Genomic DNA, 115,343 nt, shown 5'->3' on the forward strand with positions numbered 1-115,343 from the left:
GCTGGGTGCGGCTGCCGGTCACGCGATAGAATTTCTGAAACGGGAGCTTCAGCGTGCCCACTTCGTTGGTGGGATCGTTGATGAATTTGTCGAGGTCGATCACGGTCTGAACAGTGCCTTTTCCATAGGTGGATTCGCCCACCACCACACCGCGGTGATAGTCCTGGATGGCGCCTGCAAAGATCTCAGATGCCGAGGCGCTGAAACGGTTGGTGAGCACCACGAGCGGGCCGTTGTAAACAATGGCGGGATCGTCGTCAGTGCCTACCTCGATGCGGTTGGCCGAATTCTTCACCTGCACCACGGGGCCGTTCTTGATGAAGATACCAGTGAGGTCGATGGCTTCTGCCAGTGAGCCACCGCCGTTGTTGCGCAGGTCGAGCACCAGGCCGTCGATTCCTTCCGCCTGCAATTCCTTGATCAGGCGTTGCACGTCACGGGTGGTGCTGGTATAGTTGGGGTTGCCTTTCTGGTATTCTTCGAAGTCCATGTAAAAGCTTGGCAGGGTGATCACGCCCAGCTTCATATTCTTGCCGTTCTTCTGATAGTTGATCACGTTCTTTTTGGCCTGCTGATCTTCAAGTTTGATCTTGTCGCGCACCAGCTGAAGGTCTTCGCTGGGGCCGTTCACACCTGTTTCGGCAGGCAGGATCCGCAGCTTCACCTTGGTGCCTTTGGGACCTTTGATGAGCTTCACCACGTCATCGATGCGCCAGCCGATCACGTCCACCATTTCGCCATCGCCCTGCCCTACGGCAATGATGCGATCGTTCACGTGCACCTGGTTGCTCTTTTCGGCTGGACCGCCGGGAATGACCTCAACCACTTTGGTGTAGTCGTTGTCAGTCTGCAGCCTGGCACCGATGCCTTCCAGCGACAGGCTGATGCTTTGGTTAAAGCGGTCAGCGGCAGCGGGCGAAAAATAATTGGTATGGGGATCATACGCCTCGGTCAGGCTGTTCATGTACATGCTGAACACGTCTTCGGAGTTAACGTCACGGGTATACGACTTCACCAGTCGCTCATACCGCTCCCGCAAGGTCTTCTGGATCTCTTCTTTGGTTTTGCCGGCAAGCTTCAGGCTGAGGGCCTGGCTCTTGACGATCTTTCTCCAGACCTCGTTGAGCTCCGCTTCATTCTTGCACCACGGCTCCTTGTCGCGGTCTGTTTCGTAATATTCATTGGTGGAATAGTCGAAGGTCTCGGCTACAAGCGTTTGCGTGACATACTTCATACGTTCGTCGAACCGCTTCTTGAACACGTCGTAGATCTCATAGGCGAGATCTACGTTCTCCGCTTTGGTGAGGTCATCGATCAGATACCTGTACTTTTCAAAGCTCTTCAGGTCCTGTGCTGTGAAATAGGTCTTGTTGTTGTCCAGGCTCTTGATAAACTGGTCAAGAATGACGGACGACAGCGAGTCGTTGAGGATGATCTTTCGGTAATGGTTATTGTCAAGGATGTAAGCTATTACCTTAGCTTCTTTTCCGTAAATGGGTTTGGGTTTGAGCTGTGTGGTATCCCTGGTACCTACGGAAGCGCTGGCCTCAAAGACCAGTAATCCGAAACAAACTGCGATCAATATTCTCTTCATACGATAGTGCTGTAATCTTCTCCTAAACAACGAAAAAACGCCTTCCGGGTTTAAAATGGCCGGTTATCTGTTCCTATGCATCCTATGCAAGATTGATACCGGATTATTTCTTCTCCTCATTCACTTCGGTCAAAAACTTTTGTGCCTGTGCCAGATCGCCAAATTCATAGAATTTCGAACCGCCTGTGGCTGATTTGATCTCCACTTTCACCAATACTACATCTCTGTTATTCTGGAAGGAGTGTTTTTCCTTTTTGAAATCATCGGCTTCCATGGTGGATATTTTAAAGGCTGTAGCCCTTACCGATTTGCAATAAGAACACTCGTAGTGCTTAATTAATTCTCCCGGCGAGTTGATTGTTGGTCTTTCTGTGATCTCTTCTTTCACCACTTTCAGGGTATAAAAGCCGCAGTTGCCACATTGCAGGGCCTGCAGGTGACCCTGGTATTTTTCTACGATCACATCGTTGGTCTGTTCGTCGATCCATACGTCATAGTCGATGGAAAAAACATCTTCTTCCGCCCGCATGCCTTCGTCCATGTGCACGTCTTCCTCATGTTCGGCCAGCAACCTCATTTTATTGCCGGTCTTGGGGTTGACGCGCGGCATGAATCTCCATTTCTTAAGCTTCTTGTCAACTCTGCTGGGATAATAATACTCCAGGATCAGGAAAGCGATGTATCCCACCAGCGTACCTCCCGCGAAGGAGATGAACAGACGTACAAAGAACCAAACTCCCATTTCATCGATCTTGTCCATGCCATAGCGGTTGATGAGCATGGCTACACCGATGGCAAAAAGAATGAATATGATCTCCAGGTTTTTGATCTCCCGGCGGCTGATATAGTCATATTTTTCCTTGTAGGTCTTCAAGGTTGAAATTCTGATTAAGTGGATGAGGTAGAAAAGGATGCCGCCAGCAAAGAGCGCCATCGCACCATAAAGCATCACCAAATGCCATCTAACAAGAAAAGGAGTGGGTTGAAAATTTTCCATAGTTTTGTTTAAATGAATTTTAAATATAGAAATTTAAACGGTTTCTGCCGGCTTTAATTTTGCGCAATGAAAAAATCACTTTTCAGGCTTCTCGCCAGGATCAATAAAGTCGTGCTGCCCCGGTACAGCAAACGCGACATCACCCGCCTGAGCAAACTCGACAAGGCCATCGTGGCGTACCGTTACTGGATCACCAAGAACTCACTGTGAAGGTTGCCGGCTAGCCAGTTACCGGTAGTCGGTCATCAGTGATCGGTAATCGGGTAATCGGTTTAAGATACCGCATACCCCTCACCTTCCTGCCTTCGATTGTAAACTTTTATAGAGACGGTAAATCATCTCCGGGTCACCGGCAAACCGACTACTGATCACCCGTTTACCGGTCACCGATTACCATTTACCGGTTGCTGTGTAAAATAACACAAAAAATTAACAATAAATGCCTTAAAATAGCGTATTATTGTGCAATAATGCACTTTGCGTGAGCAGCTATGCGCTACATTCCGTCTCCTATTCCCCTGAGGTTTGAATACGTCTATTCAGCCACTGCCAACCAAAGCGGCAGGATGCAATACCATAAGATCAAGCCGGGACACAGCAAGCTGCGGATCAGCCGCACCGAGTTTATCAAGGCCTATAATGACCTTCCGATCGTAGCGATCAATCCCATGCAGCTGAAGGGACATGATGCGGTGTTTCAGTTTGAATTCTATGTTTAGCGAAGTATGAGATACGAGGTACGAGGTGCGATGAATGCAGATCGGGGCTGCCGTACTTCGTATTTCGTACCTCGTACCTAGTGAAGGAACTTCTCCAGGCTAGCCGGGCTGTACCCGATCGACTTGATGGTTTTGTTGTCGGACTTCCGGTACACGAGCCACTTGTCACCCTCCTGCCGGTAGTAACATTCGGTGCCATCTTTTTTCAGATAGTGCTCCACGGTTTTGCGGGCCTCGTCTTCAGAAGTACAGGCCTTGCTCATGTTGGAGCGCTGCACTTCCTCAAAGAGTGCCTTGAACTTTTCTCCCAGGCCGAACTCCAGCACAGCACCGGACAGCACGTACTGAATATCGCAGAGGGCGTCTGCCACTGCGACGATGTCTTTTTCAAGAATGGCTACTTCGAGCTCTTTCAGCTCTTCGGCAATGAGTGCCACCCTGAGCTTGCACCGGTCTTCTGAGGGTATGGCTGGCTGTTCCAGGATGGGGTGTTTGAAGGTTTTGTGGAATTCCCCCACAAGGTTCAGGGAGTCGGGTTGTTGCATTTTTAATGATCTTTTAATGTGTGACGTGATCCAATCTGCAGGGGTAATCGTTTGAACTGCTTTCAGGGTAGTCTGTCAGCAGGTGGCCGCAAATCAGAGCGGCAAGAAAAACATTTGGGTTCAATTTTGGAAAAATTAGCGTACTTTTGCAGTCCATGAAAGCAGTCCGGTCTTTATTCGTGAGCAAACTGGTAGCGATTGTTACAGGGATGATCTTCCTGAACATGAGCTTTTTCCTTACGGAGATCCGGATCCTCAACCTGCACGTAACCAACTACAAGCTGGTGGAGAATGTGATCAAAATGCTCTCAGGCACCGGGTTCGAGGAAGAGAAAGACAGTTTTGGCGAGTCTTCCGAGACGGCTGGCGAGCAGATCGTTGACCTTCACATGGTCATCCATCCTGAATCGGTCTACTCCTCTACCCTGCTCTCGTCTGATCTTCATGCAACGGAGCTCTGCGGCCTCCTGAGCGCTGCCATCAGTGAAACAGATACTCCACCTCCCAAACACGCTTAGTCATTTCTTTTTTCGACGTCCTCATTCCTTGTGAGGCAAATTGACGGCGCACGCCGCCGTGTCATGTTCGTGTTTCCGGGCTGTTTATTTTTTAACCATTATTTACGAGTATTCTTTTATGCGCAGTGTTTCAAATCCATTAGTGAATTTAAAATATGATGCTCCCAGCAGCGTCGTGGTATTTTTAGTCGCACTCCCCTTGTGCCTCGGAATAGCGCTTGCTTCCGGGGCTCCGATGTTATCGGGTCTTATTGCCGGCATTGTCGGGGGAATTGTTGTGGCCTCTTTCAGTGGCTCGAATCTGAGCGTGAGTGGTCCTGCTGCGGGCCTTACCACCATTGTGATCAGTGCCCTGGCCGAGCTTGGTGTTTATGAAGCTTTTCTCTGTGCCGTGATCCTGGGAGGTGTATTCCAGGTGGTGCTCGGTGTTCTGAGGGCTGGTACCATCGGCCATTTTTTTCCGGCTGCCGTGATCAAAGGTATGCTTTCCGCCATCGGGTTGATCCTGATCCTCAAGCAGATCCCGCATGCGCTGGGTTACGACCGCGATTTTGAAGGAGACGAAAACTTCTTCCAGGCCGACGGTGAGAACACGTTCACGGAGATCCTCAACGCCTTTAATTACCTGAGCCCCGGCGCCATTATCATCAGCGCGGTATCGGTGGCAGTGCTGATCTTCTGGGAGAAGCCTGTGATCAAGAAGAACAAAATATTGCAATATGTGCCGGGGCCGTTGATCGCGGTGCTGCTCGGCGTTTTACTCAATGCCCTCTACAAAGCCTCGTTCCCTCAGTTGTCCATTGCCCAGGAGCACCTGGTCTCGCTTCCGATGACCGGTGAATTTGCCAAGCAGATGGTATTCCCAGACTTCAGCCATTTTACAAACCCCAAAGTATATACCATTGCGCTCACCATCGGGCTCGTTGCGAGTCTTGAAAGCCTGCTGAGCATAGAAGCGGCCGACAAGCTTGACGAGTTCAAACGCGTGACTCCCCTCAACCGCGAGCTGCGCGCACAGGGCATCGGCAACATCGTGTCAGGGTTGCTGGGTGGCCTGCCCATCACCGCGGTAATCGTTCGTACATCGGCCAACATCAATGCCGGAGCACGCACCAAAGCATCGGCGATCCTGCATGGTGTACTGCTCCTGACGGCCGTGCTCGCTATCCCCCATGTCCTCAACCTCATTCCATTCTCGGCGCTGGCCGCGATCCTTATTGTTACCGGATACAAGCTTACCAAACCCGCCCTTTTTCGTGAGATGTTCAGAAAGGGATGGGACCAGTTCATTCCCTTCGTTGTCACCATCGTTGCCATATTGCTGAGCAACCTGCTGGTAGGCATTTTCATTGGTATTGCCGTCGGTATCTTCTATGTGCTGAAGACCAATTTCCACGAAGCGATCTCGCTCACGCGGCACGGTGAGAGCTACCTGCTGCGCATGAACAAGGATGTGAGCTTCCTGAACAAGGCGGTGCTCAGAAAAACACTCGAGCGGATACCGGATGGCGCGCAGGTGACCATCGACGGCGGGGGCTCTCAGTTCATTGACCGCGATATCATCGAGACCATCGAGGACTTTGTTCTCAATGCACCGAACCGGAACATACAGGTGGAAGTAAAGAAGAGCTTTTCGTCAGCCAACAAGTTCTTTCAGAAAACCGAATGATCCGATACGTGCGCTGATCAAAATGCAAGTTCACGCAAAGACCACAAAGAAAATACGCCAAGAGCGCAGAGGGAATCCTTGCGGCCTGTAAACAGATCTAATTGTATCTGTTGGGCCACTGGCACAAGATTGCAAAGGCTTTCCGCTGGTGCATTTAAGGCTCGTTTCTAACTAATCTTTGCGGTCTTTGCGTCTCCTTAGCGGCCTCTGCGTGAACTTGCATTTCAGGATTATATTATATTTGCGCCAGAATTGAGACATGAAAAAGAATTTTGTTGAAGAGCTCCGCTGGCGCGGCATCCTGCACGACATCATGCCGGGCACGGAAGAACAGCTGAACAAGGAAGTTACCTCCGGATATATTGGTTTCGACCCGACGGCCGACTCGCTGCACATCGGCCACCTTACCCAGGTGATGACGCTGCTTAATTTTCAGAAAGCCGGCCACAAACCCTATGCACTGGTAGGCGGCGCCACCGGTATGGTGGGTGATCCTTCGGGAAAATCGGCCGAAAGGAATCTGCTGTCTGAAGACGTGTTGAGCCATAACGTGGCCTGTGTGAAAAAGCAGCTGGAGAAGTTCCTGGACTTCACCGGAAGCAACGCCGCCGAGATGGTGAACAACTACGACTGGTTCAAAGAATTCCGGTTCCTGGATTTTATCCGAGACGTGGGCAAACACATCACCGTGAATTATATGATGGCGAAGGATTCGGTGCAGAAACGACTGGAGACCGGGTTGTCGTTCACAGAGTTCACCTACCAGCTTGTGCAGGGGTACGACTTCTACTGGCTGTACCAGCACAAGAACTGCAAGCTGCAGATGGGCGGCTCCGACCAGTGGGGCAACATTGTAACAGGAACCGAGCTCATCCGCCGCAAGGCAGAAGGCGATGCGTTTGCACTCACCACCCGGCTGATCACCAAAGCGGATGGTACCAAGTTCGGTAAGAGCGAAGGCGGCAACGTGTGGCTCGACCCGAAGAAGACATCACCTTATAAATTCTACCAGTACTGGCTGAATGTTTCTGACGAAGATGCAGCCAACTTCATCAAAATATTCACGCAGCTCGACAGGCCTGAGATCGAGGCGCTCATTGCCGAGCACGCCCAGGCACCGCAGCACCGCAAGCTGCAGCAGGTGTTAGCCAAGGACATCACCATCAGGGTTCACTCGCAGGCCGACTACGATAACGCCATCAAGGCATCGAACATCCTCTTTGGCAACTCTACTACAGAAGAGCTTCAGAGCCTGGATGAAGAAACGTTGCTTTCGGTTTTCGAAGGTGTGCCCAAGGTTACTATTGCCCGCAGCGAGTATGAGCGCTGCGCCACGGTTACCGACCTGTTGTCTGCGGTATCGCAAGGCACTATTTTCCCCTCCAAAGGTGAGGCACGCAAAATGATCCAGGGTGGCGGCGTATCAGTGAATAAAGCGAAGGTAGAAGATGCCAACGCAAAGCCGGCCTATGATCTTTTGCAGCAAAAATACCTGCTCGCGCAACGGGGGAAGAAGAACTACTACCTGATTGTGGTGGAGTGAGTTGGAAGTTTAAGGTTTGAGGTTTAAAGTTTAAGGTTTAAGGTTTAAAATTTAAAGTTAGAAGTTTAAGGTTTAAAGTTAGGTGCAGCGTTGAGTAACGCCTCACCAACCGGCCACCTGGCAACTGGTAACTGGCAACAAAAAAAAGAGGCCGCCTTTCGACAGCCTCATCTTTTAACTCTCAAGCACGAAGGCGTTGCCTGAACAACTTTAAACTTTTAATCTCAAACTTTAAACTACTGCTACTTTCCAAGCTTGATCAGCTTGTAGCCCAGCGAGAGCTGGAACACCTGATTCTTGGCATCGGTAGTTTGCTGTGTTGAGGGAGCCTTGTCATAGATCTTGGATAAACCGAGATTGTAACGGGCGTCGATCGTCAGTCCGAAAGGAAGATCCCAGCCTAAGCCGAGCGCAGCGGTGATGTCACTGCTCTTCATCTTGTCTTTCACATCGGCAACCTTGTAGCTACCCGGATTTAACTGGTCTTCAATCGGTGCTTCGGCATTGGTCACGAATCCGAACTGCGGACCCGCCTGGATGTTGATCCCGGCAACGGTATACAGCTTGATCATGACAGGAATGTTCACATAGGTGAAGTTCGATTCGAAGTTCTGACTGTTGATCTGAACTTTCGAACCCTGCTGTGAAAAAAGGATCTCGGGCTGAATACCGATCTTGGTTGCCTTGATCAGCACAAAAGCGCCGCCGTGAAAACCTGTTCTGTTCTTATAGTTCTGGCCTGCGGATGCCTTCGTATCGATGTTAGCGAAATTCGGCCCCGCTTTGATACCTACCGCCAGTTGCATCTGTGCGAAGGTCTGCTGCGCTGCCAGAAGCAGGAAGCATGCGACAAATACCTGAATTGTTCTTTTCATATTAAGCCAAGTTTAAATTAAAGTGTTCTAGCCACCAAAATGATACCTGAAACCAAGTGTAGGTGAGAACGATGACACGCCAAACAAGATGGTGGTATTCTTGTCGTCATCGGCGTCCTTATTAGGGTCGTAAGACTGAATGGCGAAACCCGAAATGGCAAAGTCAAGTGCCCAATGCTCGTTGAAAAAATAAGCAAAGCCGGGAGAAATTGCAAAAGTAGTAGTTCCGGTTTTCGTTTCACCGCCAGGTGTAATATCAGTTTTTCCGCTGCCGATGGTGAAGCTGGCCTGTCCGAAGAATGCAAACTTGTCGTTAGACGTGAACTTATAATAACGTGCGAACGGACCGAAGCTGAAAGAGCTTCTTTCAGTCTTGCTGACGCCATTATCGTCGGTGCTTGAGCTAAAGCCAAGGCTGGCACCTACAGCCAGGTTGTCGGTAACAAAATAACCAAAGCTAGGTGAAAAAGTAGTGCCTGACTCTTCCAGGTCAGAATTGCCCTGATAGCTGGTGGTATACAATGACAGTGTACCTCCCACCATCATGTTTCCCTGTGAAGTCTGGGCATTCACGGAAGTGATCACTAAAGCACTCATTAAAAGAAAAAGAATTGTTACTTTTTTCATATTTAGTTAGTAGAAATTTGGTGTCAAAGCTATGGAATGATTGTGTTTCGTGAAGAAATTTAAGTTCAATGGATGATGTCTTTCAATAAAGCGTCGTTAACAGCGTTAGGCAGCGTCACCGTCAGCAGCTCATTCTTTGCTACTGCTTTTTGGATGGCCGCAATAGCGTTGGGGTTCCTGGCCCAGGCCCTGCGTGCAATACCATTATTGACATCGAAATGAAGCATGTTGTTCAAATTTTGAGAGGCCTGCTCACTCCCATCCAATATCATACCAAATCCTCCGTTGATCACTTCACCCCATCCTACTCCGCCGCCGTTGTGGATAGAAACCCATGTCGCTCCCCGGAATGAGTCTCCTATAACATTGTGGATAGCCATGTCTGCAGTGAACCGCGAGCCATCATAGATATTGGAAGTTTCGCGGTACGGGCTGTCCGTTCCAGACACATCATGGTGATCGCGACCCAGTACAACGGCTCCTATCTGTCCTTCTGCGATCGCTTTGTTGAACGCCCGCGCAATGCGGATCCTTCCCTCGGCATCGGCATAGAGAATGCGCGCCTTCGATCCCACTACCAGCTTGTTCTCTTTTGCCTGTTTGATCCAGCGAAGATTGTCTGACAGTTGTCCCTTGATTTCGTCAGGCGCTTCGTTGAGCATCTCCTGCAGCACGTTGGCGGCGATCATGTCGGTTTGATCGAGGTCTTCCTGTTTTCCGGAGGTGCAAACCCACCTGAAAGGACCGAAGCCGAAATCGAAGCACATGGGTCCCATGATATCCTGCACATAAGATGGATACCTGAAGTTGATGCCGTCCGGCGCCATGATCTCGGCCCCGGCGCGGGAAGCTTCCAGCAGGAAGGCGTTTCCGTAGTCAAAGAAGTAAGTGCCTTTTGCTGCGTGTTTGTTGATGGCCGATGCATGCCTGCGCAGCGACTCCTGCACCAGTGTTTCGAATTTTTCCGGATCGGCGGCCATCATGCGGTTGGCTTCATCGAAGCTGAGGCCCGCGGGATAATATCCACCAGCCCAGGGGTTGTGCAGCGACGTCTGGTCAGAGCCCAGGTCTACAAACACACCGGCGTCATGCAATGTTTCCCATACTTCTACCACGTTGCCCTGATATGCGATGGAAACAACTTCTTTGGCTGCCCTGGCCTTCCTGATCCGCTGCACGAGGTCGGTTGGTGTGCTCACGACCTCATCCACCCAACCCTGGGCGTGTCTTTTTTCCGTGGCTTTGGAATTTACTTCCGCCACCACCGAGATGCAGCCTGCTATTTTTGCGGCTTTGGGCTGGGCGCCGCTCATGCCGCCTAGTCCGGAAGAAACAAACAGCTTGCCGCGGAGGTCTTCGCTCCCGCCGATGCGTCTGCCTGCGTTGAGAATAGTAATAGTAGTACCGTGAACAATTCCTTGCGGACCGATATACATGTATGAGCCGGCGGTCATCTGGCCGTATTGTGTTACGCCCAGCGCATTGTAACGTTCCCAGTCATCCTGCCGTGAGTAATTGGGGATCATCATACCGTTGGTCACCACCACACGCGGTGATTGTGATGAAGAAGGAAACAGGCCCAGCGGATGCCCCGAATACATGTGCAGGGTCTGGTGCTCCGTCATGGTGGCCAGGTAACGCATGGTGAGTAAATATTGGGCCCAGTTCTGAAACACAGCACCGTTTCCGCCATAGGTGATCAGCTCATGCGGATGTTGCGCCACAGCGGGATCGAGGTTGTTCTGGATCATCAGCATGATGGCCGCAGCCTGTTTACAACGGTGTGGGTATTCGTTCAAGGCCCGGGCATGCATGGCGTAACCGGGCCTGAACCTGTACATGTAGATGCGCCCGTAACGCACCAGCTCGTCATAAAATTCCGGCGCGAGCACCGCGTGATGACGTGGATGGAAATAGCGCAGTGCATTGCGCACAGCGAGCTTTTTCTCTTCGGCGGTTAAAATGTCCTTGCGTTTGGGCGCATGGCTTACCGATGGGTCGTAGGTCGTTTTTTCGGGAAGCTCCTCCGGAATGCCCTGCAGGATCTGATCTTTAAAGGAAAGCTGTGTTGCAATCATAAGCGGAAATGATCTGCTGTGAAATTCTCTTTGGTATAACGGTAACCTACATCGAAGATCTCTTTCGCCTTGCTCAGGTCGAAACCGGTGTAATACCCTACGTCAGGAGGTTCGATGAGCACGTGACAGAGGGTTTTGCTTACGGTGGTGCTGCCGCTGATAGCCATCAGCAGGCTGCGCTCGATCACCGACCTGAAATTTTTGAGATTCACATCGGAGCGGATAAAATTGCAATGCGAGCCTATGATGAACTGACATTGATCATAGATGGCCTTCACGGGCAAATTGTCGAGCACGCCCCCATCAACGTATAGCCCACCGTTATACTGCACCGGATTGAACACCACCGGTACACAGCTCGAGGCCAGGATGGCGGGGATCAGCTCGCCTTGTGTAAAATATTCGATCTTGCCTTTTCTGATCTCCGTGGCCGCTATGGTGACCGGGATTTTCAGGGCTTTAAAATCGTTCTCAGGAATGTATTTCAGAAATATTTCGCGGAGACCATCCAGCGATAATAAACCCGTCCACGTCCAGGCGAGCTTCAGCGACTTGGCCAGGCTCGTTTCACTGATCATCTTCACGATCTCGTCCGGCTTATAACCATAGCTGTAAAGAGAGCCTGTAATGGAACCTGCGCTGGTTCCCGCAATATAATCGAAAGTGACGCCGAACTCTTCGAGTGCCTTGATCACCCCAAGATGGCATATGCCCCTTGCCCCACCACCGGAAAGTACCAGTCCTGTCTTCATCTGTTCAATGTTTCTGATTCAAACTTATAACACCTCTGATAGAGGGAAAGTCCTGTCGAGCCTCACTCCTTTTTCCGTACGCTTAACGGTACAGCATTCGTTCTGAGCGTCATGCTCGAAGAACAATATATACTGATGATCGGCAGCCTCGTTCAGGAATTTTTCCTTTTCGTCCATCGTGATCAGCGGCCTGGTGTCGTAACCCATCACATACGCCAGCGGAATATGGCCCGCCGACGGCAACAGGTCTGCCATATAGCAGATGGTCTTGCCTTTATACCGGATCTTCGGGATCATCATTTTATCGGTATGGCCAGACATGTAAGCGATGTCGAACTGCATAAACGGAGACTCGGTGGTGATGTCGATAAAATTCAAATGACCACTTTCTTCCATGGGCAGGATGTTCTCGCGGATGAAGCTCGCCTTCTCGCGGGCATTGGGTTGTGTGGCCCACTTCCAGTGATGAACGTTTGACCAGTATTTGGCATTTTTAAAGACGAGCTCCAGCTTCCCGCCATTGTATCTGACACCCCCGCCGCAATGGTCGAAGTGCAGATGCGTGAGGAACATATCCGTTACATCATTTTCGGAGAAGCCCGCTTTTTTAAGGGAGCTGGTCAGGCTCGCATCGCCATGCAGGTAATAATGGCTGAAGAATTTTGCATCCTGCTTGTCACCGATGCCGTTGTCGATCAGGATCAGCCGGTTGCCGTCTTCGATCAGCAGGCAACGCATGGCCCATGTACACAGGTTGTTCTCATCGGCAGGATTGGTCTTTTGCCAGATGGATTTGGGCACCACACCGAACATGGCACCTCCATCGAGCTTGAAAAAACCGGTATCGATCACATGCAGCTTCATCTGTCTGTTCGCTTAAGAATAAGGTTGGCCATCGCACCATTTTTAACCGGCGGTCTGACAATTCGCGTGAAGTTAATAAGTTTTGCCAGAGTTCTATCAACAAATGTAGTACGTTGATTACCAGTTAGTTGTGGTGGATGGTGTGATTTTATGAAGCGCGGTGGGAAGGTACGGGGTAAGAAGTACGAGGTACGGAAATGCAGTCGTTGCATCAACGTGCTTCCTGCAATCGAAGGGCCGCGTAACCTCGTTCCCGATGGCTATCGGGATCGTACCTCGCACCTTTTTAAACCGTGTTAATAAAAAAAGCCGCCTTCAATGAAAGCAGCTTCTCATATCTATGCTCCGAACTAAGTTTATTCGCTCACCACGCCCATTGCGCAGAATTTATCGATGCGCTGCTGGATGCGGTCTTCGCTGCTTAGTTTTTCGAGCTCTTTGGTGTATGTGAGGATAACTTTTTTTACTTCGGCGGCCATCCATTTCAGATCGGTGTGAGCACCACCGAGGGGTTCTTTTACAATACCGTCGATGAGCTTTTGCTGGAGCATATCTTTCGCGGTAAGCTTCAACACTTCCGCTGCCTGTTCTTTGTAGTCCCAGCTGCGCCAGAGAATGGAAGAGCATGACTCGGGTGATATTACCGAATACCAGGTGTTCTCAAGCATGAGCACGCGGTCACCGATGGCAATGCCCAGCGCTCCACCCGATGCACCTTCACCGATGACGATGCAGATGACGGGCACTTTGAGCATGAACATCTCCTTGAGGTTTCGGGCAATGGCTTCACCCTGTCCGCGCTCTTCTGCTTCGAGGCCTGGAAAGGCGCCGGGAGTGTCAATGAAAGTTACGATTGGCTTGTTAAATTTTTCAGCGAGCTTCATCAGTCGCAGGGCTTTCCTGTAACCTTCAGGGTTTGCCATACCAAAATTCCGGAGCTGACGTTGCTTCGTGTTGCGGCCCTTCTGCTGCCCGATAAGCATAAAGGTTTTGCCATCAATGCTGCCGAAGCCACCGATCATCGCTTTGTCGTCAGATACGGTTCTGTCGCCATGAAGCTCGATGAAATCAGACGTTATTTCGTAAATATAATCGAGGGTGTAAGGCCTGTCCGGGTGGCGTGATACCTGTACGCGTTGCCAGCCCGTCAGATTTTCAAAGGTCTCTTTCTTTAATTCCAGGATCTTCTTTTCAAGCGCTTTGATGGCCGCCTGCACTTCCTTATCACTATCGCGGGCAAGGTGCTTCATGTCGTCAAGCTTGGCTTCCAGCTCTGCGATAGGCTTTTCAAAATCTAAAAGGTTCATGGGCTCGTCTGTAGGTTAATAATCCTGCACAAAAATAAGAGAATTTCGAAATTGCATATTCAGGGGGCCTAAACCGCCGCAAAACAGGTAAATACGAGGATTTTTGGGCCATCCCTACAACGTGGCTGACACCGGCAGCCCATGCGGGACACCCACCTGCTTTAAACAAAAAAGCAGCTACGTCCGTCTAACGTAACTGCTTTTGGTAACGCCATCAATCTTAGGAGTTCCCATAGGGTAAGATCGAGGCGTGATCTTGACATCCAAAAAAGGCGGATTCAAGGTTTACGAAGGTAAAGCATAAAGTGAAGCGAACGTGATCTCCTGTTAATTTTTTTGTGGAAACAATTTGGCACCACGCAGCAAATGAGTGTCTAAACATCTTTCAAAAAAATCAGTGTCTAAACATCTTTTGCCAATACAACAGCTCTGAAAAAAATACGTGCCCCCTACATCCATTCGTCTAGGGTTTCCGTTTGATCAACGGCATAAATCTTCTGTCTATCCGAAAATCGTGCACGTATACCCGGTTAACTTTATAAATTCATAGAACCTAAAGTCATTGAAGCCTCATGAGAGTCAGTCACGAAGAAAGCGGCATCTTTTACGATATCCTTGAAGAGAAAGGAAATTTCAGGTTGATCGACTCCAGCACCAACCGGTCGTACAATTTTAAGGAAGCTTACGAAGCACTCTGGGCAACCATCGAGCTGATGCGCAACCTCAGCTTCGACATCCTGGCCGAGATGCAGCTCCAGGAGATCATGAAACGCTCACACGTATCGTTGAGCAGCATTCCAAGATCTGTGCTGCAAGTGTTGAAGAAAGAAAAGATCAGCCGCACCCATTACGATCAGATCTTTCTCAGGCTGCTTTCGCAATACCGCAGCGGCATTCAGGCCATCGCCTTCAGCAACAAGACCAATTTCATCATCGATCATGAGGTCATGTTCCTGCTCCGGAAATTTTCAGGCTTAAGCCTCAGCGTTCCCGCTGCTCGCGCCTGATAAAAAAATCTTTTGGCTCCCGGGCGGAGCATGCAACCATTCATTTCCTGCTGCAGTCTTTTGTGCCGATACTTGAACCTGGTTCATCGCGCTAAGCCGTGACTGTCCGGATCCGTCCAGACGGTTTGTAAATCTGGACATTCATTTACACTCCTGGAGTTGAAAGCTGCTCCTGGCGCGTGTTTGCCGGCGTGGCATGTGGATTGGGAACAGGCATCGGATCCATCATAAAACTTATCCAAACACTATGAAAAAGATTCTTGTTCTTTTCTTTGCCATTACCCTGGTGATTGCGGCCAGCGCCCAGTCAAACGAAGGCCTGTACATGACCAAATCACTGGCCAAGGAGTCCATCAGTGAGGTTATGGCCAGAACTTCCGGCGGCGGTATTTCCATTACCGGCGTAGACAACAGCGACGCACGCGTGGAAGTATACATCACCTCCAACAAGGGTGCCCAGCTTTCAAAACAGGAGATCAAAGAGCGGCTGGAAGCAGACTATGCGCTTACCGTGTCCGTTGCAGGCAACAAGCTCACGGCCACTGCCGAGCCCCGCAACGACATCAACTGGAAGCAGGCACTGACCATCTCGTTTACCATCTATGTGCCTAAGAACGTTAGTACCGATCTCCATACGAGCGGTGGTGGCATTGACCTGGCCAACCTCACGGGCACGCATGAGTTCTCTACCAGCGGCGGCGGCCTTCGGATCAAAAAGCTGAGCGGAAAAACCAACGGCAAAACTTCGGGTGGCGGCATTACTGTGATCGACACTAAAGGAGACATCAGGCTTTATACCAGCGGTGGCGGTATCGATGCGGATAACTGCAATGGACAGATCACCCTGAGAACTTCCGGCGGACCTATCAACATGAATCTGCTGGACGGAACCATCGAAGCCGAGACGAGCGGAGGCTCTGTTCGCGGCCGCGATATCAAGGGCGAGCTGAGAGCGCACACTTCCGGTGGCGGTGTCACCCTGCGCGGATTGGCCTGCAGTATAGACGCCTCTACCAGCGGTGGCAGTATTGAAGTGGAGATCAGGGAGCTTGGTAAATTCGTTACCGTTTCTAACTCAGGCGGAAATATCGACGTGGAAATGCCGGGAGACAAAGGGCTGGACCTGAAACTTCGCGGCAACAAGATCAGGACCAGCAACCTCAATAATTTCAGTGGAGACAAGGACGACGACAGGATCGAAGGAAAGATCAATGGTGGCGGCGTTCCTGTGAGCATCCGCACCAGTGGAAATGTTTCTTTAGCACTGCGGTAAAAGTAGGCAGTAGGCAACCGATCGCAAGCGATGGTAGCAGTAGGCAACGTGTAGTCAATGGATTCGACGAGCTGATTTCTGGTCAAGGAATAGTCGTTGAACTGTTCGGCACTGTTGCCTATTGCTCTTTTGCCTACTGCCTACTGGTTCTTAATCAAGCTTGAATTTTACCGTGAACACGGTTCCCTCCCCTACCTGGCTTTGCAAGTCGATCTTTCCCTGAAGGGCTTCAACGGCTTTTTTGACGATGGAGAGACCGAGGCCTGTGCCGTTTATTTCTTTGGCGTTGCTGCCCCGGCGGAATGGCTCGAACACCAGCTCCATGTCTTTTTCAGCAATGCCGATACCCTGATCTTTGACAGCGATGCGTACAAACGATCCATGTACATCGACTGTGAGGAATACCTCATTTCCGGAGGGTGAGAACTTGATGGCGTTGCTCAGCAGGTTGATGAAAATGTTTCGCAATAGTTTCTCATCACTCATTACCTGCAGGTCTGGCGATGCACAATCCAGCCGAACGGTATGGGTGTTGCCCATGCTGTTCTGAACCTCTTCGATGAGGCCTGCCAGGAATGGTTTGATCGTAACGGGGCGGATATTGGCCGTCATCTGCCCTGCTTCGGTTTTACCGATGGTCAGCACATCGTCCAGCAGCATCAGCATGTGGCGGGTCTGCAGGGAAATGTTATCGAGGCGGGTAGACGCATCGCCGGCCTGAACGCTTCCGTTGCCATTTTTCAGATAGGTTACATTCCGCATGATGCTGGTGAGCGGGATCCTGAACTCGTGCGAGGCAATGGACACAAACCTGTTCTTGATGTCAACCAGTTTCTTTTCCTTCTGCAGGGCTTTGTGCAGCGCTTCTGTGCGTTGCTGTACCTTGAGCTCGAGGTTCGTTTTGTATTCCCACAACTCCGTGATATCCTGCCCTATCATGAGTATGCCCACTACTTCGCCGGTGGTACTCCTTCGTGGCGTTACGTTGATGAGACAGGTAAGCTTTTTTCCATCTCTGTTGCGGATGCCAGCTTCATAGTTTGTGATCACTTCGCCGGCCAGTGCTGCCCGCATGGTTTGGCTGAAGCCTGCATGGAATTCCTCCCAGGGCAGCAGGTCGAGCAGGCGCCGGGTGTAGATCTCGTTCTTTGTATAACCGATGATCCGCGTAGCCACTTCATTCCATTCGGTGATATAACCTCTGGCATCGGTGCCAATAACCACTGCGTTGGCATGTTCGATGAGGTTGTTCTGTTCCTTGGCAATGGCGGTGATCCGGTTCTCGAATACTTTTTGCGGCGTTACATCACGGGCTTCGATCAGGATCCGGTTTGTTACCTCGTCGTTGTCAGCGATCAGGCTGCCTCTGATCTCGAAATAGTTCTTCCTTCCTTCCAGGTCGTCGAACGATACGTCTACTGTGGCAGGTTTTCCGGTATCAACGATATTGGCAAAGTGAAACTCAACGATGTTCCGCCAGGGCAACGGAATGGCGTGAAAAAATGAGATATCCTCAGCGAGTGAAGGGCTGGTGAGATAAGCCAGTTTTTTGGCTTCTTTATTAACGAACAACACTGTACCCTCCTGATCCAGGATCACTGTTGCATATGAAATACTATCCAGAATAGAATAAACATCAACTCCTTTCAGCATATTCCATCCACCCATAAAATTTTATGCATAGTCAAGCCAACTCGTTTCTAAACTAATACTTTTCGCATTCTTACACCGTCATCATGTATTTTTTTTTTAATTCACAATGTGTACTTCTTATGCTTTCCATCATATAAGAAGGATCGCTCTCCTGAAAAATGCGGTCTACAAAACGCGGATACCCACTCCGATGTAAAGAATATTTCGAGCGTCTACATATCTGGCGATCTGCCTTCAATAAGAGGTTACAAAAATATGATATCCGGTGTGTGATTTCTGTTTGTTTTCTTGCTGTACCTTACTTCATTGAAAAAATAGCTGTAACAAGTTGATCTGGAACCGATTCTTTACATATAAGATAAGACAAATTGAAAGATCATCCTGCCATCAACAATACGCCTAGGGGAACCGCTGATAAACTCAGCATTTTACTGAGCAGGCTTACAGCAGTAAAGCCCTTTAGTGTCAATTTGAGAAGGTTTTTTCCGGTTCTGGTTCGCATCTACGAGGTGTGTCCCGGCTTTTTAGCATCAGTGGCATAAGCCAAATACCTGATTTTTAAAATCAGAATTGCTCTGAAGGAAGGGACAATCGTCGGTTGCAACTTGCCTGCATAATAATACAGAAAGCCATGCAAGAGCGAATCGAATTTAACCAGTTCAAAGGGATCGTGATCGTAACCCTTTTTATTATCCTGATATTGAAATCCGGTTGCAGCCATGCACAAAGCGCAATTTCTCATATCGGATTTCAGGCCAATTTTGGAACATCGGTCTTTGACCTCAGCAGCGACATTCCTGAGCTGAACGCAAAGAAGGTAACGCAGAGCGGCGGACTGCTCGGCGTTGTTGCCGGCAACGAAGCCGTTAGAGCAAGGATCGGATTGTTCGGCTATTACTCCTCTGACAATAAAATAGCCGGTTCGATAGATCTCTATAAATCGAACGCGTCCATCAATTTTTATCCACTGGCCCTGTTCGGCAAAAGATCACTCAGGGTGCAGCCCTATTTTTCAGGTGCTGTAGCCTATGACAGATACAAATTTTACGGATACTACCTGAGCAGCGACCGTGGCAAAGTGAACTACAGCAAGTCGGAAGCTCCTTACCTGGGAACGGTCAAACAGGTGAACTCATCGTTTGGAGGTGGTATTGAATTAAGGCTTCTCGAGAGCAGTGATTTTGTTCACTTCTTTATGGAGACAAGGTTTGCACACAACCTGGACAACGCATCCAACAATGTACGGTTTGACCACACGCAGGTTTCCAATAAAATGCAGGTGTTGGCTGGCCTCAGCTTCGGCATGATCCGCTAAGCCGCACGTCCGGACTTATATAAATCAAAGAACACACAGGCTTTTCTTATTTCTGGTCGATAGGAAGCGAGACGGTAAAGACAGAACCTTTGCCGATCTCGCTTTTTACGTCGATCCGTGCATGAAGCAGGTCTGCCGCTCTCTTAACGATAGAGAGCCCCAGGCCTGTGCCACCGATATTCTGAATGCTGCTGGAGCGGAAGAAAGGTTCGAAGATCTTCTCGATGTCGTGGCTTTCGATTCCGAGGCCCTGATCGCGTACTTCGAAACAGATGGCATTGGCAGACGGATAGATGCTCAGGTATACCTCATTGCTGAGGGGAGAATATTTGATGGCATTGTTGAGCAGATTGATAAAAATATTCCGCAGGAACTTCTCATCTGAAAGGATGCAACGCGGGGTTGTTTCATGCATGGTGACGTTGATGCAATGGGAGCTTCCGTGCGCATTACGAACGTCTTCCACCACTCCGGTCACGAACGACTCCACGTCGATGGACTGGGCGTTCACCTTCAATTTTACGGCTTCATCTTTTCCGATGGTGAGCACATCGTCAAGCAGGCTCACCATATGGGCGACCTGTTTTTCGATCGTTTTTACCTTCGCGATAACCTCACTCGCCTCGCTCCCGGTGGCATGGTCCCTGATGTCTGCCGCTGCGCCGGAGATGTTTGCCAGGGGAATCCTGAATTCGTGCGACGCCATCGACACGAACCTGCTTTTCAGGTCGGCATGCTCTTTTATTTTTTCGTTTGCCACGCGCAGATCATTGGTGATGGTAAACAGCTCCAGGTTGGCAGATTTGATGATCCGGTTGTGGTTGATCAGCCTTTTGTTCAGTAACAGGAGGTCGTTGGTGCGCTCCATCACTTTCCATTCGAGCTCCTGGTTCAGCAGCTGGAGGTCGCGTTGCTGCAGAACTTTATCCGTCACGTTGTAAGCCAGTACCAGCTGTGCTTTTTTATTCTCAAAAATGATATCGTGAGAGGAGATCTCGACATAGATCGTCCGGCCGTCTTTGGTCTTGTGGCGCCATGTACCGGACCAGTGGTACTGGTGATTGAATTCAAGTTTTCTTTTTTCGGCTGCGGTGATCAGCAAAGGCACGTCTTCGGCGGGCCTGATGTCTTTGATCGTCAGCGCCAGAAATTCAGCTTCGGTATAGCCGTACAAAGCGGTGGCGGCTTCGTTCACTGATAAAAAACGCATGGTGGCCATGTCATATACCCACATCGGGTTGGGGTTCTTTTTAAAAAGCTGAATGTGGTACTTCACACGCCCCGCTACCCTTTGCGTGAACTCACGGTAAAACAGCACACACAAAACGGTGATCAATGCTGCAAACAGCACGTCCCAGACCAACGTGGCCCAGGAGAAAGAATAAAGCGCGAGCAGGCAGGTTGATATTAAAACACCCAGCCAGATAACACCGATGATCCGCACGACCGCTGTTGAAATGAACGCCGAGATCGGGCGATTTTCTGACTTGGCCATCAGCATGTTAAAAAATGCTCTCATCCTTTGCCGGGTTTATTAGGTACAATGTCGCTTTCCGATGCCGAGCTCCTAGAACCCTGCTCTGACACCCACCATTACCCGGGCAGGGTTCTGGTAACTTCCGTCCAGGTCCATGGCAGCAAAATTTACAGCGCTTTTGAATTTCTGATTCAATGCGTTTTCGGCCTTCACAAAAAAAGTGGCATTGCCCAAGGTGTAACCCGCGGAAACGTTCATCAATGCATATCCGTCCAGCGTCGCTCTTTTACCTGGAATAGCGGCATCGGCAAACTCATAGGTTCTCTGTTTGCCAACCGCCAGCAACCTCACTGAAAAATGATAGGCATTGATCTTGCCATCGAGGCCGGTTCTGAATTGCCAGGGTGCCATGGCAGGCTGCTCTACGGAGGTGCGGTTAGACTGGTGATCAAACAGTTTACCTTCAAGATAGCTCACTGAATTATAACTAAGAAGCTCCAGGCGCCCGATATTGAATGTGCCTTGGATCTTGAGGTGGCCGCCGTAGTTCTCCTGGCTCCCCCTGTTGAAAGGTACCTGAATATAATCTACATGGTATCCAAGAAAATAATTGTTATACAGGTTGGTATTGCCGTTGTCATTAACGTCTTCGATAAGGTCATCGATCACTGTTCTGTACGCAACAAAAGTGACCATAACTTTTTTACTCAGGTTTTGTGTGATGCTCAGCTCCAGCGACCGTGATGTCATAGGCCCCAGGTCAGGGTTCGGAAGCTGCCAGAACGCCGACTGGTAGGTAGTGCCATTGTCTGTGGAGTAAAAAGATCCGTAAGACTCAAAGGAGGTAGACGGAGAAGGCGCCCAATAGGCAGTGCCATAAAGCATCTTGATGGTTGTGTTCCCCCACGGATTAAATACGGCTCCAACCCTTGGATTGATAGTTGATCCAAAACGTGAGTTGTTATCATACCGGACACCCGCTGTGACCGACACTTCTGTCAGCGGCGAATACTCGGCCTGGAGATAACCACCCACGTTTGTATAAGCCAGCGGGAAGAACTTTGCTTCGATCCCGGATGGATTGTTCTCATAAACCGAATTCAGTAAAATGCCTGACACAGCGCCGTGGTTGCTCACGGGTGACTGAAGCTCCGGAGATTTGGGAAGCGATTGGAAGATCTCGTACGTTAGCCCGCCCGTGATATTCAAATCCTTTGACCATGCGTAATGAAGCTGCTCTTCCATTTTCAGCATCGATCCGGTGCTGTATTTGTAACCACGCTCCATGCCGCCGTACAGGTTCCTGAAATTAGAAAGTGGATTCACTTTGTAAAAGCTTCCGACAAAGGAAGATAGGGATCTGAAATTTCCGGCGCCGATCGTCTGGTTGGCACTTACTGTTGTTAAGCCCTGGCCATAAAACACATCTTTATTATAAACTGCATGGTTCGTTGATAACGACGAGGAGCTTGGTACTTCCGAGTAGTGATGCAGCAATTTCATGGAGAACCCGCCTTTGCCCAGTGCGGTATACGCATTATATGTTTTGATGGGCGCCTCATATTCGGGGTTGATGGCGCCCTGGGGAGTGATGGGCCCGTATTGGGTATTAAAGATACCTGTCTTGTGAGAGGCCAGGTCATATTCCTTCTTGTATATCTTCGAAAAATCGGGCTGCGCATCGTATGAATACTGGCCTGCTAACGTCAGCGTTACGTCATTTTTCAGCTTGTAATTAAAAACAGTGCTGGCATTGGCATATCCCTGTGTGCCCCCCGTGACGGAGGCCATGATCTGCTCGCTGCCATCGGGCTGCCGGGTCAGGATATTGATCACACCACCCATGGCATCGGCTCCATACAGCGCAGAGCCGGGGCCATATACTACCTCGATCTGTTTGGCAAGGTAGATCGGGAAGTTCTCGAGGAGCGGAAGGGGCTCGTTGGTGGGAGAAGAGATCCTGACACCATCCATCAAAATCACAAAATGATCCTGACCGAACACACCGCGAATGCTGGCCGTGTTATAATACTGAGGCATGGATTTGTCGGTGATCATAAAGTCCGGCAGATCATTCAGCACCTCCGCCAGGTTCCGGTATCCTCTCAGCCGGATCTGTTCGCTGGTAACGACCAGCACGGTTGCCGGTGCGCGACCCGGTTTCTGTACGCTCTTGGTGGGCGTCACCACGCTCACGTTCATCAGATCTTCGAACGACAGCTTCAGCAATTTGTCAACATTCAGTTTTGCCGTATCCGGCTGTGTATTTTCCTGCGCCTTCGCTTCGGCTACAAAAAAACAGAACAGTGCGGCAAAGAAAAATCGTTTCAAGATATCTGAGGCAGAGACCTTGTCCACACAAACATATTTGGGGGTACTGTTGTCAGGCGTTCTCATGGAACATATTTTTCGGTGATTTCTTATAGGAGTATCGCCAGCTTCAGCAATCCATCACTGGCAACGAGTCCGGTTTCTGAAAGTGTTTTTCTCTTGATCTTGAACTTGAGCTTATCGTCTTCCACCACGAAACTGATCATGGCGCCGCTGGAGATCATGTCTTCTGCGGTAACGATCAGGATACTTTTGCGTGCTGTAACGCTGACCAGCGTCTTTAACATTTTCGATGCAGACGAAGCGATATAAATGATGCTGCAGCCTGTCACATCTTCTGCGCCCTCCACGGCCCTGACCAGAATATCCCTGCCTCCCACCCTTTTTCCGGCGAGGGTATTTTTGAACAGCTCGATGATCTCAGGCTTGCCATAAACACCGATCACGAATTCCGGTGTCTCTTCAGGCCACCTGATGTACTTGGCAAAATTGAATATGTAGGCAGCCTGCAGCTCTTCATAGGAAGAGGTCTGGGCATGCACGTATCCCGAAAGGGAAACGAAGAACAGTATTAAAAGGGCGTTTTTTTTTCTTACCACAAATGCGGTGTTTTTGTAATGGCGGTTATTGAATGACTCCTTGCGGCATTTCGCACAGCTGCCAGTAGTGGTTGAGAATAGCCACCGCACTTGTAAAACCTTCGAACGAAAGCGGTTTGAGGATATAACCGGCCACGTTAAGATCGTATGCTGCGATCTTGTCGCTCTCTTCATTGGAAGTTGTCATCACAAAAACACTGATCGCCCGCAGCTCAGGGTCTTTCCTGATGATGTTGAGGAATTCGGTCCCGCCCATCTTGGGCATGTTGATGTCGAGCAGGATGACCCGGGGAGACGGCACCTTCGTTAAAGGATTGTTTCCACGAAGGGCATCGAGCGCCTCGAGGCCGTTGCGCGCCACAAACAGGGGATTATTGATATTGTTCTTTTTGAACGCACGCTGAACATTCATGATGTCTACTTCGTCGTCTTCTACCAGAAGGATGTTAACCAGATTTGCCATATCTCCGTATTTAAAGATCTCCATTGTGAATTGTATTAGTGTTGATTGACTGTTTCGAATTTAGGCCACGTAAAAATGAACTTCGCTCCTTTTGCCTCTTCCGACTCGAGCAACACCGTACCTCCCATATCTTCCACACTTTTTTTAATGATCGATAGCCCTACGCCGGTACCCTCCACCTGGTCTCTCGACTGAAGGGTTTGAAAAATTTGAAATACCTTCTCATGGTATTTTGGAGCAATACCCATTCCGTTGTCTTCCACCGTAAACCGGTAATAGTGCCCGATCTCGGAGACAGACAGATCGATCCTGCCTTCGCTTTTATCGTTGTATTTCACGGCGTTGGAAAGAAGGTTCATGAATACCTGCTGAAGAGGCAGTTTTTTCGTTTCAAAAACCGGCATTTTCCCGTGGATGGTCACCGCGATGTGTGGCGGCGGGTTCAGCAGGTCTATGATCTCTTTCAGCATCATTCGCAGATCCACCTTTTCCACGGGCAGGTTCATACGTCCCACTTTCGAATACTCGAGCAAACCGTTGATCAGGGCTTCGAGGCGGAAAACGCGGCCCCGCAGGATCTGCATGTTCTTCTTCGTGTCAGCCGGGATGTTGCTTCCCAGGTCTTCTTCGATCCACTCCGACAATTTGAAAATGGCGCGCAGCGGTGCTTTCAGGTCGTGCGAGACCACGTAGGAAAAGCTGTTGAGCTCTTCGTTCTGTTTCTTCAGCTGCTCCGAATACCTGACGAGGTCCTTCCTCGATTTGTCGAGACGGTGCAGCATGTGATTGAAGGCCTTCGCCAGTTTTCCGATCTCGTCGTTTCCGGTGACCTCCACAAAAACATTCTCATCACCGCTCGAAATAGCTTTTACCGCGTTGTCGAGCTTCCGGACGTTGGCCATGATCATGTTGCTGATCACGAATGAAAGCACAACACCCGAGGCGAAGAGCGCAATGCAGAAATACAAGGTTGTACGTTTAAGCGCATTGATGGCCGCCTGTGTTTGCAGCAGGGAGTAGCCAACAGTAAGCGATCCCATCGGCATACCCTGGTAGGCAATGTCTGTCTTATAGTAGATGGTGTTGCCCAGGGTCACCATCAGGTTATTGGCCGGTAGCGATACTTCTTCTTCGGGTACCTTTTCAAGCGCGCTGAAGGCAGCGATCTTTTGGCCTTTGCTGTTGATCACGGAAACAAATACCACAGCCTTGTCACCCTGTGTCCACTCCAGCGCTTCGGACACGGCTACGAAATCAGTCTCGCCCATGCCGATGCCCACGCCGATGGAGAACATATTGCTGATGCTTTTGATCTTCGACTCGATGGCCTTCAGCGCCTCCTGCTCCTGCTGCCGGGGATAATAACTGTAGATGAACACCGAGACCAACGCTATCAGCAGCACCTGGCCAACGATGATCTTGATCCGGATGGAAAGGCTTTTCATCAACTCTTTCATCTTATAACAGCACAGCCGGTTTGTCCGAGGTTGCGCCTCACCTCTTCGTTGATGGCGGAGATGAGCAGGATGATGTTGTTTACCAGGGCTGTGATCCTGACGTACTCCAGATCGGGATCTTCTGCGTTCAGCAATACGCCAACCTCCTGAAGCGCGTTGTCCATTACGTGCAGTCTCAGCACACCGTAAAATGACCTGATGCGCTGACACACCGTTCTCATACCTTCAAAATCGTGGCTCCACAGGTGATTTTCAAGTTTCTCGATCAGCTCCGGCGTTTGTTTGCTGTACACGCTCACCAGCTCGTTAAGAAACGATCCGTTCTCGAGCACATACATAGACGAAAGGTCAATACTTTGCTTCAGGATATTTTCGGGACGCTCCTTCACCTCATGCCAGTTATTGTTGTTCAGATGTTTGACGATCTTCCCATACAGGTCTTCCGGTTGGAAAGGTTTGGAGATATAATCGTTCATGCCCGCGGAGATGCATTTGATGGCGTCTGTGCCGAATGCGTGTGCAGTCATGGCAATGATCGGTACGTTACACGCAGGCTGTGATAATTTATTGCGGATGTGCGTGGTTGCTTCATAACCATCCATTTCGGGCATCTGCACATCCATCAGTACCATGTCGTATCTTTTGGTGCTGATCCTGGTGATGGCATCCATCCCGTTGCTGGCGATATCGATCTTGCAACCCACTTTCTCCAGGATCCTTTTCACGAGCAACTGGTTTACAGGATTGTCTTCCGCCACGAGCACCGAAATGCCTGTCAGCTCATCGGTCAGCGCGTGAGCGGGTGTGAGCGACGAAGGTGTCGGAGTGCCGGTGTTTACCTGTTCAAATGGCAGGTGAACCGTAAAGGTAGAGCCGGAATCGGGCTGGCTGGAAACGGAGATCGTTCCCGCCTGGAGCTCCACGAGGTTCTTGACAATCGCCAGGCCCAGGCCTGTGCCACCATACTTGCGTGTGGTATCGCTGGAGGCCTGTGTGAAAGCTTCGAAGATCACGGCCTGCTTTTCAACTGGAATGCCAATGCCTGAGTCGGCGATCTTGAACTCGATCAGTATGTCCTGGTTCTCGGATGCAGCGCCGGTAACTTCCAGTTTCACTGTGCCTTTTTCTGTGAACTTGATCGCGTTGGAGAGCAGGTTGGTCAGGATCTGGTTCAGCCGAACAGGATCTCCCTTGATCACCAGCGGCACAAGGTTGCCAACGTTCGAGAGAAGCCTGATGCCTTTCTCCTGCGCTTTCTGCCGCATTACGGCTACGATACCCGCAATCAGCTCGTGCAAGTTGAACTCGAACTTTTCGATCGACATTTTGCCCGACTGCAGTTTCGAAAGATCGAGGATGTCATTGATGATCACCAGCAGGTTCTCGCCTGAAAAGTGGATGGCATCGATAAACTCTTTCTGCTCCTGGGTGGGGTTGGTCTCGTACAGAAGCCTTGTGAATCCAAGGATGGCGTTCATGGGAGTCCTGATCTCGTGACTCATGTTGGCCAGGAACACCTCTCTCACCTTCATAGACGTTTCGGCTTCTTTTCTGGCGTTGGATATTTCCTGTTCGGCCAGCTTTCTTTCCGTGATGTCCTGAAGCGTGCCAACGATCCTTTCGAATTCACCGTTGGCTCCCTTCACAGCATATCCCTGCGAGTGTGTGTATTTAAGCCCGTACCGGGTAACGATGCTGAAATCAACGCTGAACGGCTTGCCCTCAAGGGCTTTCTGCAGCGATGCGTGGATCAGGTCCCAGTCGTTCCGGTTGATCAGGTCAAAAACTTTCTCTTTGGTCAGCACAACTTCGTCCTGGGGAAACTCCAGAATATTATAGGTCTCGGCTGAGCAATAGAGCGTATTTTGCGCTACGTTGAGCTCCCAGTTGCCTATTTTGGCAATGCGTTGCGCTTCCGCCAGCCGCGATTCACTTTCACGAAGCGCGCGTTCAGCCTGCTCTTTTTCCCTGATCATGCTGCTGATGTACAGCATGTTCCTCAGCACTTGCCCCAGCAGGTGACCGTTGATGTTGTTCTTCACAATGTAATCTGACGCGCCGGCTTTCATGAGCTCCACGGCAATACTTTCATTACCCTGTGAGGTGATGATGACAATGGGCGTTTTAATGCCACAATCCCTTATCTTTTTGAGCAGCGACAAACCGTTGCTGCTGGGCAACAGGTAGTCGAGAAAAATACAGTCGAATGTATTGAGGAAATCACTGTTGGTTTGGTCAGCGTTGTCCTGTTCAACCAGTTCATAGTTAAAGCCACAGGTTCGAAGGGCCCGCCTGAAATGCATCTTATCTGCATCGTCGTCGTCAATGATCAATAGTTTTATAACATCCATCATCACTTTGTATAATCAGAGAACTTGCTTTTTTTCTTTGGGCCAGTTAAAAACGAAACGACTGCCTTCGCCTACCTTCGATTCAACCCTGATGCTGCCCCCCTTTTCTGTCAGGATCCGTTTCACGATGGTGAGCCCGATGCCAGTGCTCTCGAACCGGTCGCGCGACTGAAGGGTTTGGAATATCACGAAGATCTTTTCATAGTACTCTTCAGGGATACCCGGTCCGTTGTCTTCAACAGTGAATTCATAACTGTCATCATGCTCGCGTGAATCGATGGTGACGAGACCTTCCTTCTTATCGTTGAACTTCATGGCATTGCTGATCAGGTTCGAAAAGACCTGGAACATCAGGATCTTCGACGCGTGCAGGGTGGGCATGGACGGACTGACTTTCACCCTGATGTGCGCGGGTGGCGATAAGATCTCCACAACCTCTTCAACAAGCGCTGACACGTCGATCATTTCAGCAGGTGTGTTTTCCCTGCCGATCTTCGAGTACTCCAGGATGCCATTGATCAGGCTCTCCATTCTTCTCACCCGGCCCATGAGCATGTTGAGGTTGGTGAGGTTGTCACCTGACAGGGCGGTACCCAGGTCATCCATCAGCCATTGCGAGAGATTGCTGATGGCCCGCAGCGGAGCTTTCAGGTCATGAGAAACGATGTAGGCAAACTGGTCGAGCTCTTTATTGCTCTTTTCAAGGTTCCGGGTGTATTCGGCCATCGTCTGGCAGCGTTTGCTGATCTGCCCGTTGTTATCGAGAAGTGTAATGATCTTCACGGGCTCACTCCCGTCGTTGAAACTCCTGATGGCATGAACCACCTGTAAGACCTCCGCGGTCAATGGAATCGCACTGGGGTTACTTTCCCCCAGAAGCGCCAGGAGCTTGCGCTGCTCCACCTCCGGATATACCTGGCTGATGTGCATCCCCGTAAGGGCTTTTGCAGACAACGTTCCTAAAAATTTTGCCGCCGCCTCGCTGGCAAAGATGATGGTGTTGGAATGGTCGAGCACCAGCACGCCTTCATGCACGCAGCCGGTGATGGCCTCGAGGATAGAACTGGAATACATCGCGTCGGTTTTAAGCATACACTTGTACTGGTCTGTAAATACAAAACTGACGCTTATCCCCTTTAATTTGCTCAGTAAAACCCGGATTTTGAATAAATCAGGGAATGACCCTTCAGCTGCTGTTCCATTCATTTGCAGATGGGCGTGGATCTAAAAGATGGTCCTGGATAAAGCGGACCGATGGCATGAGGTAAGGAAATTTCTTAGACGAAACTCAGGGATTTGCTGAGTTTCATGCGTGTGACTTCAACAAGCGGGCAGCCAGTAGCATTTCCGTTGTACTGATGACACTGTGAACTGGAGCATGCACCGCCGCAGTTTTTGGCTTGGAGCGCTAAACGAGCTTGTTCTCGAAAGCATATTTCACCAGTTGGGCTACATTAGACAGGTTGAGCTTGTCCTGGATGTTAAGCTTGTGCGTTTCCACTGTTTTTACACTGATGAAGAGTGTGTCAGCGATCTCTTTAAGGCTTTTGCCTTGCGCGATCAGGGCCAGCACCTCATTTTCGCGTTTGGTAAGCTCGCTGGATTTTTTGGTGGGCAGCCCCTTGCCCTCGGTTTCTTTGAGGTAAAAATCCTGGAATACCAGCGATGTCACTTCCGCACTGAACGCCTGCTCTCCCCCAACTACTTTGCGGATGGCTGCTATCAGGTCTTCTTTGGTTACATCCTTCAGCAGGTAGCCGTCAATTTTGGCTTTGATGCCCGCGGTGATAAAATCCTTGTTGATCTCACTGGAGATCAGAATGATCTTGACCACCGGGTTTTGCTCTTTGATCCAGCGGGTAGCCTCAATGCCGTTCATGCCTTTCATCATGATATCCATCAGGAAAACGTCGGGCTGCAGGCTGGAATGCAGGTTTACGGCCTCCTCTCCACTTGAAAGGCAGCTGATCACCTGTATTTCGCGCTCTCCTTCCAGCAGAGAAGCTATGCCCTGGCGCAGAAGACCGTGATCATCTACGATAACTACCTTGATTTTGGCGTGCGGTTGTTTATCCATTGCTTAAACCACTTGTATTAAAAGCATTCCACCAGGAGGATTCATTATGCTTGATCCATCCTGAAAAACTAAAAATCTACGGCTTTTGTGGGAATTGGTTCCCCGGGGGTTTAACAACATGCCTGATGCTGGTTGAGCTCTCGACCACGCGTAAAAAATTGCAACGCCCAGGCTATGTAAATCTAATATTTTTTTCAAAATGGACAATCCTGGCGGTTGAATTTGCGTCATTGTTCAGTTTTTTTCTCCAGTTCCATTTATCCTGTCTGTGAAGGCTAAAAAAGGTCGCGGAAAGATATTTTAAAAAGAACCTGAGGCATCCCGGCAATTCCCTGATTTTTCAAAATCAGGCAAATCCTTAGGTTTTATTGCCGCCAGCTCATCATTTTTGACTAGTAAAATCTTACGCTTATGACTGCACAGTCTGGCAACAATTTCGAAAATACATTCTCTTTCAGGAACACGGCTTTATTCAGGCCTCTTTACCTGAATTTCGATCACTATACCGACGGCGATCCGGACTTCAAGCGGGAGCTTGGTACGCAGGTCATTGGCAATGTCCAGGAGCTAAGGCAATCGATTTACGCTGCCGTACAAGAAAACGAGCCGGATATTTTTCTTAAGGCGAGCCACAAAATAAAATTCACATTGGAGATGCTGAACGATGTAGAGTTCATCACCCTGATCAGGGAACTCGAAAGGGATCTGGGCACTCCACATATCGACGGAAGTTTTGCGCAGCACGTGCGGCGTTTTGATGACATCTGCCAGGCGATCATCAACAGCCTGAATATTGAGATCTTCGGAAAGGTAGCGTGAGAAAATGCAGTTCACGCAGAAATCGCAAAAAAGACTTTATATCGAAGCCCGTCATCCTGAGAGATGAAGGTGCGATCGCACGCGGGAGCGAAGGATCCCCAGGTCGCTTACTGCGTACTTAATTCAGGCGCATGGCACTTTCGTAGGGCGCTTTGTAACTGCATCTTCTCTACAGCAATTCAGAATCTCAGAAAATCTCTGACACATCTAAGGGCAACACGTAATTTTGATTTTCACTATTCTCCTGAAAGATCCCTGCTGGTAGAACGTTAGCTTTGGTTAACACTCAAGTCTTCAACTATGCAGCCAGTTCGCAAAAATGACATCGTTGTATTATCGGATGATGCCAGTGGAAAGGTGATCGACATCATCACGTCTTCAAACATTAATGTACTGAAGGTGCAGAAACTGACCGACAACCACGTGATGTATGTGGAAGCCCACATGGTACGCCTGGAAAAGCAGTGTCCCAAAAATTATATGCGCACCGTCTCCCGTGAAGTGGTCAGCTTCTTCTTTTACACATTAACTTGTTTGATCAGATAAACCCTAAAAACAAAAAAGCTACACATCTCTGTGAAGCTTTCAACATAGACCAGCATTAGGTTAACCGTTCTGTCAATCTACATATATGTAGTTCTTTTGTTTGCCTAAGCCGGAGGATACATATTTTATATCGTGGTTATTCACTCAGTCAAATAGAGGCTTCACTAAGTCTAGGCTGCAATTGCGTCAATTAGCTGCTAGTATTGACTTCTATTAAATTCAACTGCTATGAAATATATGCTATTCGTTCTTCTGATCTGCACGAGCGCCACGCTGTTCTCTCAGTCTTCCGGAAATAGTCGTTATCATCAGACGGCACCGGAGGAACATCAACCTCGGGCCGTGATCAATGACGGTCAGATCACGCTCACCATCAGCGGTCTGCTCAACGCCAAAGCCGATACCTTCGTTGCATTCTTTAACGTAACCCAGGTAGGCGAGACCGCCGCAGGTGTCGATTCACTCATGTCTTTGCGCATCAACCGCTTCCAGACCGCTTTGCGCCGCCAGCGCCGCGATACGCTGGCCGTTCACACCGATATGATCTCCTTGGTGCCCAGATACGACATCCGTGCGTTAAAAAGGGTCTTCAGCAGGACTTACAACGAAGTACCCGATGGATTCGAGCTTCAAAAGAACGTGACAATAACCTATCACACCGCTTCCGATCTGAATATGATCGTGACTGCCGCAGCCCAAGCAGAGATCTACGACCTCGTGAAGGTGGATTACTTTCTCAGTAATGTAAAGAAGCACTACGAGCAACTCCGCACACAATGCCTGGAGGTGATGAAAGTCCGCATAAAATATCTCGAAAGCATGGGCCTCAGGCTGGACACACTGCGAAAGGTATTTGATGACGATTTCGCGACGGTGCTCCCTCAAACGCGCTACGGAAGCTATAGCTCCGTGTCAAGGCCCTCGCTGAACGCAATGAGAAAAGATGACATAGAGGGTGTAAAACTTCATTCCATAGAACCGTCACCGTCCAAATACTATGAAGCGGTGTCGTACACACCATACGATGTGGTTGTCAATCCCGTAGTGTCCGAGCCTGCTGTACAATTGACTTATCAAATGAGTTTGAAATATATCGTGCCGGAAGCGAAATCAAAATTGATGCTGATTACCCCCACGGGCCATCTTCAAAAGATCGGCGAGATGTGATCCAGAAAAAAGAAGGATCAAGTTACGCGTAGAACAGGGATTGGTAGCTTGTGCATCAGTCATTTAATTTGCAATACACAGGCGCCTACAAAACAAAAAAGTTCATCATTGCTGATGAACTTTTGATGCGGACGGGACTCGAACCCGTCCCTGCTGAGCCGGGACCGTGACAGGTCGGCATTCTAACCAAGCTTCACAATGTTTGTCGATTGACAATTCTAATAACAAAAAAGCTCCACATCTCTGTGAAGCTTTCTGCGGACCGGACGGGACTCGAACCCGCGACCTCCGCCGTGACAGGGCGGCATTCTAACCAGCTGAACTACCGGTCCTAACCTTTCCATCGGAGCTTCAAATGACTAAAAGCCGCTTGCTGCTTCCGAATTGAGGTTGCAAAGATAGCTTTGGCGACCTTTTATGCAAAAGAATCGCTGAAAATTTTAAAAAAAGGGCTTTACTTTTTTCCCAGGAAAGAAGAATACATCCACACGGCTTTTTCCTGTTCCCGGATATAGTCGCTCATGAGCGCGTTTGTTCCTTCATCCTCAGCATCTTCCGATAATTTCAGCAGCTCGCGTTCTTTGCTCAGCAGCACCTTGAATCCGCCGAGGATCCCCTCAACGGCCTTCGCTCCTTCCGAGACGCCCGTGATCTCTTTGATCTCGGCATGCTTCACATAGTCGCTGAACGAATGAAGGGGTGTATATCCGAGTGTGAGGATCCGTTCGGCTATCTCATCGATCTTCACCAGCGCATCGGTGTAGATCTCTTCGAACTTGGCGTGAAGCTCGAAGAATTTATCGCCGCGGATGTTCCAGTGAAATCCACGGGCGTTCTGGTAGAACAACTGATAGTTGGCAAGCAGCTCGTTCAATTGTGTAGCAAGTTGCTGCGTACTTTTTACTTCCAATCCAATGTTGTTGGTGGTTTGGGCCATGATTTTTTTTGCTTAATTGGTTATCTAATGTAAAGAGATTTGAAATCTCCCTGCTATAACACGGCAGCTAAAAATCCTGTTCCTGAAACCGGACAAAAACTGCCGCCCGCTTTCAGACCCAAGGGAACCAAAAAAGATTGCGATTCGCTTACTGGAACTTGAAGTAGAACTCGCCGATGATGTTGGAGCTGTCCCACGTGTATTGCCTGTCGCCGGATAACCGCAGCACATTCATGCGCACTTCTTTGAACACCTGCTCGATGGTGAGCCCCGGTTTGCGCAGTGCCTTCAGGAATTCCTGTGTGTAAAGTCCGTTCCTTCCGTCACCATCAGAAGCAACGGAGCCTGGTGCGGTAGCAAAGGCTATGAAAGAACCCCGTGCCCGTTTCATTTCTGCCAGTCCGGAGCCCACAGACCGAGAGGTTGCAGGGAATGGATTATTGCGGCAGGCGTCGAGGATCACAATGTTCATGCGTGAGTTGGAGCGCTCCATGTTGGCCAGCACCATACGTTGCACGGGGAAGCACATTCTCACAATATCGTCCTCGAACTGCACGTTGGCGTCTACGGGAACGAGATAATTCTCATCCTGATACTGCACACCGTGGCCTGCATAGTAAAAGAGTCCCACGGTTTGATCGCGGGGACCCGTGGTAAGCTTCTCATGGAATTTGCGCATGGCCTCGCGAAGCTGCACATAGGTGGCATTGGTGAGCAACTGCACCTCAAAGTTCGATTTCCTCAGCTCGGTAGCCACATCGGTAGCATCGTTCACGGGATTCTTCAGTATGCCCACTTCTTTCGCGTAGTTGCTGTTGCCGATCACCAGCGCGTAACGTTTTTCGTCTTTGTAGGCCTCTGTCAGGGCGGGGATCATCTTCACCGCTTCTGATTGTGCCGGAGCTTGTTCCGCTGCCTGCTGTGGTTGTGCGGGCTTGTTCTGCGGTGGTGTTTTCTGGTTGTTCTGCACGATCACCTGGGGGCCTTTCTTTTCTTCGCCAGCGGCACGGTTTGTAGCGGGTTTTGTGTTGCTGGCCTTTGCTTGCGCGATGGCAGGGTTGTTCGGGTCAAGTGATGTTGCCTTGTCAAGGTCTTCCTGTGCGGCGGTGCTGTTGCCTTCGCGTGTATGGAACCCGGCGCGGTCTGCCAGGATCTGTGCTGCCACTTTCTTGTTGGATCCGGCTGCCGTGAGCGCCTCCTCATAACTTCTGGCGGCCTCCGATTTTTTATCGATCTTATCCAGGCAACGTGCTTTATACCAATGGATAACGGCTTTGTTGTAATGATCGAGCACCAGGCTTTCGTCGAGGTCAGCCAGCGCGCTCCGGTACTCCCCCTGGTGGTAGTATGATTGCCCCCTGTAATAATAGAGGTCTTCGTTCAACCGCTTGTTGTGGTCAGGATTGTTCAGGATGGATGAAAAGAGATCGACAACCGTGGCATAGTCGCCGGCCTTGAACCTGGCGATGCCTTCTTCATAGGCCTGGAAGTCTTTGTCTTTCTGTGCGATAGCCGGAAAAGATCCGGTGGTGATCATGATCAGGAGAACATATACATGCCAACGCTTCATCATAAAGGGTATAGTTTAAAAGGCCCGGGGCCAGCGTGCGGAAGTTTATACGTTGAACACGGCCTGGTGACCTTTATACGGTGCAATAATTTCGCTCAAATTTAGTTAAAAGGATAAAATTACGCAGGACGGCACGCGGTTGCGAACGGATATGTCAAAAAATACTATTTTTAAGGCTTCTCATGAGAAGAATACCGCTTTACCTGATCATCTTCGTACTCCTCCTACCCTCCTGCAGCAAGCGCTCACGCTATTCGGCCAAGGTGGTGAAGCCCAAATACCATCACTGGTGGTTCAGCAAGAAAAAAGATAAAAAAACGAAACGCACCAAGGTGGTGAAAATGAGAAGCTAGCCGAGGCCCTTCATCAGGTTGTCGAGGTTTCTCCGGAAGAACAACTTCAGAGGACTCTGCTGTGCCAGGTGTGCGGTGACGATCGATCCCAGGAAAATAGTATTAAACAGGTTGGTGATGTCGCGGGTCGAGCTGGTCTTGGTGATCTCTTTTTTCATGATGGCATCCAGGGTGAATTTTTCCAGCATCTGGTCGAGCGAAAGGATCTCGATGCCACTCACGTCTTCAATATCGGGGAACAGAAGTTTCTTCTCTTCGGGCTTGACGGGAAAAGGTTTTGGTGGCCTTTTGAAATCAGAAAGATAACCGATGAGGCTGAGCATGAGGCCGGGGTGATTTTCACACTCTTCGCTGAGCTTGTCGAGCAGGAAGTATACACCCTGCATGCCTTCTTTCGGTTTCTGCTTCAGCTCAACCGAGCGGCCGAGACACCAGATCCGGAAGTGGTATAACAGCACGTCTTCCTTTTGCGGGAAATATTTGAAAAACGTGACCTTGGAGATCTTCACTTTCTCGCAGATGTCTTCCACATAAATGTCGTCGAACGCTTTTTTGCCGATCAGCTTGAGTGTGTGTTCCAACACCTGAACTTTAAGTCTGGCAGCTTTTTCTTTCCTCAGGCTCATTTATTCGTGTAAAGTTTTGGACTTGAATTAATACTTTTGCGCCGACTTAACCAATGTTCAGAATGTTAAAACGCATTTTTCCGCTTTTACTTGCCGTTGTTGTAGTTGCCTGTAAATCTTCCCTGCCCGAAGAAACCAGAACAGGGCTGATCACCGATTCAGCCATGGTGGTTTCGGCACATCCGTTGGCCTCGAAAGTAGGCGCAGACATTTTACGCCAAGGCGGTAACGCTGTAGATGCTGCCATTGCTACCCAGTTTGCCCTGGCGGTTGTTTTCCCTGCGGCAGGTAACATTGGTGGCGGTGGATTTATGGTGTTGCGGCAGAAGGATGGAAAGATCGCAACGCTCGATTATCGTGAGATGGCGCCAGCCGCTGCCACCACAGGAATGTACCTGGACGATCAGGGTTTTCCCATCCGCGGACTGAGCGAAAAGGGACATCACTCTTCAGGTGTTCCAGGTTCTGTAGCAGGCATGGCGGAATCGCACGCCAGGTATGGAAAACTGCCCTGGAAAACGCTTGTGCAACCCGCCATCGACCTTGCACTGAACGGATTTATACTGACGCGTGAACAGGCCGAGTCGCTGACCGACGTGCAAGATACCCTCCGCAAGTACAGCACCGTCGCGCCCGAGTTCCTGATGCGCGAGCAATGGAAAGAAGGCGACAGCATCTTCTGGACAGACCTGGGGCATACACTCGAGCGCATCCGTGATCTGGGTGCGGCTGGATTTTATGAAGGCAAAACCGCTGACGACATTGTGGCTGAGATGCAACGCGGCAAAGGCCTTATTACGCATGAAGACCTCAAAGCTTACAAACCGGTATGGCGCGAGCCCATCGTTGCTTCCTATAAAGAATACAAGATCATCTCCATGGCACCACCGTCCAGCGGCGGCGTTGCATTGGTGCAATTGCTCAAATCGGTTGAAGATTTTCCGATCGCCTCGTGGGGACACAATTCACAACGCACCGTCCACCTGATGACGGAGGCTGAGCGCAGGGTGTATGCCGACCGCGCTGCGTACCTGGGCGATCCCGACTTTTTCAAGGTTCCTGTTGCGGAGCTGATCAGCGATGTTTATGTCAAGGAGAGAATGCGCTCTTTCAATGCCAGCGCCGTCACCCCCAGCAGAACGGTGAGGGCCGGAGAATTGCAGGTCAAAGAGTCGACACAGACCACACACCTCTCCGTTGTTGACCCCGATGGCAATGCCGTGGCAGTGACCACCACGTTGAACGACTGGTTCGGCTCCGCGGTAGTAGTTGCCGGCTCAGGTTTTATTCTCAACGACGAGATGGATGACTTCAGCATCAAACCGGGACAACCTAATATGTACGGTGTCATCGGCGGCGAAGCCAACAAGATCGAACCCCGCAAGCGCATGCTCAGCTCCATGACTCCAACCATCATCGAAAAAGATGGCAAGCTGGTGATGGTGGTGGGAACACCCGGTGGTTCTACGATCATCACTTCGGTATTCCAGACGATCCTCAACGTGCTGGAGCATCAGATGGGCATGCAGCGCGCAGTATCGGCCAGGCGCATCCACAGCCAGTGGGTACCCGACGTGATCTATAATGAGAAGGGTGCATTGCTGGTAGAAGACAGCCTCGCATTGGTGCGTATGGGGCACAAGTTCGACGGCTTTTACCAGGGAGGCATCGGCCGCGTAGACGCCATCCTGGTGCTGCCCAACGGCAAGCTCGAAGCCGGCGCCGATCCGAGAGGTGATGATGCGGCAGACGGGTTTTGAAAGGTTGCCAGTTGCCGGTTTCCGGATAGCCAGTTAAGTGAGGTGAAGCTTTCAGAACTGAACTTCGATTTAATTTTGCGCTTGAGATCATTGCACGTTCTTCTTTATAGCACTCATCCTAACCGGCAACTGGCAACTGGTAACCGGCAACCTGTATTCCGTCCTTCCGGAAAGGTAATCGGGGTGGATGATCACCGACATCGGCGATAATCGGTTATTTTTACAGGAATTTTCAATGCGTGCGGGCTGTTCGCACAAGTAGAATCAAGGAGCTGTGAAACAAAAATCAGATTGGATCTTCCGTAACCGTGTGCTGCAGCATGGGCTGTTCTGGCTGGCGCACCTGGTTTTTTATGGAACGCTGTACGGAAGTTTCATGGAGAACTATGCACAGACCTTCACCGAAGAGCTTGTGTACATGCCGGTGAAGATGGTGCTTACCTATTTCACACTCTACCTGTTGCTTCCCAGGTTCCTGCTGCCAGGGCAATACATGACCTTCTTTCTGTGGTTCCTGCTGGCATCTTTTGTTACCGGCGTTGTTCAGCGGTATATCGCCTATACCTACATTTATCCGATCTATTACCCCGAAGCGCTGAGGGATCCGTTCTTCTATTTTCCGAAGATCATCAAAACATTCGCGGGCATGTATCCGGTAACCTTTACCGCCGTTGCCATCAAGCTGCTGAAATACTGGTATACCAACCAGAAAGCGCAGCAGATCCTGAAGCAGGAGAAGCTGCAGGCCGAGTTGAAATTCCTGAAAACACAGATCCACCCGCACTTCCTGTTCAACACCCTGAACAACCTGTATGCGCTCACGCTGAAGAAATCAGACAAAGCGCCCGAAACGGTGCTGAAGCTGTCGGAGCTCATCAACTACATGCTCTACGAATGCAAAAGTGATGAGGTTCCGCTGAGCAAGGAGGTGAAGTTCATCCGCAATTATGCAGATATTGAAAAGATGCGTTATGGCGACAAGCTCGATATCGACATCAGGGTTACGGGCGATGTGGCCGACCAGACGATCGCCCCGCTTATTATTCTGCCCTTCGTGGAGAACTGTTTCAAACACGGTGCCAGCGAAGACCTTCAGCAGTCGTGGGTGAAAGTGACCATCGACTCGCACCCCGACCATGTGGTGATCAAGGTGGAGAACAGCAAAGCGGGCGACAACGGTCATGTGCGCGAAGAAGGCATCGGTATCCAGAACGTAAAGCGCAGGCTCGACCTGCTGTACCCCTCGAAACACGAGCTGAAGATCATGAACGGCGCTGAAACCTTCCTGGTCATTTTATCGATAAGGATCTAAGAGAACGAATCATTTTTCTTATGAAGTGTATCATTGTAGATGACGAGCCCCTGGCGATCGAGATCCTCGAAGCTTATGTGGCCAAGGTGGAGCAGCTCGAGCTTGCAGGCACCTTCCGGAACGCGGTCTCTGCGTTTACCTTTCTGCAACAGCATACTGTTGACCTGATCTTCCTCGACATCCAGATGCCGAAGCTGTCGGGCATCGATTTCCTGAAAACGCTCAGGAATCCCCCGAAGGTGATCTTTACAACCGCTTTCCGCGATTACGCCATCGAAGGTTTCGATCTGGAGGTGGCAGACTACCTGCTGAAGCCTATTCCGTTCGAACGGTTCCTCAAGGCCGTGGCCAAAGTACTGCATCAGCCGGCCGCGTCCGCCAGCCAACCACAAGCAAAGGTTGACGAGGATTATGTCTACTTCAAGGTGGACAAGAAAATGGTAAAGACACGCATGGCGGATATACTCTACATCGAGAGCATCAAAGACTACGTGAAGGTGCGTACACCAGAGCGGGAGATCATCACACAACAAAAGATCAGCTACCTCGAAGAAAGTTTACCCCGCGAACAGTTCATCCGCATCCACCGGTCGTTCATTGTAAACCGCGAAAAGATCGACGCCTATTCAGCCACGGACGTAGAGATCGGCAAGTTCCACGTTCCCATCGGCAGGAATTATAAGAATGATGTGATGAAGGTGTTGGGGAAGAATGTGTTTTAGTTGCCAGTTAGGAGAGAAAACTTTCACGAGTTTACTTCGATTCGTTGAAGCGCTTTGGAAATCCGGTCCACCGCTCTCGAAATTCAACGCTGTCTCTAAACCGGTAACAGGCAATTGGCAACCGGTAACCATTTCAAAACTTTTTAATCGTAAACTCCACCCTCCTATTCATCTTGCGCGATTGTTCCGTGTCGTTGCTGGCGATGGGTTTGGTACCGCCGTAGCCTTTACCGGAAATGCGTTTGGGATCCACTCCTTTTGACACGAGGTACTCTTTCACTTTGTTAACACGCTGCTGCGAAAGTTTGATGTTGTCGGTATGGATGCCGCGGTTATCCGTGTGGCCTGCCAGCTCGATCCGCACGTTGGGGTTTGATTGCAAAAAGGTCACCACCAGGTCGAGCTCCCGGTACGATTCCGGAAGGATGTCTGACTTTGTCTGGGCGAACAGCACATTCTTGAGGTTTACCGTGGTGCCTATTTCCACGGGTTGCAGCGTGAAGTTCATCTCCAGCTCGCGCATCTCGTAGGCGTTGATGTCGAGGTTCTCCATGGTGCTGATGAATCCTTGTGCTTCGATGGTCACATTGTACTGCTGCGCTGCTGGCACCAGGATGTTGTATCCTTCTGCCGATGAGGTTGCTGTCACAGGCAACGCGGGACCTGCGAAGGCGATGGTTGCCTGGATGGGCTCGCCGGTTTTCGAATTGGTGACCTTGCCATAAACCTTTACCGATTTGTCAAGGTTATCCGGCAGCGGGGCAGCGGTGGCTGTATCTGGTTTCATTTCCACCAGCGTCACCGTGGTGTCTTCGGGCAGGGAAGCCAGTGGCACCGTATCCTTTTTCACGGGGTTGCTGGTCCGGTAGAGCATCAGATTGCCATAGCCATTGCTGTTGTGGGTGCTGGTGAACATGGCGGTACCATCATCTTCAGGGGTGAGCTTGAAATACAGCTCACGGCCTTCCGAGTTCACACCCGGTCCCAGGTTCACGGGTGCAGACCAGTTTGTCCATGTGTCGTCGAGGCGTGTGGCGGAGTAAACATCGAAGCTGCCGTTGCCTTTCCTCCCATTGCTTGAGAAGTAAAGTGTTTTCAGGTCGGCGCTGATGCTCGGGCTGAGCTCCTGGAACTGGGTGTTGATCACGGGGCCCAGATTCTTTGGCTCAGACCATTTGCCATTGGTTTTGAGACTCACATAAAGGTCGTCAACGCCATGGGTACCGTAAGTCTCTGCCGAAAAAACAAAAACGGAGCCATCGGGCGAGACCGTGCCGCATGACATGCTCGACTTGTTCTGGAAATATGTAATGGACACATTCACGGGCCGCGACCACGTATCACCCTCCCGCGTAGCGATGGATATGCCCTGTGACCTGGCGGTGTTGCCGGAAGGATCATAATGGCCGTGGAGAAACAGCTGCTCGCCGTCGGCTGAAATACCGGCCACGGCATTATAGGCGCGGTCGTTCAGCAGGCGCCCGCCATGAACGGGTGCCGACCACTGATTGCCCGTCCACTGGGAGATCCAGATATCGCCCGGGTCCTTTTTACCACCGATGTTATCGGGGTGATTGCCGATGGTAAAGAACAGGGTTCTGCCGTCAGGACTGATCGTGGGGTTTTGCTCGTCGTAGGGGGAATTAACCAGCTGAAAAGAATTATCGGGTGATGGCTGCGCGGCCAGGAGCTCGCAAGCCAGTACAAGCGCCGGTATGAACAATAAACGCATTGACAACAATTAACTTATAAATATAACTCAACTCCTCGTCTGCCAGGCGGAGATCACCGGCTCACCCAGCGGTTTCCTTTTACAGTGAAACGCCAGGGAAGTTGTGCATCTTCGCCCGCATAGTCGATCCCGATCCTGGGACTTGCTTCAATATCTTTCTTTGCAATCTTTTTGCCAAGATCTTCGATCCAAACTTCGTCTTCCAGCAAGGATTTTCCATTGAAGCTTCGGTCAATGCCCAGGGCCCTGGATAATTTGCCCGGGCCGGAGGTAAGATGATAAGGATTGGCCAGCCTGCCCCTTCTCAGCTTCATTTCTTCAACGCCTGTGAGCGGCTCCAGGGCACGGATCAGCACGGCGTCTGCGGTGCCTGTTACATTGGTAACAACGTTAAAAAGATAGTGGATGCCATAACACAGGTAGACATAGGTAAGGCTTCCTTTTTCAAACATCACAGCATTGCGGTTGGTCTTGCGTGCCCCATAGGCGTGCGAGCCCCGCTCCTTCCAGGAATACGCTTCCGTCTCCACGATGATACCTCCCGTGACCACCCCATCCAGGTTCGTAAAAAGGCCCTTTCCAAGCAGATTTCGGGCAATCTTAACTACATCCTTTCCCTGGTAAAAATCCTCATTTAACTTCATGCACTCGATTTCTGTTCTCAAAAGATTTTATAAATTTGACGCCTCATTCAATAAACGAACTAACAAATAAATTCCACCATGAAAAAATCTTTGCTGATTGTTGTGTTGGCCGTCATGTGCCTGGTTGCTGAAGCACAAGTGCAGACACCTTCCGCCAGTCCTGCTGGCTCAGTATCTAGCACGATAGGATTGACCGATGTGAAAATCGACTATTTCAGGCCGCGTTTGAAAGGAAGAAAGATCTTCGGTGCCAAGGATGTTATGTATCCGCACGGAACGATCTGGAGAACCGGCGCAAACAGCGGTACCAAGATCAGCTTCTCTGACGATGTAAAAGTTGAAGGCATCGCTGTGCCCAAAGGCGAATACCTGATCTTCACCTGGCCTGGTGCTACGGAGTGGACAGTATCCCTCTATAAAGACCTTAAGCTGGGTGGCAATACCAATGCCTATGACAAAACCCAGGAAGCTGCTAACTTCAAGGTAAAGTCTGAAAAGCTCGCCAAGAAAGTTGAGACCTTCACCATCAGCATCGACGATATCGCTGCCGACAACAAGAGCGGTGTGGTAAGGCTGATGTGGGAAAACACGGCTGTACCCTTTACGATTTCTGCCGAGTACGATGCCAAAGTAATGGCGTCTATCGAAGCCAATACAAAAGCAGACGCCGGTACAAAAGTTAACCCTAATAATTATTTCCAGGCTGCTGTTTATTATCTTGAGAACGGCAAAGACCTGAAGAAAGCATTGGAGTGGGTGAACCTGGCACTGGAAAGCAACCCTACTGCCTTCTGGATGCTGCACCAAAAAGCCAAGATCCAGAAAGCACTGGGCGATAAGAAAGGTGCAAGCGAGACGGCCACAGCATCATTGAATGCCGCCAAAGAAGCTAAGAACAAGGACTACCAAACCATGAACGAAGACCTTATTAAATCGCTCAAATAATAACACTTCCTTAACCTAAACTAAAAGCCATCCTGAGCAATCAGGGTGGTTTTTTAATTTTTACAGCTGCTTACATTTTTCCACACTCCACCCGCTCCCCCGGAAGGAGTGCCGGTAATGCCTTTCGCGGTTACGCCCGCTTCCCTCCTGAATTGGCCTTTTTTTGTATTCATCTTCCGGTTTTGCAGGCTCGTCGCTGTAAAAAACCATTTATCGCCGAAAGCAGGCATGAATTTTTTACGCTCCACAATTGAAAACGGCTATATCTTTTTCTAACCCACTTTTGATAACCCAAAACCTGAATCCGCATTTATGAATCAAATGATGAATCTGAAACAAAGGCTCATGTCGCTCGACAAAGACATCAGGGTGGCCGTGATCGGCATTGGCTCGATGGGAAAAGGCCTTGTTTACCAGATCCACGCAACGCCGGGCATGAGTCCCGTGGCCATTGCCGATATTCACATCAAACGTGCCATTGACTGCGCCCGGTGGCTGCAACTTGAATATGATATTGTAGATACGGTTGCTGACCTGAACTACGCCATCCAGCGCGGCAGGCTTGCCATCACTGACAACGGAGAGCTGCTGGCTTCCAGTAACCTGGTGCATGTAATGATCGAATCTTCAAACGCTGTGCTGCAGGGAGCTGTACACGCCATGAGGGCCATCAGCAACCATCAGCATGTGGTGATGATGAACTTCGAAGCAGACCTGATGTATGGTCCGCTCCTGCTTCGTGCTGCCCAGGACGAAGGTGTGGTGTATACCTGTGCCGATGGCGATAAACCGACCGCGATAAAAAAACTGGTTGACGAGATCAAGCTTTGCGGCTTCGACCTTGTGATGGCTGGCAACATCAAGAATTTCCAGGACCGCTACTCCACTCCCGACAAGATCGCTTTTGAAGCCGACATGCGCGGCCTCGACCATAGCATGTGCTCTTACTTTGCCGATGGAACAAAGCTGTGCGTGGAAATGGCGGTGCTGGCCAATGCCATCAATGGAAGAACTGCCGTACCCGGTATGATCGGTCAGCGCGGCTGCAGCATTCACGATGTGTTCAAGCAGTATGACTTCGATAAGCTCTGGGATGGAAAACGTCCGCTTGTAGATTACATGCTGGGTGTCGAGCCCAAAGGTGGTGTCTTTGTCATCGGGCATACCAACGACAAGTTTCAGCAGGCCACGCTGGGTTGGTTCCCGCCCGACATCGGCCCCGGTCCCTACTACCTCTTCTATCGCCCCTATTACCTCGGTCATATCGAAGCCATGCAATGTGTGGCCGAAGCCTATCTCGAAAACACGGCCCGCCTTCAGCCCGCCCATGGCATGAAGACCAATGTGTTTGCTTACGCGAAACACGATCTGAAAAAAGGTGATGTGCTGGATGGCAAAGGTGGCAGCCACTGCTACGGCCTGATCGAGAACATGGAAGATAACATGAGCAGCCCTGGCTTACCGGTGCTGATCTCCAACAACCTGAAGCTGAAACGCGACATCGCCAAAGATGAACGCATTCGCCTGGAGGATGTTGAATATGACCCGAACGAGAAATCGTTCAGCCTCTACTTTGAAGCCTGCGGGATCTATGCGCCCGAAAATATAAAAAGACAGGAACCCGCTATCGATGTGACCTATCAGTTCGTGTAGTTGGGTAGACGTGAGATATGAGATTGGAGATATGAGATAATAACACTTCCTTTCCCCGAGTCGAGTCCTGGCACAATTCACTTCATGTGGGTTGTGCCTTTTTCTTTGGTTGCCAGTTACCGGTTTCCGGGTGGCCGGTTAAGAATCGCTACGCCACACTTTTTGGTGCGCCTCAAGTGATGAAGAAAACAATAAGTATTTATGCACTGTACGAAACCGGTAACTGGCAACCGGTAACCGGTAACTATTGCAGTTCTGCAAAAGTATCCCCCTGCTTCACATCGCCTGTTTCAAATCCTTTTTTGAACCAGTGCATGCGTTGTTCGGAGGTTCCGTGAGTGAAGGCATCGGGAACTACGTATCCCTGCGATTGCATTTGCAGGCGGTCGTCGCCGATCGCGTTGGCGGCCGTGAGCGCTTCTTCGATATCTCCTGGTTCCAGGATGTTGTTCATTTGCTGCGCGTGATGCGCCCAGACGCCGGCATAAAAATCGGCCTGAAGCTCGAGCGCTACGGAGAGCCTGTTGGCTGCTTCTTCGCTCATGCGTTGCCTGGCTTCCTGTACTTTGCCGGAAGTGCCCAGCAGGTTCTGAACGTGATGGCCTACTTCATGGGCTACCACATAAGCCATGGCAAAATCACCTGATGCACCGAAGCGACTGCCCAGCTCGTCATAGAAGCTGAGGTCGATATATACCGATTTATCGAGCGGGCAATAGAAAGGGCCTGTTGCTGCGTTTGCAAAACCACACCCGGACTGGTCGCTGCCGGAGAACAGCACCAGCGTCGGTTCCTGATAAGGGCCTCCGAACTTTTCGGAGAAGAGCTTGTTCCAGACGTCTTCCGTATCCTTTAAAACAACAGAAACAAATTTTGCCTGCTCGTCTTCGGCTGCAGAGGTTTGCCTCGGAGCATTCTCAACATTGAGTGTCTCGAGCGGATTGTTGCCAAACAACAAGCTGAGGATGATCACGATGATACCTCCCACGCCACCGCCCAATGCGATCTTGCCTCCCATTCCCCTGCGGTCCTGAACGTTGCCGCTACCCTGCCTTCCGATCCAGCGCATAAAATCAGTTTAGGGCAAGAAGTCAAAATGTTGTGCCAACCTCACCCTAAGTCCCTTTCCTTATAGGAGAGGGACTTTATTCCTTCTCCTCCCAGGAGAAGGGCTAGGGATGAGGTGGCAAGCTCGGACGAACTTCGATTTTGCTCGGCAACGTTCTGGGATTCATCTTCAGCAGGTCTACCACTATCTGACCAAGATCTTCCGGCTGGATCTTCCAGGCGTCTTCGGGCGATGGCTGGTTGTTGTTGAAATGTGTGGCAACCGAACCAGGCATAATGGTGGTGACTTTGATACCGTGATTTCTCAGGTCGAGCATGATCGCTTGTGTGAAGCCCACCAGCCCGAACTTGCTGGCGTTGTAGGCAGAGCCTCCTGCAAAGAAATTCGTTCCCGCCAGGCTCGCCATGGTAATGATATAACCTTTTGACTTTTTCAGCGCCGGCAGGCATGCCTTCACACTATGAAAAACGCCGGTAAGGTTTGTGTCGATGGTCTCGTTCCAGTCGGCGGTGGTCAGCGTTTCAATGGAGCCGAAGTATCCCAGGCCGGCGTTGGCGATGAGCACATCCACACTACCCCATTTGCTTACTACGAGGTCTGCCGCTTTTTGCTGCGCTTCGCCGTTGCGTACATCAGCTGCTATGCCGAGCGCTTCTCCTTTTCCGGTTTTGCTCAGCAGCGCCACGGCCTGGTCTGCTGCCTGTTGTGACCGGCTGGTGATGGCCACCCGCATACCCTGTTGCATCAGCGCTTCTGCAACGCCAAAGCCTATGCCCTTGCTCCCACCGGTGATCAGGGCAACTTTATTTTTCAGTTCCTGCATAAGTCAAAATGATTTAATTCAACGAATATATCTCATTCTCTTCAAAAGCGGCGGGTGATCGAACGGTAAAAAAACAAACCCGGCCCTGCATTCACAGGGCCGGGTTTATAAAATGATCTTCCAGATCGCTTACAGGTTCTTGGCAGACTTTTTCACGATCTTTCCAAGCTTGCCCTTCAGCTCTTCGAACAGAACTTCAGTAGCGTCTTCGCACAAAGGCTGGATCTTCTTCGGGTCCATTACAGGTATCCCGGCCACGGCAGCCACTTTGCCTTTTGATTTTCCGTATTCCCTGATCCTGAATACCTTGTCACACTTCTTGTCGTACATGAACATGTTCAGGTAAGCGGTGATACCGGCGCCCAGGCCCATGAGACGTGATTCGAACTCATAGTCCATGGTAACGAACAACGTACCGTCTGCTGTAGGGAACATCTTCAGGAAGTTACACTGATCGCGGTTCTCTTCTTTCACAAAACCCGGGTTGTCACCGTAGGCGTAGATAAGATCTTTAGCGGTTACATACTGGATGCCCGCCATCTTGTTGAATCCTTTTGTGGTGTCCACGAGGAATTTCGAATGGTAGTTCTTGTATTCTTCGTTGCTGATGATCTCGTTGTTGTCCATCAGCTGGAAAGGAAAATCCTTCGCAAAGTCATTCACAAAACGCTCATACGATTTGTCAACAAGGGGCTTCAGGTTGAAGCTTGGATCATTGATGAGTGACTCTGCTGCTGTTCCGAGACCGGTACCGCCGATCTTCTTATCGCTGTAGAATGTTACCAGCGCGATCTTCTTCTGAGCGAAAACAGTACACGAGAGAAGCATGAGCATGGCGCACGCTGCAACTTTAACGTTGAGTTTTTTCATTAGTTTAATTGGTGTTAGTAAGGTTTGTGCGTCAAAGAAACTAAAAAACAACGAGCCCCAACGGAACAGCTGATGTTTTGGCACAAATTGATGACCCGGTAACGTACAGTTAACCCGAATAAGGCCTTTGTAGTTAAAAAGGAGTAAGAAACGAGTTGTAAGAGAATGTACGATTTACGATCTGCAATTTACGATGAGGTGCACAAAGCTGAGATCGTAAATCTGAAATCGTAGATCGCTACTGGTTCTTAACGGCCTGTCTTGCCACCAGTTTCCATTTACCTTTGTCCTTCTGCCATACGAGCAGAACACTGAGGTTAGGATTGCCAGGTTTGCCATTGTCGGAGGTCTCTGCCACGAGCCGGTGTCTGACGATGGCGACATTATTGTTGATCTTGATGGTTTGGTCGCTGAGGGTGATGGTCTTGAAATCGGATTCTCCGCTGAGCAACCTTCCGATGAAGCCCGCCTTGTCTTCTACCATCCCGCTGGAGTGCCCATAGCTGAGCGCATCGCTGGTAAGGTCTTTCAGGGAGCTTTCAGACGCGTCGATCATGGCCTTACGCAGGCTTTCAACGGCTGCGGCAACTTCTTTTTCATCCTGCGATTGCGCCAGGGAAGTGTGATTCAATACGGAAAGAGACATTATGATGAGGAGTATTGTTTTCATATCGCGATTATTTCTCCTAAATATAATTAATCGACGAATACAATCGCGTATTATCTTGCGGTACTTTACTACGCTTCATGAAACCAACAATACACTTCTTTTTATTGCTGACCATCCTGGGGTATGGGTGTCAGGCACAGGAATTCGAGGCACCTTCCATCACAGGTCATATCAAAACGCTGGCGGATGACTCGTTCCAGGGACGGGGCACCGGTACCGCGGGCGAAAAGGCAGCCGCGGACTATGTCATGGCAGCCTTCCGTAAGCTCGGCCTGCAACCCAAGGGCGATAATGGCACGTATCTTCAGTCCTTTCCCTTCAGGGGCGGCGCGCACGGCGAAGGCGAGGCCGGAACTGCGGCGAACATTGTAGGCTACCTCGATAACAAAGCATCGACTACGGTGATCATCGGCGCGCACTATGACCACCTGGGAACGGATGGCCAACAGAGCTCGCTGGATGCAAATCCCCAGAACAAGATCCACAACGGAGCCGATGACAATGCCTCCGGTGTGGCGGGTGTGATCGAGCTGGCCCGTTATTTCACGTCCAACGGTAAAAAAGAACGTAACAATTTTCTCTTCCTGTGCTTTTCAGGTGAAGAGCTCGGACTGCTCGGGTCAAAGTATTTTGCAGACCACGCGCCTGTCGATCTGTCTACAATCAATTACATGATCAACATGGATATGATCGGCAGGCTCGATCCGCAGACAAAAACCGTAACAGTGCATGGAACCGGAACAAGTCCGGTATGGGAGCCGTTGCTGAAGAAGCTCGAAACCGATAACCTGAAGATCAAAACCGATTCTTCCGGTACCGGACCTTCAGATCACACTTCGTTCTATCTTAAGAACCTGCCTGTGCTCCATTTCTTCACCGGTGCGCACAGCGATTATCACAAGCCCTCCGACGATTGGGAGAAGATCAATGCCGCTGGTGAGGTTGAAGTGCTGAAGCTCATTGCCAACATCGTGAACAGCCTCGACAAAGAACCAAAGCTTACTTTTCTCAAAACCAAAAGCAGGATGCAGGCAGGACGTTCTGCGTTCAAGGTTACCCTCGGCATCATGCCAAGTTATACCGGTGACGTAGAAGGCCTGAAGGTTGATGGTGTTACAGAAGGACGCCCCGGAGACAAAGCGGGAATGAAGACCGGCGATGTGATCATTCAACTGGGCGATCATCCAATCAAAGATATTCAGCAATACATGGACGCCCTCGGAAAATTTGAAAAAGGGCAAACCGTTCCCGCGAAGGTAAAACGCGATGGGAAGGTTTTGGAGTTGGAGGTGATATTCTGAGAAATAATTGACAGTTGACAATGAGGCAGTTGACAACGGTTGGAGAATCATTCGCCTTCGTGCTGTCGATTCGGAAAGTCTGGTAACTCCGGATCTTCGATCGTAGCCGGCATCTTGATTTAGACTCCAAACATTGTCAACTGCTCCCGATACTATCGGGATAGTCAACTGTCAACTGAATAACGCAGGTGTGGCCTGAAACTATACACCTCACGGTCGAGCCGGTCCATTACTTTCAGATACAAAACCTCGGCATCGTCGCGCTCGATGGTTATTCCAATACTATTGGTATTGATGTTGTCTATGACGATGTCGTTGTAACGTCTCAGCTTTTCCAGAATGTCGTCTTCCTCACCAGGTTCGAAATATATTCTGTAATTTTCCATATAGGTAAAATTTAGATCTCGTAACGCATCAGCGCAGCGATCTTGCTGTCGGCAGGCATCTCATCTTTGGGCAGCACATGCACTTCACCCGCACTCAATATTGTTTTGATCACCGCCTTGTCGAGCAAACATTCGTCGCCCTCCTGTTGTGTTTCATGAAGCGTAAGCTTGTTGTTCATTTCATCGAATGTGCCCCAGATGTGCTCATCCTTTTGTACGAACAGGTGCCACACTCTCTTGTAATGGGCTGCGGGGATCACATCGGCAGGAACGGATGAGGTCAGCGCTGTTGCCGAGCTGTTGCCATACGCTTCCAGTGCCTTCTGGTGCCGTTCTTTGAAATAAGGCTCCATCTTTTTTCGTGCAGTCTGATAAAGCGTGTTGATATCTTCGTGCTCATGGCTTCCGGTGATGGCATCGTCCCAGATAGGCTTGTATTGCGCTACCGATCGGTAGATGGGGATCAGGTACTCCACACCGGCGAGCAACAACGGAACGTTCTCACGATTCAGCACCGCTTTCCACAAGGTCTCATCTACTTCATCGAAGTACATGGCGAGGTTTGCTTTGTCGTCAGGTTTGCCGGAGCCCATACCGTGGTAGTTGGCACCGCTGCCCGCCCCCGATGTATCTGTGCGCCAGAGCTTCTGGTCGTCTTTTTCCTCAAAGTGTACTACGTCATCCACACCGTTTGGCATTTCATCTATGATAAGCTGCACCATCCCAAAGGCGTTCGCCCGGTAGAACTTCGCCTGTTTTTTACTGAGCACCAGCAGATAGAAGTAATCACTGTTGATCATCACCGGGATGAGCGGACTCAGAAAGAAGGAAGTGTTGATAAGGATCTCTTCTTTGGGTGTCATTGGCATTTTCATGTATTTGAATACACCATCGGAAATAAACACTGCCAATCCCGGTGACATAGAAAGCCAGAAGGTATCGTTGCGCAGCAAATCATATCCTGGCTTCAGCATTTTATCGATCACAGGCTGTTCGATATTTTTCTGCTTTAGCATAGCGCCGAGTTGCTGAAGCAAAGATTTGAACGCCGTATTATCCATTTGCTCATTCACTTCAACTCCTGCCGCGTGTGTAGACATGAATGCAGACACACAGCAGGCCGACTGGTATGATGCCAGTTCTGCGAAAGCTTCTTTGGTCAGTACAGATGGTATCTCTTCTGCCGCTGAAACAGTATCGGCAACGCTGGTCTTCGTTAGCGTTTCTCTTTTTGCCCTTGTATTCTTAATGCTGCTTCGGTCCTGCTGCCGCTCCTCACGTTTGTCGGTGTTCCTGTTCCGGTGACGGACCCGTAGATTCGGAGCTGGTTCCTCTTCACCAATTGTATATTTGTCTACGAGATTGATATTTTCTTCATAAGCGCTGGAGCTTATATCTTTTAACCCGCTGGCCTCGGCTTTGGAGCCCGATGGTTTTCCCTTGCGGGGATGAAATTTCCCTTCTCTGTCTTTTCCCATAACCATTTCATTTTTAATCACCCAGGAAAATTACTGTACCGTGAACAGCAGCCATATCGCATACAGAAACCAGGCAGCGGTATATCGTGTAACAGCAAAAGGATTCAAACCTATTACGCATTTCAAACACTTCAGCAGGCATGGATTTTTAAGCAGGTATAGCATTATGTGAGATCATTTTACATAACTAATTGATCTACTGTTGATTAAGTCGTACAATCCAAACGCCTCTTAAGGTCCGGAATCATGAAAAAAACAGTACAGGCATTAGCGATTCCATTGGTTGCCCTGGCAATGATCGGTGCGGATTTTCGCAGGGAGGAACCCAAAGCTGCCGCTCCCGTGGTCAGCAAAAGGCCGTGCTATGGCTATGTGATCATCGAATTTGGTAAAGGCATCGACTGCAATGGCGACACGGTAAAACTTGTAAAAGTAAACGGTGGCCAGGAGCGCGTGGAAGAATAAAAAAACCTCCGGTGCTCAAATCAGAGTCCGGAGGCCCATTTAAAAAAACAAACTATTTTTTGGAGATCACCACCGGCGTGCTGGTATGACCCAGGTCGAAGGCGCTGTGCAACGCATCCACTATCTGCGCGATGTATTCACGGCGTGTGCTCACCACTGCATTCTTCTCACCTTCTGCTGTACCGATCCGCACCGCATACCGCTCTTTGCTGAAGCTCAGCGCCAGGATGCCGATCAGGAACAATCCCGCGCCAATCCACATGGCCAATGTATTAGCGCTGAGCGGTCCTTCGTCTGTAGCTATATTCATATTCTGCGGCAGCATGTTCAAATATCCACCAACGGCTGCCAGGATGCCGATCAGCACCAGTAATATCCCCGGCCACCGGTCAGGCCTGATCGTCCATAAACATAACTTGGTAATGCCGTTCAACCGATACGACGTATTTTTTACCTTGAGCGTGGAATCTGTTACCACTACGTCACGTCCGTCTGTGTAGATCACTTTATCAGGTGTCATAACTATTGCATTTTTGGTCCTTGTTTCTCTTCTTAAAAAACGAGGGCCAAAAACAATTGGTTAGGCATCCGGCTTTAACAGTCGATAACTGACGGATCCAAGGCATAACCGGTGGGCGGCCATAATGATAACAGCCGGTAATGGCCGGTACAACGTGAAATTATTTCTGCGAGGACTGCCTGGGAAGCAACAGTTGCATCACCGCTGAAATAACGATTACGCCCGCACAGCCGATAAAATTGTACAGCAGGTAAGCGGTATCTGTAAAAAAGTGGCAATACAGTACGATGAACTCAGAAAAGATGGCCGCCACAAATACCGCAGTGCCACCGATGCGGCGAAAATAGAACGCCGTAAGAAAGATCCCGAGTATGGTGCCGTAGAAGAGCGACCCTACAATATTTACAAATTGGATCAGGTTCTCCGCGAACGAGGCCAGCATGGCAAACAGCATGGCGAGCAACGCCCACACTACCGTAAAACCACGGGTAGCGCCCAGCAGATTTTCCGGCGCTACGTTGGGCCGTATGAGTCGTTTATAAAGATCGATGCTGGTAGTGGAAGCGAGCGCGTTCAGCTCACTGGCCATAGACGACATGGCGGCAGAGAACATCACCGCCAGCAACAACCCGATGATACCGTGCGGCAGGTTGTTGAGCACAAAGTTGAGGAAGATATAATCCCTGTCCTGCGTTTTAGCGCCGGGCAACGCAATACCTATTGTATTTTTTACAGAATCTCTCAGGGCGGTTTCTTGTGTCTGCAGTGCTTTGATCTGCTCGCTTGACGACTCGATCAGGTTGTGATCTTTCTTTTCGATAGCATTTACAAGATCATCAACCACGTGGCGCTTTTCAGCGTACAGCTTATCGTACGCCGTTTCCAGTGTTCTGATCGTTTGCCCCTGCTCTGTTTGCAATGCCCGTTCCTTCAGCACCTCGTTGTGAAAAACGGGAGGCTGATTGAAAAGATAAAAAACATACACCAGCACACCGATGAAGAGTATGATAAACTGCATGGGGATCTTCAGCAGGCCGTTGAACATGAGTCCCAGCCTGCTCTCCGCCACGGAGCTGCCACCGAGATACCGGGCCACCTGCGACTGATCTGTTCCAAAATAAGAGAGGAAGAGAAAAGTACCAGCCAAGAGTCCTGACCAGATGTTATAGCGGTCGCTGGGATCGAACTCAAGGTTCACCAGGTTGAGCTTGCCCATCTCTCCCGCGATCTGAACCGTTTCATTGAACGATACATGGTCAGGAAGCAGGTTCAGCGCCAGGATGCCCGCCAGGATCATGCCACTCATGATCACCGCCATCTGCTGGCGTTGTGTAAGGCTTACAGCTTTTGTTCCGCCAGAGACCACGTAAATGATCACCAGCGTGCCGATCATCACCGTAGTAAGCGATATGGGCCATCGCAGAATGGTAGATAACACAAGGGCTGGTGCAAACAATGTGATGCCTGCAGAAAGTCCACGGAGGATCAGGAACAAGATCGCGGCAAGCGCCCGGGTCTTCACATCGAAACGTGTTTCGAGGTATTCGTAGGCTGTATATACTTTCAGCTTGTAATAGATGGGCACCATCGTCACGGAGATGATCACCATGGCCAGCGGCAACCCGAAATAGAACTGCAGGAAACGCATGCCGTCTTCAATGGCCTGCCCCGGTGTGGAGAGAAAAGTTACTGCACTGGCCTGCGTAGCCATGATCGATACGCCGATCATCCACCACTTCATGGTATTGTCACCGCGGATATATCCGTCAACCGTAGAGGTCTTTCGTGTCTTCCAGGTTCCGTACAGCACAATGAACGCTATTGTACCGAACAGTACAAGCCAGTCGAGATAATTCATGCAAAAGACCGGGTTAGCCAGTAATACAACAACATCTGGATCACCAGCACACCCAGCACCAGCGTGTACCAGCTGCGCCATGAAGCGAATACCGGAGGTTTGTCTTCAGAAGTACTCATGGTGGAATAAGTAGGTTGTCGGGAGTAGTATGTTTACCTGGCTTTGTTTTTTGCCTTAGGGCTCTCCGGTTTTTTATGTTGGCCCAGGGAGACAAGGTTGGCAAACAGCTTATAGGCGCCGCTCACACCTTCCGGAAGCTCGCGGAAGAATGACAGTCCCGTATAGACATAATATCCCTGGCCGTATTTTGCCACCAGCAGACTTCCGTCTTTGGGTGTTTCACCTTTGTCATTCATGGAAAGGATCGCTTCGAAAGCCGGATCCCACTGGTTCGGAAAATACAGTCCACGCTCCTGGATCCATCCCTCAAAATCTTTGGCGGTGATCTTGTTCGGCGTGTTGAGCACGTCATGGCCAGGTTTCAGAATTCTAACGGCTGAGTTCTCTTCGGTAACACGATCGCGACTCAGTTTCAGCGGAAAGGGAGAGAATTGATCTTTACCAAAATCAGCATTGATATTATACTGCATCACCAGGGTGCCGCCGTCATGAACATAGGCCAGCAGATCGTCCATGAAATAACGGATGCGTTTATTGGTATTCAGGGCTCTTACGCCCAGCACAACCGCGTCGGTTTTTTTAAGGTTGAAAGGTGTTACTTCTTCATCCTTCATTTCCCACACTTCATACCCCATGTTCTTCAGGGCAGCGGGTACTTCATCGCCAGCGCCTCTGATGTATCCTACCAACCGGCCTTCTTTTTTGATGTCGAGCCGCACCGCAGCCACTTCAGATTTCGGCATCAGCGTTTGCACAGGAATGTGATCATAGCTGATGAGCTGCAGCGCCTGGCTCAGCTTTTTGCCATTGACATGGGCCACCGCTGTGATCGTGCCTGCGGATTCTGACGAAGAAGGAAAAACCGAAAACGTTTTGCTTTGCTCTTCATCCCGGCGCGCAAGCTCAAAGTTAATGGAGGCCGGCTCCGACCGCCATCCCTTTGGCAGCTCCAGTGACAAGACGCCTTTCAACGGCTTCTCGCTCGACGATTTGATCACAACAGTGAGGTCTTTGGGTTGTGCGCTGTTGAAAATGATCACCTTTTCCGTTTGGTTCAGAAATACAGGTGGCACGATCTCGAATGGCCGCCATAATTCACCCTTCACGGGATCGACCCATTTGTAGATCAACGGTTTTTTAATGACGAGCGGCTCTCCTGCAACACTGATGTTGAACGTGAAATCAACAGCCGGAGGATTCTCAGGCAGGCCGATATACTCTTTTTTGGTCACGTTATACAAACCTACATCGTGCGATTCCGCCAGCCAGTAAGGACCGGAATATGACAATGATGTGTTCAATGAAGGCACACTCCTGATCTGGATCCCTTTGTTGCTTGCAAGCTCAGCAGAATAGACAGTGTCCCACTGAAGGGCCGGCGCCTGAATATTCAACAGCCTGATATCCGCCGAAGAGCGGTTCACAACTTCAATATAAGTTTTGATCTGTTCACCAGGTGATGCCTGGTAGTGTGAGCCTGTAACTTCGATGAAGAGCCCGAGGCAATCCTGGATCAGTTGTTCCGTTTCTGCGAGCTTGCGTTTCTTCCAGACGCCATCAGCCAGTGTGTTGATCTCTTTTCTGATCTGAAACAGCTGCGGAACGATGGCGGCGGGATCTTCTTCACGGAAGTCGCGGATCGCTTTGTCTACGAGAGGCTGGATCCGCTCGCCGCCTTTCACACGCGCCCATGAGGTAGCAACACCTTCGAATATATCTTTGTCTGCCTTCTCACCTTTCATGAACTCGAAGAACTCGGGTTGGTAGCCGCGTTCACCTCTCCTGCCCCATCCCTGGCTTTTGTGCTGGCTGCTGCTCAGGGCCGAGATCTCGGAGTACGATTTTCCCAGCAGGCGGTTGTAGCCGCCAACATCGAACGAAATAACGCCCGGGCTATTTTCATTGATCTCTTTGTTCCACCAGCGTCCCGTGTTGGTATAGAGACGTTTTGCCTGCCATGTGCCCGTTTCACTGACCTGCGCCGGAAATACATCGGCTTTGGCGGCAGCATCGAACGCTTCACCTGCCAGCACAGCAGAGGCCGTGTGATGGCCGTGGCCTGCACGCTCGTCGGGCGGGAAACGTGTGATGATCACATCAGGTTGATACTGGCGGAATACTTTCACTACATCTTCCAGCACTTTGTCTTTGCCCCACACCTGAAAGGCTTCGTCGGCCGATTTTGAGAACCCAAAGTCTATGGCCCGGGTGAAGAATTGTTGTCCGCCGTCGATCCTCCGGGCTGCGAGCAATTCCTGTGTGCGGATCACGCCCAGCAGCTCGCCGATCTCCGCGCCGATCAGGTTCTGACCACCGTCGCCACGCGTCAGCGAAAGATACGCGGTGGTGGCAAGCCTGTCGTTTGCCAGGTAAGTGATCACTTTTGTATTCTCGTCGTCAGGATGGGCCGCCACGTAGAGCACAGAACCCAGAAAGTTCAGTTTCTTCAGTTTGAGCCTGATCTGCGCGGCGCCAGGTTGTTGCGACGGTTGCGCATGCAAGAGTATGGGGAAGAGCAAAAACGCCCACAGCAATTTTTTCATCCGATTGCAATTTGACCTCAATTTTAAGGCTTATCGGGCACAATTACACTTCAGAATGCTTATTTAACAAATATTAACATGTGAGCGGCAAAATCAGAACCTACCCCGTTTTTCGCCATTGACGAAGAAACTTCCGTCTTTGTCTACGTTGATCAGAATGCGGCTGACCTCACTTTTTTGGGGGGATAAGAAGGTGATCACATACTCATGGGCGGTAACCCGGTCTTTGACATCGGCCGTGAACCCGAGATCGAGGGGAACAACAATACCTTCTTCTATCTTTTTGTTGAATGGCTTCGAATCAAGATTGTTGGTCACACGGATGCGCGATTCATCGTTGAGCTTCAGCATTTTTACCTGAAGCACAAGATAAGGCAACATATCATTTGACGTGCGCCTGTCATGCTCTGCCCGGGTCTCACTGAGGTTCACCACCGAGCGCTCGGGGCTGGGACGCTGCTTGAACTTGTAATCGAGCTTGATCTCAAATTCTTCTTTAGGCTTGAAAGGAAGATCCTGAAAGAAGAACATGAACAGTATAAATGAAAGAAACTTCATACAGCTGAAGTTAGGGAATTTTCAGCAATTTTCCAGTTGTTTCCCGCAGATCTCGCGGATGCACGCAGAAATAGAAATCAGTTTATCTGCGAAATCTGCGGGAACTGTATTACTGCGCTTTCGACTGAAGTTTGCTCACGATCCAGTCGTTGAATTTATCCCGCTGTTCAGGATAGGTCCAGTGCCCGGTTTCCAGTGCCAGGAACAATTCCTTCGGTGCGTTGATCACGTTGTAAGAAGCATACATGGATGTAGGCGGACAGGTCTCATCGTTGAAGCCCCACGAATAAAATCCGGGCACCTTGATCAGCCTGGCAAAGTTGACAACATCATAATATTTCACGGTCTCGAGCTTCTCCTTGGTATTGTGATGGCGCAGGTTTACTTTATCGAACAGGTGCGGCCAGCCCCCTGCCCTTCCGTTGAGGTATCCTGTTACATCACTTAACGCCGGGTAAAAAGCAGCGAGGTATTTCACCCTCGGATCGAGCGCTGCCGTAACGATCGACAATGCGCCACCCTGGCTTCCGCCGGCCACCCCAAGATTAGTGCCATCGTATTGCGGCAGGCTGGTGAGAAAATCATTCGCGCGCACGCAGCCGAGATAAACCCTCCTGTAATAGTAACGCTCACGGCTGTCGAGGTTGAAGCTGAAGTATTGATACAAAGAACCCTGGTAAAGATCTGCGTACACGCCCGGGTCCATCGTAACTGGAATACCATGGATGCCGATCTCCAGGGTGATGACGCCCCGTTCGGCGGTGGCCACATCACCGGCATACGGCCTCACACCTGCACCGGGAACCCTGAGCAGCGCCGGGTATTTGCCTTCCTTTTTAGGAACACAGAGGATGCCATAGAGCCGGGCACCCAGCTTGAAGTTCTGAAGGTTGACATGATATACGTTTACATTCTCCGTGCAGCGCTCCGGAAGCAGGGTCACTTTTGCATCCATTGGGATCTTGGCCGCGTCAGCTTTGGCTTTGTCCCAGAACCTGGTAAAGTCTGATGGATTTTCAACGGTAGGTGTAATGGACGCGGGATCAAAACCTGCTGTCGCCAGTCCGCGGTATTCTTTATTGTCAATTTTTGCGATCACCGTGCAGCGCAAAAAACCGGAGGCCTTCAACGTGCCGCCGTCGATGCTGAAAGTTCCGTTGGCCAGAACAGTAGAGTCCTTTTTTGTGGGCTCCATTTTTTCAGGCCCAACTTCGTAGACGATCTTGACATTCTTCAGGGGGGTGCCACTTTTGAGAACGGTGATTGAAAATTTAACTTTCTCTCCGGCCTTGTAGGTCCAGTTGTCATGGTCGGGTGCCACCACAACTTTGACGGACTGCTCCTGGGGTTGAGCGTGCAGTTGCACGGAGAGCATTAAAAGCAGAATGAGGAGTCTTAACGGGTAGATTTTTTTCATCATTGGTTACTTTACATTTAGGGTGTAAAATGTACCAAACGCCGGTTGAAGATCAAAGGGCGGTTATTATGAGACCGTTCCCGATAGCAAAATATTGCCCGTGCTTCCGTACCACTTTTTTGCACAGGGTACGATCTCAATTTTTCAGGCATTGAAAAACTAGCGCGGAGAAAAGGAATTTTTGCAGAATTATTTGCGCAGAAGCATTCTTACCTTATTTTTGCACCTCCAATTTAAACATTGGGCATAAGTTTAGGCCGCCTCCTTAGCTCAGCTGGTAGAGCAACTGACTTGTAATCAGTAGGTCGTTGGTTCGATTCCGACAGGGGGCTCATTAGAAGTTCATATTGAACGGGAAAAAACCCGCTTTTTGATAACAAGAAGCGGGTTTTTCGTTTTTATACCCTCCCCTGAATTTAGAAAGCGAACGGATGATCTTCCAGCAATTCTTACATCCATCAGATTCCCGTTACAGAGACATCCATCGCTAAACGGTAATAGCTCATCTTTAAAGAACACTATACCAACTCTTTACTTCAACATTACGTTATGAACAACATCGCAAAAGCCGTCTCCATCAAGTATGGCCTGCTCATCGCCGCCATGGGTATTGCAGTCAGCACCCTCACATATACCCTCGGGGGCGGAACCGTTTCCAACGCCGGAGGTTTTTTGGTGGCAGCAGTCACCGCTTTGACATGGCTCGTAAAGATCGTCCTGTTAGGAATGAGCCACTATGAATTCAACAAAAAGAACAACGGTTACATTTCTTTTAGACAAGCCATCGTCATCGGCCTTTTGGTCATAGCCATTTCCCACATTCTTAATCTTGCTTTCAGCCTTATCAGCTACCAGTTTTTTATGAAAGAGACGCTGGACCAGCAGTTGGAAAATGTGGGAGGTTATGGCGTATCGGTTTCTTATGTACAGATGGTTCTTGCCGCATCGATCTCGGGTATCCTGTTGGATATTGTAGTGCTCTTCTTTGTGATCACGATCGAAGCGCATTGGAAAATATATAAAAAGGCCGGCAAGGAAGGATGGGCCGCGCTCGTTCCGATCTACAGCACCGTTGTTATGCTCGACATCGTGGGAAAGCCCGCTATCTGGCTCTTGCTCTTATTTATACCATTCGTCAACATCATCTTTGCCATTTGGATGGTGAACCTCCTTGCAAAAAGATTCGGAAAGGATGAAGGATACACGGTAGGGCTATTGTTACTTCCCTTTGTGTTCTATCCGATGCTTGGATTAAGTGAGGAACAAATGCTTCCCGAAGATGGTGTGAACCTTCAATACTAACCCGAAGCCCGGTACATATCCTGGAAAAGCAAGATCATTACAGAAAGCAGGTAGGTTCTGAAATTATTGAACACCTGCTTTTTTTGTTTTTGCTGCCGACGTTTCTTTTCCAGCCGCGGATGGTGTCGATGCCGGGGTGACTACAGCCTCGGTCACTTCTTTTGTTGAGGACTTCAGCTTCTCCAGGTATGCACCCCACAACTTGCGTTTAATCGGTGTAAGATCAATACGAATCGCCGACGGCAACATTCCCTTGGAAGCAAGATTCACAGATAACCCTTTCACCGTGGTGGTATCCATGACAAAGTTTTCGAACTTGACTCCTTTATTTTTTTGATCCAGGTTACTGAAGATCCAGTACAGGCTGTCTCTCCGGTTCACGGTATCGGTAACCATTTTACGCTCAAATGTTTCTTTTTCAAGCCGGGTCAGCAGGCCGTCTTTTTGAAAGTCATGATACAATCCTTTTACCTCCAGGCTCAGGTAAACACTGTCGATGCTTTTATCGCGGAAGGTCTTTTTTGGATCTGCTGGAGCGAACCACCGGTATGTGCTATCGAGAAAGACCAGGGTTTCAAAAAGGTGGCTTTCAGAATAAAGATTTACCAGCGAGTCGGCCAACGTATAGGGAAGACGCCGCACTGGCAATGGTATTGAACTCTTTACGGATAACTGTTGCTGTACCTCCTGCCGGATCTCCTCGCTATAGGCCACCAGCGGATGACTGAAGATCTGAACCGTTACACGTTCATCCAGCAGCAGCGAGAAGAGATTGCTCAAGCTCTGCTCGGCGTTGGTTTTGGCTTGCCCGAGAATATCTGCCTTCATCGCATCTTCTACAAGCTTATCCAGGCACTCCTGTTTTACCTTTATCGATGTTGCAATGGCCTTGGGCCCTACGTCTACCTTTGAGCCCACATACAGGAACTCAAAACCTGGTATTTTTTTTTGAGGGATAAACCAGGGATTGATGGACTTGCGCAATACTTCAGGCTGATGCATGGTAAGCTGAATGATCTTTTTACTTTCTATGTAGCGCAGACTGTGCTCACCGATATTGCTCAGGTCTATTCCGGCTTTCACATATCCTCTTCCCAACAATACAAGATTTGACTTTCTCACTTTACGGTTGATCTCCTCGTCGGGATATTTCTCCTTCAGGAAGTTGTCAAGTATGGTGCTGTTCAAAAGTGACGCAGTGCTGGCTCCTTTATAGGCCTGCACCATGTCTTCCTCCGACAGGTTTTGATTTTTCTTAAAATACGCCGCCAACAGAATGTAGAGATCAGTGTTAATGAGATCGGGATTCTTTTCTTTGAATTTCCGGTAGAACTTGCCGTTTCTTTTGATGTCTTCCATTTCTTTTATGGCCGCAACAAATTCCTTTTCAAAGTTCACCAATTGCGTCTTGGTAGTGGTGCGCAGGTTTTTTCTGTCTTCGTTCTCAATTTCAACGGCGGACGCCAGCACTTCGCCATAATACTCCGCGGTGACCAATTCACCGATCTGTCTGAACTGCTCCAGTACCGTGGGCGTGTCCTTCATGGTCAGCTTCCTGCTGTTGAAGATATTCAGCGGATCGAAGAAGCTGAGCAGCAGAACACCCGCAACAACGAGCGCGGCTTGTATGAGGAACATGATCGTTTTTCCGAAAATCATATCATTGAAAATCTTCGTCCGTCAGCGGGATCGGTTGTATAAAATTTTCTGGTTTGGTTGGGCCGTAGGTGATGTATACTTCCTCGTAGCCAAGACTGTTGAGGATCTTTTCCAGCAGCAGCGTTGTGTTTTGTTCTGTCGTTTCGCGGATGCCCAGGTATGGAAGCTGCTCGCGGATCTGTGATTCGGCGCGCCGGTACAGCTCTTCGTGTTCTTTGATGTCGATCTTGGCGGCAAAAGCATCATGGGTGATGGTATAATCGATCTCGTACGATGAGAACGGATATTCAAAATTGATCACCTCCACCGCAGGAAGTTTTACGCTGATTCTGTTGCCTTCGATCACGATATCGTCTGCCTTGATCTTGGTAAGGTCTACGCCTGCCGTAACGGTAGCCTTTGTACGTGCGGCAAACTGAGCCTCGCCCAGCTTGATCACACCCAGGAACCGTCGTTGCTCCGAGGCGAAGATCATTTTCGATAAGGTGGCCTCGGTGGTGGCGAGTTTGCTCACAGCTTTGATCTTGCTGATAGCCAGGGTCTTCTGCTTTTCCCGGCAGCTCATCAAACAGACGATCAGCATACAAACAATGCAGGTTCTCATTATCCTTTTGACCCGGGTACGTGAAAGGAGCTTTGCATATTTTCCGGAGAAACAGCACCACTCTCATCTCCAGGCATTTCTGTATGCATGGGCAGTGCCGGTAGTGATGGTCTCGGCGTGGCAACCTGCGATGGCGTTGTCACCGGAATGGCAGCCGGCGATGAAGCGGAAGATGTGGATGTCTCGGCGGATTCAGTTTTTGAGCCACTCCCCTGCAGGATCTCCAGCGACTTGGTGCCGAAGTAAAAGGCTATCATCATGAGAAACGCTTTCTTGAAGAACTCAAAATTGTCGACTACCACGGCATTCGGCGGTACGGAGCTGCTCATGCTCAGGGCGGCGATCACAAAAGACAATCCGCTGATGAGCACCGTTAAGGCAATGGTGCCCCGGATGGTGCCAGGCGGGAGTCCCAGCGATTCACCGGCAAAAGGATTTTTCTCGGGTGGTCCTTCCGCTGCCACGGGATTATTAGCCCGGGCGTCTTCATACCTGTTCCAGTCGTCGTCTGTCCATCCGTAGTTGATGTTGTAAAAATATAACGCCCATGCATAGTACCCAATAAGTACCACCACCCAGCTCACGATCAGCGCCACAGCCATGTCGTAAAGAAAATTTTGATCGCTTACATAGTAGATCACGGCGCCATTAAAGAAGAGCAGGAACACAAAGCCGTAAGTTGAATACAGCAGCACGCCGAATTGGATCAGTCTGCTTTTTTCTTCCGGTGTGGAAGCTGCACCAAGACGTCTTCTGTACCACTTATGCAGGATGATAAACCCCAAAACCATGCTGAGGGATAAGATCATGGGTATTAACTTATCGATGATGGGTATCACCTTCTCTACTTCCAGTAAGAATTTATCGAGACTGGTCAGTTCTTTTTCAGTGTCCATAATACTCAGTTAGCTTTAAGGTTGGCGATCCAGTTTTCGTCTTTGATGGTGATGCGTACCCGCTGCCCCTGTGTGAGGGCGGCCGATAAGCGCAGGTATAATTTTTTGAAAGTCTCATTAGAATCTGAAACTTTGAACGCAGGCCCTTCTGCGCCGAGGGTATAAGCGTCGGAGACCAGCAAACACCCCTCCGTGTGTTTATGGTTACCGCCGGAGTGAATGTAGATCCCCACATATCCGGGCACATTTTGTAATTCAATGTGATTGGTAAACCAGTCGGGAAATCGTTCGCGGTATTTTTTAGTGAGATCTGTCAATGCCGGCTGAAACCGGATCTCATACGTGCCGGCCGGGATCCGGGTCTGACCTTTGATCTTTGTTTCATGGTAGGTATCCTCCAGCGTCATGGAGAAATACTTGTTGTCTACGAAGAGCATTCCCAGTGTGGTTTGCCCGTCGTCTACATAACGCAGCAACATCATCTGAAGGCCTGCAAAATCCTCTGCCTGCAAATTGCCTGCAGCCACAGCCGGGGCTGGTGGTGTGAAATTCATTGTTGAAGGTGATGGAGGCGGCGGAGGCGAAGGCGGTGAAGATGAAGCCGGAGCTGCGGGTACTACGGGCGCTGCGGGCGATCGCTGAAACCCGGAGACCGATGCACCTCCAGCCACCGCTGGCGTCTGAGGTCCATCATTCGCAGTAACCAGTCCTTTCACCCAGTTTGCCGCCGAGCGGAAGCCCTTTACCACCAGTCCGGCCAATCCAACAAGGTAGATCCAGAAATCCTGACCGAACGTGGTATTATTCAGGATCATGATGATGATGAAAGTCACCAGGCCGATAAAGATCAATAATATGATGCGGTTCATAACTATCGTACATAAGCCTTGTTCACCCAGCCTTCTATCTCTGTTTTAACCTTATACCATCCGTTCTTTTCGTCTACAATGGTAACTTTTTGCCCCTGGGCCAGCGGCGATGACACAAGGCGGGCGTGCACACTGGCGTCTTCGCGGATATTCAGCTTGTCAGTGATCACTTCGCCTTCCTGCGGAGCCACCTCCAGGCTTTCACCGCTCTGACGGTTTTGCGTGAGCAGCTGCTCGCGGAATTTGTCCAGCGGAAACGCAGGACCTGGATCCACCTTTCGGCCTACGGAGATCTCTTCATGTCCGAGTATTGATTTGATGGCGTATTTGGCCATGATGGCGCGGCAGACAACCTCACAGGCTTCTATCTGCAGTTGTGTGAACGTATGCCAGTAACGGGGTTGATTTTCGTTACGGTGAATGTCATAGATCGCTTCGTTCTCCGGGTACCGGCCACCAAACCAACTGAGGTATTCATTGCCTGCCTTGGTCAACGGACCTGCATTGTCAAGCTCGATGCCGATGGAGTATTCATTCCAGTTATTGCGGCCTCCGTAGCTGCTCACGCCGGCATGCCATGTGATGGTGTCCAGCGGTGCCAGTTGATATACGGTGCCCTCTCTGCCGATAACGATGTGCGCGGAAGCTTTTACAGAAGGATCGGCAAGATATTTGGCCGATGATTGTCCGCTGCGGCCCGCCGTGAAGTGAATGATAATTGAATCAGGGAAGTTTGCGGCGAACTTGCTTTTGTTCTTGGCGGCAAGGTAATCTCTTTTCACAACTGGTTCGCCTTCGAGCCAGTGCTCATTGTTCACGGAATAATTCATGGTCAGGTTAGCTTAGGGGTCAGTAAACGAACAAAGCCCATCCATTCCGACAAGTTTCTACTTGCCTCGAATGGATGGGCTTCCTTGGTTACTAAAGTAGAACTTAATTTTGGAATTGCAAAAGCTTCCGTGAACTTACCCTGTAATTATGTACGATTGTTCAGGTCAGCGAGATCATTTAAAGTCAAGGATATGAGGACCAGAATTGTAATCACGCTTCTTGTCATGCTCGTTACCACATCCGCGCTACAGGCACAGCTCCGGGTCAGTGACAACAAACGCTTCCTGATAACGCATGACGGCGAACCTTTCTTCTGGCTGGGCGATACAGCCTGGGAGCTCTTTCACAGGCTCACGCGTGAAGAAGCAGAGAAGTACCTGCGTGACCGGGCGCGACAGAAGTTCACCGTGATCCAGGCCGTGGTGCTCGCAGAAATGGATGGACTTCAAACGCCCAACGCCTATAACGAAATACCACTCGAAGCCAACGATCCCACCAAACCACGGGAGGCCTACTTTCAGCATGTGGATTTTATCATCGACAAAGCTGCCGGGCTTGGGTTATACATCGCGCTGTTTCCCACCTGGGGCGACAAAGTATTCAAGAACCGTTGGGGCATTGGACCGGAGATCTTTAACCAAGAGAATGCAAGGGTCTATGGCACCTGGATCGGCAACCGTTACAAGTCGCGCAAGAACGTCATCTGGGTATTGGGCGGAGACCGTACGCCGCGAAACGAAAGTGATGTTGCCATCTGGCGATCGATGGCAGAAGGTATTGTCACCGGTGCAGGCGGCTATGATCAGACGCTCATGACATTTCATCCGCAGCCCAACGACGTCAACGATGGCGGCTCGGCGAAGTGGTTTCACAACGATGCATGGCTCGACTTCAACATGCTGCAGACAGGCCATTGCCGCGAGAACAATGTGTGGGACAGGATCAAAGCAGCGTATGACAAAACGCCTGCGAAACCTGTGCTGGACGGCGAGCCCTTGTATGAGGATCATCCTGTATGTTTCAACGCCAAAGACCTGGGTACTTCAAGCGCCTACGATGTGCGCATGTTCGCCTACATCGATGTGTTTGCAGGCGCTTTCGGTCACACTTACGGATGCCATGATATCTGGCAGATGAACGCGCCGTCTCGCCAGCCGATCAATGGCGCGCATTATCCCTGGTATGAGGCCATCGATCTTCCGGGAGCACAACAGATGCAATACCTGCGGGCGCTGATCGAATCAAGGCCGATGCTTGACCGTGTGCCCGACCAGTCTTTGATCAATGATGCGAGGGGCAGCAACGATCACATCCAGGCTACCCGTGGTAAGGACTACTTGTTCGTTTACAGTGCCCAGGGAAAAAGTTTTACTGTGAACACAGCGAGGATCTCCGGCAGCATGTTGGTGGCCCGCTGGTATGATCCCCGAACGGGTGAAGTAAAGGATGCAGGGCGTTTCGAAGGCAGAGAAGCAAAAACGTTCACACCGCCCACGTCGGGCTATGGACATGACTGGGTGCTGATGATTGACGATGCTTCGAAGAATTTTTCCCTTCCGGGGATGTCGAAATAAGGGTGGCCGGGCTTCTGAAACTTAAGCTTGTGTGAGTGATAAAGATTCGGACCGCTCCGAGGCCGCGTGGGCCCCGTCATATGCCATTCGGACTCACCCAACCCACACATGCCCCTTCCAGGCCAAAGGTTGGCTTATGTCCTCATGTCATATGACTGAAGGAAGCTACGTTCACCGCTATGGTGGCAGCCTTTGCTATGGACAGTGGAGCGTCGACTGTGGACTACTTACGAAACCGTTCTCAGCATCTTGAGCTGTTGCTTCAGCTGCTGCAGGTGATCGCTGGCGGTTTTGATCTTGTCGTTGAACTCGTCGCGCACTTTTTCTGCGTTCTGCGACTTCCCGAAGAATTCGAGGTTATTCTTCCAGAGGGCAATATCGTTCTCAACTTTTGAGATCTTCTTGCGGATGGCGAGCTCTTTCTGAAAGATCTTGCGATCGCCCATCGGATCTTTGCGTAGATCGCTCAGCTGATTCTCCAGCAATACGCGGCTTCTTTCATCCTCCGTCAGGTCAGGGATGGCGTTGACAAATCTCTGAACGGCTTCGTGATAGCGGTTCTTCACAACGCTGATATCCTTGCGCGGAACAAATCCAATAGAGTTATAACGATCCTGGAGGTCGTGCAGAAGGTCAACGGAAGCACTGCCTTCCTGGGCGTTTTTCTCGAGCTCTTCGCAGATGGCTGTCTTCACGTTCAGGTTGTCGATCTGCTCTTGCTCTACCTTGCCCTGCTGGCCTCTCCGTTGTGCGAAGAAGTAGTCGCAGGCATCCTTGAATTCCTTGAACACTTTTTCCCGGAATTTTTCAGGCACGGGACCAACATCTTTCCACTTTTGCTGGAGGTTTTTCAGCTCGTTGGAAGTTTTATCCCAGTCCTGGCTTTCCTTCAGCTCGAGTGCTTTTTTAACAAGGTCGTTCTTGATCTGGAGGTTGTTCTCACGTTCTTCATCCAGCTTTTTGAAGAACGCATTCTTGTTGTTGAAGAACGACTTGAAAGCCGACCAGAATTTTTTGTTTACCTCTTTGGCCTTTGCACGGGGAAGGCCACCAACGGTTTCCCAACGTTTCTGCAGGTCAAGGATCTCTTTGGTCTTTTCGTTCCACTCCTTGATGCGGTCGGTCTGATAAGTAGCATAGGCCTGGGCTTCGTCTCCGAGCTTTGTTTTTTGCTCGAGGTTGGCCTGGAGGTCCTGCTGCAGCTTTTGCAGGTACGTATCACGTCTGGCATATACGGCATCAGATGCTGCCTTGAATCGTTGCCAGATGGTTTCTTTGTCTTCGATGGGTACGGGACCGATATGCTTGAACTCATGGTGAAGCTCGTTCAGCTCGCGGATGGCATCTTTGATGATCTCCACGCCGGCCAGTCGCTCAGCCCGTACACAGAGGTCGAGCTTCGACTCGTAATTTTTTTTGCGGTCGAGCTCCTTCAGCTCGAAGTAGATGCTTTGATTGTCATAGAACCGGTCTACCAGGGCGTGGTAATTGGCCCAAAGGGTTTTGGCCTGCGCACCGGGTACCGCCCCGATACTTCTCCACTCCTTCTGTAGTTCTTTGAAAGCTTCGAACTGATGGGTGTTGTCTTGTGCCTCCATCAGCACACGGAGCTTTTCTATGAGCTCCTGCTTGCGTTGCAGGTTGGTGTTCTTCTGCTCTTCCTGCTGGCGCAGGTATTGCATTCTGCGGTCTTTGATCAGCTTGAGGTTGGCATCAAAAGTAATGTCTAGCTCATCGCCCTTGTAGTCGAAATCTTCCTGGATGCCACCTCCTTCCAGAAACCGCTGAAGGGCTGCCGCCCTCTCCTTGTCTCTGATCTCATCGTAGTGCGGTTTGATCTCTTTGATCACCGACTCAACTTTCATGTAGTTGGTATCTTTCGCAAGGTCTTTGACCAGGCCGACAAACTGCGCTTTTGTAAAATTGGTGTAGTCTGCGTGCTTGTGCTCTTCATCGAAGAGTTCCGCGGACTCATCGTGTTCCGGCAGATCAACCTCTGATTGCAGCGCTACTTTTTCATGGGTATTGGTTAACCCGGCTCCCTGTGCCTGTACAGGTTCAAGCTCTCGTTTGTCTCTTTCCATTTCCATGGTCAATGAATCCATTACTTACGTCATTTACGCTAAGTTACTAAAAATGCCTAATTCAATCTCGGATCTACCGGGTAGTTGGAATATACAGAGAATCGTCCCCCCATGCTTTCGAGGGCTTTTCTCCACATAATCTGCGGATCGGTTTCGAACAAAAGCTGATCCGTAACAAAATCGCAAACGATCCATGAATCCTGTTCCAGCTCCGTATCCAACTGGCCAGGCCCCCATCCGCTGTACCCCAGGAAAAACCTGACATCGTTTGCCGATATCTGTTTGGTATCGTTGAGCACGATCAGGTTCTCAAAGTCGCCACCCCAATAAACGTTACCGGCTATTTCCACTGCATTGCTCACACTGGCGTTGCGATGAATGAAGTGCAACGTATCCTGCTGAACCGGCCCTCCTACGTATACGATATTTTCGAACGAAGCGATGTCTTCCATGACCTCATTGACCTTCAGTATGGAAGGTTTATTCAACACAAAACCGAATGAGCCCTCGTCATTATGCTCGCACAACAAAACCACCGTACGTTCGAAGTTCGGGTCCGGCAAAAAAGGCTCTGAGATCAACAAGCGGCCTTTTTCAGGTTTCAGTTTATTCCGATACTTAAAGAATTCCATCTGTTACTGGGGTATTGCTGCATAAATTAAAAATACGGCGGTATGAATAAGAACAATTAATGGACTTTCTTTCAATACCTGAATAAAATACTTCGCCATCATCTATGCAAATCTTATTTCTTTGATAAATTTCGTGCCTGCAAAATAAATTTTACTGCACCGTATGATGCGTGCAACACAACCGTATGCAAAACATTGCTGATTTACGAAAAGAATATTCCCGGGCAACCCTCGATATCTCTAATGTGCTGACTGATCCGGTGAAGCAGTTTGAAAAGTGGTTTGACGAAGCCGTTCAGGCTGGTGTAACAGAACCCAACGCCATGCATTTCGCAACGGTCAATGAGCAGGGAAAACCATCATCACGCATTGTGTTGCTCAAAGGAATCGAGGATGGAAGGTTTATCTTTTACACGAACTACCAGAGCAAAAAAGGAAAAGAGCTTGAAACCAACCCCGCGTGTGCGCTAACTTTCTTCTGGCCAGACATCGAACGGCAGGTGCGCATAGAGGGTATTGCAACACGTGTCGATCAGGCAACCTCCGATCAGTATTTCCAGAGCAGGCCGAGAGGTTCGCAGATCGGTGCCTGGGCATCGCCCCAAAGCACCATCATCAAAGACCGCGATATCCTTGAGGACCGCGCGTCACAGATCGAAAAGAAGTTTGAAAACAACAAGGTGTTGCCGCGCCCACACCAATGGGGCGGATATCAGATCGAACCGCTGCTGATAGAATTCTGGCAAGGACGGGCGAGCAGGCTGCATGACCGGATCCAGTTTGTAAAAACAGACGGCGTGTGGAAGGCGTACAGGCTTGCCCCGTAGGAATAGTTGACAATTGACAATGAAACAATTGACAACGTTCGGAGTGGGAATCATGGTCTCGGCCGTGAAACCGGGAGCCCAGTCATCTTGCTGACTCAACGTGTTGTCAATTGCCCCTTGTCAACTGTCAATTTTACAAACGGTGCTTCGCTCTTGAATGTCAACCTAAATAAGGTCGAAGAGATTTCTCACTCCGGGATACCTTCTCACAGTGAAGCCTTCTCCATAGGTGGTACCAATGGCGTGGCCGAATTCAATGCCACGTGCTTCGATCATTTTCAGGAAGCCGGGTTTTGAGATGTACGTTTCGGGTTCGTTGCTGGCAGCATCAAAGAACTGGCTTTTGAATGCTTTGATGGCGTTCATTTTGATTTCCCAGTGATCGCTGACGTCAACGATAAAATGGGGTTCAATGAACAGACTCTGGATATAGTGATAGACGGCGGTGGGGCGCCATGGCGTTTGTTGTGCGCCGGATTCATCCTGTGTTTCGATCTTGGCCAATCCTGAGAGGAAGCATGCGTCATAGGCCAGTGAAGCGCCCTTACCGTGATCGATATGGCGATCATAAACGGCGTTGGCGAGCACGATGTCGGGGCGGTATTTGCGGATGCTCTGGATCACCGACAGCTGGCTTTGCTTATCGCTTTGAAAGAAACCGTCTTTAAGGCCCAGGTTTTCCCTTACGGCGATGCCCATGATCTTTGCCGAAGCGGCAGCTTCCTGCTTGCGGCTTTCGGGTGTTCCGCGGGTGCCGAGCTCTCCCCTGGTGAAGTCAATAATGCCTACTTTTTTTCCTGCTGCTGTGTGTTTGGCAATGGTGCCACCGGCCCCCAGTTCCGCATCGTCAGGATGGGCCGCCAGAACAAGTATATCTAATTTCATGGGATCAGAACGATGCTTAGTGTGCCATTTCCATTTCCTTGGCTACCAGGAATTTTTCGGCATCCAGCGCTCCCATACATCCCGTTCCTGCTGCTGTGATCGCCTGGCGGTATACTTTGTCGGCTGCATCGCCAACGGCAAATACGCCTTCGATATTCGTTTTGGTAGAGCCGGGTAAAACCTTGATATAACCGGTCTCATCCATATCGATATAACCCCTGAAGATCTCGGTATTGGGCTTGTGACCAATGGCCAGGAAGAAACCCTGGATGGAGATCTCTTTTTTCAGGCCGGTCTTGTTATCCACTACACGAACGCCTGTCACTTCATTACCGTTGCCGAGGATCTCTTCGGTCTCGGTGTTCCAGTGGATTTCAATGTTGGGCGTATTGAGCACGCGTTGTTGCATGATCTTGGATGCGCGCATCTCGTCACGGCGTACAAAGAGGTGTACTTTTTTAACGAGGTTAGCAAGGTACGTCGATTCTTCCGCCGCGGAGTCGCCGGCACCCACCACCGCTACTTCCTTACCACGGTAGAAGTATCCGTCGCATACGGCGCAGGCAGAAACGCCTTTGTTCGCGTAAGCCTCTTCCGACGGAATGCCCAGGTATTTTGCGGTAGCACCTGTGGCGATGATCACGGTCTCGGCGATGAGCTGATGCTTCTCATCCACCACCACCTTGTGCGGATAGCCGGAGAAATCGACTGACGTGACCAAACCATAATTGATCTTTGTACCGAAACGTTCAGCCTGCTTCTGGAGGTCTACCATCATCTGCGGGCCATTGACGCCATCCGGATACCCGGGGAAATTCTCGACGTCGTTGGTGATGGTAAGCTGGCCGCCGGGCTGGCCTCCGGTATAAAGCACGGGTTTCAGGCCGGCCCTTGCAGCATAAATAGCAGCCGTATATCCGGCCGGACCTGAGCCGATGATCAGTACTTTTATGGTCTCGTTCGTCATTTGATAATGTAGGATTTAGTTAACGGATAAAATAAAGGGCCTCATGGAGACCCTTAAAATTATTCTGAAATACGATATTATTAACCGAGGTAAGGCTTTAAAGCTTTGCTCCTTGAAGTGTGACGTAAACGTCTGATGGCCTTCTCCTTGATCTGACGCACGCGTTCGCGGGTCAGGTTGAATTTCTCACCGATCTCCTCCAGCGTCATGGAATGCTCGCCGTTGAGCCCGAAATACAGGGTGATCACATCGGCTTCGCGCTGGGTCAGCGTAGACAGGGCACGCTGCACTTCCCTGCGCAGGGAGTCGTTCATCAATCCTGAATCAGGAGTTTCTTCACTGTCGTTCTCGAGTACATCGAGCAGACTGTTCTCTTCGCCCTGAACGAAAGGTGCATCCATGGAAACATGGCGACCTGAGATCTTCATGGTATCCACAACTTCAGCCGTGGTCACATCAAGCACTTCGGCAAGCTCTTCGGGTGAAGGTTCGCGCTCATACTTCTGTTCCAGCTCTGAAAAAGTCTTGGAGATCTTGTTGAGTGATCCGACGCGGTTCAAAGGCAGGCGCACGATGCGTGATTGCTCGGCGAGTGCCTGAAGAATGGATTGACGGATCCACCATACGGCGTAGGAGATAAATTTGAAACCACGGGTTTCATCGAAACGTTGCGCGGCTTTGATCAGACCCAGGTTACCTTCGTTGATCAGGTCTCCGAGTGAAAGCCCCTGATTCTGATATTGCTTGGCAACAGACACCACGAAACGAAGATTGGCTTTAGTCAGTTTTTCCAGCGCGATCTGATCCCCTTCTTTAATCCTCTTCGCCAACTCTACTTCCTCATCGGGTGTAAGCAGATCAACCTTTCCAATTTCCTGAAGATATTTATCCAGTGACTGGCTTTCGCGGTTGGTAATTTGTTTACTGATCTTTAGCTGTCTCATTCCGGTTTATCGATACGTTTACTTTAACAATATAAGGTCAAAACTTAGTTCCTGTCAATTGATGCTACAACGATTATTCAGTAGGTGTTGTTTCCTTTTTAGGCGGTCTTGGGAGCAACACTTTCCTTGAAAGACGGAATTTGCCGGTTTTTTTGTCTACTTCGATCAGTTTTACCTTGATTTCTTCGCCTACTTCCAGTACACCTTCCATATTCTCCAGGCGCTCCCACTTGATTTCGGAGATGTGCAGCAAGCCGTCTTTGCCAGGCATAAATTCCACAAAAGCTCCGAAAGGCATGATGGACTTCACTTTTCCATCGTATACCTGTCCCACTTCGGGAACAGCGACAATGGCTTTGATGCGTTTCATTGCACCGTCCATAGACGCCTGATTGTTGGCGAATACGTTTACAACGCCCTTATTATCAACCTCTTCGATCACAACTGTAGCGCCGGTAGTGTTCTGAATATCTTGAACAATCTTGCCGCCAGGGCCGATAACTGCGCCAATAAGCTCTTTCTCGATGATGACGGTCTGCGCACGGGGTGCGTGGGGCTTGAGGTCGGGACGCGGCGCTGCAAGGGTCTTCTTCATCTCATTCAGGATGTGCAGGCGGCCTTCTTTTGCCTGAAGCAGTGCTTCTTTTAAAACGTCGTAGGTAAGGCCGTCTACTTTAAGGTCCATCTGGCATGCCGTGATACCTTTTTCAGTGCCGGTCACTTTAAAGTCCATATCGCCCAGGTGATCTTCATCACCGAGGATATCGGAAAGGATGGCGTATTTGCCGGTAGTGCTGTCTGAGATCATACCCATAGCGATGCCGGAAACAGGTCCTTTGATAGGAACACCGGCGTCCATAAGGGCCAGCGCGCCTGCGCATACGGTAGCCATAGATGACGAGCCGTTAGACTCGAGGATATCGGATACAACCCTGATGGTATACGGGTTATCGGCATCGGCAGGCACTACCTGCTTCAGCGCCCTGAGGGCCAGGTTACCGTGACCTACTTCCCTTCTGCCGGGGCCTCTGTTGGGTTTCACTTCGCCGGTTGAAAAACCAGGGAAGTTGTAATGGAGGATGAACTTGTTGGAGCCTTCGATCATGGCGCCATCGATCATCTGCTCATCCAGCTTGGTTCCGAGGGTAACGGTGGTCAGCGATTGTGTTTCGCCGCGGGTGAAGATAGCCGAACCGTGGGGTGACGGCAGGTAATCTACTTCAGACCAGATTGACCTGATCTCGGTGGTCTTGCGGCCGTCGAGCCTTACGCCTTCATTGAGCACAAGGTTACGGGCGGCTTTCTTCTGAATATCGTGGTAGTAATGCTTCACCAGATCCTTATCGATGGTAGAATCTTCAGGCAGTGAAGCGATGTAGTCGTCAATGATCTTGGCGAAACCTTCTGCCCTCAGGCTTTTGTTGGCGGTCTTCAGGGCGGCGTGGCCGTAGGTTTTATCGTACAGTAATTTCCAGAGCTCTGCTTTCAGATTTTCGTCATGGGTCTCGTGGCTGTAGGTACGCTTTTGCGTCTTACCTGCTGCCTGCGCGAACTCGATCTGAATGCGGCACTGATCTTTGATGGCTTCGTGGGCGGTTTTCAGCGCCTCGAGCATATCGTCTTCGCTTACTTCCTTCATCTCGCCTTCTACCATCAGGATGTTCTCGATGGAAGCTGCCACGATGAGGTCTATGTCGGCCTTGGCCTTGTCAGCCATGGTGGGGTTGATCACAAATTTACCGTCGACGCGGGCCACCCTTACTTCGGAGATGGGGCCGTTGAACGGGATGTCTGAAACAGCGAGTGCAGATGATGCTGCGAAAGCCGCCAGTGCATCGGGCACTGCGTTCTCGTCGCCGGAGATCAGGTAGATCATCACCTGGGTTTCTGCGTGGTAATCGTCCGGGAACAAGGGGCGGATGGCGCGGTCAACAAGACGGCTGATTAAGATCTCGTAGTCGGACAGTTTGCTTTCGCGTTTTAAGAAGCCTCCGGGGATCTTTCCGGTGGAAGCGAATTTTTCCTGGTAATCAACGGAAAGGGGAAGGAAGTCGGCTCCTTCAACGGGCTCATGTGCAGAAACGACGGTGGCGAGCAACATGGTATTGCCCATGCGGAGTACAACAGATCCATCGGCCTGGCGTGCGAGCTTGCCGGTCTCGATGGTTATTTCGCGGCCATCAGGCAGCTTACAGGTTTTTGAAATAACGGTTGGTTTCATATAAAATAGATATTGGGCAAAAAGACCCTGGCGGGGCTTAGTACCCGGAATAAAATGTAAAAAGGGAACCCTTTGGTTTGGTTCCCTGTGGAAGCTATTTTCTTAAATCGAGGTCTGATAACACAGATCTGTAGCGCTCAATGTTGGTCTTCTGAAGGTAATTGAGCAGCTTTTTGCGTTTTCCTACCAGCTTCATGAGGCCTTGCTGGGTAGAAAAGTCTTTCTTGTTCGCTTTTAAGTGCTCAGTTAAGTGATTGATCCTGTGGGTAAAGAGTGCAATTTGTGATTCCGCTGAGCCGGTCTCTTCTTTCTTCTTTCCGAAACCGTGCTTTTTAAACAGATCCTGCTTGATTTCTGTAGTTAAATACATCGCAAATTAGTTTTTTCCTTTTTTCAAGGGGCAAAGGTATCTAAAATCCTTTAAAACACCAAATTTTTCAAGATTTTAGGATGCAGTGCGGGTTTGCATTCTGCGCCGGGCCTTGATCCATTGCTTCGCACGGTCGAGCACAACCCTGTAGAAATCAGCATCAAACAAGCGGGCGTCCACACGTGCCTGCCGCAGAAAAATGGTACCAATAAATAACAGGATCAGGTCTGCCGCCCACACCCCTATCCACGGAGAAACGGCATTCTGCTTGGCCAGCTTTTCACCCTGCATGCTAAGCAGATAATACACAATAAAAAACAAGATGGATACCAGGAAAGGCACCCCGAGGCCTCCCCGCTTGATGATGGCACCCAACGGCGCTCCGATCAGGAACATGGCGATACAGGCCATCGAGCTCGCCAGGATCTTGTGCCACTGGATCTCAAAGACAGTCAGCTCAGTATCATAAGTATCCACCGATACATTGATGTTCTCCACCTGGCTTTTCACCTGCCGTGCCATATTGGTAGCAGCCTGCACAGAGGCCAGCTGCGGCTTCAGGGAAAAGAAACTGTCAAGCTTTGCCAGGATAATTGAATCCGCCTTGTAGCGTACGAGGCTTGTAGAATCACGTTGGATCTTTTTTGTGGCGATGCCGTCTTGCGACTTCATGGAATACTGCAGCGCCAGCAATCTTCTGACGTTGGACAGGGCCTTGGGCAGCTCCGGAGCTTTCTGAACCACTGTTGCCTGGGGAACCGGATTTACCGGAGTGGTTGCGGCGGGGATCTCACTTCTGCCATCGGCGTGTGCCTGGGCCTTCTCCTCGTGCTGGTATTTCAAGACATTAAGCGAGTCTCTTTTTTTCCGGAATGACTCAAGGTGCGGCGGCAGTGGCAGCGACTCCCGTTTTCTGAAATAGTTGAAATAGGTTGGCCTGTAGGTGTAATAGTTAAGGTGTTGCTGGTCGATCTCCGTGTTGATAGAATCGATGTCGTGATCCAGCTCGCCCATGTTGCGCATGATACGATTGCTTTCAAACCACTTCTTGTCTGTTCTTTTGAGGTCGTAAGACGAAAGATCGAAAACCACTTCGGTCTTTGAAAACTTGCTGCGGGTCAGCGATTCGGGTGACGCGTTCCGGTTGCCGGTTAGCTCGCGCTCGTCGCTGGCGCCTTCAGTATAATTGTAACCATTAAAAAGCTCGAACTTCAGGTAACGCTCGTTGAGGATGGTGGACATCCGGCCGGAGTCGGCTACGGTAACCTCTTTGTTGCCATCGTTCTTGCGATGATCGTAGACGATGATCTCCTTCAGCGCGTCTTCGTCTTCCGGAAATTTTTTGTTCACCTTGATGCTGATGTCAGGGATGCCGTTGTAAAATGTTCCTTCGCGGAGATCGAGCGCCGGCTTCTTTTGTTTGATATCGTACAGCAGGCTGTAGGCTTCCAGCGCTGCTTTGGGCACCAGATAGTTGTTGACATAAAAGGCTAATCCGGTCAGCATCAGCACAAAGAAGAATATCGGCTGCAGGGCGCGCAGCAAGGAGATACCCGCGCTTTTGATGGCGGTCAGCTCAAAATGCTCTCCCAGGTTACCGAAAGTAATAAGCGACGATAGCAGCATGGCCAGGGGCATGGCTACCGGGGTCATAAAAATGGCAAAATAGAACAGCAGCTGTCCTACCACATCCCATCCCAACCCTTTGCCGATGATGTCATCAAAATACTTGAGCATGTGCTGCATCAGCAAAATGAAAACCACGACCAGGAAGGTAAGGATAAAAGGACCTATAAAAGACTTTAATATTAGTTTATCGATTTTCTTCATGCGATCACCGCTGCGTCGGCTCCAAACAATACGGTTCAGGGGGCCAAATTACTCAAAAATGAGACAGCTCGCAGTATTAAAAAGTTTCAAGTTTCAAGTTTCAGGTTTCAAGCTGCTTCGATCGGAATCGGGCTTCGCTCAACTTTAAACCTTAAACTTTAAACTTTAAACTTTTAAATTTTAAACCCGACAGCCGGTGCGTGATCGTCTTGAATAGTGTATTATAGAAATCGGCTTCGAACAGGCGCCCGTCGTTGCGGGCCTGGCGCAGAAAGATAAAGCCGGTGATCGTGAGAATGATATTGGCACCCCAGGCGCCCGGAGTAACGGCCAGAATACCTTCCCGGGCCAGGTCTTCGCCATGCATGCCCAGCAGTGTATACACAATGAAGAAAAAAATGGAGACGAGGAACGGCATCCCCAGTCCTCCTCTTTTGATCAGCGCACCCAGCGGCGCTCCGATCAGGAACATTACCAGGCACGCTCCTGCCGTGGCCGGGATCTTTTGCTGCTGCAGCCTGAAAACGGCAAGCCCGGTATGGTAGTCTGCCATCAGCGTGTTGGTGTCCTGCAGGCGGCTTTTTATATCCCTTGCTCTATTGGTTGCCGCCTGAAGAATGGTGAGCGTTGGCCTGGTGGCGAACAGACTGTCTGTCAGAAGGGATTGAGCTCCGGTGGACAATGTCGAGGAATCGTTTCTCATGAAGAAGCTGAAAGCTCCTAACCGGTCCAGGTAGGCATAACGTTTCTGAAGGATCAGGTTTTTCATTGAATCGATATCGCCTGAAAGCTCTTCCATGTTCCGCATGCGGTAATCGGCAGCAAAGAATTTTGTATCAGTACGTTTGATGTCGAAGGATGACAGGTCATACACCATCTCCACTTTCGAGAACTTTCTTCGGCTTAACGGGTCGTGTTCTCTGCGCAGCACTTGATCGTCGGGTGAGATCTCGCTATACTGGTATCCGCTGAACAGCTCAACTTTCAGGTACCGTTCGTTCATGATGGTTGACATCCTGCCGGAGTCGGCTACGGTCACCTCTACCCTTTCATCGGCCTGATGATCATAGAGCACGATGTCTTTGAGCGCTGCGGCATCTTCCGGAAATTTTTTATTCACCTTGATGCTGATGCCAGGAAGGCCGTCGTAAAAGATCCCTTCGCGGATGTCGAGTGCCGGTTTCTTGTGTTTGATGTCGTACAAAAGGCTGTATGCCTGTAACGCCGCATTGGGCACCAGGTAGTTGTTGGCATACAGGGCCGCAGCGGTGAGGGCCAGCACGAGAAAGAATATTGGCCGGAGCACCCTGACCAGCGAGATACCGGTGCTCTTGATGGCGGTGAGCTCGAAGTGTTCGGCCAGGTTGCCGAAGGTCATCAGGGAAGCGAGCAGGATGGCGAGAGGCATGGCTGACGGTATCATCAGCACGGCAAAGTGCCCGAGAAATTGCATGAGCACTTCCAGCCCCAGGTCTTTTCCGATGATGTCGTCGAAGTAATAGAGCATGTGGCGCGTGAGCAATATAAAGACCACTACAAGGAAGGTGAGAATGAGCGGGCTGATGAAAGCGCGCAGGATCAGCTTGTCTATTTTTCTCATGCAGGATTTACGCAGGTAAAGCTGAGCGGGTGAGAATCAAAAATGGAGCCAGATTGAAAAAGAAGTCAGGAGCCAGGAGTAAGGAGTCAGAAGGTGTCGATCCCTAAAATTGGTTGACCGTTTTATACTAACCAATTACCATTGGGCAAACATGAACCTGAGGTTCTGTTTCTGGGTTAAAATCAGGGCGGCTCAATGCCGCTCTGATTTTAGGATTACCTTCGGTGTAAACAATCACCTTCGGTCTGTTCTGGGTGCTTAAATCTAACAATTGATTTTCAAACTGCCTTGGGGTTTGTTTTTGTGGCAGGTGACGATGGATCCTTTTTTCGTTATAGTGTGCTACCGCCCGGTCTAGTTCTTTTTTGAGCTCTGTCAGAGACCGGATTGTTTTCCTTTTAAGGTATTCATTTTTGATGGTACCATTTATCCTTTCGGCGTAGGCATTTTCTTGAGCGATTAGTCCCATGCTCAAGTACATGCCGTGGTTTCGAAGAATGTCGCGATATCGATTATCCACAAACTGACTTCCGCGATCGGAGTGATGGATTAGCCCATGGACTTGTGTAGCTTCTGTTAAAGCCATTCGAAGCGCCTTTAAGTTCGCCTCTGCTCTCATGTGATCACTGGCCTGGTACCCGCGTATAACTTTGGTGTAGATGTCTATGATAAATACAATGTAGTAGAAGGTCCCACCTATATTATAATAGGTAATATCGGTTTGCCACACTCGGTTCTTATCCCACACAAGTAATCCTTCAATCAGATTGGGATATCGTAAAACAGTTGGAATGGTGGTTTTAATGAAGTTGCGTTGTTTCTTCACCCGGTATCCTAGTCCCATAAACACATCAATGAATTTATCCCGGCCAAGCCAGGAGGGCTTTAACGTGTCATAAAGCTTTTCCAAACCACAGCCAGGGTGATCATCCCGAACTTCGTCAACGAGTATCTGCAATTCTGCCAGGCGATCGCTCCAGTCTTGCTGGCGATGATTGTATTTGTGGACGGCCTGTTTGCTAACCCCACCAATTTGATAAACTACGTTCATAGAAAAACCTATGCTTTTGATGTTTTCTCTGAACCAGTCGATGGTGGGGTATCTAAGTTTTTTTGATATCGATACCGTACTGAGATTTGGCTAGCTCGATCATCTTCTCTAGAAAATCGATATTGAGCTGCTTCTGACCAACGATACGCTCAAGCTCTGAAATCCGTTTTTGCAGCTCTTTTAACTTCTCCTTACTGCTGTCTGCCATCTCTACCACTTTGATCCTACGCTTATTATACGTAGAAAATTTATAAATCCAGCGATAAATTAATACCGGCTGGATATGGTAAAGTTGAGACATTTCTTGAACCGAAAACTGGCCCGTCTCATAATCTCTTACACAGGATTTTTTAAAATCCTCTGAAAATACTCGGCAGCTTTTTACTGTAATTTTCCTTGTCATAAGTTAACCGTTTATGGTCAACCTATTTCAGGGACGGACAAGGGCTGACGTTTTCGGATAGAGTAATGAGGCCAGGGTGCGGGCTTCGAAGGAGTGATAAGACGGAGAAACCTTTAGAAGTATTAGCCGCCTACGGTTTTACGGAGGGCTTCTACGAGGCCGTGCCAGAGGTCGTCGAGCTCTTTCATGTCGTCGAAGTCGGAATAGTCGATGACCTTGAGAAAAACGGACTGGGTAAGCTCGTTGAATTCCAGGCGAAGCTCGAAGTATGAAGGATCTTTTTCATCTGCGCCGTTCTCGGGCAGGAATTCGAAGCGTGCAAAATGGTTGGTGCGGTGTGCGATGAGGCGGGCTTTGTGCTCTTCGTTATCCCAATAGAAAGTAAAGACCTTGCTTTGATTGTTGATCTTCACATCATCGGCAAACCATTCCGCAAGTCCGCTGGCAGTCTGAATGTATGGATACAGCATCTTGATGGAGGCATGCACTTCATAATCTGCCGTAAACAATTTTTTCCTTGCCATCTGCGCCGTTGCCATATGTATTGGACTTACGAATTGAATTTATAGGATTTTCTTCATTATGACAAAAGATTGTGAGGATGAAAATAAAGAAAAAATACAGAAATTCAGAAGAACTGCACATTTCTTCGGCACGCCGGATGATGTTGGATGCCAATGACCTGAACCGGGGTAAATGCGTCAGTGCAAAGATGTGTGGTAGCGGCTGTTGCGACGTTTGCAACTTATTTCAATTGCCTGGGGGTTATCCCGTATTTCTTCTTGAAGGCCATGCTGAAATGTTGAACGGAGGAATAACCGAGTTGCTGGGCAATCTCGCTCATGGATTTTTTCTTTTCGCGCAGATCTGTTTTCGCCAGCTCGAGCCTGGTGTCGGATAAGTAGCCGAACACGGTGGTCTTGAACATTTCCTTAAAACCCTGCTTGAGCTTGAACTCGTTGATGCCGGTGACTTTTGCGAGCTCGGAGATGCTGGGCGGTGTATCGAGATGCTTCACCAGGTAATCACGCGCATACAGGATCCGTTCTTTATCACGATCTGTTTTAGCGTGCACATTTCTGGTGACCAGTGTTTGATTAAATGCTTCTGCCTGCATCACCAGGATCTCGATAGCTTTGGAAAGCAGGAACATCTTTTTCAGATCATCCTTATACCTGCAGCTCACCACCGCCTGGATCGCCTGCTGCATCGGCAGGTCGATCACGAGGTTCTGATCAGACAATGCCACCGATTTTCCGGCCAGCACTTTTTCACCAAAACGTTTCAGCACATCATTGGCATCTTCCGTGAGACGGAGAAATGCATCTCTTGTGAACTGGATCATGAACATGTTCGTGTAGAGATTCTCATTTCTCATGATGCCCGAGGTGCCATCGCCATAGATCATGTTATGCTGCTGCGGGCCAAAGATGAGGTCGCCGCCACTGAAATTTGACCGCAGTGTGGTTTTACCCCTCAGGTTAAAGTGAAGGTGCACAATATCCAGGTCTCCCTGCCACGCCATCTCCACGCATTCGCGGTAATGAAATTTGCCATGGCTCATCCGGATGCCGTCAAAGATCCATTGTGTCATGGTGGCATCTGCAATAAAGGGCAGCTCGGGCGTGATGGTGAACTCCTGCAACTTTTTGCTATCGAAGTCCTTTTCCGATTGCTCGTTGCGGTATACAACCTTGCTGTCTGCCGCGCTCCTTACCTCAAAGCCCATTTTACTTCTGATTCTATAAATTTTGCTCCCGCAGATATAAAAGCTTTGGCAGCTTCCGCCTGCAACTTTGCACAAAGTTAAAATTAAATCCCGATGGAAATTTCAAAAAAAGTCCTGGCCGACCAGGCGTTGTTAGTTACTACGGCGATCTACCTGCTGATCAACGGCGCAGGAATATGGGAAGAGGCGAACATTATTCCGTTGTGGACCGCTGCCCCACCCGCTTCGCTGCACATCTTTCAGGGCGACTACGGACTGCGTTACAAAAACTTCTGGATCATCGCGCATAGCGTACACGAGATCTTTTTTATCCTGGCCATCGTGCTGAACTGGAACGTCAGCGGCAGGAGAAATCCCCTGCTCATCATTTTCGGTGTTCATGCTGCCGTCAGGGTCTGGACCATTCTCTATTTCGCGCCCGTGCTCATGGAATTCTGGGAATATCCTATCGGCGATACCATCGATCCATTGTTGAAAACAAAAGCAGATGCCTGGGCATTCCGGAGTCACATCAGAAGCGCGGCGTTCCTGCTGTTGTCGTTTGCCATGATCCCGCTGAACAAAAGTTACTTCATCAAAACAATCAAAGCATGAAACGCACACATGCCATCATTATCGGTGCCGGAATAGCAGGCCCAACCATGGCTTTATTCCTGAAGAAGGCCGGCATCACGGCTGCCATTTATGAAGCTTATGGAGATCTGAGTGATATCGGCGGGCCGCTCAACATCGCACCTAACGGGATGCATATACTGCATGCGCTGGGACTTGCACAACAGGTGATGGATCACGGAGCGGTGATCGATACAAACACGTTCCTGAACGCGAAAGGAAAATGCATCGCCTCTTTCGTCAACGCCGACGCCCGTAAATTCGGTTTTGCCACGGTGTCGATACCCCGGGCGGAGCTGCACCGGATACTCGTTGATGCCGCGCAGGAACAAGGTATTCCTATCCACTATGGCAAGAAGCTGAAAAACATCCGCGACCGCGAAGGGCAACCTGTTATCGCCGCATTTGAAGACGGAACCACAGCAGCAGGTGATCTTTTGATCGGCGCTGATGGCATCAATTCATTTACACGCAGCCTCGTGTTGCCTGAAAGCCCCTCGCCTGAATTCACGGGTGTTATCGGTATCGGCGGATTTACCGATGCCAGCGCGGCAGAAGGATCCGGATTGCTGGCACCTAACGTGATGTATATGAGCTTCGGCCCCGGTGAGTTCTTCGGGTTCAGCAGGATCTGCCCGGGGAATGCAAGCGCTATCGGCTGGTGGGTCAATCTTCCGGTCGACCGCGAAGTGCCCAAAGAAGAGATCAGGAATGTATCGCTGGAAAAGATGAAGGCTGACCTGCTGATCCGTTTTAAGGGCTGGCATGCGCCTGTCGAAAATATCATCCGTAATACCAATACGCTCATGATGCACAACATCCAGGACCTTCACAACGTCAGGCGGTGGCATAAGGGAAGGGTGATCCTGATTGGCGATGCTGCTCATGCCATGGCGCCACATGCAGGCCAGGGTGCGTCCACTTCTATGGAAGATGCCATGTTGCTCGCAAAACTACTCCGTGATCCGCATGGAAATTATGGGCAGGTATTTGAGGACTTTCAACTCGCGCGGCAAGACAGGGTGAGCAGCATCATCGAGCAGGCACGCAAGTATGGCAACTCTAAAAAGATATTGTCGCCAGTAGCCGTAGCGTTCAGGGATCTCTTCATGCGGGTGTTCATGAGGCTTTTTGGCCCACGACTCAATGCCAGGGTCTACGCTTACAGGATCCACTGGAATGAATGACGATCCAGTGCAAAAAGAAAAAGCCGCCCGGCTACAAACCTGGCAGCTTTTCATCTGTTGAAGCTCGTTTCGCCTGAGTCGTCACGGGTTTACGGTGACCACCACACTGCTGCCGGCGGTATGCCCGCCGGTGATGCCAGTGATCTGAAAAGTGATCTGGCTCGCGGAAGTTTGTGAATGCGTAAGGGTGAAAGTGCCAACCAGGATCTGTCCACTGGTCTGGCATTCTGCATCCGGGTCGTTGATGCATTCCGGGATGGTGGGGTTCACTGGAAGCGAAGGTGTGGCGCTGACAAAGGTGCTGGTTTTGTTAACGGTGATCGTTCCGGCTTTGGGGCAGCCTCCGGCCTGATAAACGGCATAGATGCTTACCTGGCCGCCGTTGCTCACCGTTGCCGCGCTGGCGCTAAGATTCCATTGCCCTGCTGTACACGACGGCGGATCTCCGGGCTGAGCCAGGGCTGCTGAAACGCTGAAAACAACCAGGGCGATCACTGCCCCGGCGCAAAAGGTCGACTTTTTTTTCATAGCGAGTTTTTGTTTAAGTATTTCAGGGAAGGTAATGAGCGCGCGGTAGCGGCTGCTTACGTTTGGCGGAATTTATTTGTGTATACCCATACCGATACTCCCTGTGAATACTCCTTTTTGACTACGTACACTAAAAACAAAACGACGCGCTTGTCATCGCCTATACCTTCCTATGGGATTGGTATCAAACAAAAAAGACCACGCACGGGGTGGTCTTTCCTGATAGAAGTATTTTTTTTAGTTCTTACCTCGCTGCAACGGCTGACATGAGGATGGGATAGACTATGAGAAATATTCCTGAACCGTGATTCCAGATATCGGCGGTCCACATTACTTTCTCATTTTTATCTAATGCTGCCAATACCAGGTGTTCCTGGCCTTGCTCATCCAGTCCTTTGGCGATGTAAACACCGGTGGCGCCGGGTTGAGACAACAGGTTCTCAAATACCTTTTTACCGTAGAGATGGCCACCCAGCTCGTTTTTCTTTTGTACCTGCTGGAATTTTTCGATCATGGGGCGCGCCATCAGATCGTCCAGCACATAGCCTGCAGATTGTTCGTTACCGGTAACTGTGAGAACGGCCTTCGAATCTTTGAGCATGGCGCCGTTTTCGGTTGCGGCTTTCAGGATAAGCCTTTCGTTACCTTCGTTATCCAACCCTTTGATCAGGTAAACTCCGCTCGCATCGGCGGTGCGGAACACTTCCTGGATCATGTCGGCGCTACAACGGTGCACTGATGTGATGTTGAACTGTTTCCGGTAGTTATTGATCCATTGCTCTCCGGTTTCCCTGGAGATCCGGGCGCCCAGGCTGGAGACAGCTGTGGTTTGTGCATACGTCAGGCTACCCGCCATCACCATGATGAGGGCAACCAATGGTCTAAGGTTTCGCATAGGGTTTTAAATTAGTTTACTCAATATAATAATTTTTAATTAATAACAAGTTCTCCCGTAATGTTTGGCATGCTCAATCCGGGAAGGTAGCCCGGTATGCTTGAAATTTGAATTAGCACAAATATGTGAGGGGTTTTGATGATTGTTTTCTCAATTTTGCAAGGACGTTAGATTGAGCTATACAAATGTTATCTGCCCAGCGTAGCTTCATTCAATCAATTGATCTATGAAAGTCAATGTGGCCATTATTACACTGCTGCTTGTCTCGTGTTATTCCATTACATGTAATTCTAATAATTTCCCTGATCACGGGAAAGATGGCAGGATCCCGAGCGCGAGATTTAAAGCAAAAGTGATACTGTTAGATGGCAAGCTTGTTACTGGCTACTTTGTTAAGATAGCTGATGATTCGGTGCACCTGTTTGATCGGAGGGCAAATGATATAACCCGGATTCCGGTCGTTGACATCCAGACGATCAAATTGAGAAGGAAAGGAGCGATCTGGAAGGGCACTGTGATCGGAGTAGTTACGGGATTAACTGCCGGGATTGTGTTAACGTCGGCCTCTTTAAAAGATGATAGTGATGTGCGTGGAGAAGAGAACGATGGGTTTGCCTATGTGATCGGAGCTGTTGTGGGTTATGCCTATGGCGGATTAGGAGGTATGTTCATAGGCATGCATCAAAAGAAATTCAACATAAACGGGCATCTTCAGATAAGAGACTGAAAAGGCTGCAAAGATTCAACGCTGAAGCTTCCCGGTAACAAATACCAAACCGCAGAGCCGCTCTCCTAAATGCTCTGCGGTTAATATCTCGCTCAGGCCGGAATGCCTGCTTTCGCCCTCTTCCTTGACTGATAGAACTTACCTGCCAGCCATGAGATGGGCAATGCTATTACTACGAGACTCCATGCGTACCATGCCGGCCCCAGATTCATATCTGCTGTGATGATCGCACCTGCCGCGCTGAGGATCGTGCCGAGCCCACCCAGGATAAGCGAATGCTTCATCGGGTCCTTCGGTGCCAGCAGGGACGTAATGTAGCAGCCTGCAAGACTGAATGCCGCGCGGTACAGGATCACAAAAAGAATAAGTCCAGTGCTCACGTAAAGGTGGCCCTTCGGAAGTACACCGATGGCCTCGAGAATTGCATCTGTAGCGCTATGGGTTATTCCAATGAAGATGAAGCCTGCAAGCGCGGCGCCGATACTTTTGAGTGTGTTCATAGTAGTAGATGTTTGGTTTGTTGATGTAACAAAGGTAACGCGGCGATGCGTGTGAGAAGGGGTATGAAAGCGAAAAAGAAGGAGGGCGAATGCGGCAATCAATCCTCCTTTCCCGTCTATCCTGTGATTAACGCGTGTTTGCTTTGAGAAACTTCTGAGAAGTCTTCGTAAAAGTGATACCTGAAGCAGATAAAAGAAATGAAAAGTTTAACAACAAGAACCGGAGACTATCGGAATTAACCTACCCCCTCCAATTTTGATCCGACTGATCTATCTTTAGTATTGTTCTTAGTTTACTTGTCATGTACTTCTGTTATGTAGACGAAAGCGGAGATGCTGGACAGTTTGATCCCGGACAACCGGATAAAACCGGGTCTCCTTATTTTATTCTGGCCGGACTGATTGTTGGCGCCTCGAAATGGAAGGTAGCGTTGGACACGTTGAAGTCATTTAGAAAGAAAATCGCACGGGAAGATTTCCTACCCTTCGACGTCGAGTTCCATTGTGCTGAGATGATAGACCCTCGCAGGATAAAAGCATTTACATCGATAAGTACCGAGAATCGATGGAAGTTGATAGACCAGTTTGCAGAAACAATCGGTCAGCATAGTTCATTCAGGATTGTGACGGTTGTTATAGACAAAGCAACCAGCAGCCTTACCTCAGACGAATACCTGGTAACATCCATGACGAAGCTCTACCAGGCTTATGATGAGTTCTTGAAGCAAGAGAGAGAAAACGGCATGGTGTTCTTTGATCGCTCCAATGAAAGGCATATTAACACGCACGCGAGGAAATTACTGGGTACAGGAGCAAGTGGAGAGACGATCCAGGGAGTTCGAATCGGGTGCATCATTGAAGACCCCATATTTCGGGTTTCCGCGGACTCAATCTTCATTCAATCGACAGATGTTATAGCCTATACATTGAAAGAAAAGTTGTTCTCCAGAGGATCCAGAAGAAAGTATAATGCTGACAGGATTTTTGACAGAAGAATAGCAGGCGCTTTATATTATTCGTCGATTGCTGACGAAGACGGGATTATCCGTATATAAATAAAAAACCCCGGTTACGAACCGGGGATTTTGTCCAGGCCAGCCAGAACCGTACAGTTCTTTAGGTCCGGAATATTTTTGCCGAATAAAACGAATTCAGCAGAAAGTATCTATTACACGATGTAAAGATATGAGATTATTAACGATAATACTACATCGGAGTTCCCAACTGTTGAATTTTTTTTGGGCCTCTCAGGGATTCAATCTTCATTCAATAACGTTAATCTGCAATGGCCTGGTAGATCAATGCTCTCAGTTTAGCCTGATCGTCGAGACCATTGGTGGGAATAAGCTGCTTGAAATAAACCACTACCAGATCTTCTTTCGGATCTACCCAATACGTGGAGCCGTATGCACCTCCCCAACCGTATTCCCCCACGGAGCCGGGTGTTCCTCTTTCACCGAGATCCTGGCAAACAGAAAAGCCCAGTCCGAATCCCTCTCCTGCCCTGAAATTGATCTTTGCGGTATGGCTCACCGTCATGAGCTCAACTGTTTTACGGGAAAGGATACGTTTGCCGTTGGCCACGCCTCCGTTGAGGAACATCTGAAGAAACTTCGCATAGTCTGTAGCGGTAGACAACAAGCCGGCGCCGCCTGAAAAACTTTTTCGCGGACCTTTCACGTAAGCACCCTGGCTGACCATCGTTCCTGCATCAGGAGCACGCTCCATTGGTTTATCTGCAAACGCTGAATACACGGTAGCGAGGCGGGCTGTTTTATTTTCGGGCAGATAGAAGTACGTGTCTTTCATGCCGAGCGGTGTGAATATTCTTGTGGTAAGGAATTCGTCCAGGGGTTTGCCGGATGCTTTTTCAACCACAACGCCCAGGATATCTGTGTTATAACCGTATACATATTTCTCTCCGGGATGAGCGTCCATGGGCAACGCGGCGAGTCTTGCTATCGTGGCAGCGATTGGTTCATCTCTGTCGGCGAAGTACCATCCCTGAATGCCGGCTTCTTTCCATTTATCAGCAGCAACGCCACTGCCATATCCAATGCCTGCGGTGTGGGTTAACAGGTCGCGAATGGTAATGGCACGTTTGGCTTTCACAACATTATATCCACCACCTTCTTTAGGCTCTGCAACGGTGGTTTCCTTAAATTCGGGTATGTATTTGCTAACCGGATCTGCGATGAGGAGCTTCCCTTCTTCCTGAAGCATCATGATGGCGGTGCTGACCAACGCTTTCGATTGTGATGCGATCCTGAAGATAGCGTCGTTCTGCATGGCCGCGCCAGACTCGATGTCCTTCTTCCCGAAGGCATTGAAGTAAGCGACCTTTCCGTGTCTCGCGATGAGGATCACACTGCCCGCCATTTTTTTATCATCTGCATAGGCCTGAAATACATTCGTGAGACGCTGAAGTCTTTCTGAAGACAGGCCTACAGCTTCGGGTTTGGCTACAGGTAGCTCCTGCGCCAGAGATGCCGTGGCGCTCCAAAGAAAAAGAAGAAAGAAGAGGATACTTTGCTTATAACGGGTAGTCATCATTGGAAATTTGTTTTACGATGTTAGAAAGTTTACTTCAACCATTTGCCTACGCCGGCGGCAGGTTGCTGAATATCAATGATACAAAATATGCTTAACTGATGAAAGGAGGTGTCATTAAATATGACACCAGGCAGGCTTTCAGTGATTGGCGAACATGGATTTTTATGCACTGACGAACGGGTTACAACTTACTCACTGCCACCTTTTCAAAAATCACGGTCTTTCCGGACGGATCCTGCGTGTGGGTGCCGCTGTATTGTCGCAAACCGATCGCGCCTGAAGTATACGTGCTATCGGATATAGTGATCTTGGGTGTGTTCATGTCGTCAAGATAAACGGTTATGTTCGGGCCATTGGCCACCACCCGCAGGTTGTAAGGTTTGTTCTTTTGAATATCGGTCTTGACTGTGGCGAGCGAATCCCATGCGTTGTTCATCCTGCCCAGGATGAGCCGGCCATCGGAAGCAATGGCAGCATAGTAACCCTGAAGCGCATCCACGCCCATGGCCGGTGATGATACCCTGAAGAGTACGCCGCCATCGGTGTCGTCGTTCAGCAGGGTGACCGTGGCGTTATAAGTGAAGTCGCTGAACCTGGTGTTTGTGGCTACCGATTTGACACCATTCACATTATAAGACTCTGAAAAGTACTTGCCGTCTTTCTGCTGCCAGCCGCCCCCGAAATTCACCCATTGGTTGGAGGACCCTGTTTCAAAATTATTCGGTGAAGGTATTCGGATAATTTGCTGTTTTGCCGATCAACGGAAAATAGGTGACCCGTATGCGTTGGGCTCCGAACGGAATGAGCGTGACTTCTTCTACGGGCTCAGATGTTTCGGCATACAAAGGTGGCTCCATGGCATGAACACCGTTGGGCGCAAGCGTCCACGCTTTGATCTTCTTTGCCTTCACACGCAATATCACCGGTGTTTTTTCCGGCTCAAAGGGATTACCTGAAACAGGATTTTTTTGAACGGTGATACTTTTTCCGGGTGCCACAGGATCGAGGATCAAACCATAATTCCACGGCTTTGTTGGAAAGACTTCGTACTCACTGAAATCCATTCCGTTGAACCTGTATTCTTTTTTGGGCTTCCACGATTCGTCGAGGTCAAGCGTAAACACCAGCGGACCGCGTTCAATACCCACCGCGTCGTTGACCCATGCAGATGTTTTTATCGTCATCGGCAGCTCCACCGTTACAACATCATTGTTTTTCCAGGTCCTGTCGATCGTATAATATGAACCACGAGACACACCTTTCTGAACAACGCCGTTAACTTTGACTACCGGCTCAAGGCACCATGCGGGTATGCGCAGCTGCAGTGGAAACTTGACTGCTTTTACTGCTGATATTGAGAACGTGATCTGCTCTTCGAAAGGATAGTCTGTTTTTTCGGCAATTGTAACCGGTACACCATCCGCTACTTTGGCGTGTACCGTGCTGGGTGCATACGCGGTAACGGCGAGACCATTTTCTGCAGTGGCCATCCAGCAATACTGCGCATACCTGGGCCATGCCATGTGCATGTTAAAACGACAGCATGGGTAACCAGAATAGGGTCCCGGCAAAACACCGTTACCATAATCCTGGCCGAAGCCGTTGCCACCTTCTTTGCTCTGTACCTGATTGGGCAAAGAATAGTATTGATGCTGATGGAAGTCGGGGCTGATGTTGGCGGGAAGATGGTTGAACGCGATCTTTTCGAGGTCATCGCCAATGCGTGCATCGCCAAGGATCTGTGTAGCCAGCTCGTTGCAGTACATTCGCTCAGCGGTAGCACAAAGCTCCACACCTTGTATGGAGGCGTTACCTGCCAGAAATTCGGAGCACGAATTCATGCCTGTGATCTGTGTATGGTAGGCGCTCAGGTTCTGAATGCCTTTGATGAATGCGTCCCTGTCCTTCGCGTTTTTGGTGAGCTGGTAGAACACGGGGCCGTATTTATAAGCCTGCGCTACATTAACGCCATGCTTCGGAAAAAAGTCGCCATGATAACTGGTGAGAAAAGTGTTATCGGAAAAGATATCGGTATAGTTATACGCCTGGTCTTTGATCTTGCGCGCCAGCTCCAGCAGGAATGCATCGCCGGTGCGGTTATAAAGCCAGAAGATAACGTTTACGTTATCGGCGGCGCGGGCGCGGGCCCATTCTTTGAGCGGCTGTTTGTCCAGCGCAGCGAGCTGATACCGGAAGTATTTTGTAAGGAACGGGATCACCCGGGCGTCGTTCGTGGCGCTTTGGTAGTCGCAAAACATATCGAGCACCGGCATACGGGCCCACCAATCGTTGTTGGTGGTGGGACCAAAATTGCCATCGGTCCGCTGGCTTTGGATGGCCCAATCGATCCATTTTTGTGCGCGCTGCTTGAGCTCGTTGTCATTCAGCGAATACGCCAGCCCTACAAGGCCGCGCAGGTAGTATGGAGGTCGCTCCCAGTCGGAGTCGCGGGCACTGCCCCCCAGCCATGCAGCATCGGATTTGAGCTCGCTGAAGATCTCTTCGGCGTTTCCTGTGAGACCTGTTTTCTGTGCGAGCAATTGTGTGGCCAGCCATCCCTGCGGCTCGATGCTTCCCAGGGGCAGCGCTACAAAAGGTGTGTTTTGTAAGGGGGCTTTGTTGGAAACGTAGTTTGTGTTCTGGACTTGTGCATGGCAGGTAATCGACGAGAGCATCACGATAACAATGACCCGGGCACGCAGCATATCGATAATGGTTTTACGTATAGATATCATCAAGCTATTGCAGGCTAATACGTAAATGTATTTAAGCGCTGGGAATGATACAATATGTGATGTGAGCTGGTGCTTGTGTTGATCGAGCAATACTATCAGTTGAATAATTTAAGCCAGTGCTCAAAATATTCTTCGCGGTTATCAAGGTATGTTACTTTTACCTTTACTGAGAACTCACCCCACCCTATTGCCGAATAACCAAATTGCGTGGCGGCTGCGTTGCACTTGTTCTGAATAGGTTCCTTGAATGTTTTATGCAGCGTGTACTGCACACAGCGGATGCTATTCAAGACGGGCTGGGGTGCGTCAACATAGATTCTCCAATTGAACTTTTTTTTGCCTATATACTTAGAATCATTCTTGATATTCTCTTGCCTGAGCCGGGCCTGGCCCAACAAACCAACGGATATAAACAGGAAGGGAACAAGGACAAAAGATCTTGCAAGCGTGCTCATGAGTTTGCCTTTTTAAATTTGAGGGGATTGGTCACATAGTTAAAGAGATTGATTGCCGAGTTATCGGTTTCTTTGGCAATCCAGGTACGCAAAACACGACCGTCATCAGCCAGCTCCATCAACCGGATCTCGCGGAATTCAGGATCCTGCCGTGCATCGACGGAAGTCAGCTGCAGGTAATCTCCGGGGCCAAGTGAGATGGCGAAACCCACTTTTAATTTCCCACGCTCCATTGTGCCTGTGCATTGAAGCTTATTGATGATCGGAAATTCGCTCTCGGGCTCACCTTCCAGCTCGATGTTTACAAACAACGGGCACTTGCCCATCTCCGTCATGGCGCTGACCATGTCTTTGTAACGCGCCTCATAGAGTTTCTGGCTGATCTCCACTTCACGCATCCTTGCCTCAATCGTATCGAATTTGTTGTAGTAGATGAAGCAGACAGGCCCGTAGAAGGCCAGGCCCACTAAAAAGATAGCCATGAGCGTGGAGATGTTAAACTTGGCGCCCATAATTTCGATGCTCTCCTCCTTTTGATCTTTCAGCGCAGATCTGCGAATAGCGAGGATGGTAATGTACGCTCCGATCAAAATCACAAGCGCGCCAACAACGGGCATATACCACAGAAAAAGAGGGTGAACGGGGTCAGCCGGTAATGTTTCCATAGCGGAGGGGTTAATGGTTAAAATCGTGGTTGAACCTTACTGAGAGATTCCGCGTGGGCTATGGGTCAGATTGACAGACTTGCCTTCGATCCTTCTTCGACAGACAAGTGAGGTGGGTCAGGGAATCTTTACCAAGATAAAGAATTAATCTGAAAGCGCCAATCAAAAAGGACGGCCTGCGTCTTCAGCGCGAGATATGTTCCGGTTACTTATTCAACAGCCTTGCCAGTAATACGGCATGATTATGCTTTTCATCTTTTGCTGCGAACAATAATGTCAGCGCTTTGTGTTGCCCCGCCAACTGGCGCAGCGCTCTCCATGCGGGATTATTTTTCAATTCCAGTTTGTATTTTTTCTGAAACGTTGTCCATTTCTCCGGATCATGATTGAACCACGTTCGCAGCTCGGGTGACGGTGCCACTTCCTTCAACCACAGGTCTATCGCTGCCGATTCTTTTTTGATGCCCCGGGGCCACAAACGGTCTATCAGTATCCGGTATCCGTCTTGGGCAACAGGTGATTCATAAATTCTCTTTATGGAGACAGGCATAAGATCCTTAAGGTAGGCTATTATCGGGAAACCAGCGATGTGATCGAGTGTCTTTGTTTGAAATATTAGTCCAGGCGAGAGCAACGACCACTGTTCGATTTTTCTTACGAGACCTTATCAGTCAGTAAAAAAGCAACCCCCAAAACGGATCGCATTCGAAAGATATTATTTTTGGACTCAATTAAATCGATAAATAATAGAACTTAGTGACATGGGGTTCCGGCACGTCAGCTATTCAGTTCTAAGGCTGATTACCGGATTGGCCCGCGAAGCCCTGATCGATTGGTACGCGGTGGTTGCCAGAACAATGCCCAATGTCACTGCTCCTGTTAGCAGGAAGATCCACCACGTTATTTCCGTCCGGTATGCAAAGCCTTGCAGCCACCGATCCATGTAATGCAGCGCAATGGGCGTAGCGATGGCCAGCGCCAGCAACACCATCCTGATGAGGTCTTTGTTGATCATTACCACGATGGAGACAGACGATGCACCGAGTACTTTGCGAATGCCGATCTCTTTTGTTCTTTGTGCCATCATGAAGGTTACGAGAGCAAACACGCCCAAGCAGGCAATGAACATGGCCAGGGCTGTAAGCCATGAGACCACGCCTTCGAAACGTTCATCTGCGGCATGCAACTCCCTGAACGAGTCGTCCATGAAGCGGTAGGTAAAAGGCCGTTGCGGAACATGCTTCATCCAGATCTTTTCAATATGGCGAATGGTTTCTGGTATGCGGCCTCCGTTTATCCTGATGAATAAGTTAGAGGTGAAGTCGCCCTGAACAAAGAAACTGTTCCGCACCAGGAAAGCGAAGGGTCTGATCGCCTCATGAAAAGACGCGTAATGAAAATCATCAACCACGCCGACCACCGATGCATAGAGCGTGGTGTCGGGACCTCCCTCATTCCAAATAAGTTGCTGGCCAACCGGAGCTTCCAGGCCGAGCTCTTTCACGGCGGTCTGGTTAAGGATGATCGTATTGATGGTATCGGCGGGAAACCGGGACGAGAACTTCCTGCCCATCAGTAACCTGATACCGAGGGCGTCGAGGTATTCGTAATTTATCTGGCAAAAATCGATCAGCCTGTATGGCTGTGCAGGACCGGTCCTGATATTGGTTGTCCAGTGGCCTTTACCGATGATGGCAGTAGAAGCGCCAACGTGAGCAACGGCTGAGAGTTGTTTGATCTCCTGCTCGAGAACCTGCCTGTTGGACAGTCTGTCGGCATTGTGCACGATGATCACCTGTGCCCTTTGGAAGCCGGGATCTTTCCTGGCGATATAGTCCATCTGCCTGACGATGACGATCACGGCGATGGTCAGCCCAATGGAGATGGTAAACTGGAATATGACCAGGCATTTCCGTAGCCATGCCGTCCCTGCGCTTGCTGAAGATGCACCTTTCAACACCTTTACCGGACTGAACGCCGACAGCAGCAATGCGGGATAAAGACCTGCCAGCAGGCCGATGGCAACGGCGAAACCTGTCAGGTATATCCACGGTAAGTCCAGGTGAAGGAGGGCGAACTGTTTTCCGGACAACTGATTGAACGGATGAAGCAAGGCAGCCGTCATCAGGAGAGCCAGCACAAAGGCGATCACTGCGGTCAGTACTGACTCGGTCAGAAACTGGCCAGCCAGTGCGAGACGAGATGCACCCGATGTTTTACGGATGCCCACCTCTTTTGCCCTCTTGAAGCCCTGTGCGGTGGCAAGGTTCACGTAGTTCACGCCCGCGATGATCATGACAAATAACGCGATGATCGTCACCACCTGCAGCACGCCGGCGTCACTGTTCGGCTCGAGCTCACCGTTAAGCGCGGAAGTAAGATGAATGGAAGTGAGGGGTTGGATACCGTAGACGTCACGGGAAGAGGGGCTGTACCTCAGTGCCAGCGACCTCAGCTTTTCTTCTAACTGTGCTGGCGTAGAGAAAGCTTTCACCTTCACATAGGTCAGGTAATTCCGGTTGCCGAGCCACTGCGTGTTGTGCGCAACCTCCAGGGTACGCAGTGGAATAAGCATGTCAAAGTGAAAATGAGCGTTAGCCGGAATGTCTTTGATGACGCCGGTTACATAATAGTCGGCCTGCTCGCTGCTGATCACCTGTCCGATGGGTTCTGCGGTGCCGAAGTACCGGCGCGCGACAGATTCCGCGATTACGATCGATTGAGGATGTTTCAACGCTTTGGCTGGAGTGCCCTTGATAAAAGGAAAAGTAAACACGCTGAACAGATTGCTATCGGCTTCCAGGACCCTGGCCTCCAGGAATTGCTTACCGGCATGGCGCATGGCCATTTCACGGCATGGATAAATGGCTGCCGCCGCCTCTACTTCAGGCAGATCATGGCTCAGGGTGAATGCAATAGCCCGTACCGTTCTGGCCCAGGTCTCCCGCTGGCCGTCGCTGTTGATCTCTGTGCGGATCACTCGGTAGATCCTTTCTGCGTTGTGGTGATACCGGTCGTAACTACGTTCATCACGCACATAAAGCATCGTGAAAATGCAGCACATCATGCCGGTTGCCAGGCCCGTGATGTTGACCAGGTTATTTTGCCACTGATTCTTCAGCGTGCACCACGCCATTTTAAAATAGTTTCGCACCATACCGCTTGTTTCAGGAAAGATTGCCACAAACGCCGGCCAATCCAATTTTACGTGATCATGCGCTGCCTTTTCTTGACGATCTGCAGGGGCGCAGTACGCAATAGTTCCTGAAGCCACAGTCACCAGAGAACAGTGCCTCTATAATTGGGTGCATATTTAAACGGCTATTGATTCATAGGTCGAGACAAATAAGACAAAATGGACAACCCCGGGTGATGCAAACGGAAATACCTTGCAGCGTTCAATAAAATTAAAAATGATATGAAACTGTTACTTTTTACCCTGGCCATAAGCATGGGTGTGATCAATCATTCTCTGGCGCAAGAAGAGCCGGAGACATTACTCGGCACGGCAGCGAAGCAGGAAATGACCTCTTTTTTCTGGGGACCGGAATTCAGACTCCACTTTCACGGCTCCCGGATGCGGGAGGCGGCATCTCCATTGCTGGGTGGAAAACTCGGCCTGATCGTCAACAGGAATGTGATCTTGGGTGTAGGCGGATGGGGCAAAATTTCACGCACCACATTTCATGGTCATTACATAGACACTGACGATGGAAAAGTGATCGATAACCCCAACCAGAAAATGGCGGTGGGCTATGGATACGGTGGATTTATTGCTGGTTTTGTTTTTAAATCCAACGATGCGGTGCACCTCACCTTTACTTCCTTGTTCGGCCGCGGCACGAGCAATGAATACATCATCCAGGAGAACGGAAGTCACGGCACCACTTTCAACTCTCCGGGGTTCGGCATCATTGAGCCAACCATCAATGCGGAACTGAACCTGACGCGGCATTTCCGGATGGAAGCAGGACTCGGCTACAGGTGGATCTCAGCTAACAGGTTTGAGCAGCTCACCTCAAGCGACCTGAGCGGCCTCACCGTGCAAATTGCTGTCAAGATCGGGGAATACTGAAAACGAAATGGCATGCAAAAAACAGGATCTTCTGAAGATAGCGGAGGCTCCTGTTTTTTTGAGCTGCGGCAGCCATATTTAAACCCTGCCCGGATCGTTCAATACAAAATCTTTTTACCGGTGTGAAAAAGATCATGATTTTTGTACCTTCCTTCATGGATGGGTGCAGCGCCCTCCGTGATCCATATGGCCAATGCCCCGGGTTTACGTCAGAAAATCATTCACCAGGTCCATCACTTTATCGAAAATAACCTGGATCAGCCGCTTTCAATAAAAGATCTTGCAGACGAAACGTGCCTTTCCTACAGCGGATTCAGGCATTTTTATGAGGAGTCCACGAAAGAGCCGTTCTGGCACTACGTTAAGCGCTACCGCATCGAATATGCGGCAGGATTGCTGCGCCATTCAGATTACTCAAGCACGGCCATCAGCGAGATCGTTGGCTACGCTTCTGGGCAAGCTTTCTCAAAGGCTTTTTCAAATCAGGTGGGAATAAGCCCCACTTGTTTCAGGTCCCTGAAGCTGTTGCCTGCCGACAAAACTATTACCAGCCAGGTGGACGGAGAGATCTTTCAACACCTCCTCGATTTTGGAAAGCTCCATGACGAAGGAGCTTTAAGGATAGAAAAGACCGTAAATAAAACTTACTTCTACCGACGGCAGGAAACTCTTAGCGAGACCGTTGTCATCCAGCTGGCAGGTAGTTTCTTCCGACAGTTTCCCGGCAAAGACCTCATCGTGTCCACCCCAGACATTGTTTGCATCAGTGGCCTGGGAGGGATCAGAATGAACTACGGCTTCATCGGGCACAACCAGGAAAAGCATGAGAATTTCCTTGTCCGGGAGATCAAAGATCAGACCTACCTGGTCTACTCCTATAAGGGGCCGCTCCACCTGATCGGCATGTATGTCTACAAACTAATAGATATCGGCAAAAGAACACAGCAGCTATCCATCCGCAACCACAACAGCCTGGTTGTTATCAACCACCAAACCTCCGCCCTGGAGATATGGATCGCCATTTGACTTTTAAACCCCATGCCTTCTGAGTATTACCGAATCATGCTGGCAATAGTATGACAACGTGCTAAAAATTCTTATTTGACATTTTCAACGCCAGTAATTTTTTATAGGGCTCTATCTACCCTTACCGGATTTGAGTTCCTTCTCTCTTTTCATCGCTTCGAATTTTGTGTTGAATACTTCTTTATGGATCAGTATCCATGGTCTGTACCGAAGCGTGTATCCTTTAGTAGCAAGTTGATTATGCGATAGCAATCGCTTTTCAAGATCGGAGGTATATCCGATGTAGATTTTGTTATGCGATGGGGAGTACAAAACGTAAACGGAGAAGGTCATAGGCGATTACGTGGCGGGATATAAAAACAAAAAAGCAACATCACTGTTGCTTTCTCGTAGCGCGGGGGGGAGTTGAACCCCCGACCTTTGGGTTATGAATCCAACGCTCTAACCGCCTGAGCTACCGCGCCGTTTTTGTTCTTCTTTAAGTCCCTTGATCGAAGCCTAAATCACTGACCTATCGATTTTGGGAGCGCAAACTTACAAACTAAGAATCAAATTTCACAAACTTCTTCCAACATCTGCTCGCCCGGAATCGAAAATATGATCAAAAATACCTGTACCTGGCTATCCATCACTATATTATCTCAACCAACAAGTTCTTTATTTAACTTAAAAGGCTCAACTTCAACCACATAAAAATCCATACTTGCAGGTTCTTTTTGTTATTCTATTTTTGCCTGCCTTAATTTTATATGGAACAGGAAAATATTTCACGCTGGATTGAGCAGATCACAAAGGAGTTCTCCCTGCAACACAAGAACGTTAAAGCAGTGGCAGACTTGTTGACTGAAGGAGCAACCATACCCTTCATTTCGAGGTACCGGAAAGAACTGACCGGCAGTATGGACGAGGTGATGATCGCTAACATCCGCGACAGGCTTGAACAGCTGCGCGAACTTGATAAACGCAGGGAAGCCATCATCAGCTCTATAGAAAAACAGGGCAAACTTACGCCCGAGCTGATGCAGGCTGTAGTAGCCGCCACCTCGCTTGCCGAACTCGAAGACATCTACCTCCCTTACAAACCGAAACGCAAAACCCGCGCTTCGGCCGCCAAAGAGAAAGGTCTCGAGCCGCTGGCACAAAAGATCTTCGACCAGGAGAATTTCAACCTCGAAGAGTTCGCCAAAACGTTCATCGATTCTGAAAAAGGTGTGAACGAACTTCAGGAAGCACTCGAAGGCGCCCGCGATATCATTGCTGAATGGATCAGCGAAAACCAGGAGACCCGCAAGCATGTGCGAGAGCTCTTCTGGAAAGAAGGAGCCGTAGAATCAAAGGTGCTCAAAGGAAAAGAAGCTGAAGGCCAGAAATACAAAGACTACTTCGAATGGAAGGAGCCGATCTCTAAAACTCCCTCCCATCGCCTGCTGGCCCTGCGCCGGGGTGAAAAGGAAGGCATCCTGGCGCTCGACATATTTCCGCCCGAAGAAGATGCGCTGCATGCTATCGAACGACAATTCATTAAAACAGAAAATGCTGCCAGCGAGCAGGTGAGGCTGGCCGCGAAAGACTCATATAAACGTCTGCTGCGGCCGTCGCTCGAGACGGAGATCCGTATGGAAACGAAGATGAGGGCCGATGAAGAAGCGATCAAGGTCTTCGCTTCCAACCTGAAAGAGCTCCTGCTCTCCGCCCCGCTGGGACAAAAGAATGTGCTCGCCCTCGACCCTGGTTTCAGAACGGGTTGCAAGCTGGTGTGCCTTGACCGTCAGGGAAAACTGCTGCACTTTGAAGCGATCTATCCCAACGAGCCGCAACGCGACGTGGCTAAATCGGCCACCATTATTAAAGGACTCGTCCAAAAATATGATATCGAAGCCATCGCCATCGGTAATGGAACGGCAAGCCGTGAAACTGAATCTTTCGTGAAGTCCATCGGCCTGAATAACAAGGTGTTGGTGGTAATGGTGAATGAAAGTGGGGCCTCGGTGTACTCAGCTTCTGAAGTGGCGCGTGAAGAGTTCCCCGATAAGGACGTGACCGTGCGTGGCGCCGTATCCATCGGCAGAAGATTGATGGATCCGCTGGCAGAGCTGGTAAAGATAGACCCGAAGTCGATCGGCGTAGGCCAGTACCAGCACGACGTAGACCAGACCAAGCTGAAGCAGGGTCTTGACGACGTGGTGATGAGCTGCGTGAACTCCGTGGGTGTGGAAGTGAACACTGCCAGCAAGGAGCTCCTCTCCTATGTATCAGGTCTGAGCCCCGCGCTCGCCAAAAATATTGTGGAGTTCAGGAATCAGAATGGTCCTTTCAAAGACCGCGATTCACTCATGAAAGTGCCGCGCCTCGGTGAGAAAGTGTTCGAGCAGGCGGCGGGCTTTTTGCGCATCCACGACTCCAGTAACCCGCTGGATTCCAGTGCGGTTCACCCTGAAAGTTACGCCATCGTTCAACGCATGGCCGCCGACCTCGGCTGCTCTGTGAAAGACCTGATGAGCGGCGCCGAGCTCCGTAAGCAGCTCGACCTCAATAAATATGTTACTGAAAAGGTGGGGCTCCCTACCCTGAACGATATTCTGAGCGAGCTCGAAAAACCGGGACGCGACCCGCGTGAGGTGTTCGAGGTGTTCAGCTTTACCGAGGGTGTCAATTCCATCGGCGACCTAAAGATCGGCATGAAGCTTCCGGGCATTGTTACCAACGTAACCAATTTCGGAGCCTTTGTAGACATCGGCGTTCACCAGGATGGCCTCGTGCACATCAGCCACCTTTCAGACAAGTTTGTCAAAGATCCGAAAGAGGCCGTTACCGTGCAGCAGAAAGTTCAGGTTACCGTGGTTGAAGTCGACGTTCCGCGGAAGCGTATAGGCCTGTCGATGAAGAGCGATCCCTTCGCCCAACCCGGAGAAATGCCGGCCAGGGGTAACAAACCCAAGCAGAAGCCCAAGGAGAAAGAGCAAAGCATGGAAGAAAAGCTTGCCATGCTTGTGAATAAATTCAAAAAGTAATCTTCCACCCAGAGATGACATCCTTTTGAAGGATGTCATCTCTTTTTTTAAAGCCTATGTTACCAAACCACAACCCTTCCGAGACCAGTGCCTGGCAAAAGCTTGAAATGATCTTTTTAACACTTCAGGCAACGCACATGCGTGAGCTTTTCGCCGAAGATCCAGACCGTTTCAAAAAATTCAGTCTTCAGTTCGAAGATATCCTCATCGATTACTCCAAGAACATCATCAATGAAGAGTCGCTGCGGTTGCTGTTGTCACTCGCCAGTGAGGTTGAGCTGCAGAACGCCATCCTGGCCATGTTCCGCGGTGAGGCTATCAACCGTACCGAAAACCGTTCAGTGCTTCATGTGGCGCTGAGAAACCGTTCCAACACCCCGGTGCTGGTAGAGGGTGTGGATGTGATGCCGGAAGTGAACAAGGTGCTCGACCAGGTGAAGAGCTTTTCTGACCGCCTGATCTCCGGCGCCTGGAAGGGTTACACAGGTAAGGCTATCAAGAACATCGTGAACATTGGTATCGGCGGATCGGACCTCGGGCCCTACATGGTGACCGAAGCGCTCCGTCCCTACTGGACCAGCATCACGCCGCATTTTGTCTCTAACGTAGACGGCACACACCTGGCGGAGACGGTGAAGAAGCTCGATCCGGAGACCACGTTGTTTATCATCGCTTCGAAAACATTCACCACCCAGGAGACCATGACCAATGCCGAATCGGCCCGTGCCTGGTTCATGGAGAAGACCGGTGGAAAAGGCGAGGTAGCCAAACATTTTGTGGCGGTATCAACCAATCAGAAAGAAGTTACCAAATTCGGCATCGCCCCCGAGAACATGTTCGTGTTCTGGGATTGGGTTGGCGGACGGTACTCCCTGTGGTCTTCCATCGGTCTGTCGATCGCTGCCACCATTGGCTTCGACAATTTTGTGCAGCTGCTGGAAGGCGCGCATGCCATGGACAACCATTTCAAAAACGAACCTTTCGAAAAAAATGCACCAGTGATCCTGGCCATGCTGGGCATCTGGTATAACAACTTCTTTGGCGCTGCGTCGGAAGCGATCCTTCCTTATGACCAGTACCTGCACCGTTTTGCCGCCTACTTCCAACAGGGTAATATGGAGAGCAACGGAAAGTCGGTTGATCGTGAAGGCAACCCTGTGACCTACCAGACCGGTCCTATCATCTGGGGCGAACCGGGCACCAATGGTCAGCATGCGTTCTACCAGCTCATCCACCAGGGCACAAAATTGATCCCCTGTGATTTCATTGCCCCGGCCATCAGTCATAATCCGCTGAGCGATCATCATGAGAAGCTTCTCTCGAACTATTTCGCGCAGGCCGAGGCTTTGATGAATGGCAAGACCCTCGACGAAGTGGAAACAGAGCTTTCGAAAGCGGGCATGAGCAAAGACGAGATCGCCTTCCATGCACCGTACCGTGTGTTTGAAGGCAACCGTCCCAGCAACAGTATCCTGCTGAAGAAGATAACGCCGCGCGCTTTGGGAAGCCTGATTGCGTTGTACGAGCATAAGATCTTTGTGCAGGGCATTGTATGGAATGTGTTCAGCTTTGATCAGTGGGGTGTTGAGCTCGGAAAAGTACTGGCCAAAAAGATCCTGCCGGAACTCACCAGCGGCGGCGAAGTGAGCTCCCATGACGCGTCTACAAACGGCCTAATCAACTATTTCAAACGTTTGAAATTCAGTTGATTAATTAGATTTGGATAAAGTGAAGGTCATCCCTTATTTTTGATGGATTTTTAAGTTTGATGGAGAATAATATTCGGAAAATTGGAGTGTTTACGTCAGGCGGCGACGCTCCTGGAATGAATGCCGCCATCCGTGCAGTGGTTCGTGCCTGCACTTATTACAAGAAAGATGCTTACGGTATCATGCGTGGTTATGAAGGCATGATCGAAGGAGATCTCGTCAAGCTCGGAGCCCGCTCAGTGGGTAATATTATTCAACGCGGCGGCACGATTCTGAAGTCGGCCCGCAGTGAAGAATTCCGCACGGCAGAAGGAAGGAAGAAAGCCTACGAGAACCTGAAGGCTGAAGGCATCGAAGCCCTGGTAGCCATCGGCGGCGACGGCACTTTCACCGGACTGCACAAGTTCTATGAGGAATACAGGGTGCCTTCGGTATGCATTCCGGGTACAATCGATAACGACCTGCCTGGTACCGACTACACCATCGGTTATGATACGGCAACCAATACGGCAGTTGAAGCCATCGACAGGATCCGCGACACGGCCCTCTCCCACAACCGGCTTTTCTTTGTGGAAGTAATGGGACGTAATTCCGGATACATCGCCATCAACAGCGGCATTGCCGGCGGTGCCACGGGCATCGTGATCCCCGAGGAGAACATGAGCTTCGACCAGCTTTACAACCTGCTGGGTGCTGATAAGGAGACTTCCAAAAAATCGAACCTGATCGTTGTTGCCGAAGGATCCAAGATAGGCGATGCCAATACGCTGGCCCGTAAAGTAGCGGAGCGGTCGTCTTACTTCGACATCAAAGTTACCATTCTCGGTCACCTCCAGCGCGGTGGTGCTCCTACCTACTTCGACAGGGTGCTGGCCAGCAAAATGGGCATTGCCGCTGTGGAAGGATTGATGCAGGGACAAAAAGATGTGATGGTAGGAATTAAAGACAATAAGATCGTGTATAATGATTTTAACACGATCATGGCCCAGAAACACCATGAAATCGACAGTGAGTCGCTGAGAATCGCGAAGATCCTGTCTATCTAAAACCCAAAAATATTGCAGGAAATGAAAGAGTTAACCATTGGCATCGACATCGGAGGAACGAACACCAAGTACGGTATTGTCGATAAGGAAGGACAGGTTGTTTTCCAGGGAAGTATCTCAACTGCTGAATACAACGAGTTCAAGGATTACTTCAAGGGGCTTGCCAATGCCATCCGCCAGGCGATCCAGGGACTTAAAGGAGAGCACAAGATCCTTGGGATCGGTGTGGGCGCCGCCAATGGAAACTACTACAAGGGCACGATCGAACGTGCTACCAACCTGAAATGGAAAGGCATTATTCCGCTGGCAGATATGCTGAAGGAGGAATTCGATATACCCGCCATCATCACCAACGATGCCAATGCCGCCGCTGTGGGTGAAATGGTATACGGTGCCGCCAAGGGAATGAAGGATTTTGTTGTGATCACCCTGGGTACTGGTCTCGGATCTGGATTTGTCGCCAACGGTCAGCTGCTGAATGGCAAACACGGTATTGCCGGTGAAGTTGGCCATACTTCCGTGAACCCTGCCGGCCGCTATTGCAATTGTGGTAAACGCGGCTGCCTCGAAACTTATGTATCGGCAACAGGCATCAAACGAACCGTTTACAAGCTGCTTGCCGATCACCTGGAGCCCAGCGAGCTGCGGGGCATTGCCTTTGATAACCTCAACACCAAGATGATCACCGAAGCCGCGATCCGCGGTGACGTTGTGGCGCTGGCGGCGTTTGAATATACCGGGCGCATTCTGGGTATGAAACTGGCAGAGACCGTGGTGCATACCGATCCGGAAGCCATCTTCCTGTTTGGTGGTTTGTCACTGGCCGGAGACCTGATCTTCAAACCTACTATCCGCCACATGGAGGCCAACCTGATGCCACTCTTCCGCGGAAAAGTGAAAGTGCTTCCTTCAGGCCTTCAGAACCAGGCCGCCCCCATCCTCGGCGCCAGCAGCCTTGTATGGAACTACCTGGACAACACCCAGCAGAAGCAGCTTCAGAAGATTATTGCCTAGCCCCTGCCCTTCGAAAGAAGGTAATGTTTGTTGCTTAGCCTGCGCCTCGGAAGCAGAAGTTGACAGTTGACAAATGAACAATTGACAAAACGAGTCAAGCTTGACTTGGGGCACGTTTCTGCTCCTGATCAGTAACGTATCGTGCAAGCTTACACTACACGTTGTCAACTGCCCGTTGTCTACTGTCAACTTAACACGACCCATCTTTTGAAAGCCAGTTTTTGAAATAACACTTGCCCGTCATTCAACACAGATCCCCCGCCGCTTCGGAAGCCAAAGTTGACAATTGACAAATGCACAATTGACAAATCGAGTCAGGCCTGGCTTGGGGCGTGTTTCTGCTCCTGATCAGTAACTATCGTGCAAAGTTACACTACACGTTGTCAACTGCCTATTGTCAACTGTCAACTTTACACCACGCATCTTTTGAAAGCCAGTTTCTGAAATGACACTCCTAGTCATTCAATACGGGCCCCGCCGCTTTGGCATATAATTAGTACATCGACAAGATCTATCCACAGGTCTGTCATGCGCTATTGGTTTTTACTATTTTTTACCATCTCATGTTCTGTGCTGGCCACTGCCCAGGGGCCCAGAGACGACAACCGGAGACCCGATATCAAGGGGCAAAGAGAGATCATTATCAATGAAGATCAGTCCGTTACCCTTCAACTTACCGACCTGGTAGTACAAGACCGCGATGACTGGTTCTATCCCTGGGGTTTTACGCTGACCGTGTATCCGGGAAAGGATTATACGCTGAACGTGAACACTGTTATCCCAACCCCAAACTTTGCCGGCACGTTATCGGTCCCGGTGACCGTGAATGACGGTGAACAAGACAGTAAAAAGTTCGACGTCAAGATCGACGTACGCCCCGTGAACGACGTGCCCGTGATCACCGGTCAGGGCAGCATCGCCACGAATGAAGATCAGGCTTTTACGATCCAGGCTTCGCATCTAACCATTGTTGATCCTGATGACAATCAGTTTGCGCTGGAGCTCACCGCGGGGGCCAACTACACCGTGAGTGGCAACACTATTACGCCTGCGCTGAATTTCAGCGGAACGCTCTCCATACCCGTGCGGGTCAACGATGGCGAAGCTTACAGCCCTGTGTACAACCTGCAGCTCCCGGTAAACGCCGTGAACGATGCGCCTGTCATTACAGGTCAGCAACCCCTTGAAGGAGAAGTGAACCAGTTCTTCACCCTTCAGTTCTCACACCTGCAGGTAACCGATCCTGACAACACCTACCCTACGGGTTTTACGCTCAGCATTCTGCCTTCTCCCACTTACACGGTTTCCGGTAACCAGGTGAAACCCGCCGCCAATTTTTTAGGTGTGCTGCAAGTGCAGGTAAGGGTGAGCGATGGCAGCGCCAGCAGTGAACCGTACACGCTGCAGATCAAGATCAACCCCGGCAAGAACGGACCGACCATCACCGGTCAGGTTGCGCTGGCGGTCAATGAAGATCAACCCATCACACTGCAAATGTCTCATGTCACCGTGAGCGATCCTGACAATACCTATCCCACGGGATTCACGTTCCGCATACTGGAGGGAACAAACTACACAGCTTCCGGAATGGTGGTGACTCCCGCAGCCGATTTCAATGGCAGCCTTGCCGTGAATGTGGTGGTGAACGATGGCACTTCCGACAGTGCACCCTATGCGCTCATGATCAGCGTAAGACCTGTGAACGATGCACCGAAGATCTCAAAGATCGAGACCGAGGCCCTGGGGTATGCCGTGGGCAAAGGGCCAATGCCGATCTCACAGGTGCTGGAGATCACCGACCCGGACAACGATAGTCTTGCCCAGGCAGAGATCAGCTTCAAACCCGAAAGTTATTTGCCAGGCATCGACGAGCTGGCCTTCAAAACCGGTGAACGCATCAGGGGTACCTTCGATAAGCAGCGTGGTGTGTTGCTACTGTCAGGCATTGCACCGCTCGCCGATTATGAAAAAGCGATCCGCACCGTCACCTATAATTTCGTGACCACCGCCGATGTAGGCTTCGAGGGCAAGGTGCTGCTCATTGCCGTGAGTGATGGCAAAGCTGCGAGCGAAAAAGCCGAACGCCAGATCAGGGCTTCCGATATTGTTGTGGACCTCGATATCCCAACAGCGTTTACACCCAACGGAGATTTTGCCAATGATACGTGGAGCATCAAACCGCTGCGACACTCCGAAGAGCTTTCCAAGGCCATTGTCAGGGTTTACAACAAGCGTGGATACCTGCTGTTTGAAACAGTGGGCCTCGAAAAAGAATGGGATGGCCGCCTGAACGGAGAAGTGCTTCCCGCAGACACCTACTATTATACCATCGACTTCGACCTTCAATATGCGAGGAAGTCGTTTAAAGGGATCGTTGCAATTTTAAGATAGTGTGCCAATAATGGTCCATAGTCCATAGATCATAGTCGATGGCCTTCCGGTGAATATTCGAGTGTTTGCTGCTTCGTAGGGTGGTGATGCTTCTACTCCGATCTGCCATGGACTATCGACCATGGACCATGGACTTTTTCACTCCACCTTCACGCCCAGGTTCTCACCCAGCTGGAAGAACTGTTTCTTCCATTCAGGGGTGCGCCCGTTGCTTTCGATCACCTCTAATGAGATCTCGAAGAACAGGTTCTGGCTTCGGTACAGGTTGGGCCTCAGGTTGAACTTCACCATCAGCGGGAACAGCCTGTTGAGTCGTTCGATGCGTTTGTAGCTATCGCCTTCCGCGGCAATGCGTTTCAATTCCTTGAAGATACTTTCGCCGGCAAAACGCTCTACCTTGCCTGAATCTTCGATGCGCAGGTCCCACTTCACCAGCTCGCTCATGATGCGCTCCACCTGCCTGATGTTGATCTTGTCTGTCTGGAAACATTTGATCAGGTCGGCATTGAGAATGTATTCGAAGGTGGTCTTATAAGCGTTAGGTATAGGAATACCGTTGTGATTCAGGGCCATCACCAGCGGGTAATCGCGGTTGTAGATCCTTCTCAGGGAATCCTCCAGGTCGAGCATGCTCTGCTGGGTGATGAAGTTGAACACTTTCCGTTTTTCATCCTGGAAGAGCTGCCAGATGGTGTATTTTTCCGGGCCGAAGTACATCTGCATGAGACCGATGATATCACCCAGGCGGCCCTCTTCAAAAGCGCTGATCATGCGCACCTGCATGCTGGCGAACTTCTCCTCTTCCATGTCGAGCGAGATGTTGCCAATGATGTTGTGCTTGCCCATGTAAATTACCGCGAAGGCGAACTTCTTCTCCGAACGAGTCACATTCGATTTTACCTTGGTAACGCCCAGCACAAGCTTCTGCTCGCCGGCTTCCTTGCGAATGAACACCTCGTTGGAAGTGGTGTAGTTGAACACCGGGAAGGCGTCAGGGTCTTCTTCAAAGATCGAGGCAACGGCATAATGCATGCCCACCCGTTGCAGGTTGATCTTGGAAGGGATTACATACCGGGAATAAACGAACGAAGCGTTCTGCAATCCGGGAACGTTGCTGGGCACCTCCTCCAATCGTTTCCTGAATTCCATTTCAAGGTTCACATCGCTGATCTGGCTCACCAGCTGCATGGCGCGGCAGGCGTACTGCATGATCTGCGTTGTTTCAATGCCTGACACCTCATCGAAGAACCAGCCGCAACTGGTGTACATCAGCATGGCGTTGCGCTGAACTTCCATCAGCCGCAGGATGCTGTTCTGCTCTACACTTTTGATACAATGGTCGCGCAGGAATTTTTTAACGTTCTCGTCGTTACGTCTTAAGATAACATTGATGTACTCGTTGCGCGCTATCCAAGGATCCCGGAGCACGCCGGCCGTTTCGCGTTCATAGATCTTTTCCAGCTCCAATCGCAGCCAGTCGAGTGTTTCGCGCAGGGGCTTACGCCATTTCTGGTGCCAGGTCGGTTTGCTGCCGGTATTGCAGCCACAGTCGTTCCGCCAGCGCTCCACACCGTGCACGCAGCTCCAGGAGCTGTTCTCGTGGATCTGTGCCTCGTAAGCGGGTTTATGTTTCGAAAGAAAATGCGAGTAGTTGGTGAGGTTGCCAATGTTATTCCGCTCGATGTAATCAAGGCAGAAGGCCAGCGCCATATCGCCATGCTTGTGGTGGTGGCCATAGGTCTCACCGTCGGTGGCGATGTGTGAAAGCTGCGCCTCATTCGATTTATCCAATGTGTCGAGCAGGCGTTCGGCAAATTTCTTTCCATCGTTCAGCAGCCCGTTGAATGCCACACCTTGTGAGATGTCTCCGTCATAAAAGAAAAGCACGATGGAGTTGCCCGATGGAAGCTTATAAAGATAAGGCCGGCGCGTGTCGATGGGGCGCTGCTCTGTGCTCGACCAGGCTTCCTCTCCTATCTTGCGGAATCCCTTGGCCTGCCGGGGAGCGAGTACGGTGTATTTGATGCCGTGTTTCGCCAGCAGCTCCAGTGATTCGATGTCCACAGCGGTCTCGGCCAGCCACATGCCTTCCGGTTGCCGGTTGAAACGATAGGCAAAATCACGGATGCCCCAGATGATCTGGGTCTCTTTATCACGCGAAGTGGCCAGGGGCATGATGATGTGGTTATACACCTGTGCGATCGCTGATCCATGCCCTTCAAAGTTCTCCATGCTGTCGCGGTCGGCCTGCAGAATCGCCTCGTAGGTCTCCGGGTCGTTTGTCTCCATCCACGACAGCAGCGTGGCACCGAAGTTGAAACTTATACGCGAATAGTTATTGATGATCTTCTTAATGACGCCTTTGGAATCGAGGATGCGTGAGGCTGTGTTAGGGCCATAACATTCCGCGGTGATGCGCTCGTTCCAATCGTGGTAAGGGTGTGCCGAATCCTGAACTTCAATGACTTCCAGCCAGGCATTTTCTCGGGGAGGTTGATAAAAATGCCCATGAATGCAGATATACTTTTCCAATACGCTCTAGTTTATAAGTATGCGGTACAAGGTACGAAATACGAAGTACGAGGTACGGAATGCAGGGCGCTCCAACGTATTTCGTACCTCGTATCTCGTACCTCCTAAGTGCCCAGGTCGTTGAGCTCAAATTCGTTGATTTCTTTTTCGAGCCTGAGCACGACCATGGCCAGGGGTGGTAAAGTTAATGAAACGGAATAATCCCTGCCATGATATTTTACAGGCGATGTTGCAAGCAATCCGTGGTTCAGCACGCCACTTCCGAAATATTGCTGATCGTCAGAATTGAAGATCTCCTTCCACTGGCCCCTGTAAGGAACGCCAATGCGGTAATGATACCGGACCTCCGGCGTGAAATTACAGACCACAATGAGCATGTCTTCCCTGGCATCTCCATTCCGCTGGTAGGCAATCACGCTGTTCTCCCGATCGCCGTAATCGATCCATTGAAATCCTTTTGGGTCGAAAGCGTGCTGATACAATGCAAGTTCTGTTCTGTACAAACGGTTGAGGTCCTGCATGAGCTTCTGCACGCCCCTGTGAGGATCGTACTGCAGCAGATGCCAGTCGAGGCTCTTCTCGTGATTCCATTCCGCGCTCTGCCCGAACTCTCCACCCATGAACACAAGTTTCGAACCTGGATGTGTGAACATGTAGCTGAAGAGCAGCCTCAGGTTTGCAAACCGTTTCCATTCATCGCCGGGCATACGTCCGAGCAGCGATCCCTTGCCGTGAACAACCTCATCGTGCGAAAGCGGAAGCATAAAGTTCTCCGTGAACGCATACATGATGCTGAACGTGATCTCATTCTGGTGATACTTGCGGTGAACGGAGTCGTGCTTAAAATAGCTGAGCGTGTCGTGCATCCAGCCCATCATCCATTTTTGTCCGAAGCCGAGTCCACCCAGGTATGTGGGCCGCGAAACACCGGGCCATGAAGTCGACTCTTCGGCAATGGTAATGGCGTCGGGGAACTGACCGTACACTACCTCATTCATCTCTTTCAGAAAGGTGATCGCTTCAATGTTCTCATTTCCGCCATACTGGTTGGGGATCCACTCGCCCGCTTTCCGCGAATAGTCGAGGTACAACATCGAGGCCACCGCATCCACGCGCAGTCCATCGATGTGGAACTTGTCAAGCCAGTACACAGCGTTGCTGATGAGGAATGACCTTACTTCATTTCGGCCATAATTGAAAATATAACTCTTCCAGTCGGGGTGAAATCCCTTCCGGGGATCTTCGTGCTCGTAGAGATACGTACCGTCAAACGTGAACAGGCCATGCGCGTCTCCCGGAAAATGCGATGGTACCCAGTCGAGGATCACACCAATGCCTGCATTGTGAAAACAATCCACCATGTACATAAAATCCTCCGGGCTTCCGTAGCGGCTGGTGGGTGCGTAATAGCCGGTTAGCTGGTATCCCCAAGAGCCATAGAACGGATGCTCCATCAATGGCAGGAACTCCACGTGGGTGAATCCAAGGTCTTTCACATAGTTGACCAGCTCGATGGCCATCTCCGGATAGGTGAGCGAACGTCCGCCTTCGTCCATCTTTTTTCGCCATGAGCCGAAGTGCACTTCATAGACCGAATAAGGCTTGGGTTTACCAACCTGCCGTTTGCGCTCCTCGAGCCACGCCTGGTCTTTCCATTCGTATTTTGGCTGCCAGATGATGGAGGCTGTCTTGGGCGGTGTTTCGCAGAAGGTGGCAAACGGATCAGACTTCTCGAGCTGTTGGCCGCTATTGGAGTCGATCGCGTACTTGTAAGCTTCTCCGTGTTTGATGTCGGGAAAAAATCCTTCCCAAATGCCCGACTGATCCCAACGTGCGTGCAACACATGCTGATCACGTTTCCAGTGATTGAAATTACCGATCACCGACACTGTTCTTGCATTCGGGGCCCACACAGCAAAGTATGCTCCCTCCTGCCCGTTGTGCGTTGCCATACGCGCCCCCATCTTCTCATAAAGCTTATAATGCTTGCCCGACTTGAACAGATGTATATCATAATCCGTGATCAGGCTGAAGCTTTCCATGGTGGTGGTCTCGTGTTCTTTATTGGTTATCTTTTTTGCCATTACCTACTCGTTTATTTACGAAAGCGATCTCTAAGTACGAGGTACGTAAATGCCAGGTACGATCTACGAAGCACTGTATTCCGTACCTCGTCCCTCGTACTTCGTACCTTTTCCTTCATAGCGCTTCATTCTCAAACATACCTAAATCTCCTATCAACGCCATTCCCACTCCTTACTCCTTACTTCTTACTCCTGTCTCCTTCTTCTCTTTTTTCTCCTGAACATACCGATTCACCAAATAGTAAATCCCTCTCAGCGGTACGATCGTCCAGTCGGGGCGGCCATTCAGCTCGTAGCCCAATTCGTAGATCGCTTTTTCGATCAGGAATGTGCGGATCAGGATCTCATTCTCCTGAGAAAGATCCGTGCCCATACCCATACGTTCCAGATACGAGCCCAGGTAGAACCGGCCCACGTAATGCTGCCACTGTTCGGCGGCTTGCTCCAGTATGTCGATGTCCTGCTCGCGGTAGTTCTCATTCAGCAGCAGTTTGCCAAACGCTGCATAGTGAAACGACCGCATCATGCCCGCTACATCCTTGAAGGGATTCTTCTTGAGCCTTCGTTCGCTGAAGGAAAGACCGGGCTCTCCTTCGAAGTCGATGATCACAAAGTCTTTGCCTGTGAACAACACCTGGCCAAGGTGATAATCGCCATGAATGCGTGTTTTGATAGCGTTGATCCGGGCCTGGTACACTTCTGTGAACGCTTCCAGGATCGTGTCTTCCAGTTCCAGCACCTGTTTGGCAAGGGTCTGCGCCGGCGCATCGAGTTTTTGCATCGAAGCTTCCAGCAGTCCGAATCGATCGCGCAGCAGCTTCCGCAATGATGAATAAAGCGAGCGCTGGTAGTTGGTGGTAAAGCTCTCCGGCGCAAAGGCGGGGTTCGATGAATCTGAGCCGAGTGCGAGGTGCATCTCCGCTGTACGTTGCCCGAGGCGCACCACCCTTTCATAGAGTCCACGGCCGATGAACTCCTGCACCAACTCCGGGGCGTCTTCAAATTTCAGCGCCGATTTGTTGATCAGCTTCGGCAGCTTGACATTCTTTCCTTTGGTGATCACCCGTTCAAAATACCGGCCTACAGAATCCACCGACATACCCCAGGCTTCACCCTGGTTGTCCACTTTCTCTTGCAGGAGGCCAAACACAATGGTCTTGTCTTCAGCGTCTCTGTACTCGATGCTGCCGGCGTATTTAGGACAGTTCTGGAAAGTGGTATGCTCCGTGAGGAACCTGACGATCTCCAGGTCGGGGTTGATCTCTTTCTCCAGCTTGCGGTAGAACTTCAGGAAGAAACGGTCGTTGTAAATAATGGCGGTGTTGCTCTGATCGGCTTTCAGGATCTTCGAGTCGATCTCTTTCACATCAAGCTTGGCAAACACGCCCGAGTTGAATTCCAGCACGCCACCCTCATCATCTTTCAGCCGCAGCTCCTTGTTCATGCTCGTGAACAGGAAATCGCGGAAGTACTTGTCATAGCTGCTGTCCATGATAAAACCTGCCTTGCCCTGGATCTCGCCACGGCAAACCACGCTTTGAACGGTATACTCCACACGCTCGAGGATGCTATCTGACAATACAAAGGTGAGCGGCAGGAAATAAAATTCCGGGAGCCGCTGCACATAGTGTACTTCAATGATGGTGAGGAAATGGGTATCTCCTTCCACTTTCAGGGGGATCACTTTGTGTATGGCGATCTTACTGATGACCTTGGCCTTGCCTCCGAACCAGCGGCACTTCTTCATGAACGGCGGCAGGATCTTTCTTTCAAAGTGGCGGGCTTCGTTGTAGTTGTCGAACAACCGCTCCCACGAGATGTCTGTGCGCAGCAACGGCAGCTCGCCACTGGCCTCGGACTTTTCTTTCTTTTCGGCGCTGTCTACCTGGAACCAGAAATAACCATAGGGACCAATGGTGATGTCGTAGTTGCCTTCGCCCACGTTCATAAAACGGTTCTGGCTGAACACTTCCGTGATGTCGGACTCCTTGTATTCGGCAAGGTTGAGTGAAGCAGCCTGCGAGAACTGCGAGAGGTTAGCCACCACAATGATGCGTTGCTTCTCGTGTGTGCGGGCGAAAGCCAACACTTTAGCGTTAGAGCTTTCGATGAACCGGATATCGCCCCGGCCGAAGATGTTCAGCCTTTTGCGCATAGCGATCACGTGCTTCAGCCACCATAACAACGATGAAGGGTTCTCCTCCTGCGTGGCCACATTCACTGACTCATGCCGGTATACAGGGTCTGTGATGATGGGCAGGAACAGGCGCTGCGGATTGGTGTTCGAAAAACCTGCGTTGAGGTTCATGCTCCACTGCATGGGTGTACGCACGCCGTAACGATCGCCCAAGTAAACGTTATCGCCCATACCGATCTCATCGCCATAATAGAGCATAGGCGCTCCGGGCAATGAGAAGAGCAGTGTGTACAGCAGCTCGATCTTCCGGCGGTCGTTGTTCAGCAATGGCGCTAACCTTCTGCGGATACCGATGTTGAATTTTGTATGCGGATCGTTCGCGTAAGCCTTGAAGAGATAATCCTTCTCTTCTTCCGTCACCATTTCAAGGCCGAGCTCGTCGTGGTTGCGGAGAAACAATGCCCATTGGGTGTTCTGTGGTGTGGGTGGCGTCTGATCCATGATGTCGATGATCGGGTAGCTGTCTTCCGTGCGAAGGGCCAGGAACAGGCGTGGCATCAGCGGATAATGGAAGTTCATGTGACACTCGTCACCATTGCCAAAATAGGTGGCGGCATCTTCGGGCCACAGGTTTGCTTCCGCGATCAGGATCCTGTTCTTGTAATGCTTGTCCATGTGGGCGCGCAACCGTTTCACAAAAGCGTGGGTCTGCGGCAGGTTCTCACAGTTCGTTCCCTCCTCTTCAAAAAGAAAAGTCACGGAGGGCAAACGGAACCCGTCTACCCCCATCTTCATCCAGAAGTCCACCACCTTGATCATCTCCAGCTGCACTTCGGCATTTTCGAAATTCAGCTCGGGCTGGTGGTGATAGTAGCGGTGCCAGTAGTACGCTTTCGCTTCGGGATCGTATGTCCAGTTGGTCGATTCCTCCTCCGTAAAGATCACGCGGGCTTCCTTGTACTTTTCCGGTGTATCGTTCCATACATAAAAGTCGCGTGCGCGTGAGCCCTGCTTCGAGCGTTTCGCTTTTTTAAACCACGGGTGCTGGTCAGAGGTATGGTTCAGGATGAGCTCGGTGATCACTCTGATGCCACGGCGGTGCGCCTCTTTGAGGAAAAGTTTAAAATCAGCCAGGGTGCCGTAGTCGGGATGAACATCGTAATAATCTGAGACGTCATAACCATCGTCTTTCAGCGGCGAAGGATAGAACGGGAGCAGCCAGAGGGTG

100 protein-coding genes and 3 tRNA genes (1 of these 103 running past the window's edge) are annotated in these 115,343 nt (G+C 50.1%); 34 read left to right on the forward strand and 69 right to left on the reverse strand.

Translation table 11 applies throughout. From position 1 onward, the window contains the following. On the reverse strand, nt 1–1,594 hold a 1,594-nt coding region (locus KK083_RS07610; protein WP_254162133.1), incomplete at its 3' end, for a S41 family peptidase. Between the two features lie 103 nt (nt 1,595–1,697). Further along, complete coding sequence (locus tag KK083_RS07615; RefSeq protein ID WP_254162134.1) at nt 1,698–2,591, reverse strand: phage holin family protein; 894 nt, start codon at nt 2,589–2,591, stop codon at nt 1,698–1,700. A gap of 66 nt (nt 2,592–2,657) precedes the next feature. Here KK083_RS07615 and KK083_RS07620 point away from each other — a divergent pair, with 66 nt between their 5' ends. Further along, nucleotides 2,658–2,801: a hypothetical protein gene (locus tag KK083_RS07620; RefSeq protein ID WP_254162135.1), complete on the forward strand. Its 144-nt coding sequence runs from the start codon at nt 2,658–2,660 to the stop codon at nt 2,799–2,801. A gap of 281 nt (nt 2,802–3,082) precedes the next feature. Further along, nucleotides 3,083–3,310: a hypothetical protein gene (locus KK083_RS07625; RefSeq protein WP_254162136.1), complete on the forward strand. Its 228-nt coding sequence runs from the start codon at nt 3,083–3,085 to the stop codon at nt 3,308–3,310. A gap of 77 nt (nt 3,311–3,387) precedes the next feature. Here the strand turns inward: KK083_RS07625 and KK083_RS07630 are convergent, their stop codons facing one another. Next, the gene (locus KK083_RS07630) at nt 3,388–3,855 is read right to left on the reverse strand and encodes a pyrophosphohydrolase domain-containing protein (protein ID WP_254162137.1); all 468 of its coding nucleotides are present in this window, start codon (nt 3,853–3,855) and stop codon (nt 3,388–3,390) included. A 155-nt stretch (nt 3,856–4,010) separates the two neighbouring features. Here KK083_RS07630 and KK083_RS07635 point away from each other — a divergent pair, with 155 nt between their 5' ends. The 3 genes from KK083_RS07635 (at nt 4,011) to tyrS (ending at nt 7,585) form a co-directional block, all read left to right on the forward strand. Next, the gene (locus tag KK083_RS07635; RefSeq protein ID WP_254162138.1) at nt 4,011–4,373 is read left to right on the forward strand and encodes a hypothetical protein; all 363 of its coding nucleotides are present in this window, start codon (nt 4,011–4,013) and stop codon (nt 4,371–4,373) included. Nucleotides 4,374–4,491: 118 nt separating this feature from the next. Next, nucleotides 4,492–6,042, forward strand: a complete 1,551-nt coding sequence (locus KK083_RS07640) for a SulP family inorganic anion transporter (protein ID WP_262899471.1) — start codon at nt 4,492–4,494, stop codon at nt 6,040–6,042. A 259-nt stretch (nt 6,043–6,301) separates the two neighbouring features. Next, complete coding sequence (gene tyrS, locus KK083_RS07645) at nt 6,302–7,585, forward strand: tyrosine--tRNA ligase (protein ID WP_254162141.1); 1,284 nt, start codon at nt 6,302–6,304, stop codon at nt 7,583–7,585. 242 nt (nt 7,586–7,827) lie between these two features. Here the strand turns inward: tyrS and KK083_RS07650 are convergent, their stop codons facing one another. The 6 genes from KK083_RS07650 to KK083_RS07675 all read right to left on the reverse strand — a co-directional run bounded on the left by KK083_RS07650 (nt 7,828) and on the right by KK083_RS07675 (nt 14,088). Further along, on the reverse strand, nt 7,828–8,460 hold the full coding sequence (locus KK083_RS07650) for a porin family protein (RefSeq protein ID WP_254162143.1): 633 nt from the start codon (nt 8,458–8,460) through the stop codon (nt 7,828–7,830). 27 nt (nt 8,461–8,487) lie between these two features. Continuing rightward, nucleotides 8,488–9,087, reverse strand: coding sequence for an outer membrane beta-barrel protein (locus KK083_RS07655; protein WP_254162145.1), 600 nt, complete (start codon nt 9,085–9,087; stop codon nt 8,488–8,490). Between the two features lie 65 nt (nt 9,088–9,152). Beyond that, nucleotides 9,153–11,165: a urocanate hydratase gene (gene hutU / locus KK083_RS07660; RefSeq protein ID WP_254162147.1), complete on the reverse strand. Its 2,013-nt coding sequence runs from the start codon at nt 11,163–11,165 to the stop codon at nt 9,153–9,155. Then, a complete protein-coding gene (locus KK083_RS07665; protein WP_254162149.1) occupies nt 11,162–11,917 on the reverse strand; it encodes a patatin-like phospholipase family protein in 756 nt (251 codons plus the stop codon). Before KK083_RS07665 ends, hutU begins: the two co-directional genes overlap by 4 nt. A gap of 24 nt (nt 11,918–11,941) precedes the next feature. Then, a complete protein-coding gene (locus KK083_RS07670) occupies nt 11,942–12,781 on the reverse strand; it encodes an MBL fold metallo-hydrolase (protein WP_254162151.1) in 840 nt (279 codons plus the stop codon). 356 nt (nt 12,782–13,137) lie between these two features. Further along, nucleotides 13,138–14,088 carry an acetyl-CoA carboxylase carboxyltransferase subunit alpha gene (locus KK083_RS07675; RefSeq protein ID WP_254162153.1) on the reverse strand — a complete coding sequence of 317 codons (951 nt, stop codon included), beginning with the start codon at nt 14,086–14,088 and terminating at the stop codon, nt 13,138–13,140. Nucleotides 14,089–14,660: 572 nt separating this feature from the next. Between KK083_RS07675 and KK083_RS07680 the strand changes: the two genes are divergently transcribed. Together KK083_RS07680 and KK083_RS07685 are read left to right on the forward strand one after the other, a co-directional pair. Then, a complete protein-coding gene (locus KK083_RS07680) occupies nt 14,661–15,095 on the forward strand; it encodes a hypothetical protein (RefSeq protein ID WP_254162155.1) in 435 nt (144 codons plus the stop codon). 247 nt (nt 15,096–15,342) lie between these two features. Beyond that, the gene (locus KK083_RS07685) at nt 15,343–16,368 is read left to right on the forward strand and encodes a DUF4097 family beta strand repeat-containing protein (protein WP_254162157.1); all 1,026 of its coding nucleotides are present in this window, start codon (nt 15,343–15,345) and stop codon (nt 16,366–16,368) included. 150 nt (nt 16,369–16,518) lie between these two features. On the opposite strand, the gene KK083_RS07690 is transcribed toward KK083_RS07685, so the two are convergent. Beyond that, nucleotides 16,519–18,036: a sensor histidine kinase gene (locus tag KK083_RS07690; protein ID WP_254162159.1), complete on the reverse strand. Its 1,518-nt coding sequence runs from the start codon at nt 18,034–18,036 to the stop codon at nt 16,519–16,521. Nucleotides 18,037–18,652: 616 nt separating this feature from the next. Here KK083_RS07690 and KK083_RS07695 point away from each other — a divergent pair. After that, nucleotides 18,653–19,336 (forward strand): hypothetical protein, encoded by a 684-nt coding sequence (locus KK083_RS07695; protein ID WP_254162161.1) that lies wholly within the window; start codon nt 18,653–18,655, stop codon nt 19,334–19,336. A gap of 46 nt (nt 19,337–19,382) precedes the next feature. Here the strand turns inward: KK083_RS07695 and KK083_RS07700 are convergent, their stop codons facing one another. The 8 genes from KK083_RS07700 to KK083_RS07735 all read right to left on the reverse strand — a co-directional run bounded on the left by KK083_RS07700 (nt 19,383) and on the right by KK083_RS07735 (nt 30,091). Continuing rightward, a complete protein-coding gene (locus KK083_RS07700; protein ID WP_254162163.1) occupies nt 19,383–20,855 on the reverse strand; it encodes a sensor histidine kinase in 1,473 nt (490 codons plus the stop codon). A gap of 48 nt (nt 20,856–20,903) precedes the next feature. Further along, nucleotides 20,904–23,210: a TonB-dependent receptor plug domain-containing protein gene (locus tag KK083_RS07705; protein ID WP_254162165.1), complete on the reverse strand. Its 2,307-nt coding sequence runs from the start codon at nt 23,208–23,210 to the stop codon at nt 20,904–20,906. Between the two features lie 23 nt (nt 23,211–23,233). Further along, the gene (locus KK083_RS07710; protein WP_254162167.1) at nt 23,234–23,743 is read right to left on the reverse strand and encodes a YfiR family protein; all 510 of its coding nucleotides are present in this window, start codon (nt 23,741–23,743) and stop codon (nt 23,234–23,236) included. Between the two features lie 25 nt (nt 23,744–23,768). After that, nucleotides 23,769–24,206, reverse strand: coding sequence for a response regulator (locus tag KK083_RS07715; protein WP_254162169.1), 438 nt, complete (start codon nt 24,204–24,206; stop codon nt 23,769–23,771). Nucleotides 24,207–24,241: 35 nt separating this feature from the next. After that, entirely contained in the window at nt 24,242–25,663 is a 1,422-nt protein-coding gene (locus tag KK083_RS07720) for a sensor histidine kinase (RefSeq protein WP_254162171.1), read from the reverse strand. Further along, on the reverse strand, nt 25,660–28,017 hold the full coding sequence (locus tag KK083_RS07725) for a response regulator (RefSeq protein WP_254162173.1): 2,358 nt from the start codon (nt 28,015–28,017) through the stop codon (nt 25,660–25,662). The genes KK083_RS07720 and KK083_RS07725 overlap by 4 nt, the downstream gene beginning before the upstream one ends. A 12-nt stretch (nt 28,018–28,029) precedes the next feature. After that, nucleotides 28,030–29,088: a sensor histidine kinase gene (locus KK083_RS07730; RefSeq protein ID WP_254162175.1), complete on the reverse strand. Its 1,059-nt coding sequence runs from the start codon at nt 29,086–29,088 to the stop codon at nt 28,030–28,032. Nucleotides 29,089–29,422: 334 nt separating this feature from the next. Then, nucleotides 29,423–30,091 (reverse strand): response regulator transcription factor, encoded by a 669-nt coding sequence (locus KK083_RS07735; RefSeq protein ID WP_254162177.1) that lies wholly within the window; start codon nt 30,089–30,091, stop codon nt 29,423–29,425. Between the two features lie 411 nt (nt 30,092–30,502). Here KK083_RS07735 and KK083_RS07740 point away from each other — a divergent pair, with 411 nt between their 5' ends. The 3 genes from KK083_RS07740 to KK083_RS07750 all read left to right on the forward strand — a co-directional run bounded on the left by KK083_RS07740 (nt 30,503) and on the right by KK083_RS07750 (nt 32,623). Beyond that, nucleotides 30,503–30,910, forward strand: coding sequence for a hypothetical protein (locus KK083_RS07740; protein WP_254162179.1), 408 nt, complete (start codon nt 30,503–30,505; stop codon nt 30,908–30,910). A gap of 300 nt (nt 30,911–31,210) precedes the next feature. Beyond that, nucleotides 31,211–31,456 (forward strand): hypothetical protein, encoded by a 246-nt coding sequence (locus KK083_RS07745; RefSeq protein ID WP_254162181.1) that lies wholly within the window; start codon nt 31,211–31,213, stop codon nt 31,454–31,456. A 228-nt stretch (nt 31,457–31,684) separates the two neighbouring features. Beyond that, complete coding sequence (locus tag KK083_RS07750; protein ID WP_254162183.1) at nt 31,685–32,623, forward strand: SIMPL domain-containing protein; 939 nt, start codon at nt 31,685–31,687, stop codon at nt 32,621–32,623. A 258-nt stretch (nt 32,624–32,881) separates the two neighbouring features. Here the strand turns inward: KK083_RS07750 and KK083_RS07755 are convergent. The 3 genes from KK083_RS07755 to KK083_RS07765 all read right to left on the reverse strand — a co-directional run bounded on the left by KK083_RS07755 (nt 32,882) and on the right by KK083_RS07765 (nt 35,133). Further along, a tRNA-Asp gene (locus tag KK083_RS07755) sits at nt 32,882–32,955 on the reverse strand. Nucleotides 32,956–33,077: 122 nt separating this feature from the next. Beyond that, nucleotides 33,078–33,560 carry a Dps family protein gene (locus KK083_RS07760; RefSeq protein WP_254162185.1) on the reverse strand — a complete coding sequence of 161 codons (483 nt, stop codon included), beginning with the start codon at nt 33,558–33,560 and terminating at the stop codon, nt 33,078–33,080. A gap of 148 nt (nt 33,561–33,708) precedes the next feature. Then, complete coding sequence (locus tag KK083_RS07765) at nt 33,709–35,133, reverse strand: caspase family protein (RefSeq protein WP_254162187.1); 1,425 nt, start codon at nt 35,131–35,133, stop codon at nt 33,709–33,711. 179 nt (nt 35,134–35,312) lie between these two features. Between KK083_RS07765 and KK083_RS07770 the strand changes: the two genes are divergently transcribed. Then, on the forward strand, nt 35,313–35,483 hold the full coding sequence (locus KK083_RS07770; RefSeq protein WP_254162189.1) for a hypothetical protein: 171 nt from the start codon (nt 35,313–35,315) through the stop codon (nt 35,481–35,483). Here KK083_RS07770 and KK083_RS07775 read toward each other — a convergent pair. Continuing rightward, nucleotides 35,480–36,109: a TetR/AcrR family transcriptional regulator gene (locus tag KK083_RS07775; protein WP_254162191.1), complete on the reverse strand. Its 630-nt coding sequence runs from the start codon at nt 36,107–36,109 to the stop codon at nt 35,480–35,482. The genes KK083_RS07770 and KK083_RS07775 overlap by 4 nt on opposite strands. Before the next feature lie 62 nt (nt 36,110–36,171). Here KK083_RS07775 and ggt point away from each other — a divergent pair, with 62 nt between their 5' ends. The 3 genes from ggt to KK083_RS07790 all read left to right on the forward strand — a co-directional run bounded on the left by ggt (nt 36,172) and on the right by KK083_RS07790 (nt 39,903). Continuing rightward, nucleotides 36,172–37,869: a gamma-glutamyltransferase gene (gene ggt, locus KK083_RS07780; protein WP_317195216.1), complete on the forward strand. Its 1,698-nt coding sequence runs from the start codon at nt 36,172–36,174 to the stop codon at nt 37,867–37,869. Between the two features lie 274 nt (nt 37,870–38,143). Next, nucleotides 38,144–39,181, forward strand: coding sequence for a sensor histidine kinase (locus KK083_RS32640; RefSeq protein ID WP_254162195.1), 1,038 nt, complete (start codon nt 38,144–38,146; stop codon nt 39,179–39,181). 20 nt (nt 39,182–39,201) lie between these two features. Next, entirely contained in the window at nt 39,202–39,903 is a 702-nt protein-coding gene (locus KK083_RS07790; RefSeq protein ID WP_254162197.1) for a LytR/AlgR family response regulator transcription factor, read from the forward strand. Between the two features lie 133 nt (nt 39,904–40,036). On the opposite strand, the gene KK083_RS07795 is transcribed toward KK083_RS07790, so the two are convergent. Further along, complete coding sequence (locus KK083_RS07795) at nt 40,037–41,635, reverse strand: OmpA family protein (protein WP_254162199.1); 1,599 nt, start codon at nt 41,633–41,635, stop codon at nt 40,037–40,039. Nucleotides 41,636–41,688: 53 nt separating this feature from the next. After that, entirely contained in the window at nt 41,689–42,279 is a 591-nt protein-coding gene (locus KK083_RS07800; RefSeq protein ID WP_254162201.1) for a DNA-3-methyladenine glycosylase, read from the reverse strand. A 78-nt stretch (nt 42,280–42,357) separates the two neighbouring features. Between KK083_RS07800 and KK083_RS07805 the strand changes: the two genes are divergently transcribed. Together KK083_RS07805 and KK083_RS07810 are read left to right on the forward strand one after the other, a co-directional pair. Then, on the forward strand, nt 42,358–43,224 hold the full coding sequence (locus KK083_RS07805; protein WP_254162203.1) for a DUF2911 domain-containing protein: 867 nt from the start codon (nt 42,358–42,360) through the stop codon (nt 43,222–43,224). A gap of 312 nt (nt 43,225–43,536) precedes the next feature. Continuing rightward, a complete protein-coding gene (locus KK083_RS07810) occupies nt 43,537–44,877 on the forward strand; it encodes a homoserine dehydrogenase (RefSeq protein WP_254162205.1) in 1,341 nt (446 codons plus the stop codon). A 244-nt stretch (nt 44,878–45,121) separates the two neighbouring features. Here the strand turns inward: KK083_RS07810 and ypfJ are convergent, their stop codons facing one another. The 4 genes from ypfJ to KK083_RS07830 form a co-directional block, all read right to left on the reverse strand. After that, nucleotides 45,122–45,946 carry a KPN_02809 family neutral zinc metallopeptidase gene (gene ypfJ / locus KK083_RS07815; protein WP_254162207.1) on the reverse strand — a complete coding sequence of 275 codons (825 nt, stop codon included), beginning with the start codon at nt 45,944–45,946 and terminating at the stop codon, nt 45,122–45,124. A gap of 103 nt (nt 45,947–46,049) precedes the next feature. Beyond that, nucleotides 46,050–46,769, reverse strand: a complete 720-nt coding sequence (locus tag KK083_RS07820; protein ID WP_254162209.1) for an SDR family oxidoreductase — start codon at nt 46,767–46,769, stop codon at nt 46,050–46,052. Nucleotides 46,770–46,898: 129 nt separating this feature from the next. Next, a complete protein-coding gene (locus tag KK083_RS07825) occupies nt 46,899–47,639 on the reverse strand; it encodes a hypothetical protein (protein ID WP_254162210.1) in 741 nt (246 codons plus the stop codon). Nucleotides 47,640–47,877: 238 nt separating this feature from the next. Continuing rightward, nucleotides 47,878–48,309, reverse strand: coding sequence for a nuclear transport factor 2 family protein (locus KK083_RS07830; protein WP_254162212.1), 432 nt, complete (start codon nt 48,307–48,309; stop codon nt 47,878–47,880). A 77-nt stretch (nt 48,310–48,386) separates the two neighbouring features. Here KK083_RS07830 and KK083_RS07835 point away from each other — a divergent pair, with 77 nt between their 5' ends. Beyond that, nucleotides 48,387–49,610 carry a M20/M25/M40 family metallo-hydrolase gene (locus tag KK083_RS07835; protein ID WP_254162214.1) on the forward strand — a complete coding sequence of 408 codons (1,224 nt, stop codon included), beginning with the start codon at nt 48,387–48,389 and terminating at the stop codon, nt 49,608–49,610. A gap of 164 nt (nt 49,611–49,774) precedes the next feature. Here KK083_RS07835 and KK083_RS07840 read toward each other — a convergent pair whose 3' ends face one another. Continuing rightward, nucleotides 49,775–49,996 (reverse strand): hypothetical protein, encoded by a 222-nt coding sequence (locus tag KK083_RS07840; protein WP_254162216.1) that lies wholly within the window; start codon nt 49,994–49,996, stop codon nt 49,775–49,777. An 11-nt stretch (nt 49,997–50,007) separates the two neighbouring features. Further along, complete coding sequence (locus KK083_RS07845) at nt 50,008–51,474, reverse strand: baeRF7 domain-containing protein (protein ID WP_254162217.1); 1,467 nt, start codon at nt 51,472–51,474, stop codon at nt 50,008–50,010. A 246-nt stretch (nt 51,475–51,720) separates the two neighbouring features. On the opposite strand from KK083_RS07845, the gene KK083_RS07850 reads away from it, so the two are divergent. Then, nucleotides 51,721–51,939 (forward strand): hypothetical protein, encoded by a 219-nt coding sequence (locus KK083_RS07850; RefSeq protein WP_254162219.1) that lies wholly within the window; start codon nt 51,721–51,723, stop codon nt 51,937–51,939. 52 nt (nt 51,940–51,991) lie between these two features. Here the strand turns inward: KK083_RS07850 and KK083_RS07855 are convergent, their stop codons facing one another. The 6 genes from KK083_RS07855 to KK083_RS07875 form a co-directional block, all read right to left on the reverse strand. After that, nucleotides 51,992–52,459 (reverse strand): DUF6232 family protein, encoded by a 468-nt coding sequence (locus KK083_RS07855; protein WP_254162221.1) that lies wholly within the window; start codon nt 52,457–52,459, stop codon nt 51,992–51,994. A 160-nt stretch (nt 52,460–52,619) separates the two neighbouring features. Then, nucleotides 52,620–54,317: a sodium:solute symporter family protein gene (locus KK083_RS07860; protein ID WP_254162223.1), complete on the reverse strand. Its 1,698-nt coding sequence runs from the start codon at nt 54,315–54,317 to the stop codon at nt 52,620–52,622. Next, nucleotides 54,314–54,436 carry a hypothetical protein gene (locus KK083_RS32485; RefSeq protein ID WP_262899472.1) on the reverse strand — a complete coding sequence of 41 codons (123 nt, stop codon included), beginning with the start codon at nt 54,434–54,436 and terminating at the stop codon, nt 54,314–54,316. Before KK083_RS32485 ends, KK083_RS07860 begins: the two co-directional genes overlap by 4 nt. 33 nt (nt 54,437–54,469) lie before the next feature. Continuing rightward, entirely contained in the window at nt 54,470–56,980 is a 2,511-nt protein-coding gene (locus tag KK083_RS07865) for a PIG-L family deacetylase (RefSeq protein ID WP_254162225.1), read from the reverse strand. 93 nt (nt 56,981–57,073) lie between these two features. Further along, the gene (locus KK083_RS07870; protein ID WP_254162227.1) at nt 57,074–57,538 is read right to left on the reverse strand and encodes a hypothetical protein; all 465 of its coding nucleotides are present in this window, start codon (nt 57,536–57,538) and stop codon (nt 57,074–57,076) included. Between the two features lie 109 nt (nt 57,539–57,647). Then, nucleotides 57,648–58,955, reverse strand: coding sequence for an acetylxylan esterase (locus tag KK083_RS07875; RefSeq protein WP_254162229.1), 1,308 nt, complete (start codon nt 58,953–58,955; stop codon nt 57,648–57,650). A 259-nt stretch (nt 58,956–59,214) separates the two neighbouring features. Between KK083_RS07875 and KK083_RS07880 the strand changes: the two genes are divergently transcribed. Continuing rightward, a tRNA-Thr gene (locus tag KK083_RS07880) sits at nt 59,215–59,287 on the forward strand. A gap of 217 nt (nt 59,288–59,504) precedes the next feature. Continuing rightward, the gene (locus KK083_RS07885; protein ID WP_254162231.1) at nt 59,505–60,257 is read left to right on the forward strand and encodes a DUF4199 family protein; all 753 of its coding nucleotides are present in this window, start codon (nt 59,505–59,507) and stop codon (nt 60,255–60,257) included. Nucleotides 60,258–60,320: 63 nt separating this feature from the next. On the opposite strand, the gene KK083_RS07890 is transcribed toward KK083_RS07885, so the two are convergent. Genes KK083_RS07890 through KK083_RS07910 form a run of 5 tightly spaced genes read right to left on the reverse strand, consistent with a single transcriptional unit; the run spans nt 60,321 to nt 65,115 of the window. Further along, nucleotides 60,321–61,895 (reverse strand): DUF4230 domain-containing protein, encoded by a 1,575-nt coding sequence (locus KK083_RS07890; RefSeq protein WP_254162233.1) that lies wholly within the window; start codon nt 61,893–61,895, stop codon nt 60,321–60,323. 22 nt (nt 61,896–61,917) lie between these two features. After that, the gene (locus KK083_RS07895; RefSeq protein WP_254162235.1) at nt 61,918–62,520 is read right to left on the reverse strand and encodes a DUF4230 domain-containing protein; all 603 of its coding nucleotides are present in this window, start codon (nt 62,518–62,520) and stop codon (nt 61,918–61,920) included. Further along, entirely contained in the window at nt 62,520–63,416 is an 897-nt protein-coding gene (locus KK083_RS07900) for a hypothetical protein (protein ID WP_254162237.1), read from the reverse strand. The genes KK083_RS07895 and KK083_RS07900 overlap by 1 nt, the downstream gene beginning before the upstream one ends. A gap of 5 nt (nt 63,417–63,421) precedes the next feature. Beyond that, nucleotides 63,422–64,285, reverse strand: coding sequence for a DUF5675 family protein (locus KK083_RS07905; protein WP_254162239.1), 864 nt, complete (start codon nt 64,283–64,285; stop codon nt 63,422–63,424). A gap of 2 nt (nt 64,286–64,287) precedes the next feature. Further along, complete coding sequence (locus tag KK083_RS07910; RefSeq protein WP_254162241.1) at nt 64,288–65,115, reverse strand: N-acetylmuramoyl-L-alanine amidase; 828 nt, start codon at nt 65,113–65,115, stop codon at nt 64,288–64,290. A 192-nt stretch (nt 65,116–65,307) separates the two neighbouring features. Here KK083_RS07910 and KK083_RS07915 point away from each other — a divergent pair, with 192 nt between their 5' ends. Continuing rightward, the gene (locus tag KK083_RS07915; protein ID WP_254162243.1) at nt 65,308–66,690 is read left to right on the forward strand and encodes a glycoside hydrolase family 140 protein; all 1,383 of its coding nucleotides are present in this window, start codon (nt 65,308–65,310) and stop codon (nt 66,688–66,690) included. Nucleotides 66,691–66,917: 227 nt separating this feature from the next. On the opposite strand, the gene KK083_RS07920 is transcribed toward KK083_RS07915, so the two are convergent. Both KK083_RS07920 and KK083_RS07925 read right to left on the reverse strand, forming a co-directional pair. Continuing rightward, entirely contained in the window at nt 66,918–68,795 is a 1,878-nt protein-coding gene (locus KK083_RS07920; protein WP_254162245.1) for a DUF349 domain-containing protein, read from the reverse strand. Nucleotides 68,796–68,830: 35 nt separating this feature from the next. Continuing rightward, nucleotides 68,831–69,406: a YqgE/AlgH family protein gene (locus KK083_RS07925; protein ID WP_254162246.1), complete on the reverse strand. Its 576-nt coding sequence runs from the start codon at nt 69,404–69,406 to the stop codon at nt 68,831–68,833. A 185-nt stretch (nt 69,407–69,591) separates the two neighbouring features. On the opposite strand from KK083_RS07925, the gene pdxH reads away from it, so the two are divergent. Beyond that, nucleotides 69,592–70,233 (forward strand): pyridoxamine 5'-phosphate oxidase, encoded by a 642-nt coding sequence (gene pdxH, locus KK083_RS07930; RefSeq protein ID WP_254162247.1) that lies wholly within the window; start codon nt 69,592–69,594, stop codon nt 70,231–70,233. 165 nt (nt 70,234–70,398) lie between these two features. Here pdxH and bshB1 read toward each other — a convergent pair whose 3' ends face one another. From bshB1 to KK083_RS07985, 11 genes are all read right to left on the reverse strand, one after another. Further along, nucleotides 70,399–71,118, reverse strand: coding sequence for a bacillithiol biosynthesis deacetylase BshB1 (gene bshB1 / locus KK083_RS07935; RefSeq protein ID WP_254162248.1), 720 nt, complete (start codon nt 71,116–71,118; stop codon nt 70,399–70,401). A gap of 16 nt (nt 71,119–71,134) precedes the next feature. Further along, nucleotides 71,135–72,085, reverse strand: a complete 951-nt coding sequence (gene trxB, locus KK083_RS07940) for a thioredoxin-disulfide reductase (RefSeq protein ID WP_254162249.1) — start codon at nt 72,083–72,085, stop codon at nt 71,135–71,137. 80 nt (nt 72,086–72,165) lie between these two features. Next, entirely contained in the window at nt 72,166–73,029 is an 864-nt protein-coding gene (locus KK083_RS07945; protein WP_073130761.1) for a sigma-70 family RNA polymerase sigma factor, read from the reverse strand. A 73-nt stretch (nt 73,030–73,102) separates the two neighbouring features. Further along, on the reverse strand, nt 73,103–75,250 hold the full coding sequence (gene pnp, locus KK083_RS07950) for a polyribonucleotide nucleotidyltransferase (protein ID WP_254162250.1): 2,148 nt from the start codon (nt 75,248–75,250) through the stop codon (nt 73,103–73,105). Nucleotides 75,251–75,344: 94 nt separating this feature from the next. After that, on the reverse strand, nt 75,345–75,620 hold the full coding sequence (rpsO, locus tag KK083_RS07955; RefSeq protein WP_254162252.1) for a 30S ribosomal protein S15: 276 nt from the start codon (nt 75,618–75,620) through the stop codon (nt 75,345–75,347). A 75-nt stretch (nt 75,621–75,695) separates the two neighbouring features. Then, a complete protein-coding gene (locus KK083_RS07960; RefSeq protein ID WP_254162254.1) occupies nt 75,696–77,450 on the reverse strand; it encodes an LptF/LptG family permease in 1,755 nt (584 codons plus the stop codon). A 151-nt stretch (nt 77,451–77,601) separates the two neighbouring features. Next, the gene (locus KK083_RS07965) at nt 77,602–79,050 is read right to left on the reverse strand and encodes an LptF/LptG family permease (protein ID WP_254162256.1); all 1,449 of its coding nucleotides are present in this window, start codon (nt 79,048–79,050) and stop codon (nt 77,602–77,604) included. A 127-nt stretch (nt 79,051–79,177) separates the two neighbouring features. Then, nucleotides 79,178–80,101, reverse strand: coding sequence for an IS3 family transposase (locus KK083_RS07970; protein WP_254162258.1), 924 nt, complete (start codon nt 80,099–80,101; stop codon nt 79,178–79,180). Between the two features lie 52 nt (nt 80,102–80,153). Further along, nucleotides 80,154–80,504, reverse strand: coding sequence for a transposase (locus KK083_RS07975; RefSeq protein ID WP_254162260.1), 351 nt, complete (start codon nt 80,502–80,504; stop codon nt 80,154–80,156). Nucleotides 80,505–80,626: 122 nt separating this feature from the next. Next, nucleotides 80,627–81,043: an START-like domain-containing protein gene (locus KK083_RS07980; RefSeq protein WP_254162261.1), complete on the reverse strand. Its 417-nt coding sequence runs from the start codon at nt 81,041–81,043 to the stop codon at nt 80,627–80,629. Nucleotides 81,044–81,249: 206 nt separating this feature from the next. Continuing rightward, complete coding sequence (locus tag KK083_RS07985) at nt 81,250–82,233, reverse strand: helix-turn-helix transcriptional regulator (RefSeq protein WP_254162263.1); 984 nt, start codon at nt 82,231–82,233, stop codon at nt 81,250–81,252. A 93-nt stretch (nt 82,234–82,326) separates the two neighbouring features. Here KK083_RS07985 and KK083_RS07990 point away from each other — a divergent pair, with 93 nt between their 5' ends. Together KK083_RS07990 and KK083_RS07995 are read left to right on the forward strand one after the other, a co-directional pair. Beyond that, on the forward strand, nt 82,327–82,827 hold the full coding sequence (locus KK083_RS07990; protein WP_254162265.1) for a transposase: 501 nt from the start codon (nt 82,327–82,329) through the stop codon (nt 82,825–82,827). After that, complete coding sequence (locus tag KK083_RS07995; RefSeq protein ID WP_254162267.1) at nt 82,824–84,032, forward strand: FAD-dependent oxidoreductase; 1,209 nt, start codon at nt 82,824–82,826, stop codon at nt 84,030–84,032. Before KK083_RS07990 ends, KK083_RS07995 begins: the two co-directional genes overlap by 4 nt. An 81-nt stretch (nt 84,033–84,113) precedes the next feature. Here KK083_RS07995 and KK083_RS08000 read toward each other — a convergent pair whose 3' ends face one another. Together KK083_RS08000 and KK083_RS08005 are read right to left on the reverse strand one after the other, a co-directional pair. Then, nucleotides 84,114–84,560, reverse strand: a complete 447-nt coding sequence (locus KK083_RS08000; protein ID WP_254162269.1) for a hypothetical protein — start codon at nt 84,558–84,560, stop codon at nt 84,114–84,116. 244 nt (nt 84,561–84,804) lie between these two features. Next, nucleotides 84,805–85,455, reverse strand: a complete 651-nt coding sequence (locus KK083_RS08005) for a hypothetical protein (protein WP_254162271.1) — start codon at nt 85,453–85,455, stop codon at nt 84,805–84,807. Nucleotides 85,456–85,681: 226 nt separating this feature from the next. Between KK083_RS08005 and KK083_RS08010 the strand changes: the two genes are divergently transcribed. Continuing rightward, a complete protein-coding gene (locus KK083_RS08010) occupies nt 85,682–86,182 on the forward strand; it encodes a hypothetical protein (protein ID WP_254162273.1) in 501 nt (166 codons plus the stop codon). Nucleotides 86,183–86,274: 92 nt separating this feature from the next. Here KK083_RS08010 and KK083_RS08015 read toward each other — a convergent pair whose 3' ends face one another. After that, entirely contained in the window at nt 86,275–86,682 is a 408-nt protein-coding gene (locus tag KK083_RS08015; protein WP_254162275.1) for a hypothetical protein, read from the reverse strand. Nucleotides 86,683–86,984: 302 nt separating this feature from the next. On the opposite strand from KK083_RS08015, the gene KK083_RS08020 reads away from it, so the two are divergent. Continuing rightward, nucleotides 86,985–87,737, forward strand: coding sequence for a DUF3800 domain-containing protein (locus KK083_RS08020; protein WP_254162278.1), 753 nt, complete (start codon nt 86,985–86,987; stop codon nt 87,735–87,737). Between the two features lie 220 nt (nt 87,738–87,957). On the opposite strand, the gene KK083_RS08025 is transcribed toward KK083_RS08020, so the two are convergent. The 7 genes from KK083_RS08025 to KK083_RS08055 all read right to left on the reverse strand — a co-directional run bounded on the left by KK083_RS08025 (nt 87,958) and on the right by KK083_RS08055 (nt 96,247). Continuing rightward, entirely contained in the window at nt 87,958–89,235 is a 1,278-nt protein-coding gene (locus KK083_RS08025) for a serine hydrolase domain-containing protein (RefSeq protein ID WP_254162280.1), read from the reverse strand. Between the two features lie 181 nt (nt 89,236–89,416). Further along, entirely contained in the window at nt 89,417–89,977 is a 561-nt protein-coding gene (locus KK083_RS08030; RefSeq protein ID WP_317195218.1) for a 3-keto-alpha-glucoside-1,2-lyase-like domain-containing protein, read from the reverse strand. Then, the gene (locus KK083_RS08035) at nt 89,952–91,970 is read right to left on the reverse strand and encodes a beta-L-arabinofuranosidase domain-containing protein (protein WP_254162284.1); all 2,019 of its coding nucleotides are present in this window, start codon (nt 91,968–91,970) and stop codon (nt 89,952–89,954) included. Before KK083_RS08035 ends, KK083_RS08030 begins: the two co-directional genes overlap by 26 nt. Nucleotides 91,971–92,065: 95 nt before the next feature. Continuing rightward, the gene (locus KK083_RS08040; RefSeq protein WP_254162286.1) at nt 92,066–92,425 is read right to left on the reverse strand and encodes a pYEATS domain-containing protein; all 360 of its coding nucleotides are present in this window, start codon (nt 92,423–92,425) and stop codon (nt 92,066–92,068) included. Then, nucleotides 92,422–93,090, reverse strand: coding sequence for a hypothetical protein (locus KK083_RS08045; protein WP_254162288.1), 669 nt, complete (start codon nt 93,088–93,090; stop codon nt 92,422–92,424). Before KK083_RS08045 ends, KK083_RS08040 begins: the two co-directional genes overlap by 4 nt. A 205-nt stretch (nt 93,091–93,295) precedes the next feature. Continuing rightward, complete coding sequence (locus KK083_RS08050) at nt 93,296–93,640, reverse strand: DUF488 domain-containing protein (RefSeq protein ID WP_254162290.1); 345 nt, start codon at nt 93,638–93,640, stop codon at nt 93,296–93,298. Between the two features lie 231 nt (nt 93,641–93,871). Then, nucleotides 93,872–96,247 (reverse strand): ABC transporter permease, encoded by a 2,376-nt coding sequence (locus KK083_RS08055; protein WP_254162292.1) that lies wholly within the window; start codon nt 96,245–96,247, stop codon nt 93,872–93,874. A 261-nt stretch (nt 96,248–96,508) separates the two neighbouring features. On the opposite strand from KK083_RS08055, the gene KK083_RS08060 reads away from it, so the two are divergent. Further along, complete coding sequence (locus KK083_RS08060) at nt 96,509–97,165, forward strand: Ntn hydrolase family protein (RefSeq protein WP_254162294.1); 657 nt, start codon at nt 96,509–96,511, stop codon at nt 97,163–97,165. A gap of 141 nt (nt 97,166–97,306) precedes the next feature. Further along, nucleotides 97,307–98,191, forward strand: coding sequence for a helix-turn-helix domain-containing protein (locus tag KK083_RS08065; RefSeq protein ID WP_254162296.1), 885 nt, complete (start codon nt 97,307–97,309; stop codon nt 98,189–98,191). Nucleotides 98,192–98,302: 111 nt separating this feature from the next. On the opposite strand, the gene KK083_RS08070 is transcribed toward KK083_RS08065, so the two are convergent. Both KK083_RS08070 and KK083_RS08075 read right to left on the reverse strand, forming a co-directional pair. Continuing rightward, nucleotides 98,303–98,524: a GIY-YIG nuclease family protein gene (locus KK083_RS08070; protein ID WP_254162298.1), complete on the reverse strand. Its 222-nt coding sequence runs from the start codon at nt 98,522–98,524 to the stop codon at nt 98,303–98,305. A gap of 57 nt (nt 98,525–98,581) precedes the next feature. Beyond that, nucleotides 98,582–98,655 (reverse strand) — tRNA-Met (locus KK083_RS08075). Between the two features lie 285 nt (nt 98,656–98,940). Here KK083_RS08075 and KK083_RS08080 point away from each other — a divergent pair. The 5 genes from KK083_RS08080 to KK083_RS08100 all read left to right on the forward strand — a co-directional run bounded on the left by KK083_RS08080 (nt 98,941) and on the right by KK083_RS08100 (nt 107,362). Next, complete coding sequence (locus tag KK083_RS08080; protein ID WP_254162299.1) at nt 98,941–101,202, forward strand: Tex family protein; 2,262 nt, start codon at nt 98,941–98,943, stop codon at nt 101,200–101,202. A gap of 56 nt (nt 101,203–101,258) precedes the next feature. Beyond that, the gene (gene pgi, locus KK083_RS08085; protein ID WP_254162301.1) at nt 101,259–102,911 is read left to right on the forward strand and encodes a glucose-6-phosphate isomerase; all 1,653 of its coding nucleotides are present in this window, start codon (nt 101,259–101,261) and stop codon (nt 102,909–102,911) included. Between the two features lie 59 nt (nt 102,912–102,970). Next, nucleotides 102,971–103,957, forward strand: coding sequence for a 6-phosphofructokinase (gene pfkA, locus KK083_RS08090; RefSeq protein WP_254162303.1), 987 nt, complete (start codon nt 102,971–102,973; stop codon nt 103,955–103,957). Nucleotides 103,958–103,978: 21 nt separating this feature from the next. Next, entirely contained in the window at nt 103,979–104,971 is a 993-nt protein-coding gene (locus tag KK083_RS08095) for an ROK family protein (protein ID WP_254162305.1), read from the forward strand. A 528-nt stretch (nt 104,972–105,499) separates the two neighbouring features. After that, nucleotides 105,500–107,362: a tandem-95 repeat protein gene (locus KK083_RS08100; protein ID WP_254162307.1), complete on the forward strand. Its 1,863-nt coding sequence runs from the start codon at nt 105,500–105,502 to the stop codon at nt 107,360–107,362. A gap of 138 nt (nt 107,363–107,500) precedes the next feature. Here the strand turns inward: KK083_RS08100 and KK083_RS08105 are convergent, their stop codons facing one another. From KK083_RS08105 to treS, 3 genes are all read right to left on the reverse strand, one after another. After that, nucleotides 107,501–109,894, reverse strand: coding sequence for a DUF3536 domain-containing protein (locus KK083_RS08105; RefSeq protein WP_254162309.1), 2,394 nt, complete (start codon nt 109,892–109,894; stop codon nt 107,501–107,503). A gap of 104 nt (nt 109,895–109,998) precedes the next feature. Further along, nucleotides 109,999–111,978 (reverse strand): 1,4-alpha-glucan branching protein GlgB, encoded by a 1,980-nt coding sequence (glgB, locus tag KK083_RS08110; RefSeq protein WP_254162311.1) that lies wholly within the window; start codon nt 111,976–111,978, stop codon nt 109,999–110,001. Between the two features lie 172 nt (nt 111,979–112,150). Beyond that, nucleotides 112,151–115,343: the 3' portion of a maltose alpha-D-glucosyltransferase gene (gene treS / locus KK083_RS08115; RefSeq protein ID WP_254162313.1), read on the reverse strand. It continues 158 nt past the right edge of the window; 3,193 of the gene's 3,351 nt are visible here — the last part of the coding sequence; its start codon lies off the right edge, out of view — the gene reads right to left on this strand; it ends in the stop codon at nt 112,151–112,153.

The sequence above is a fragment of the Chryseosolibacter histidinae genome, assembly GCF_018598225.1.
Taxonomy (GTDB): domain Bacteria; phylum Bacteroidota; class Bacteroidia; order Cytophagales; family Cyclobacteriaceae; genus Chryseosolibacter; species Chryseosolibacter histidini.

Excerpts from the sequence above, each read along its gene's own strand:
- KK083_RS07615 (WP_254162134.1), bottom strand. The coding sequence starts at position 2,591 with ATGGAAAATTTTCAACCCACTCCTTTTCTTGTTAGATGGCATTTGGTG.
- KK083_RS07620 (WP_254162135.1), top strand. The coding sequence starts at position 2,658 with ATGAAAAAATCACTTTTCAGGCTTCTCGCCAGGATCAATAAAGTCGTG.
- KK083_RS07625 (WP_254162136.1), top strand. The coding sequence starts at position 3,083 with ATGCGCTACATTCCGTCTCCTATTCCCCTGAGGTTTGAATACGTCTAT.
- KK083_RS07630 (WP_254162137.1), bottom strand. The coding sequence starts at position 3,855 with ATGCAACAACCCGACTCCCTGAACCTTGTGGGGGAATTCCACAAAACC.
- KK083_RS07635 (WP_254162138.1), top strand. The coding sequence starts at position 4,011 with ATGAAAGCAGTCCGGTCTTTATTCGTGAGCAAACTGGTAGCGATTGTT.
- KK083_RS07640 (WP_262899471.1), top strand. The coding sequence starts at position 4,492 with ATGCGCAGTGTTTCAAATCCATTAGTGAATTTAAAATATGATGCTCCC.
- tyrS (WP_254162141.1), top strand. The coding sequence starts at position 6,302 with ATGAAAAAGAATTTTGTTGAAGAGCTCCGCTGGCGCGGCATCCTGCAC.
- KK083_RS07650 (WP_254162143.1), bottom strand. The coding sequence starts at position 8,460 with ATGAAAAGAACAATTCAGGTATTTGTCGCATGCTTCCTGCTTCTGGCA.
- KK083_RS07655 (WP_254162145.1), bottom strand. The coding sequence starts at position 9,087 with ATGAAAAAAGTAACAATTCTTTTTCTTTTAATGAGTGCTTTAGTGATC.
- hutU (WP_254162147.1), bottom strand. The coding sequence starts at position 11,165 with ATGATTGCAACACAGCTTTCCTTTAAAGATCAGATCCTGCAGGGCATT.
- KK083_RS07665 (WP_254162149.1), bottom strand. The coding sequence starts at position 11,917 with ATGAAGACAGGACTGGTACTTTCCGGTGGTGGGGCAAGGGGCATATGC.
- KK083_RS07670 (WP_254162151.1), bottom strand. The coding sequence starts at position 12,781 with ATGAAGCTGCATGTGATCGATACCGGTTTTTTCAAGCTCGATGGAGGT.
- KK083_RS07675 (WP_254162153.1), bottom strand. The coding sequence starts at position 14,088 with ATGAACCTTTTAGATTTTGAAAAGCCTATCGCAGAGCTGGAAGCCAAG.
- KK083_RS07680 (WP_254162155.1), top strand. The coding sequence starts at position 14,661 with ATGAGAGTCAGTCACGAAGAAAGCGGCATCTTTTACGATATCCTTGAA.
- KK083_RS07685 (WP_254162157.1), top strand. The coding sequence starts at position 15,343 with ATGAAAAAGATTCTTGTTCTTTTCTTTGCCATTACCCTGGTGATTGCG.
- KK083_RS07690 (WP_254162159.1), bottom strand. The coding sequence starts at position 18,036 with ATGGGTGGATGGAATATGCTGAAAGGAGTTGATGTTTATTCTATTCTG.
- KK083_RS07695 (WP_254162161.1), top strand. The coding sequence starts at position 18,653 with ATGCAAGAGCGAATCGAATTTAACCAGTTCAAAGGGATCGTGATCGTA.
- KK083_RS07700 (WP_254162163.1), bottom strand. The coding sequence starts at position 20,855 with ATGAGAGCATTTTTTAACATGCTGATGGCCAAGTCAGAAAATCGCCCG.
- KK083_RS07705 (WP_254162165.1), bottom strand. The coding sequence starts at position 23,210 with ATGAGAACGCCTGACAACAGTACCCCCAAATATGTTTGTGTGGACAAG.
- KK083_RS07715 (WP_254162169.1), bottom strand. The coding sequence starts at position 24,206 with ATGGCAAATCTGGTTAACATCCTTCTGGTAGAAGACGACGAAGTAGAC.
- KK083_RS07720 (WP_254162171.1), bottom strand. The coding sequence starts at position 25,663 with ATGAAAGAGTTGATGAAAAGCCTTTCCATCCGGATCAAGATCATCGTT.
- KK083_RS07725 (WP_254162173.1), bottom strand. The coding sequence starts at position 28,017 with ATGATGGATGTTATAAAACTATTGATCATTGACGACGACGATGCAGAT.
- KK083_RS07730 (WP_254162175.1), bottom strand. The coding sequence starts at position 29,088 with ATGTATTCCAGTTCTATCCTCGAGGCCATCACCGGCTGCGTGCATGAA.
- KK083_RS07735 (WP_254162177.1), bottom strand. The coding sequence starts at position 30,091 with ATGGATAAACAACCGCACGCCAAAATCAAGGTAGTTATCGTAGATGAT.
- KK083_RS07740 (WP_254162179.1), top strand. The coding sequence starts at position 30,503 with ATGACTGCACAGTCTGGCAACAATTTCGAAAATACATTCTCTTTCAGG.
- KK083_RS07745 (WP_254162181.1), top strand. The coding sequence starts at position 31,211 with ATGCAGCCAGTTCGCAAAAATGACATCGTTGTATTATCGGATGATGCC.
- KK083_RS07750 (WP_254162183.1), top strand. The coding sequence starts at position 31,685 with ATGAAATATATGCTATTCGTTCTTCTGATCTGCACGAGCGCCACGCTG.
- KK083_RS07760 (WP_254162185.1), bottom strand. The coding sequence starts at position 33,560 with ATGGCCCAAACCACCAACAACATTGGATTGGAAGTAAAAAGTACGCAG.
- KK083_RS07765 (WP_254162187.1), bottom strand. The coding sequence starts at position 35,133 with ATGATGAAGCGTTGGCATGTATATGTTCTCCTGATCATGATCACCACC.
- KK083_RS07770 (WP_254162189.1), top strand. The coding sequence starts at position 35,313 with ATGAGAAGAATACCGCTTTACCTGATCATCTTCGTACTCCTCCTACCC.
- KK083_RS07775 (WP_254162191.1), bottom strand. The coding sequence starts at position 36,109 with ATGAGCCTGAGGAAAGAAAAAGCTGCCAGACTTAAAGTTCAGGTGTTG.
- ggt (WP_317195216.1), top strand. The coding sequence starts at position 36,172 with ATGTTAAAACGCATTTTTCCGCTTTTACTTGCCGTTGTTGTAGTTGCC.
- KK083_RS07790 (WP_254162197.1), top strand. The coding sequence starts at position 39,202 with ATGAAGTGTATCATTGTAGATGACGAGCCCCTGGCGATCGAGATCCTC.
- KK083_RS07795 (WP_254162199.1), bottom strand. The coding sequence starts at position 41,635 with ATGCGTTTATTGTTCATACCGGCGCTTGTACTGGCTTGCGAGCTCCTG.
- KK083_RS07800 (WP_254162201.1), bottom strand. The coding sequence starts at position 42,279 with ATGAAGTTAAATGAGGATTTTTACCAGGGAAAGGATGTAGTTAAGATT.
- KK083_RS07805 (WP_254162203.1), top strand. The coding sequence starts at position 42,358 with ATGAAAAAATCTTTGCTGATTGTTGTGTTGGCCGTCATGTGCCTGGTT.
- KK083_RS07810 (WP_254162205.1), top strand. The coding sequence starts at position 43,537 with ATGAATCAAATGATGAATCTGAAACAAAGGCTCATGTCGCTCGACAAA.
- ypfJ (WP_254162207.1), bottom strand. The coding sequence starts at position 45,946 with ATGCGCTGGATCGGAAGGCAGGGTAGCGGCAACGTTCAGGACCGCAGG.
- KK083_RS07820 (WP_254162209.1), bottom strand. The coding sequence starts at position 46,769 with ATGCAGGAACTGAAAAATAAAGTTGCCCTGATCACCGGTGGGAGCAAG.
- KK083_RS07825 (WP_254162210.1), bottom strand. The coding sequence starts at position 47,639 with ATGAAAAAACTCAACGTTAAAGTTGCAGCGTGCGCCATGCTCATGCTT.
- KK083_RS07830 (WP_254162212.1), bottom strand. The coding sequence starts at position 48,309 with ATGAAAACAATACTCCTCATCATAATGTCTCTTTCCGTATTGAATCAC.
- KK083_RS07835 (WP_254162214.1), top strand. The coding sequence starts at position 48,387 with ATGAAACCAACAATACACTTCTTTTTATTGCTGACCATCCTGGGGTAT.
- KK083_RS07840 (WP_254162216.1), bottom strand. The coding sequence starts at position 49,996 with ATGGAAAATTACAGAATATATTTCGAACCTGGTGAGGAAGACGACATT.
- KK083_RS07845 (WP_254162217.1), bottom strand. The coding sequence starts at position 51,474 with ATGGGAAAAGACAGAGAAGGGAAATTTCATCCCCGCAAGGGAAAACCA.
- KK083_RS07850 (WP_254162219.1), top strand. The coding sequence starts at position 51,721 with ATGAAAAAAACAGTACAGGCATTAGCGATTCCATTGGTTGCCCTGGCA.
- KK083_RS07855 (WP_254162221.1), bottom strand. The coding sequence starts at position 52,459 with ATGACACCTGATAAAGTGATCTACACAGACGGACGTGACGTAGTGGTA.
- KK083_RS07860 (WP_254162223.1), bottom strand. The coding sequence starts at position 54,317 with ATGAATTATCTCGACTGGCTTGTACTGTTCGGTACAATAGCGTTCATT.
- KK083_RS32485 (WP_262899472.1), bottom strand. The coding sequence starts at position 54,436 with ATGAGTACTTCTGAAGACAAACCTCCGGTATTCGCTTCATGGCGCAGC.
- KK083_RS07865 (WP_254162225.1), bottom strand. The coding sequence starts at position 56,980 with ATGAAAAAATTGCTGTGGGCGTTTTTGCTCTTCCCCATACTCTTGCAT.
- KK083_RS07870 (WP_254162227.1), bottom strand. The coding sequence starts at position 57,538 with ATGAAGTTTCTTTCATTTATACTGTTCATGTTCTTCTTTCAGGATCTT.
- KK083_RS07875 (WP_254162229.1), bottom strand. The coding sequence starts at position 58,955 with ATGAAAAAAATCTACCCGTTAAGACTCCTCATTCTGCTTTTAATGCTC.
- KK083_RS07885 (WP_254162231.1), top strand. The coding sequence starts at position 59,505 with ATGAACAACATCGCAAAAGCCGTCTCCATCAAGTATGGCCTGCTCATC.
- KK083_RS07890 (WP_254162233.1), bottom strand. The coding sequence starts at position 61,895 with ATGTTCCTCATACAAGCCGCGCTCGTTGTTGCGGGTGTTCTGCTGCTC.
- KK083_RS07895 (WP_254162235.1), bottom strand. The coding sequence starts at position 62,520 with ATGAGAACCTGCATTGTTTGTATGCTGATCGTCTGTTTGATGAGCTGC.
- KK083_RS07900 (WP_254162237.1), bottom strand. The coding sequence starts at position 63,416 with ATGGACACTGAAAAAGAACTGACCAGTCTCGATAAATTCTTACTGGAA.
- KK083_RS07905 (WP_254162239.1), bottom strand. The coding sequence starts at position 64,285 with ATGAACCGCATCATATTATTGATCTTTATCGGCCTGGTGACTTTCATC.
- KK083_RS07910 (WP_254162241.1), bottom strand. The coding sequence starts at position 65,115 with ATGAATTATTCCGTGAACAATGAGCACTGGCTCGAAGGCGAACCAGTT.
- KK083_RS07915 (WP_254162243.1), top strand. The coding sequence starts at position 65,308 with ATGAGGACCAGAATTGTAATCACGCTTCTTGTCATGCTCGTTACCACA.
- KK083_RS07920 (WP_254162245.1), bottom strand. The coding sequence starts at position 68,795 with ATGGATTCATTGACCATGGAAATGGAAAGAGACAAACGAGAGCTTGAA.
- KK083_RS07925 (WP_254162246.1), bottom strand. The coding sequence starts at position 69,406 with ATGGAATTCTTTAAGTATCGGAATAAACTGAAACCTGAAAAAGGCCGC.
- pdxH (WP_254162247.1), top strand. The coding sequence starts at position 69,592 with ATGCAAAACATTGCTGATTTACGAAAAGAATATTCCCGGGCAACCCTC.
- bshB1 (WP_254162248.1), bottom strand. The coding sequence starts at position 71,118 with ATGAAATTAGATATACTTGTTCTGGCGGCCCATCCTGACGATGCGGAA.
- trxB (WP_254162249.1), bottom strand. The coding sequence starts at position 72,085 with ATGACGAACGAGACCATAAAAGTACTGATCATCGGCTCAGGTCCGGCC.
- KK083_RS07945 (WP_073130761.1), bottom strand. The coding sequence starts at position 73,029 with ATGAGACAGCTAAAGATCAGTAAACAAATTACCAACCGCGAAAGCCAG.
- pnp (WP_254162250.1), bottom strand. The coding sequence starts at position 75,250 with ATGAAACCAACCGTTATTTCAAAAACCTGTAAGCTGCCTGATGGCCGC.
- rpsO (WP_254162252.1), bottom strand. The coding sequence starts at position 75,620 with ATGTATTTAACTACAGAAATCAAGCAGGATCTGTTTAAAAAGCACGGT.
- KK083_RS07960 (WP_254162254.1), bottom strand. The coding sequence starts at position 77,450 with ATGAAGAAAATCGATAAACTAATATTAAAGTCTTTTATAGGTCCTTTT.
- KK083_RS07965 (WP_254162256.1), bottom strand. The coding sequence starts at position 79,050 with ATGAGAAAAATAGACAAGCTGATCCTGCGCGCTTTCATCAGCCCGCTC.
- KK083_RS07970 (WP_254162258.1), bottom strand. The coding sequence starts at position 80,101 with ATGAACGTAGTTTATCAAATTGGTGGGGTTAGCAAACAGGCCGTCCAC.
- KK083_RS07975 (WP_254162260.1), bottom strand. The coding sequence starts at position 80,504 with ATGACAAGGAAAATTACAGTAAAAAGCTGCCGAGTATTTTCAGAGGAT.
- KK083_RS07980 (WP_254162261.1), bottom strand. The coding sequence starts at position 81,043 with ATGGCAACGGCGCAGATGGCAAGGAAAAAATTGTTTACGGCAGATTAT.
- KK083_RS07985 (WP_254162263.1), bottom strand. The coding sequence starts at position 82,233 with ATGGGCTTTGAGGTAAGGAGCGCGGCAGACAGCAAGGTTGTATACCGC.
- KK083_RS07990 (WP_254162265.1), top strand. The coding sequence starts at position 82,327 with ATGGAAATTTCAAAAAAAGTCCTGGCCGACCAGGCGTTGTTAGTTACT.
- KK083_RS07995 (WP_254162267.1), top strand. The coding sequence starts at position 82,824 with ATGAAACGCACACATGCCATCATTATCGGTGCCGGAATAGCAGGCCCA.
- KK083_RS08000 (WP_254162269.1), bottom strand. The coding sequence starts at position 84,560 with ATGAAAAAAAAGTCGACCTTTTGCGCCGGGGCAGTGATCGCCCTGGTT.
- KK083_RS08005 (WP_254162271.1), bottom strand. The coding sequence starts at position 85,455 with ATGCGAAACCTTAGACCATTGGTTGCCCTCATCATGGTGATGGCGGGT.
- KK083_RS08010 (WP_254162273.1), top strand. The coding sequence starts at position 85,682 with ATGAAAGTCAATGTGGCCATTATTACACTGCTGCTTGTCTCGTGTTAT.
- KK083_RS08015 (WP_254162275.1), bottom strand. The coding sequence starts at position 86,682 with ATGAACACACTCAAAAGTATCGGCGCCGCGCTTGCAGGCTTCATCTTC.
- KK083_RS08020 (WP_254162278.1), top strand. The coding sequence starts at position 86,985 with ATGTACTTCTGTTATGTAGACGAAAGCGGAGATGCTGGACAGTTTGAT.
- KK083_RS08025 (WP_254162280.1), bottom strand. The coding sequence starts at position 89,235 with ATGATGACTACCCGTTATAAGCAAAGTATCCTCTTCTTTCTTCTTTTT.
- KK083_RS08035 (WP_254162284.1), bottom strand. The coding sequence starts at position 91,970 with ATGATATCTATACGTAAAACCATTATCGATATGCTGCGTGCCCGGGTC.
- KK083_RS08040 (WP_254162286.1), bottom strand. The coding sequence starts at position 92,425 with ATGAGCACGCTTGCAAGATCTTTTGTCCTTGTTCCCTTCCTGTTTATA.
- KK083_RS08045 (WP_254162288.1), bottom strand. The coding sequence starts at position 93,090 with ATGGAAACATTACCGGCTGACCCCGTTCACCCTCTTTTTCTGTGGTAT.
- KK083_RS08050 (WP_254162290.1), bottom strand. The coding sequence starts at position 93,640 with ATGCCTGTCTCCATAAAGAGAATTTATGAATCACCTGTTGCCCAAGAC.
- KK083_RS08055 (WP_254162292.1), bottom strand. The coding sequence starts at position 96,247 with ATGGTGCGAAACTATTTTAAAATGGCGTGGTGCACGCTGAAGAATCAG.
- KK083_RS08060 (WP_254162294.1), top strand. The coding sequence starts at position 96,509 with ATGAAACTGTTACTTTTTACCCTGGCCATAAGCATGGGTGTGATCAAT.
- KK083_RS08070 (WP_254162298.1), bottom strand. The coding sequence starts at position 98,524 with ATGACCTTCTCCGTTTACGTTTTGTACTCCCCATCGCATAACAAAATC.
- KK083_RS08080 (WP_254162299.1), top strand. The coding sequence starts at position 98,941 with ATGGAACAGGAAAATATTTCACGCTGGATTGAGCAGATCACAAAGGAG.
- pgi (WP_254162301.1), top strand. The coding sequence starts at position 101,259 with ATGTTACCAAACCACAACCCTTCCGAGACCAGTGCCTGGCAAAAGCTT.
- pfkA (WP_254162303.1), top strand. The coding sequence starts at position 102,971 with ATGGAGAATAATATTCGGAAAATTGGAGTGTTTACGTCAGGCGGCGAC.
- KK083_RS08095 (WP_254162305.1), top strand. The coding sequence starts at position 103,979 with ATGAAAGAGTTAACCATTGGCATCGACATCGGAGGAACGAACACCAAG.
- KK083_RS08100 (WP_254162307.1), top strand. The coding sequence starts at position 105,500 with ATGCGCTATTGGTTTTTACTATTTTTTACCATCTCATGTTCTGTGCTG.
- glgB (WP_254162311.1), bottom strand. The coding sequence starts at position 111,978 with ATGGCAAAAAAGATAACCAATAAAGAACACGAGACCACCACCATGGAA.